Raw genomic sequence first — 115,343 nt, 5'->3', positions numbered from 1 at the left:
GAGGATGACACTCATCTTTAATACCTTTTTCCCAAAGACTTAATCGCTGGTTTACACCAAAGCGATGTTGTTCATCAATAATCACCAATCCTAATTGGAAAAACTTAACTTTCTCAACAAATACGGCATGAGTACCAATTAACATTGAAATTTCGCCTAATTCAATATCATCATATCGTCGTTTTTTATTTTTTGCGGTCAATCGCCCAGTTAACAACTCAACCTTTATTCCTAGTGGCTCAAACCATCGACAAAAATTATGAAAATGTTGTTCGGCTAATATTTCGGTCGGCGCCATTAAAACAACTTGCTTATTATTTTCAATAGCATTTAGAGCGGCTAAAGCTGCCACTAACGTTTTACCTGAGCCCACATCTCCCTGAACTAATCGCATCATTGGAACTGACTTAGCCATATCTTGATAAATATCCTGTACGACTCTTTTTTGCGCATTAGTCGGTTCAAATGGCAAGGAAGCAAGGAAAGGCTGAGAATAACGCTTATTAATATGCATTGGATAAGAATGTTGTTTTTGATTATCAACCTTAATAAACAACATACTTAAATGATAAGCAAGCAACTCTTCAAAAACAAAACGCTTTATTGCTGGATGTTCTCCATCAATAAGCTGATCTACATTCGTTGTTAATGATGGATTATGAATAATATCTAATGATTCAACAACAGATAAATAACCATTGCTTATTGAAACCGGTAAGATTTCAGCTGGTGGGTTTCGTTTTAACAATATTAATGCCGATTGTATTGCTTTACGGATGACATTCTGAGTTAACCCATAGGTAGTTGAATAAATCGGCGTAAATCGCTCTTCGTTTGGTTCAGAAAAACTAGGTGACTCCTCTTTTTTTGATTGAATATTAAATTGTGGGTGAATCATTTCTGGATAATGGCTCCCCCTCTTTATTTCTCCGTAAGCCCTCACCCATTTACCGGATGCCATGGCTGTCTTCATACCCATGTTGAAATTGAGAAAACGTAAAATAGCGATACCAGAATCATCCTGAATATAGCAGAGCAACATTTTACGTTTAGTTGTAATTATTTCACTTTTGATAATTTGACCTAAAATTGTGGTCGTTTCACCAATAGCAACATCACTAATTGCTGAAGATGTCGAACGATCTTCATAACGTAAAGGGAAATGTAATAAGAGATCTTGAACAGATTTAATACCAAGTGCAAAGAATTTTTTTTCTAAACTAGGCCCAATACCAGCTAATTTTGCAAGCGGTATTCGGTTTAGCAAACGATCAACCATAATAACTAATTAATATTACGTGTCACACTCACTACATCTTGTTGTAGTGATAATTTTCGGATTAAATCATTAAGTTGTTGAGTATTCTTAACTTCAATTTGCAAAATAATTGTATAGATTTGCCTATCTTTTTCTTCCGTGTTTAACCATTGAATATGTGCTTTCTCATCATTAATGATAGAAAGAACATGACCTAAAGAACCCTGATTATTAATAATATCTACCCAAATTTCAGCTACAAAAAACTGCTCAATATCTGGTGCCCATTTAAGCGAAATATATTTATCGGGATTATTCTGATAACCACTAACATTGCGACAAGATTCATGATGCACAGTTAAACCTTTTTCAGGGCTAACATGACCGACAATAGGATCATTAGGAATAGGATGACAACATTTTGAAAAAGTAACTAATACCCCTTCACTTCCTGTTATAACTAATGTTTTATTTTCTTCAGATTGATTAAATAAAAGCGCTTTATGTTCAAGGCCTTTGACAATAAAATGGCTCATAATATTGCCTAGCCCTATTTCAGCTAATACATCCTCAAACGAAGTCAACTTAGTCAAACTAACAATACGATCTTTCTGCTTATCAGTTAGCGAGTCGATTCCACCCGATTTAATAAGCGCTAAATTAAGCAATTTACGACCTAATAAAATAGCATCTTCGCGCTTCAAGGTTTTCAATGCTTGTCGAATGCGAGATCTTGCTTTAGCACTAACCACAAAATTAAGCCAACTTGCATTAGGACGACTTTCTGGAGACGTAATAATTTCAACAGTTTGACCATTGCTTAAAGGTTGAGAAAGCGGGTAAGGCTTACGATCAACTAAAGCCCCAATACACTGGAAACCAATATCAGAATGCACAGCATATGCTAAATCAACTGCTGTTGAACCTTCAGGTAATTGAACAATTCGACCTTTGGGTGTAAAAACATAAATTTCTTTTGGAAAAAGGTCAGATTTAACATTTTCAATAAACTCAAATGAATTACCAACACTTTGCTGAAGTTCCAACAAGCTCTGCATCCAACGCTGGGCTTTAATCTGAGTAGTAGTGTTATTTAACTCATCATTTTCGTTATAAATCCAATGCGCAGCAACACCCATTTCTGCCATTTGATCCATATCTTCGGTTCGAATTTGCACTTCCACAGGCGTACCATGTGGGCCAATCAATGATGAATGCAACGATTGATAACCATTCGCTTTAGGAATAGCAATATAATCTTTAAAACGATTAAGTCGAGGTTTATATAAGTTATGGACTAAACCAAGTGCACGATAACAAGTATCAACATCATCAACTACAATTCGGAAAACATAAATATCCATAATTGAATGGAAATGCTGTTCACGAAGTTGCATCTTTTGATAAATAGCATAAATGTTCTTTTCAAGCGCTTCCACTTGGGCATTGATATTCGCTTCAGATAAACGCCCTTTAATTTCTGATAGAATTTGCTGAATAAGCTCTTTTCTGGTGCCACGAGCAATCTTAACGACTTTTTCAAGAACTCTAGCGCGATTAGGATGCATCGCCGTAAAACCAAGTATTTCAAGCTCAGTTTTAATATGATGAATACCTAAACGATGAGCCAAAGGAGCATAAATCTCTAATGTTTCTTTAGCAATACGTCGACGTTTATCCGGTCTTAATGCCCCAAGAGTACGCATATTATGCGTTCTATCAGCTAACTTAATTAGAATCACTCGGACATCTTCGGTCATGGCTAAAACCATTTTGCGAAAATTTTCAGCTTGAGCTTCTTGTCGGTTTCTAAATTTTAACTTATCAAGTTTCGAGACACCTTCAACTAACATTGCTACATGTTTGCCAAATTTTTGTGTTATATCTTGAAAGGTGACTTGGGTATCTTCGATGGTGTCATGCAAAAGTGCAGCGATGATGGTCTCATAATCCAGCCGCATATCGGCTAAAATGGTTGCTACAGCAACCGGATGAGTAATATAGGGCTCACCGCTACAACGGAATTGTCCTTCATGCGCTTGTTTAGCAAAAAAGTAGGCATTTTGAATTAATTCAACTTGTTTAGCTGGAAGATAAAATGCAACAACCTCTTTTAAGCTTTCAAAATATTGCATGGACAATTCTCAGCAATGTTTATTCGTATGAGGGAGTATTTTCTAAAAGTACCGTTTCATGAAGAGCATTACGCACTTCTGATTCTTCATCTTGACGAGCTTGGAATTCAGCAGTATCAAGAATTTGTTTATTTACAAGCCCATCTTCAATTTCGCGTAAAGCAACTACAGTTTCTTTATCGTTTTCTTCTGGAATTAGTGGCGTTTTGTTTTCAACTTGTAATTGACGAGCACGTCTTGCTGCAACTAAAACGAGATCAAAGCGATTACCAATTTTTTCTACTGCATCTTGGACAGTTACACGAGCCATTTTTACCTCTAATATATTAACTTATATGCTTCAATTGAAAGATCCGCTATTCTACTTAATTTTGTAGGGAATTGTCCATAACTAATATTACTAACAAATGAAAAACCCCTGTAAAATCGTTCTAAAAGCGGAAGCAATATTATAAAACTATTTGTTAAAACTATACGATAAAACTATACCAATAACTCTAACCAAACGTTAGGCCCAATGATAGGCAGATTTAAAAGATAACGACGCAAACCATCTAAAGCAATCGCAGATAAAATTTGTTGTTGGATCTTATTATTTTGAACTCTACCAGTATACTTCAATTTAAAATGCAATTCTTGATTTTTAGTGACAATAACTAAAGTAAATTCCGTATTCTTTTCTTGAAAATTGACTACCCCTAGCGCAATATCAGCTTTTTGATTTTGCAATACTTGTGAAAAGTAATTAAGTGGTTCTTCCATCACAAAAGGTACCACTTCTGATTTCACCACAGGGGCATTGGCTTCTAATAGGTGATAACCAATTACTCCAGCTGATTGTTGTTCAATGACCACAATAGATTGATTCATTTCATTTAACAACCTTGATACAACCTGAGCTAAACCTGATACACCTTGATTAACACCTTCACAAAGTAAATTATCTGCAACAATAGACTTTATTTTGTGCCATGCGTTATCCATTTCACTTTTTTTACTTTCTGGCCCAGTTAATTTCAATTCAATAATAGGCATTGCTGCACGATAACCAACTGTAATAAAGTCAGGAATATCTAATGAAGTCTCGATCTCCATTCCTAAATCACTTTCTGTTCGCCCCATGGTGGTTAATCGATAACAGAGTTTACGTTCGGTTATAGGATAGATCATCTTAATGTCAGGCAAAATTGAAGTTCTAATCATTTCTTTAAATTCAGAAGGAACGCCTGGCGTAAAGAATAATAGACAATTATTTAACACCATCTTAAAGCCACATGCCGTTCCGATTGGATTATCAATTAACGTTGCACTTTGAGGTAACATTGCTTGTTTGATATTGCTTGATGGCATTTTTCTACCGCGATTCAGGAAGTAGCGTTCAAGCACTTTAAACCACTCATCGTGTAAAACCAAAGACTCATTATTAGCCTGTGCAGCTGCTTGTGCACTTAGATCATCACTTGTTGGTCCTAACCCTCCGTTCACAATTAAAATATCATTGTGCAAGCTACGCTCTTGCAGAGTATCAACCAATGTCAACAAATCATCCCCTACTGTATGGCGCGAAGTGATAGAAATGCCTTCTTCAAATAAAAAATCAGATAACCAAGCTGCATTAGTATCAACAATTTGACCATATAAAACCTCATCACCAGTACTAAGCATCTCAATTTTGAGTGGATCTTTTATCTGATTCATAATTATCCCTAGCTAATTAAAAAATGATTAAAAATTTAATTATTTATATCCTCGTCGTTTTTGCTTTCCATATGTTCTTTACTCTGAACTGACCTAACAGCAAAATAAAGATCATAAGCAAACTCAATATAATCAGTATCTAATTTAATATTCATCTGCTTAAACCAATTCTTCAATGTTTTACGTCGGCCAGATAAAATCAGTACCACATTTCTAACCTTCAACGATTTAACCAACTCGTCAATACCGGTCAAAACACTAACATCTTTATAGGTAAAGCAAGGAATAGCATCAACAATCACATAATTAATTGCCTCAGGAGATTCATCTATATAATTAATAATCCTACGTTTAAAGTATGCAATATTGAAATAAGTTAATGGAGAATTAAAGCGATAAATCATAGTGTTACTTAATGGACTAACATCCGAACCAATTGAATGAATTCGTCCACTTTCATCAACACCTAATAATTGATCATTCGGCCTAAACACACGACGCAAAAATAAAAACAGCCCTAATAAAACGGCCAACGCCATACCGGGAATAATACCAATAACTAATACCGAAATTAACGTAGTTAAGCTTAAATAAAACGCATCACGATCGAATTTAAAAAATCGGATAATAGTTTGAAAATTGATAAGAGATAAAGAAGAATATATTAAAATCACCGCCAACACACAAGTTGGAATATATTGTAGTGGTGACAAAAAGAACAATACGACAAAGCCAATCAAAGTAGCCGCAATAATTGATACTAATTGCGTTTTACCACCATTGGCATCATTAACCGCGGTACGTGATGAGGTACCGCTGACTACAAAGCCTTGCGATAAACCTGCAACAATATTAGCCATACCTAATGCTTTAAATTCAACATCGGCATTAGTCTCATAATTATTTTTAGAGGCAAAGCTTCGTACCGTAATCATCATACTTACAAAACAAATAACGGCGATATTGAGCGAAGGAACGACTAAATTACGCATCAAGCCCTTATCAAAATCAATCCATGACTCAGCAGGAATAAAATCACTCGTTACTCCACCAATGATTCGAACATTATAATGTTCAAAATTAAACAGCCAAGAGAGAAACGTCATAATAATTACAGCAAACAAAGGGGCTGGATAACGTGGCTTGAATTTTTTCAATACAACCAGAATCGCAAGTGTACAAAAAGATATAAATGCCGTTAACACATGAATTTCAGATATTTTAAAAGGTAGATAAGCAATGCGTTCAATCAAATAAGAATAATCATACTTAAAGCCAAACATCTTAGCTAACTGATCGACCATAATAGTAATTGAAATCCCATTAAGTAGGCCAATCAAAATTGGCTGACTTAATAAATCCGCCAAAGCACCTAAATGGAGTTTACCGGCAATCAAGCACCAAATACCGATCATAATGGTCAACAGCACCACCAATTGCCAACGTAAAACAGGATCATTAGCTGCTAAAGGAAATACCACAGCAGCAACCACAGCACAGGTAGCTGTATCGGGACCGACAATCAATTGCCTGGATGAACCAAAAAGCGCATAGACAATAAGCGGCAAGATAGTTGAATATAATCCCGCAATCGCACCGACGCCTGTAAGCTCTGCATAAGCGATAGAAACAGGCAAAGAAACTGCTGCCACTGATAATCCCGCTTTAATATCAAAACTAAGATATTCGCGCTTATATCGCAATAAACTCATCAGGCCTGGCATCCAAAAAATAATTTTTTGGAATAATGCGCTACTGGTAAACTTTCCCATGTTTGATTATTTCCCTGCTACACTCATATTTTCTACTAATATTGATCCAGTTTGAATATTACTTCTTGTCTCAATATCACTGCCTATTGCCACAATATTTTGGTAAATATCCTTAAGGTTACCCGCGACGGTAATTTCATTGATTGGATACTGTATTTTACCATTTTCCACCCAAAAACCAGAGGCGCCACGCGAATAATCACCCGTAACATTATTAACACCTTGTCCCATTAATGACGTAATAACAACACCTTTATCTAATTTTCTTAACATTGTATCAAAATCAGCATCAGTTTGACTTGGTGAAACTAACCAATTATGTATACCACCAGCATGTCCTGTCGATTTTAGCCCTAATTTTCTGGCTGAATAGTTACTTAACAAATAAGTTTGTAAAATACCGTCTTCAATGATATTGCGCTTAACTGTTTTGGTTCCTTCACTATCAAAAGGTGATGACCCAACTCCTTTTAAAATATAAGGATCTTCTAAAATTGTCAGCCAAGAAGGAAAAATCGCATTACCCACACTATCTAATAAAAAAGAGGATTTTCGGTAAATAGCACCACCACTAATGGCTCCAACTAAATGGCGAATCAACCCAACAGCAACTTCTGCACAAAAAAGAACTGGAACTTGCATAGTCTTTATTTGTTTAGCACCTAAATGAGCAACCGCCTTTTCAGCAGCATGATTACCAACCCAATCAGGTGATTTTAATTGGTTAGCAACACGGGAGGACGTATATTCATAATTACGCTCCATTTGCCCATTTTGTTCAGCAATAACAGAGCAAGAAAGTGAATGCGAACTTGCACAGTAACCTTGTAACATCCCTAAACTATTACCATAAACATAAACACCATAACGACTATTAAAATAACCACCGTCACAGCTTATTAAAGAAGACCTTGCCAACGCACTTAGTTCAGCCTGTTTTGCCTGTTCAATTGCATTATCAACATTCAAATCACTTGGATAAAACAGATCTAAATCTGGCGCATCAAAAGCCATTAAATCGGGATCGCCAAGACCAGAACAAGGATCTGCTGACGTATATTGCATAATATTAATAGCCATATCCACAGTTTGACTGATTGCCTGTGGCGACAAATCACTGGTTGACGCACTACCCTTACGCTGATTTTGATAAACAGTAATACCTAACGCACCATCACTATTAAACTCAACATTCTCAGCCTCACCATCTCGTGTACTAACACTAATACCTGTTGATTGATTAATCGATACCTCAACCGCATCAACTCGAGCTTTTGCCTGGTTAATAGCATCGGCAACAATTGCTGACAAATGTTGCTTTTGGCTTAACGCGTCTTTTTTAATTTGTTCAATACTCATTTTATTATTTTCTACAATTCTGCTAGTGATACGTTATAATATGCCAGAATTCAATTTTAGTTAACAAAAGAAATAGCATGAATAACAATCAAGAGCCAAATTTAGAACCTGACTTCAACATTGATCCTCAAGACGATGACATTATTTACGTCAGTAAAAGTGAAATCAAACGTGATGCTGAAGCACTTAAAAAGTTAGGTGTCGAACTTGTCAACTTAAGCAAAAATGAAATTGCTAAAATTCCCCTTGATGAAGATCTACTTTATGCGATTGAATTAGCGCAAAAAATAAAAAAAGAAGGCTATCGAAGGCAAATCCAATACATTGGTAAACTGCTTCGAAGTCGTGATATTGAACCTATAACATTAGCTTTGGATAAACTTAAAAATCGCCATAACCAACAAGTCGCCCTATTTCATCGATTAGAAAAATTGCGTGACGAACTTATAGAAACGGGTGATGCAGAATCAATAATGGGGCTTTTCCCTTCCGCAGATAGACAGCAACTACGCACACTAGCGCGTTTAGCCAAAAAAGAACTCTCTGCAAACAAACCCCCAAAAACAGCCAGACAAATTTTTCAATATCTAAAAGATTTGAGCGAAACAGAGTAAATTTTTATAATGTTCGCTTTATATTTATCATTAAACACAATTAACAAATAAAAGATAGAGGACACAAAAATGGGACTATTAAATGTACCAGCAGGTAAAGAATTACCAGACGACATCTATGTTGTAATCGAAATCCCAGCGAATGCTGACCCAATTAAATATGAAGTTGATAAAGACACTGGTGCAGTATTTGTCGATCGTTTTATGGCAACAGCAATGTTCTATCCATGTAACTATGGTTATATCAACCACACTTTATCACTAGATGGAGATCCTGTTGACGTATTAGTCCCAACACCATACCCATTACAACCAGGTTCAGTAATTCGTTGCCGTCCAGTTGGTGTATTAAAAATGACTGATGAGGCGGGTTCTGATGCTAAATTAGTTGCAGTACCACACACTAAACTTTCAAAAGAATACGATCATATTAAAGATGTAGATGACTTACCTGAGTTATTAAAATCTCAAATCAAACACTTCTTTGAACAATACAAAGCCCTTGAAAAAGGTAAATGGGTAAAAGTTGAAGGTTGGGATAACGCAGAAGCAGCTCGAAAAGAAATTATCGAATCATTTGAACGTGCAAAATAAACCCTTCTTTACAAAAAAGTAATCGCTTTACCGAGTCATAAAGAAAAATTTTTATGACTCGCATTTTTAGACTTTTTTTGACTTTCGAAATAACTTCAAGTAGTTATAATATCAGTAATTTGCTATAGATCAAAAAACGATCAATTACCAAAAAATCATATAAAAAACTTCATCCTAAGATGAAAAAAATGTCATGAAACTCTTGCTTTCGATTATGATTTATGAGGTAATAGTCGTGGGTGAACAAAAGAAGCATTTTTATGGAAACGATTAACTTTTTAATTTAGTGGTAAACTGGTTAGATTAGTTTTTGAGTTGATGTAAACAATGTTTTGTTAAGCCTAAACAGCCGATAAGGCAAATTATTAATTATTGTTAGGATGTCTAGTAAATGAATAAAAAAACAGGCCAAGTAAAATGGTTCAATGAAAGTAAAGGTTTTGGTTTTATTACCCCAGCCGATGGAAGCAAAGATGTATTTGTTCACTTCTCTGCAATCTCAGGCGACGGCTTTAAAACCTTAGCTGAAGGACAACAAGTCGAATTTGCGATCCAAGATAGCCCACGTGGACCAGCAGCGGCTGAAGTTGTTGTTATCTAATTAAATTTTAATTAAATAATAAAAGTAAAACGCCTATTTGAAAAAATAGGCGTTTTTTATGCTTACGAATAATCATTCTTAGCAGAAATAAAAAAAGCGACTCAAGGTCGCTTTTTTTATCAATTACAATGCTTCTTATTTTTTAGAAACAACTGCGATTAAGTCTAATACTTTGTTTGAATAACCAACTTCATTATCGTACCAAGATACTAATTTAACAAAGTTATCGCTTAATTGGATACCTGCTTTAGCATCAAATACAGAAGTACAAACTTCACCTAAGAAATCTGTAGACACAACGTCATCTTCAGTATAACCAAGAACGCCTTTCATAGGACCTTCAGCTGCTGCTTTGATAACTTTACAGATATCTTCGTATTTAGCTGGTTTAGCTAAACGTGCAGTTAAGTCAACAACAGAAACGTCTGGAGTTGGAACGCGGAAAGCCATACCAGTTAATTTACCATTTAATTCAGGGATAACTTTACCTACAGCTTTAGCAGCACCAGTTGATGAAGGGATGATGTTTTGAGCAGCACCACGACCACCACGCCAGTCTTTATGAGAAGGACCATCAACAGTTTTTTGAGTTGCTGTAGTTGCGTGAACTGTAGTCATTAACGCTTCAACGATACCGAAGTTATCATTAACTACTTTAGCTAAAGGCGCTAAACAGTTAGTAGTACAAGATGCGTTAGAAACGATATCTTGACCAGCATAATCTTTATCATTAACACCCATTACAAACATTGGTGTGCTATCTTTTGAAGGACCAGTTAAAACAACTTTTTTAGCACCAGCTTGGATATGTTTACGAGCAGTTTCATCAGTTAAGAATAAACCAGTTGCTTCAGCTACAACATCAACACCTACTTCATTCCATTTTAAGTTCGCAGGATCTCTTTCAGCAGTAACGCGGATTGTTTTACCATTAACGATTAATTTACCGTCTTTAACTTCAACAGTACCGTCAAAACGACCGTGAGTTGAATCATATTTAAGCATATAAGCCATATAATCAACGTCTAATAAATCGTTGATTGCAACAATTTCGATGTCAGAACGTTTTTGTGCAGCACGGAAAACAATACGACCGATACGGCCAAAACCATTAATACCTACTTTGATTGTCATAACAATTACCTTCTTTATTTGTGTTAAATGATAAAATAATTGGCAATAAACTACCAAATTTTTGTGGTTTATTCAAGCTGAATTAAAATAATTGGTAAGAATAAATTTAACAGAAAACCATCTTAATTATCATCCGATGATAGCCAGCCTAAATAGGCATATTATAAATCAAAAAGCTAATTTTATTTTCAATATAAACTTATTTTAAATCAAGGATGATAATGCACTAACACTCATTTTATTGATAATGACTTAAACTCACTTCAACCTCAAAAGCGATAATATCGATTGACTTAAAAAGTTGATAGATGAAATATAATCATCGCTTTAAACTCTACATTATTCATTGTTTTTATTATTTACAAACAATCAGCTCATTTTCATTACATCATATAAAATGATACAATCACCCCAAAATATACAATATCGAATAAAATAATAAGTTGAACCAATTTTTAGCATTTTAAAAACAGGGTTACTTAAAGAGCAAAATCGAAGATTGTACAAAATACAAGCAAGGTTAGAGATAATAATCGCCAGAGTTTTAGATAAAAAAGAATTAATAATATGACCGAATACGACAACCTCACCGACCACACACCAATGATGCGACAATACCTAAAATTGAAAGCTGAAAATCCGGATATTTTACTGTTTTATCGAATGGGTGATTTTTATGAGATGTTTTATGATGATGCCAAACGTGGTTCGCAACTCTTAGATATATCGCTGACTAAACGAGGCTCATCAAATGGACAGCCAATTCCTATGGCGGGCGTACCTTACCATGCGGTTGAAAGCTACTTAGCTAAACTTATATCGCTTGGCGAATCAGTAGCAATTTGTGAGCAAATAGGTGATCCTGCAACCAGCAAAGGACCCGTTGAACGTAAAATTGTACGAATAGTTACACCTGGCACAGTGAGTGATGAATCACTATTAGAAGATCGTAAAGACAACTTACTCGCGTGCATATGGCAACAAAAAGAGCACTTTGGTTACGCCACTTTAGACATAAGTTCAGGCCGTTTTTTTGTATTTGAATGCGATAATCCAGAAGCTATCCAAGCAGAATTACAGCGAACTAACCCAGTTGAGTTACTCTACCCAGAAGATTTTCAATCAATGAACCTAATTGAAAATCGTCACGGATTAAGACGGCGACCAATTTGGGACTTCGATCTCGAAACCGCCAAACAACAACTCAATTTACAATTTGGAACTAATGATTTAATTGGATATGGGGTAGAAGAGTGCCATTATGCATTATGTGCAGCAGGCTGTTTATTACAATACGTAAAAGATACCCAACGCACAGCCATGCCACATATTCGCTCAATAGTTAAAGAATCGCCAGTTGATTTTGTTGTGCTCGATGCATCCACTCGCAGAAACTTAGAAATTACCGAAAACCTATCAGGTGGAACAGAACATACTGTAGCTGATATCTTAGATAAAACCCAAACTGCAATGGGTAGTCGAATGCTTAAACGCTGGCTGCATTCGCCAATCCGTAATCTAGCAATATTACAAAACCGACAGCTAGCAATTCAAGAACTGCAAAACCATATCACCGACCTACAACCGCTATTAAAACAGATTGGTGATCTTGAACGAATTTTAGCAAGATTAGCATTGAGAAGTGCTCGCCCGCGAGATTTCGCTCGCCTACGCGATGCCTATAACCTATTGCCAACGCTTCAACAACAGCTATCCGAATTCAACGCGCCATCACTAATTGCATTACGCGCTAAAATTAACCAGTTTGACCAAATTGCTGATATCTTAAATCGTGCAATAGTCGAAGCCCCACCCGTTATTATTCGAGACGGAGGCGTAATTGCTGCTGGTTATCATCAAGAATTAGATGAACTACGCAATTTAGCAGATGGTGCAACTAACTACTTAGAACAACTTGAAATTCGAGAACGTGAAACCTTAGGAATTGACACCTTAAAAGTAGGCTTTAATGCCGTACATGGTTACTACATCCAAATTAGCCGAGGTCAAAGCCACCTAGCGCCAATACACTACACACGAAGACAAACACTTAAAAATGTTGAACGCTACATCATTCCTGAGTTAAAAGAGTACGAAGATAAAGTCTTAACGTCTAAAGGTCGTGCATTAGCACTAGAGAAACAGCTTTATGAACAGCTGTTCGACCTACTTATGCCAGAATTAGCTAACATGCAAACCAGCGCTGATGCGATTGCCGAGCTTGATGTACTGACTAATCTTGCTGAACGATCCCTAACGCTCAACTACCGATGCCCAACATTAACCAACAAACCGGGTATTGAAATCAAAGATGGGCGGCACGTTGTGATCGAGCAAGTATTACAAAAGCCATTTATCGCCAACTCACTCTCACTATCATCAGATAGAAGAATGCTAATTATCACTGGCCCTAATATGGGCGGAAAAAGCACCTACATGCGCCAAGCAGCGTTGATCGTCTTACTTGCTTACATTGGTAGCTTTGTCCCAGCTTCGAAAGCAATAATAGGCCCTGTTGATCGTATCTTTACCCGTATTGGCGCATCTGACGATTTAGCATCTGGGCGTTCGACATTTATGGTTGAAATGACCGAAACCGCCAACATTATGCATAACGCTACACCAAATAGCTTAGTTTTAATGGACGAAATTGGCCGAGGAACATCAACCTATGATGGTCTCTCATTAGCTTGGGCGTGTGCTGAAAATTTGGCTAACGAAATCAAAGCAATGACACTATTTGCAACCCACTATTTTGAACTAACGCAACTACCTCAACAGATACAAGGTGTCTACAACATCCATTTTGACGCGATTGAACACGACCATACTGTCGCTTTCATTCATGAAGTATCCGAAGGTGCAGCGAGCAAAAGTTTTGGTATAGCTGTGGCAGGATTAGCCGGTGTGCCTAAAACGATATTAAAACGAGCCAAACAGAAGCTAAAAGAGCTAGAAGTTCTCTCAACAGCTGACAGCCATATTGAAAGCTCACAACTGACCTTGATCAGTGATACTGAACCATCAGAAGTCGAGCTAGCTCTACAACAGCTCGATCCAGATGCATTAACGCCAAAACAAGCGTTAGAAGCAATCTATCAACTAAAAAAATTACTCTAAATAAAAAAACCGCCATTAATTCAATAATGGCGGTTTTAATGTTCAGTTTAGTTTCTAAATCATTTCCAAAATTTCTTTTTAGATGTTTTACCAATACCCGGATTAAAGCTGTTAGTTGGATCTAACTCGTGATAGAAATTTTTCAAATCAGAATTAGCATGATACAAATGACCAACATTATGTTCGGCCGGATATTGTGCTCCACGCTGATCGAGTATCGCCAACATCTCCTCTTTCATCTTAGTACAGTCAGTCCCTTTTTTAGCCAAATAGTCTTGATGGAACACTGAACAGAAAAAGTGGCCATAATAAAGCTTATGAATAAAATGCTGACTAATACTTTCTGGTAACGTTTCGAACCACTCCTTATCATTACGACGCAAAGCAATATCTAGAGCGACCAAATCCTCAACAGTCTTAGTATGAACATTACGATAAACCGTAGCAGCACCGGCTGTTGCAAAGCGGTGTAACATAGCGGCCTCAGCTTCCTTATCATTACAACGGAAATAACTACCACTACGTTTCTCACTATTTGCAAAATACTCCTTCAAATATTCCTCAGCTTCGGCAATGCCGTCATCAGACATTTTCAAAATGAGATGATGCTCATAGCGATCACGATAATCACGCATCGATTTTGGCAAATGCTTAGGTAACAACTTACACACATTCACCGCAAACCAATCAGAAAAACTGTTAGGGAAGAAAGGAATTTTTCTCACAATACGATCGACAAAATTCTTAAATGCATACAAACGAGGGATCGTATCGGTACCCAATTTCTGAATAGCTAAAAATAGATGTTTGCCATATACCGCTGCAATATCAAACGCATCACGATGAATATATTCACCTGAAATTGGCAGATGCTTAAAAGTTCCTAAAATATGACGACGAATATCATCCAGCTCGTTGGTATCATTAGTTCCAATATAAAATACCGCGGTCTTTTCTTCTAAAGGAAAAGTATCTAACCGCACCGCAAAAACCATCAATCGACCAGCACTACCTGACGCTTCGTAATGACGACTTGGATCGGCATTATATCGAGCGGGTGTATCAGCATCGATTTGTCGTACATGATCACAATAATGGTGATCATGGCCTAAACCAGCATTAGGGTTAACATCGTTATCGGTATAAGCACGTTTTTGTAAATTTTCTAAAATTGCTTCTGGTGTGTCACCCAATTCAATTCCTAAATGGTTGACTAAATGTAGCTGACCTTGCTCATCTAACTGGGCAAATACCGCCATTTGAGTATAAGCAGGACCACGTTGAATCAAAGCACCGCCGGAATTGTTGCAAACGCCACCTAAAACCGAAGCACCTATACAAGACGAGCCAATCACAGAATGAGGACCACGGTGATATTTTTTTAACTCTTTTTCTAAATGGAATAACGTACTACCCGGTAAACAGACCACCTGATCACCATTTTCAATTACTTGAATCCCATCTAATCTTCGAGTACTAACAATAACTATTGGCCGGTCATAATCATTACCATCAGGAGTAGAACCACCAGTTAATCCCGTATTGGCAGACTGTGTAATGACAATCACATCCGCCTCAACACAAGCCTTTAAAACTTCCCACTGTTCTAAAAGCGTGCCTGGAATAACAACAGCTAATGCATCACCTACACCAAAACGCGCACCTTGACGATAAGGTAAAGTCCGATTTGGATCAGTTAAGGTATATTTATCACCAACAATATTTTTTAATTTTGTTATCAGATCTGATGTACTATTTGCAACCATTTTATCTTCCCTTCTTTGAATTATTATAAGTAAATTCAACCAATTTTGGATATATTATAACCAATATAATCTATTGAAAAGAGGGGAGTAAACTTTATAGCGCTAAATATCAAAACTGACACAAAAAGCTAAAAATAATCAAAAAAAAGCAAAAAATAGTTAACCTATTTTGCAGACCAAAAAGTTAACGTTTTTAGAATAAATTTTCAATAAAATGCTTATAAAAAAATGATGAACAGCCAGTTAAAAATAGACTTGTTTAGTATAAAAAATTATATCAAATAACCACAGATTGATATTAGAAAAGATATAAAAATGAGCGATTTTAATATTTCAAAAACCCCGCTCCTCAACTTTTTTTTCTAAAGAAATCCTTTATTCGATAGAAACACTTCCACAGAAAACTAAATTTGTGGCGTTGATATTTACTCTTTTTTAATTTTTTAAATTCTTGTACAGACTTAATTAATGGAACATCGGTTTTGAATATTTTTTTCGGCGTCTTTCGCTTTTGACTTTCTCTTTTTTTTAAATAGGCATCAAAAGTATTGAGTATATTAATCATTATAAAAAACAATACGAAGATTAATTCCACAATCCTTAAATAAATAAATTGCTCAAAAGTGACTTTAAACATTCCTTTGCCGTTACTAAGTAAAAAAATCGATCCAGTATAAAATATAATTTTATATTAAACAATTTTAGCCAATAGTGAGTAAAACGTTGGGCGCTTAATAGCTTTAGCCCCCTTTCCTCAACTTTATTAAACTAATTTTAGGCGATGGAAAAAGTTAACTAATCCAATTTAGGATGTTGATCGACAAGTTCTTGTCGCTTATTTTGTAGCTCCTCGATCTGCTCATCAATATCTTCAACTTCCTCTTCAATCGAATCAAAATGTTCAGATAGAAGTGATTGCGCTTCGTCTCGATTGGCGGCGGTTGGATTAGTGCCGTGTAAAGGTTTATTTGCTGTTTCATGCATAGCAAGCCCAGTAATCACACCAATGAATCCTGCTAACATTAAATTGTAAGCGGGCATATATAAATTACCAGTTGATTCAACAAGCCATGCCACAAATGTTGGTGTTACCCCGGCAATAATAATGGCAACATTGAAAATGCTTGCAATAGCACTATAGCGAATATTAGTTGGAAACATTGCGGGTAATATTGAGGTAATGATCCCAGTAAAACAGTTGATAAACAGGGCCAAAATGAATACGCCTAAAAAAACCAAAGGTATTTGCTGGCTATTAATTAACATAAATGCAGGATAAGATAATAGCAATAAACCTATACTTCCGATTAAAATGAAAGGTCTACGACCCACCTTGTCACTTAATAACCCGATAATAGGTTGAATAATTAACATACCGACCATAATCGCAATAATAATAAGCAAACCTTGTTCAGTATCATAATTCAAATTATGCGCTAAATAGCTCGGCATATAAGTTAGCAATAGATAAAACGAGACATTTGTTACAATAACCAATCCCGCACAAATTAAAATATGCTGCCAATATTTACCGACAACTTTTTTTAGTGTTAATTCAGCCTTATCTTGCGACTCTCTGGCTTCAAGGTGTTGTTGGAAAGTTGGTGTCTCTTCTGAAATATGATGTAGGATAAAGCTAATGATCCCAAGCGGTAAGGCTATTAAAAACGGAATTCGCCAGCCCCAACTAAATAGCGCCGATTGACTGAGTAACATTGATAAAAACACCACTAGCCCTGCACCAATTATAAAACCCACCATTGAACCAAAATCAAGCCAACCACCAATAAAACCACGTTTACGATCGGGCGAATATTCGGCAACTACCGTTGCTGAGCCAGAGTATTCCCCACCGATTGAAAACCCTTGGGCTAATTTAACAATCAACAGCAACACAGGCGAAGTAATACCAATCGTTTCATAAGTTGGAATCAACCCAATACAAAATGTGCTTAACGACATTATCACTAAAGTGATAGATAGCACTTTTTGGCGACCAATATTGTCACCAATTAAACCAAAAATAATCCCCCCTAAAGGGCGAACAAAAAAAGGAATAGAAAAAGTCGATAACGCAGCAATAATCTGCACGCTAGGTGAAACATGAGGAAAAAACACCTGCCCAATAATATACGCCACAAAACTGTATACCCCAAAATCATACCACTCAATAGCATTACTAAACGCCGATGCCCAAGTGGCTTTTTTTAGCTGATTGTCATTAATGATAGGGATATCATCAATATCCAAAGGTTTATTATTCGATTGCGCCATGAAGTACCGCCTTTAAAATTCACTAATATAAAAATAAATAACCGGCTACCATGCCAAAGATAAACTAAATCAAATTATGCGAGTCAGATGAGGTTTTAAATTTAATCACACCAATTTTACTTATTCAATTGATGCGATATAGGTAAGAATTATATACCTAAAAAAAGCAAAAATAACCCATTTATCACATCCTCTTTTTATGATGAGTAGTGCTAGTAACCTCATCTATTATCCTTTAGAATGATGTTACCAAAACTGATGAGGTATTCCCTATGAGATGGAGAGACCAAAGAGAGAGTGATAACATTGAAGATCGCCGCTCACAATCAGGAAGTGATATTGGGACACGCATCCCAATTGGTGGTAAAGGTAAAATTGTTTTATTTGTTGTTGTATTAGTAGCAGGCTACTATGGCGTTGATTTAACTGGTTTGCTCGACAGCAATGTGATTGATTTGGATGATTCCACATCAACAAGCCAGATTGACAACACCCAACCTAACGACGCAGATAAATTTACTTCAGTAATATTAGCAAGTACCGAAGATTTCTGGCGCGAACAATTCCAAAAATTAGGCAAAACCTATATTCCCCCTAAACTCGTACTCTATAACGGAGCAACCCGAACCATGTGCGGTACCGGGCAAGCCATGATGGGACCATTTTATTGCAATCTCGATAAAACGGTTTATCTGGACTTATCATTTTATCAAGAGATGAAAAGACGCCTAGGTGGCGGAGGTGACTTTGCACAAGGTTATGTGATTGCACACGAAGTTGGGCACCATGTACAAAATTTACTTGGCACATTTAATAAAGTTGAACAATTATCGCAAAATCAATCAGCACCAATCCGTAACCAATTGTCGGTCAAACTCGAATTACAAGCTGACTGTTATGCGGGATTATGGGGCAATGGCGTAAAAAATATTTTAGACACGGGTGATATTGAGCAAGCCCTCAATACTGTGCAAGCAATTGGCGATGATCGCCTACAACAAAATAATGGTTATATTGTTCCTGATAGCTTTACTCATGGTACATCAAAACAACGCTATACATGGTTTAAACATGGTTATGACAGTGGGTCGATGGAGCAGTGCAATACATTTATTCAATAAGGAAATATAAAAAAGGAACCAATATGTCAAAAAAATTAGTCAACCGAGTACTTTTAGTCAATGATGATGGCATTGATGCCCCTGGAATTCAGATTTTAAAAAGCGTGGCTGAAAACATAGCAAACGAAGTTTGGATTGTCGCACCTGTTGTTGATCAAAGTGGCGTTTCTTGTTCAGTTAGTTTAAAGTCGCCATTTCGCGTTCAAAAACGTAGCAATACAGAATACGCAGTCTACGGCACCCCTGCTGACTGCTCACTATTTGCCATAAAATCACTAATGGCTAATCAATTACCCGATCTCGTGCTGTCAGGAATTAATAATGGATCTAATTTGGGATTTGAAACAATATTATCGGGCACAGTGGGGGCAGCAATGATGGCAATGACGCTAGGCGTGCCAGCCATGGCGCTAAGTCAAGTCAGCAGTGAAGATAACACACCAACCAATTGGCACTGTTCAACTCATCTTGCTGAATCGATAATCAGACAACTCTACCCCCTTTCAGATAAGACTTGCTTCAATATCAACTTCCCTAATTGCCAAGCCGATCAAATAAAAGGGATAAAAATCACAAAACAGGGCGAGCCGGATGTAAGCCAATTTGTTATTGCAGAAACTCAAGATCCAGAAGGTCATGACTACTTTTGGTTTAGAGCTAAACGTAACCAAAGTGTAAAGGTTGATATCGACAAAGAGCTTGATGCAGCTAATGATGGTTATATTGCTATTACACCGTTAAATTATGAACGTACTAATTACGCGTTATATCAAAAAATAAAAGCAACGTTTAAAGTATAAAACTTAGATATTGTCTATACGTCTTCCTAAATCACTCAGGAAGACGTAAATAAATTATTTCTTCACTAAAGCACAGAATAAAAACGAAATCGTCACCATCACTAAACCAATCCAATAAATCACTTCATGCCCGTAAGCTTGTGAAACAAAACCTTGAATGATACCAGCTAAAATGACACTGCAAATAATACCATTATTAAATAGCGTTGAAGCCACACCCATACGAGTTGGTAGCAAATCTTGGAAATAGATAATACCAATGTTAGCAACAATCCCAATAAACAGCCCATTAAAAAGTTGCAACACATATAACATGGTTGAATCTTTAAACAGAATCATCCCAATATAAAATAAAATTCCGCAAATTATAGCGATAAAAAATAGATTTCGCTTACCTAACACGGGGACCAAATAACCCGCAATAATCATAATAGGAATTTCAATCCCTGCCGCTAACCCCATCAACCCACCAGGTAATGAATCAGATAAGTGCAGAACCGTTTCTACATAAATCGGCATATCGATGATATACATCATATTAGCGGTCCACATAAAAATGGTAGAAATTAGCAAACACATGACATTACGATTAGTAAAAATTGATTGGTTTGCCACCGCTAACTCATTAGCAGTAAACGAACTGATAACCTTTTTTTCAATGGGTGGTAAATAGATTGCTACCACAATCATCGAAATAATAAACATCGACATTGCACACAAATACATGATGGTAAAACCGTACTTGATCGCCAAAGCAAAAGATAATGGGGGGCCAATCACCCACGCTAATGACAACTGTGCACGAATCAGGGAATTAAAGGCAACCGCATTACGTCCACTCTTTTCTGCATACTCACGCGCCATAGCAAAAATCTGTGGCATCGCGGCAGACGCTAACGCAGCAAAAAATACGCCTAATGTAATTAAGACATAATAGTTGCGTGAAAAGGCAAAAGTCAGACTATTTGCCAGCCCCATCAAACAACAAAAAATAACAATCTTACGCCTATCACCCTTATTGTCTGAATACTTAGCTAACAGATAACTACCAATAATACTGGCTAACGCATTAATCGAATAAAACGCCCCCACTAAGCGAGGGTCAGCGCCAACTTCAAACGATAAAAAACGACTTAAAGTAGGTGATTGCAAAGCACCAGCCACCCCAATAATAAAGGTCGCCACTAAAAAAGCACCAAAAACAACACCCGATTTTCGAAGGAATGAAGAAGTCATAAAAGCCGATTTACCATGAAATTAAGTGCATCAATTATACCCCTAAAATTAGTGGGAATATAGGCGTATTTAAATAAAGGCTTTTTAAACAATCCATCAACATTAATACTATAAATGTAATAATAAATGGTAGATTTAAGGCTTAAAAAACCCCGCTCCTCAACTTTTTTTTAAAACGTCTAGAATTTAATCCACATATCAAGTAATTCAAGCATCTCTACAAAATCGCATTTCATCGTTGACTCTTCAAGTAAGCTATACTTTTTAACACTATAGTTCCTAGCACTTATTCCCTCGTTCAAAAAATAAAAAGGCTAAGGCCAGACACAAACCATCAGACCTGTAAAATAATTCGATGAAAAGAGAGAAGCACCTACCGAGCCATTTCTTGGATTAACAGTATATTTACGGCTTTTTCCCGGTAACATATGCCCTTTTTCCTCACTAGTCCAGTAGTCATCGAATCCAAAATTAGCTTTAGAATATAGGCCCATTGTGCCCCACTCACTAAAGAATCCTGCGCCAATTATACGCTGAAAGTAATTATTCGGTGATGAAGGTGTTGCGCCGACTGCTCTTATACACTCACTATTAACATTTAACCCATTACAAGAGGCATTAGTTAAATCTTTAACCGTAGCTAAACGTAAACGTAGGTCACTACAGCCAGATAATGCTTTATCATAAGTATAACGTTTATCATAGGTATAGAACCACTGCTTTAACACAAAACCATACTTAACAACTTCATTACCACGACCGTCACGACCAACTAATTCAAAAGTCTGGGGTAAAGATGGTCTAAATAGACTATTTAAACCGTAACGTGTTAATGTAACTCGAACACCTGTTCTTGATGAATTTGTCATAGTAGCAGTGATGCCTTCATGTGAAACAGGAGCCCAAGATAAAGCCTCATTACTACCAGCAATGTCTAAGTCAAAATACAAATCGTTAGCGCCAGTAGTTGGAAAATTTAAACCATAAGATGACGGATTAGTTGATTGAGTTAAAAAGCCCTTATTTTCATTCCAAATAGAAGCAGGACCACGGACTTCATTAGAATAATCACGTTCATTAATTAAAAAATACTTTAAATTAGGTCTAGCAAAACAAACCACAGCCCTTGCTTGTGGATTGATATAATAAGTAACATTACTTGCGCTGAAACTACGACTCCTTGGAACGCCATAACGAGTACTCAATGTACCGTCAGTGCTGGTTAATTTAACCTGATAAGGCGCCTTACAAATATCTGGAACAGTATGACGTGTGACGGGTTGATTATATTTATCAACGATAGATAAACTTAAACTACCAGTAGCGGTAACGTCAGTATCTCCATCATCATCTCCCCAATAATTATAAGGCGGACCGATTAGAGAATTTAAAGCAACTGAATTAGTATAAGCTGGAACCAACATACCAATATCAGCAAAACTTTGACCTGCAACAGGCAACACGATTGGCGTTGTAAAGGAAGTATTAGTTGAAGGCGTGTATTTAACACCATTAGATAACGTAATCCCAAGCAGAGCATTAGTATCAACAGCACGAGTACGACCACCATCAAAGGTTAAATAAGGCGCGCTACCTTGAATCGGATTTTTTGTAGTCTGTGAAGTTAATGCGAAGCTAGAAAAAGGATGTAAAATAACCGAACCTAAAAAAACCCACCAAGATAATTTAAAAAAATAAGAGGATCGAAAAGCGGATCGCGCGATAATTCGCAGAATTCCACATAATTGCGTGGAAAAATAAATCTCGGTGTAAAATGAACGTTGGAAGCTGAAATTAGACGAATTTAAATTAGAGGTTGGCCAAGTTGCCTGTTGCCTGTTGCCTGTTGGAAATTATAAAACATTTTCGACAATCCTGTCAAGTAATTTTCTGATTTATTTGGAATTTTATACTTAATACTCAATTTCTGGTCACTTAACTAAAACCGTGTAAAAAGTATAGTGATTGGAAAAACACGATGCAACACTTTTTTTTCACTCAATTACGTTAATTTTCGTAAAGAGGATCTGAAAAGGATCTAAAAAATAACCGGTTATATGCTGTTTTAATTGAATATATCATCATTACAATTTTTTAAAATTAAGCTTATTGATCCTTGAAAATTTTATTCTAGAGCTTTGAATAAGAAATTTAGTAATTTTGATATTCTAATAATTTTTTTAATAAAATTTAGAACCTCAAAAACCCCGCTCCTCAACTTTTTTTGATGTAAAAACGGTTACTGAAAAACGCCACAGTTTAAAGCGGAATTATTTACTTGAGGCAACATTGCAAAGCAGAATTTAGAACCCCAAAAACCCCTTTTCTTAACTTTTTTTAAGATAAAATACCTAAAAAAATAAACCCGCCGAAGCGGGTAATTGAAGCGTCGCTTAGCCACAAAATCGCTTTTTTATAGCTCAGCAACATTAAGAGTCAGCTTACTTTTAGTAACTTAATATTATCTTTCCCCACCCTACCCTAAGAATTAAGGTCGAAGAAATAAATACTAAGGATAGGCACAAAGCCCGTAGTCGTTGTTGCTCGACCTCGCATCACCGTAGATTGTACGCACGCTAAACTGGTGACCACTATTATACTGGTCGCTAGTCAAGTAATAACCATCGAGGAAGCCAGCACCAGAATACTGGGGCATAGTGCCCCACTCCGTAAAAAAGCCAGAACCTATATGACGCATAATATGATTACCAGGTGAGGAAGGAGTGGCGCCAGGGATAACTACACTAGATGAAAGAGAAGCGTTGGTTAAATCCTTTACCTTAACAAGACGATAACCAATACTATCACACCAAGATAAAATATTAGAATAATTGTCCCTCTTCGCACCACGATGAATAAACCACTGCTTCAAAGTAAAACCATATTTAATAACTGGATTACCATTATTGTCACGACCAACCAACTCGAATGTCTGAGGCAGAGAAGGAGTAGAAACACTGTCAGGACTAGATGAACTATGCTGGGATGTAGTAGCGTAAGGACCAATTAAAGTAACGCGTACGCTTGTAGCAGTAGAATTAGTCATGGTAGCAGTGATACCACCACGAGAAACAAGAGACCAATACAAAGGTTGATTAACACCACCAATGAGTAAATCAAAGTACAGATTGTTAGCACCAGTAGTAGGAAAGTTTCTACCGTAAGAGGATGGACCAGTTGACTGAGGAATAAAACCATCATAAGGGTCCCACATCGAGGCCGGCCCAGCATAAGGACCTGAAGCGAACACCGTATTAGGTCTGGCAAAACAAACTACAGGTGTAACCTTAGGATTAATGTAATAAGTCACAATACTGGCACTGAAATTACTACGATTAGGAACTCCGTAACGAGTAGATAATGTGCCGTCAGTACTGGATAATGTAACACGATAAGGTGCGTTACAAACTGTTAGCACACTACTACGTGATACAGCTTGATTGTATTTATCAACGATAGATAAACTTAAAGAACCTGTAGCTGTAACAGCAGAATCACCATCATCATCCCCCCAATAATTATAAGGAGGACCGATAAGAGAACTTAAAGCGACTGAATTAGTATCAGTGGGAACCAGCATACCAATATCAGCAAAACTCTCACCGGCAGTAGACAACTGAATTGGTCTTGAAGAAGATGAAGTATTGTTTGAAGGTGTGTATCTTGAGCCATTAGATAAAGTAATCCCAAGCAGATCGTTAGTATTAACCACACGAGTACGACCACCGTCGAAAGTCAAATACGGCGCACTACCCTCAATATGATTTTTTGTCGTCTGTGAAGTCAATGCATGACAGGAAAAAGAAAGAAAAAACACCACGAATAGATCTAAATGGATCCGTCGGGATAATTGTAGAAGATATAAGGATCTAAAAAACCATCGAGAAAAGGATCGCGCGAAAATTCGCAGAATTTCACTTGATTGCGTGGAAAAATAAGTTTTAGTGAAAAATTTAAACTGGGTGCTGAACTTAGACGAATTTAAAAGATAGGTTGCCTGTTGCCTGTTGAAAATTATAATGCATTTTAGACTACCCTGTCAAGTAATTTTTTGATTAATTTGTAATTTTATACTTTTTTGTCAAATTTTAGCCTATTAGCTAAAACCGTGTAAAAAGTATAGTGATTGGAAAAACACGATGCAACACTTTTTTTCACTCAATTATGTTAACTTTCGTAAAGACGATCTAAAAAAGATCTAAATAATAATTCACTACACACTGTTTTAATTGAATATATTAAAATTACAAATCTTTAAAAATGTAATTAATGATCCTATTAATTTATTCTAGTTTTTAAAATTAGCGATTGGGATCATTTAATAAAGTTTAAACGTAATTTATAACCTTAAAAACCCCGCTCCTCAACTTTTTTTTAGAAAAGTGGGTTAAAAATATTTATTTTTGTTTTTTTGAGCGTACAATAAAAATCATCCACAAATAGAGGTAACGTTATGTTATATAATAACAAATCTACGCAATCCCATCACGATAATCACGACCATTGTCATGGAGATTGTCATAATATTGCACATAATCATACGCATGATTCTCATAACGAAAATCCAACAGTATCTTGTGATGGACATAATCATGGGCATAATCATGGACATGGGATTGAAGATCCTCCCGAAGAGCCTGAGCGGAGTTGCCAAGGTGTTAAATTAACTTGGAAAATTCAAGGTATGGATTGCGCACATTGCGCAAGTAAAATCGAAAACGGTGTTAAAACACTGCCCAATATTAATCAAACCAAAATTATTTTTTCAACTGAAAAGTTAATCGTTTTTGTTCCAAAACATGATGATGCGGTAATAAAGATGATTGAAGATAAAGTCGTAGAATTAGGTTATACCCCGATTTTTGAGGCTTCACCTAACCACTCTCATCACCACGAACATTCACATAATTTTGATAAAAAAGCATTTATTCCCTTAGCCGTTTTAGGTACTTTAATTGTAGTAAGTTATCTTATTTTGTTGGTGAATCAGACTGCTGGCGAATATGCCTTTATTGTGACTGCTATTGTTGGAATTATCCCCATTTTGAAGGAGGCGATTGTTTTAACCCGTAGTGGCACTCCATTTGCAATTGAGTCGTTAATGAGTATATCCGCTCTTGGTGCGCTGTTTATTGGAGCAGCGGAAGAAGCTACCATGGTGATCTTTTTATTTATGATCGGTGAGATGCTCGAGGGCTTTGCAACGAGTAAGGCGAAGAAGGGAATTTCGTCACTAGTAGAGTTGATGCCTGATGAAACGGTGATTATTATCGATGGTAAAAGAAAAACAGTTGCCAGCCATACGTTAAAACCTAATGATATTATCGAAATTTCATCTGGTGGACGATTACCTGCTGATGTTATTTTGGTTAGCGAACAAGCCAGCATTGATGAGAGCGCATTAACAGGTGAGTCGATTCCAGTTAATTATTTAAGTGGTGATAAAATTTTAGCTGGGTCATTAGTGGTGGATAATACTATTCAACTCAAGGTGATTTCGGAATCAGGACAAAATGCCGTTGATCGTATTTTGCAATTGATTGAAGATGCCGAAGATCGTAAAGCACCTATTGAGCGTTTTATCGATAAGTTTAGCCGATATTATACGCCAGCAATTACGCTATTTGCGTTTTTAGTGGTGGTAATTCCACCATTGTTGACGGGTGCCGATTGGTATACTTGGATTTATCGAGGATTGACGTTGTTGTTAATTGGTTGTCCTTGTGCATTAGTGATATCTACACCCGCTGTTATTACGTCGGCTTTGTCAACCGCAGCCAAACATGGGGTGTTGATTAAGGGCGGTGCAGCACTTGAGCATATTGGCTCAATTAAGATGGTGGCGTTTGATAAGACAGGGACATTAACTGAGGGTAAGCCACAGGTTACTGATGTCATTAATCTTCATTGTTCTAGCGAGGAGTTGTTAGCGATTGTTGCCTCGATTGAAAGCGGATCACACCATCCTTTAGCTAAGGCTTTAGTTGATTATGTTAAGCAAAAACAGATCCATTTTGAGGAAGCTCAAAATCGTAAGGCGATTGCTGGCGTTGGGATTCAAGGTGAATTAGATCAGCAAATTTATTTTATTGTCTCTCCTAATAAAATTGAAACCGTATCAACGGCTATAAGTGCTAAAGATGCTGAAACTATCACTCAACTCGAAAATGGTGGTAAGACCGTTGTGGTGGTTACAACCCATCAGCAGTTGTTGGGGATTATTGCTTTGCAAGATGTGCTACGAAGTGATGCTGTAGCTGCTATAACTGAGCTTAAGCAACTTGGTTTACAAACATTGATGTTAACCGGCGACAATCAACGTGCAGCAAAAGCAATTGCAGGGCAATTAGGCATAGATTATCGTGCTGAGTTGTTGCCAGCAGATAAGCTAGCAGAAATCGAAAAAATAGGTCAACATACGTCTATTGCGATGATTGGTGATGGAATTAATGATTCCCCTGCTATGAAGGCTGCAACTGTCGGTATTGCTATGGGTAGTGGTACTGATGTTGCACTTGAAACAGCCGATGCCGCTTTAACCAAAAATAGTTTATTAAGTTTACCTAAATTAATACGTTTAACTCGCTTCGCTAATCGTAATATCAAACAAAATATTACAATTGCCTTAGGAATTAAGTTGGTATTTTTAATTACTAGTTTGTTTGGTATTACTGGGCTTTGGCTTGCAGTATTAGCCGATTCGGGTACCACAGCGATTGTTACAGCCAATGCTTTAAGATTGCTTAAGGTAAAAAAATAAGGGTGAACAGCTAATTTTAACTGTTTCCTAAAGGATAAGTTTCCGAACTTTTTATAATGGCGTAATCTATCTTTTATTCTTAAACCTATTAAAGAAGGGATGCTGTACGCAATCCCTTCTGGTAAATCCTTATTTAAATGGAACGCTTTGAAGTTAACCACTGCGATTCATATACAAACCGTTTATCGCTACTTATAGAGAATACTCGTCTATTTTTTTACTTGCTCGATCGAGGCGGTTTATCCCTATGCATATAGGGAACACTTTATGCCGGGTAAACGAATTGTGGCAACCACGCGGTTTATCCCTATGCATATAGGGAACACATTTTTGATGCGTTAATTCATAGCAATGTCATCGGTTTATCCCTATGCATATAGGGAACACCCTAATTATAACCTATTGTTTATTAATTAAAATACCAAAATGAAAAATTCCACCAATTTTTTTTGGTGCTTTTTTACACAACTGGTTTAAGGTGAGATTATCAATATAATTTGAAATTTATTAAATGGTTAAGTCAAGATAAAAAGGGATTTAGAGCTGCATTATTTTTTGCCGCTTACCTATTGTACCGATTTATTCCCGATCACAAGATTTACTTTTCGGTAATTCATGTTAATCAATTACCGGTAGATATTTCACTCATCACTTCGTAATGAGATTTCACCACCAATATATGCGTTCGTTTTGCCATTTTGTTCTAAGAGTAATGCACCCTGTTCATTGATGCCTTTGGCTACGCCACGGATCACATCGTCACCAATTAATAATTTAACAGGACGCCCTACAAAATTGTCGAGCCGTTGCCAATCGTTAAGAAACGGTGTTAGTCCATGTTGTTCGAAGTCTCGAAGTTTTACTTTTAGATTTTTCGCGACTTTTGCTACTAATAAATTGCGATCAACTTTACCTAAATTAGCCCACTTTTGGTTGACGATAGTTGTATCGGGATTATTCATCATTAGGTTGACTCCAACACCAATAACAACATGTGCACAGTCTCCCGTTTTGCCTGCAAGTTCAACTAATATGCCTGCAAGTTTTTGGTCATTAAGATAGAGGTCATTTGGCCATTTTACTTTAATATCTTGCCCCGAGATTTCTCGTAAAGTATCGGCTATCACAACACCAACGACTAAGCTTAGCCCCATGGCTGCTGCGATGCCCTGTTCAAGTCGCCAATACATTGAGAAATAGAGATTACTGCCAAATGGTGCAAACCATTGTCGCCCTCGCCTGCCTCGCGCTTTTGATTGAAACTCGGCAACACAGCTGTCGCCAGTTTGTAATTTCTCAATATTATCTAATAAATATTGGTTGGTTGATTCAATGATAGGCAGTACTTCCACATGACTATCAGCACCATAGTCATTGTCGATTTTGACTTTATCAAGTAGATCTATTGGTGATGCTAAGCAGTAACCTTTACCTTGCACGGATGATAAGGTAATCCCCCATTCCCGTAGCACTTTGATATATTTGTTGATGCCAGCTCGCGTTATTCCAAATTGGTTGGCAAGTTCTTCACCAGAGTGAAACTGCCCATCAGCTAATATATTGATTAATTTCAATGGATTTTGGTTACTGCGCATTAAACCCTCACTTTTTAAGTGATAATAAAACAATAAAGTAAAGCGAAATTATAGCAAAACTAATAAATAAATAGGTATTGTTAAATGTGTCCATTATAAAGGCAATTACCGCTGGCGCAACTAGGCTACCAAGTGTATTGGTTAATAGCATAGCTTGATTCATTGATACAATTTCTTGTTTGCGAACACACGAGCAAGCCCACGCCATTGAGATTGGGTAGATAGTGTAAATGGTCGCACCAAGTAAAATGATGGCTAATACGCCATAGAGGTTAAATATCAGTAAACAACAAGCTATCATCATTAAGATTGATTCAACCAACAAAACAATACGACGACCAAACCTATCTGCGCACCAGTTGGCAGGCATTTGTGCGATTACCCCAGAAAGTATTAGTAAAACCATCCAATTTGCGACTTGGTTATCTGTATAACCTAGATGTGAGTAGTATGCTGGCATTAGAGAGTATAGCGATCCAATTAACATACCAGCAATCGCACAACCAATTAAACCAACTCGAGAAGGTTTATACAATATCATGGGGATGATGTTGAAACTGCTTTTTTTCTTTTTAGGTAATTTGTAATGGGTTAGTAATATAAATAAGATGGCTAACCCCATTAGCACTGCTATTACTAGGCCAAAATAGAGTACGTTTTGCGGAAAGTATTGGAGCAATGCTTGCCCTAAAACAGTACCTAAGTAGTAGGTGGTTAGATAAACCGCCAGCATTTTACCGCGAGTACGGACTGTACCCGTAACTAAGATACAGCTTTCAATGACCACCCAAGTAACCGCACAGGCTATTCCAATAAAAAATCGCCATATCGCCCAACTATAGAAATCCATTGAAAAGCTTAATCCAATAGTTGCAATCGCAAAGATAATACAACTATAGGTGTAAGTGAATCTGGCGTTAAATCGGCTAATAAACCAATTTGCCATAATCGTTCCCACTAAGTTACCTGTAAAGTAGCTTGAGCCGACTAAACCTATTTGTCCTAGTGAAAAATGTTCACGCACTAGCCAAAGTGGCACTTGGGTATTAAGTGCTGATAAGGCGATGGTTACAAATAATAAACTTGTTAATAAAATAGGAAATGAATACGAATGTTTCATAATTTTGTTGTATATAAGCTGTTTTATTGTCTAATAAACGTTATTTACGTTATAGAAATTTATCCACGTCAATCTCACCAGTTGCGCCCATAAATCGAATTTCAGGCGAGAGGTGCACCGAGAACTTTTGTAATACTGCATTTATGATATAACGCGCTAACGCAACGACATCTTGCGCTGTCGCATTATCTTTATTGACTAATACAAGAGCTTGTTGTTGATGCACTGCTGCACCACCAATTTGATAGCCTTTTAGACCACACTGATCAATTAACCAGCCAGCAGCTAATTTTATTTGATCATTTGTTTGTGGATATATTGGCATTGTTGGATATTTTTCAAGTAGTTTATCAGCAAATTTTTTGTCTACTACTGGGTTTTTAAAAAAGCTTCCACCATTTCCTAATACATTAGGATCAGGCAGTTTGCTACGACGGATTTCGCACACTTTGTCGAAGATCATTTTTGGGGTGACACTTTCTGGATCAAAATTCCTTAATTCACCATAAGTTAACACCGGGCTCCATTGTTTTGGTAATGTGATGCCAACATATACAACCGCATAACCATTAGCATATTTTTGTTTGAAGATGCTTTCACGATAGCCATATTGGCCGTCAGTTACGCGAATAATTTTACCCGTTGCAAATTCAAGTAATTCGACATAATCGGCTACTTTTTGAAATTCAATGCCATAAGCGCCAATATTTTGAATTGGTGCAGATCCTACACATCCTGGTATTAGAGCTAAGTTTTCAAGACCAGGAATGTTTTGATTAATGGTGTTAGCAACTAGATCATGCCAATATTCACCCGCACCCACTTTTAAATGCCAGTGTGTTGGGGTTTCGGTTATAGTTAATCCTTTAATTCGATTAACAATGATTGTACCAGCAAAATTTTCAGTAAATAGTGTATTACTACCTTGTCCAATAATCATAATTGGTTGACTGTCGGTATTAGTTTTCCAAACTTGCATTAGCTGTTCCACAGTTTCGACTGTTTCTACTTGGTTGGCATATACATCTAAAGCAAATGTGTTAGGAATTTTTTGGTTCATTAATGACTACCTTTTATTAGAAATACTTTTAAATTCAATTAAATTAGTTTTATTCGGCATTTTTTATGCCTTTTTTTATTTAAAAGTATCAAATCAATGCCTTTATCTATTTTGATAAAGCAATTTATTCTATTGTGTCGATTGTTTATTTATTTGCTATATTATCACAACGCAAAACGATCTTTTATGCATTAAAATTTTTTTTAATGATCTTAACTACTTTTAGCTTGATATATGTGTCAAAAAATTAGACAAATAGTCTACAAATTGGACACTTTCCCTTTTTTGTTTTTTTTTATCATGTATTATAGCTACCCAAACGATCTTATTTATAAATTTAGTTAAAATCTATTTTACTCAACCTTGTGGTAGACGTTATTATTAATGAAATTTAAAAAATAAGTTATCGATCACGGTTTTATATAACTTTATGTTTTAAGATTGTTGCAATATTTAGTGGTAGTTGTGATTTAGAGGAAATTATGAAAAGAGTTTTTATTATGATCCTCGATTCCTTTGGGATCGGCGGTGCTGAAGATGCAAAAAAATATGGTGATGAAGGTTCTGATACCTTAGGCCATATTGCCGAAGCTTGTGCTTCAGGTAATGCAGATCATGGTCGTCAAGGCCCATTAAAATTACCTAATTTAGGAAAGTTAGGTTTGATAGAAGCCGCTTATGAATCAACTGGTTCATACCCTAAAGGAATGGCTACCGAAGGTGAAGTTATTGGTGCTTATGGCTTTGCCAGTGAGATTTCGTCGGGTAAAGATACGCCTTCAGGTCACTGGGAAATCGCGGGTGTTCCTGTTCTGTTTGATTGGGGCTATTTTACCAATACTACCAATAGTTTTCCTAAAGAATTATTATATAATATTGTTAAACGTGCTAACTTGCCTGGTTATCTTGGTGATTGTCATTCATCAGGTACAGTGATTCTTGATGAGCTTGGGCTTGAGCATATGGCTTCTGGTAAACCTATTTTTTATACCTCTGCTGATTCTGTTTTTCAAATTGCCTGCCATGAAGAGACTTTCGGTCTTGATAAACTTTATGAGGTTTGTGAGATAGCTCGTGATGAGCTTAATAAAGGCGATTATAATATCGGCCGCGTTATTGCTCGTCCATTTTTAGGTAATAAGCCAGGTGAATTTGTGCGTACTGGTAATCGTCATGATTTAGCCGTTGAACCACCAGCTCCGACAATGATTAAAAAGCTAGTTGAAGAAAAACAAGGTACTGTTGTATCAATTGGTAAAATTGCCGATATTTATGCCGAAGTGGGTATCACTAAGAAAGTTAAAGCTACAGGTATTGAGGCTTTATTCAATGCTACGCTAGAAGAAATCAAACAAGCGAAAGATAACACGATTGTGTTTACCAATTTCGTTGATTTTGACTCATCTTATGGTCATCGACGTGATGTTGCAGGCTACGCTGCGGCTTTAGAATATTTTGACCGCCGTTTACCTGAGATGTTAGCCCTTATTGAACCAGACGATCTTTTAATTATTAGTGCCGATCATGGTTGTGATCCAACCTGGCCTGGTACGGATCATACTCGTGAGCATATTCCAGTTTTAGTTTATGGTGATAGTGTTCCAGCTGGATCATTAGGTCATCGTGAAACATTTGCTGATATTGGACAAAGTGTTGCTGATTATTTTGATTTGTCACCAATGGATTATGGCAAGTCATTTATTCGTAAATAGCAATTGTTTAGGACGTTTTTTAGTAATAAATCAGGAGAGTTAAATGCCTACCCCTCATATCAACGCCGCCGATGGTGCTTTTGCTCAAACGGTATTAATGCCCGGCGATCCATTACGAGCTAAGTTTATTGCCGAAACTTTTTTAGATAATGCTAAAGAAGTAACGAATGTCAGAGGAATGCTCGGTTTTACTGGTCTGTACAAAGGTAAACAAGTTTCTGTTATGGGGCATGGAATGGGTATCCCATCTTGTTCTATTTATACAACCGAATTGATTAAGTTTTATGGTGTCAAAAACATTATTCGTATCGGTTCGTGTGGTGCAATTAGCCCAAATGTTAATCTTGGTGATGTTGTTATTGGTATGGGCGCTTGTACGGATTCTAAAGTGAATCGTTTGCGTTTTAAAGATCATGATTTTGCTGCCATCGCTGACTTTGGTCTTGTTTGTAATGCAGTTAATGCAGCTAAAGATTTAAATGTTAATGTGAAGGTTGGTAATATTTTCTCAGCTGATCTGTTTTATAGCGTTGAGCCTGATCTTTTCGATATCATGGAAAAATACAATATTTTAGGTGTCGAAATGGAAGCTGCTGGTATTTATGGTGTGGCGGCTGAATATGGCGCAAAAGCGTTGGCGATTTGTACGGTATCAGATCATATTCGAAAAGGCGAAGCGATGTCTTCCGAAGAACGCCAGCTAGGCTTCAAAGAGATGATTACTGTTGCGTTAGAGTCGGTATTACTTAATTCAGATTAAATTAATGGCAGAATTTCTGCCATTTTTTTTGTTTAAGAAATAAAAGTTTTACATTGACTGTCATTAATCAATTTTATCAGTAAATGTGTTTAACGTTATAACTAACGCATCGATAGTAATAACAATTTTTATTTATTCATTAATTTTATCTAATAGGTTAGAAGAGAACTCATTTAATAAGGAAACGAAATGAATATTAAGTTCAAACTTAAAGTTATATTTTTCTTGCAATTTTTTATCTGGGGTAGCTGGCTTATAACTTTAGGCTCTTACATGATGGAGACCTTGCATTTTACTGGAACAACAGTAGGTACAGTTTATGGTACTATGGGCATAGCATCCTTATTTATGCCTGGTCTGCTTGGTGTTGTTGCAGATAGATGGATTCCTGCTAATCGCTTATTCATGCTTTGCCACTTATTTGGAGCAATAACCCTTTTTATTGCCGCTTCAGTCACAACACCATTTATGATGGTCGTGGTAATTTTAATTCATTGTTTAGCATTTATGCCAACTATCGCGATTTCTAACTCAATTTCTTATTCTTGTTTAGAATCAGAAGGTCTTGATGTTATATCGCAATTCCCTAGTATAAGAATTTTTGGTACTATCGGCTTCATTGTTGCTATGTGGCTTGTTAGTTTCTTAAAAGTTGGATTAAGCAATGTACAGCTCTATATTGCAGCTGGCGGTTCGATTTTACTCAGCCTATATTCATTAACATTGCCATTAATTGTCATTGCTAAAGATGAGTCAAAAAGAAAGTCGCTTGTAAGTTCTTTAGGTTTAGATGCATTTGTATTATTCAAACAACCTAGAATTGCTATCTTTTTTGTCTTTGCTGTCTTCCTTGGTGGTATTTTACAAATTACCAATACTTTTGGTAATCCGTTCTTACTTTCATTTAAAAGTATTCCGGAATATGCTGATAGTTTAGTTGTGCAATATCCGTCAGTATTGCTATCTATTTCACAAATGTCAGAAGTTGTATTTATTTTATTTGTACCATTTTTTATGAAAAGATTTGGTATCAAGTATGTCATGTTAATTAGTATGTTGGCATGGGTTGCTCGGTTTGGATTATTTGCTTTTGGCGATCCATCACCTGTAGGTTTCACGTTACTTCTTCTGTCAATGATTGTTTATGGTTGTGCATTTGATTTCTATAATATTTCGGGTTCTATGTACGTTGATAAAACAGTTTCACCAGATATCCGTAATAGTGCACAAGGTTTATTTATGATTATGACCAATGGTATTGGGGCTTATTTAGGTTCAACTATCAGTGGTGTTGTTGTGGATCTTTACACTGTAAATGGTGTCATTGACTGGCGTACAATTTGGTTAATTTTTGCAGGATATTCTTTATTACTTGCTATTATTTTTGTCTTTATTTTCAAGAATGATACTCTTGATAACAGAAATTAATATCAAACTCAAGGCAAGGTTAATATAGATAAACTAAATTAACCAATTTGGCCACATCAATAAACAGGCAACTCATTTGTTGCCTGTTTATTGTTGCCACTTGATTTCAAAGAAGTTGATAAGTCACACAAAATGTATGGAAAATAATTGTCTTATCAAGGTAGAATAAGATGCTTGTAAAAGTTGTATCAATTTAGTCTGATGAATAATTTACAAGTGCCCTATAAGCATATACTTAAACAGATTAGAACTAGATGAATAAGCAAATAATCCCAAAAGTTATACTTCATGAGCATGTGGAAGGTAGTATTACACCATTTATGGCAAAAAAACTAGCCGATAAGAATCATCTGACTTTTCCTGATTCATTGTGCTATCGACCCGGTGAATATGATGCAAGCGATTATAAAAACGGTCGATATAATTATGATGAATCCGATTTTGTTTCATTTATCCAAACTTATGATACTGTCTCTAATTTTGTTAAACATCCCGACGATTATTACCTAATTACTTACGATTTTTTAAGCAGAAATGCCAAGCAAGGATTAATCTATTGCGAGCTATTTTTGTCTCCCTATCATATTTGTGCCATGGAAAGCGAAGGTAAAATAGTTTGGGATCAAGAAAGATTTAAACAAACGCTTAATCAAATGGATAAAGCGATTATTGATGTTCAAAAAGAACATAATATTACTGTAAGATACCATGTGATTGGCGTGCGCCATCTGGGTGCCGATGTGGTATACGATACACTGCAATTTATTGAGAATAACCCCCACCCATTTATTACCGGATTTAATATCGCAGGTAATGAAAAAGCAGGTCATTTTGATGATTTTGAAAAAGCCCATCAACTTGCTTCTAAATTAAATTTAAAAAAATCTTATCATGCTGGTGAAATTGATTCTGCTGAAAGTATTATCCAAGCGCTTAAACATGGCGCGAATCGTATTGGACATGGTATCGCCGCCATTGAAGATGATAAGTTGATTGAGAATTTAATTGATAACAAGATCACTTTAGAAATAGCGCTTACTAGTAATCGTATTTTAGTCAATAAGTTAAATGGTGATATTCTTAATCACCCAATTCGACAACTTTATGATAGAGGGGTCAGAATAACGCTTAATACCGATGACGCAGGCATATTTGGCACCGATATAGAGAAAGAATATCAGCTCGCTGAGCATTTTTTTCATTTTTCTCGATTGGAACTGTTTGATATTACACTTTGTGGAATTGATGCTGCATTTATTGAACCAACCGAAAAATCACGTTTGTTTAATGACGTTTTAGCCTTTTTTACTAGTAATGATAAGCAATGTCTACAACAGGCAATCAACGTTCAGCAATATCACCCTGCTATTATTGAACGATTTAAGAATTATCTCGTTTTATTATATGTTAATGATTAACAACATCAGAGAAATAGGAGATTGATATGAATAAAACCCGATTAAGCCTACTAACCCTATTAATATCTGGTTCACTTCAAGCAGCAACAGTAGATTTAAGAATTATCGAAACTACCGATTTGCACGGTAATATGATGAATTATGACTATTTCAAAGATCAGTACATTGATACTTTTGGTTTAGCTAAAACAGCTAATTTAATTCATCAAGCACGAAAAGAGGTAAAAAACAGTGTTTTAGTTGATAACGGCGATTTGATTCAAGGCAGTCCAATGGCTGATTATGCTTTGAATAAAGGTCTAAACAAAGGTGAGACTCATCCTGTTTATAAAGCACTTAATACGCTAGATTATGTAGTTGGTAACATCGGTAATCATGAGTTCAATTTTGGTTTAGATTTTTTACAAAAAAGTCTAGCTGGTGCTAATTTTCCTTATGTTAATGCTAATGTTTTTGATGCGAAAACAAATAAACCTTACTTTAGGCAATATATTATTTTAGATAAACCGGTCGTTGATAGAGAAGGTAAACAACACACTATTAAAATCGGTTATATTGGTTTTGTGCCACCACAAATTATGCAGTGGGATAAACTTAATTTGGAAGGTAAGGTAATTGTTAAAGATATCACTGAAACCGCGAAACAATTAGTGCCTGAAATGAAAAAGCAAGGTGCAAATATCATTGTTGCAATTCCGCATTCAGGTGTTTCTGCCGAACCATATAAGGCTTTAGCTGAAAATTCAGTCTATTATTTAAGCCAAGTTGAAGGTATTAATGCTATTATGTTTGGTCATTCTCATGGGGTCTTTCCTAGCGAGGATTTTAAATCATTGCCTAATACTGATATTAGTACCGGAAATATCAATCATGTGCCCGCAGTAATGCCTGGACAATGGGGAAGTCATTTAGGTGTAGTTGATTTAGTTATTGAAGGTGATAAAGCTAATTGGAAAGTCATTTCTGGTAAATCAGAAGCTCGCCCGATCTTTGATATTAAAAATAAAAAAGCATTAGTTGGATCAGATAAAAATATTACGAATGCGTTAAGAGACGACCACGAAGGTACCCGTGAATTTGTTGGTAAACCAATTGGCAAGGTTTCAACCGATATCAATAGTTATTTAGCATTAGTCGAAGATACTTCTGCTTTGCAAATTATTAGTGATGCGCAAATTGATTATGTGAAACAGTTTGTTCAAGGTGATCCAGATCTGGATGGATTACCCATTTTATCGGCAATTGCGCCATTTAAAGCTGGTGGTCGTAAAAACGATCCTTCAGCTTATGTTGATGTTAAAAAAGGTGATTTAACTTTTAGAAATGCAGCTGATATCTATCTTTATCCTAATATTTTATCTGCAGTAAAAATAACGGGTAAAGATGTTAAAGAGTGGTTGGAATGCTCAGCAGGTGTTTATAATCAAATTGATATCAATTCGTCACAACCACAATATTTGATTAATTGGGATAAATTTAGAACTTATAATTTTGATACCATTGATGGTGTGAGTTATCAAATTGATATCACTAAACCTGCACGTTATGATGGAAATTGTCAGTTAATTAATCCTGATTCAGAACGTATCGTAAACTTAACTTATCAACAAAAACCTATTGCTCCCAATCAAGCATTTTTAATTGCCACCAATAACTATCGTGCTTATACCGGAACATTCCCTGGTACTGGTGGTAAAAATGTTAAATTTAATTCTCCGGATGATTTAAGGGTCATTCTTTCAGCCTATATTACTAATCACACTAAAAAACAAGGTGAAGTGAATGTGAAGGTTGATAATAACTGGCGAATTGCACCAATTACCAGCAAAATTAATTTGGATATTCGCTTTGAATCTTCCCCTACTGAAGAAGCCAAAGCCTATATTGAAAAACATTCATTGTACCCAATTAAGTTTATTGAAAAAGATAATTTAGGCTTTGGTGTATATCAACTTAATTTACAAGCACCAACAAAATCGCAAAACTAAAAATCTATTGATGATAACAAGGATTATGAATATGAAGATTGAAAAACTAATTGAACTAGCTAAAACAGCACGCTCAAAAGCTTATGTACCCTATTCTAAATTTCAAGTAGGTGCAGTATTAATTACCGAAGATGACGAAGCTATTTTAGGATGCAATATTGAAAATGCCTCATATGGCCTAGCCAACTGTGCTGAACGGACTGCGATTTTTAAGGCGGTATCAGAAGGTAAAACAAAATTTAAAAAATTAGTTGTAATTGGCGATACTGATGGACCAATTTCACCTTGTGGAGCTTGTCGCCAAGTCATTAGTGAATTTTGCGCCAAAGATATGCCAGTTATTTTGACAAATATGCATGGTAAAATCCAAGAAACCACTGTCGGTGAATTGTTGCCTTGGTCTTTTTCACCTAGTGATTTAGATTAGTATTATTTCTGAATAAGAAAATTTTAACTATCAAAAAAATTGATAGAAAATAATAAAAGAGAGTGATGAAGCTAAGATCAGAATTATCATCAATCCATATAATGGATGAAAAAATTTAATCCTAATTTGATTTATTGATATTAAGAGAGAAGTGTAATGAGATTTGTAGATATTATTGAAAAAAAACGTGATGGACATGCCTTAACTACCGAAGAAATTCAATTTTTTATTACCAATTATACTAATGGTACGATTCCTGACTACCAAGTAAGTGCTTTACTTATGGCTATTTATTATCAAGGTATGACTTCGAAAGAATGTGCTGATTTAACTAGTGCTATGATGTATTCCGGTGATACTGTTGATCTATCATCAATTAAAGGTATTAAAGTAGATAAACATTCAACCGGAGGTGTGGGTGATACAACCACTTTAGTATTAGCACCATTAGTTGCTGCTTTAGATATTCCTGTTGCCAAGATGTCAGGTCGAGGATTAGGCCATACTGGTGGAACAACCGATAAATTTGAAACTATTCCCGGCTTTAAAATCGAATTAGGTAAGCAAGAGTTTATCGATCAGGTTAACCAAAAAGGTGTTGCGGTTATTGGTCAATCAGGTAACTTAACCCCAGCTGATAAAAAACTTTATTCATTACGTGATGTAACCGGCACGGTTAACTCTATTCCGCTGATTGCCAGTTCAATCATGAGTAAAAAACTGGCTGCGGGTGCTGACGCTATTGTGTTGGATGTCAAAACCGGTGACGGTGCTTTAATGAAAACGATGGAAGACTCTGAGAAATTAGCACATGAAATGGTTAATATTGGTAATCAAATTGGTCGTAGAACCATGGCGATTATCTCAGATATGTCTCAACCTTTAGGTTATGCTATTGGTAATGCCTTAGAAGTTAAAGAAGCCATTGATACATTAAATAGTCATGGTCCTGCTGATTTAACTGAGTTAGTTTTAACGCTTGGTAGTCAAATGGTTGTATTAGCCAATAAAGCTAAGACATTAGAGGAAGCAAGAGAAAAACTTCAAGAAGTCATTAAAAATGGTAAAGCGATAGAGAAATTTAAAACGTTAATTGAAGCTCAAGGTGGAGATAGCTCTGTTGTTGATCATCCTGAAAAATTAGCCAACGCCCCTTACCAAATCGATCTACCTGCACAAAAATCAGGTTATGTATCACGCATTATTGCCGACCAAATTGGTATTGCGGCGATGCAATTAGGCGCTGGACGTGCAACTAAAGAAGATGTTATTGATCCAGCTGTTGGTATTGTTTTACATAAAAAAGTGGGTGATAAAGTTGAAGTGGGTGAACCATTATTAACTATTCATTCAAGTAGCGATAAGATTGATGCAATTAAACAAAAATTGTATGACAATATTACTATCAGTGATAGTGCTAAACAACCACAATTGATTTTCAAAGTAATTACGGAATAGCTCTAATAAGGATTTGGGAGATGCCATGTATTGTTTTAAATTTAAACTGTCACTAGTTATTATTTTAGGTCTGTTCTCAGTTAATTCATTCGCAGCAGTTGCAACCAAGCAATCTACTGCACCTACTTGGGAAAAAGATAAGCCCTATTCTTTTACTATTTTGCATACTAATGACCATCATGGCCATTTTTGGCAAAATGACATTGGTGAATATGGTTTAGCTGCTCAAAAAACTGTAGTTGACCAAATTAGAAAAGAAGTATCCGAAAAAGGTGGGAAATTACTTCTGCTATCTGGCGGTGACATTAATACAGGCGTTCCTGAATCCGATGTTTTACAAGCTAAACCCGATTTTATGGGTATGAACAGTATTGGTTATGATGCAATGGCTGTTGGTAACCATGAGTTTGATCATCCTTTAGCAGTTATTCGTGAACAACAAAAATGGGCTCACTTTCCATTTTTATCAGCAAATACTTACTTCAAAAATACTGATAATCGCGTTTTCGATGCTTATAAAATGTTTGATTTAAATGGCATTAGAGTTGCGGTATTTGGTTTAACTACTGATGATACAATTTTCCTTGCTTCACCTAAAAATACTGACGGTGTTGAGTTTCGCAAAACCTTGCCTGAAGCAGAGAAGGTGATAAGTCAAATTAAAAATAATGAGCGCCCAGATATGATTATTGCGGTTACTCATATGGGACATTATGAAAATGGTGAACATGGTTCAATGGCACCGGGTGATGTTGAGTTAGCACGGGGATTGAAACCAGGTGATTTAAATATGATTGTAGGTGGTCACTCTCAAAACCCTGTATGTATGGCTAGCCCTAACAAACGTATTACTGAGTATGTTCCTGGCACGCCATGTGCACCCGATCAACAAAATGGAACTTGGATTGTTCAAGCTCATGAATGGGGTAAATATGTTGGTCGTGCCGACTTTGTCTTTTTAAACGGTAAAATTACACTGGAAAATTATCAGTTAATTCCTATCAACTTGAAAAAAGAAGTCGACAATGGCAACGATACTAAACGTCTTGAATACTACACTAGTGAAATAGAACAAGATAAAAAATTGTTAGAAACACTTAAACCTTATCAAGATCAAGGTAAACAGCAATTACTCACTAAAACAGGTGAATTAATCGGTCGTTTAGAAGGTGATCGTAGTGTAGTAAGATATCAACAAAGCAATATGGGACAGCTGTTACTCAGTGCCTTTATTGAAAAAACGAATGCTGATGTTGGCATTATGGCTGGCGGTATGATTCGTGATTCACTTATTGAAGGAAATATTACTTATCGTGATATTTTGAAAGTTGAGCCTTTTGGTAATACAGTTGTTTACTTTGAGTTAACCGGCCGTGAATTGGTGGAATATCTTAAAGTTGCATTAAGTAAAAAACAAGGTTCTGGTGGTTATACTCACTTAAAAAATATCACGCTAGCTGGCAATACGATTAGCGATATTAAAATTAATAATGAGCCAATTGATTTGCAAAAATCTTATCGTATTACCACGTTAGATTATTTAGCGGCTGGTGGAGATGGTTATCCCGTTACCAACACTTCACCAACTTATGTCGATACAGGTTACCGAGACGCGGATGTGATAAGAGAATATATTGAAGCGCACTCACCAATTAATGCGGCAGATTATGAACCGGTTAATTTCATTTTGGAAAAATAACGGCTTTAAAAAAGAAATGTAGAATATAAATGGCACGGGTAAAATTGGTATTATAAATTAGCCATTAAATTTAATTTTTTGCTTTCAACATATAGGTAATATAGAGGTATTTATGAACATGACAGAATTTCAAAAAAATTGTTACGATATTGTGACCGATCCCAATCTGTCACCTAAACAAAAAGCGAACCTTCTCGCTTTAGCAGCGGAAAATAATTTACCTTATGTTGATTTGGATAGTGAAACTAAGCAAGCCTTAGATGAGCGTGTAATTTGTGACATGTACGAAGGTCATGCACCGTATAAACCTCGTTATGTGTTACCAGATTATGCAAAATTCCTTAAACAAGGATCTGAGTATTTAGAGCTTGAGCCTGCAAAAAATTTTGATGATGCCATAAATATGCTGACAATTGCTTATCATCATGTTCCTTCGGTCACTGGTATGCCTGTTTATTTGGGTTGTTTGGATAAAGTGTTACTACCTTATGTTGGCAATTTAACAGAAGAAGAGCTTTATCAGCGATTAAAACGTTTTTGGATTATGCTTGATCGCAATCTTCCTGATGCATTTATGCACGCCAATATTGGTCCAACTGACAATGTGATCTGTCGAGTAATTTTACGTGTTGATCGTGAACTCAAACAAGTTGCGCCTAATTTAACATTTATTTATGATGAAGATATCACCCCAGAATCTTTACTAAATACAGCAATTGAGAATATTTGCCAAACAGCAAAACCACATATCGCTAATAATATGATGATCAAAAAAGATTTTGATGATAAAGGCTATGGTGTTGTGAGTTGTTATAACTCTCTCCCTGTTGCGGGTGGTGGTAGTACTTTATCCAGAATTAATTTAAAAGAAGTCGCATTAAAAAGTAACAGTATTACCGACTTTTTACAAAATACCCTGCCTTATTATTGCCAATTGCAATTGAACTTAATCAAAGCGAGATCGGAATTTCTTTATGAAAAATCGAATTTCTTTCAAAATAGTTTTTTAGTCAAAGAAGGACTAATTGACGCAACTCGATTTGCACCAATGTTTGGTATTTATGCTATGGCTGAAGCGGTTAATATTCTACAAGAAAAATCTAACTTAGCTGGTCGCTATGGTGTTGATGAAGATGCTAATGAACTAGCTACCACCATTTCTGAGCAATTAGCTGACTTTATTGATAATCATAAAATTAAACATGCATGGCAAGGTAAAGCGATGTTACATGCGCAGTCAGGTATCAGTACAGACCGCGGTGCAACACCTGGTTTACGTATCCCTTATGGACATGAACCAGATCCTGTTACCCATATTATGGCATTATTTAAACACCATAAATATTATACATCTGGCATTAGTGATATTTTAACTATTGATGAAACGATTAAAAATAATCCATTAGCCTTAGTACAAATTTGTAAAGCAGCATTTAAATTTGGTTTCCGTGAATTTACGGCTAATATCAGTGGTAATGATCTGGTGCGTGTAACTGGTTATATGGTGAGATTATCAGATATCAAAAAATATAAAGAAGAAGGTTCGCGGATTAATACCACATTTTTAGGTAGTGAAGCAGCCGAAGATACAGTGAACAATAGTTACTTATGCAGGACCCCTAGGGTAATAAGCCATGAACAAGTCATGGGCAATCGTTAATAAAATTTTACCCTTTTCTTGTGTTGATGGACCGGGAAACCGGTTAGTCATCTTTTTACAAGGCTGCAATTTTAAATGTTTAAATTGCCACAATCCTTATACCATTTCACGGTGTAAGGAGTGTGGTGAATGTGTTGCTTCCTGCCCCCATCAAGCATTATCATTTATCAACAACAAAGTCATTTGGCAAAGTTCAACTTGCCAGCAGTGTGATACTTGTATAAACACTTGTAACTATCAGTCAACACCGATGACTTATCGATACAGTATTGAAGATATTTTAAAACTTATCCGAAAATATCTACCTTTTTTAAACGGAATAACCCTAAGCGGTGGTGAGGCAACACTGCAACTAGCGTTTATTGAGCAGCTTTTTAGTGCGATTAAACAAGCTCAGGATTTAAAACACTTAAGCTGTTTTGTTGACAGTAATGGATATTTACCTCAAATGGGTTGGCAAAAAATAGTCAACGTAATGGATGGGGCAATGATTGATCTTAAAGCATGGGATAATCAAGTACATGAAGCATTAACTAGCAAGGGAAATTTAAGAGTTAAAAAGTCAATTGAATATCTTGCAAAAATGAATAAATTATATGAAGTCAGATTTCTAATTATTCCTAAGCATACCGATTTACAACAAAACGCTGAACATTTAGCTAATTTTTTAAAGCAATTTGATGCAAATATAAAAATTAGAATCAATGCATTTCATAATCATGGTGTGAGAGGTGAAGCCAAAACATGGCAGAGCGCATCAAAACAACATATCGAAAATTTTGCTATGGAATTAAAACAATTTGGCCTGAAAAATATTGTTTTGCCAACTGTTTATTTATCATAATAGCGTTTTTTAATGAGTGTGTGCTTAATAAACTATTAACAGGCTTATTATAAAATTCCAAAATAATGTCTTAAATTTTTACCTCATGAGATTTTTGAAATAAAAATGAGCAGTTTGAAAACCTGCTCATTTGATTAACATCAAAATCAAATATTAAGATAAATCATTAATATCTGTTTAGATTTTAAAAAAATAGCTAATTGTATATCAACGTTAATATTTAACACATAAGGTATATGCTACATCTGGTTCAACAATAATATTACCTTCTACCATCCCCACACTGTAATATCTATAATTACCTAATACATCTTTTACCGATGATGGTTCACTGGTAAAATAGAAATCATAATTGATTAAACTTCTTAAATTTGGCGCACCAGACATCATATCTCGACCAATATAATCAAGTGGGGAATAAAAGTAGGCTTTACCCCATTCTGGCAATAATCCTTCACCGATTGCTCTTCTATATCCATTATTTTTTACATAATAGTTATCATTAGTTGTTGGAACGGTAGCAAAACTAGAATTGGATAACTCAGCTCGTATTGGTAGTCTATCATTATTATTTTGACAATATGTATTTGCGCTTTGCCAATTGCCCACCAAGTTATTTGTAAAATATAACCAATGTTTTATAGAGAAAGTGTAATAAAACTGTGCTAACGTTCGATTATTGGTAACTAATATTACAAATTTATCATCTTGAACTGGTACATTTTCGGTAAATTTAAATTCACTTTTAGAATCAGCGCTTGAATCACGAGAAGCACTAATTAGTGAATTATTCGGATTTTTAACCAAGGTATAACTATAATCAGAAATTGGATTTACCGGCACAATTCTAAAACGTGCATCCGGGAAACCATATGTTGGGAAGTAATTGCCGTTTTGATCTTTAGCGGAGGCCTTAAAACCTTTATGCATAGTAAATTGGTCTACGTTATAAGGAACATCAAGATCTATCGTATCAGCACCATAAGGAGCATAGTTATCCCCTTCATCCCATCCATTGTGCATAATCAGAGCCAATACACCAGGCCTAATATAACAGATACCATCATCAGCACTGACTTGAAATGTTTTAGAGACTTCTCTTGGTTCTGACTGATCAGGAGCACCGTACTGGGTTTTAGCAACAAATTGAATCGTTACTTTTACTGATGATTTTGCATTAGCCGTCGATGAATTACACACATCACTACCAAGTTGGGAAGTAGAATCAGAAGGAATTATGTTATTGTTTGAGTCCCGCCATTCAGTATTAATAGACTGAATGATAAAACTGCCGGTAGTAGCCACTTTGTCACCATCTACATCATTTATATCACTATCATTCAAACTTGAAGTATCTACCCCAAATGAATAAATACTTGGTGAAGTGTTGTAAGCAACAGAAATCTTATTATCAGTACCAGGCAAAACAATCACAGGATCAATACCATCAATATTTAATTTAAATTGAATTCCATTTAAGATTTTTGTATCAGCAGATTCTAGAATTTCAGGCGGATTACCGTGAATATATTGCGTAGTGGTTGCAGCAAATGATAATGCGGCTAGAGATGTATGGCAAAAAAGGCAAAAAAAAGAAATAGCTGTAATATTAAATATTAATTGCATCAAATAAAATTTTGGGGAAACAAACATTTTACTATTCATGCTAATTCCTCTACTCATAAACTTTCCTGCAAATTAGAATAAAGTTATTGATTTAAAGTTTTAATAAACTAAAGAATTATCAAATGATTGATAAAAATTGTTACCTATTACAATTTCAAATTTTAAAAACGCGTATAAGCAATAAAAACCATTAGAAAGTTATTAAATTGCATCCATGTAACGGTATATTTTTATTTAATATCTAGAGCAAAAACGACTATGTCGCTATCGAAAAAGTGTAATATTCAAATGTTGTTAATAAACTAATTTAAGAATATCAAAATAAGAAATGCTATTAAAAAGATCAGCGCAAAGTAGTTTAACTTTACTAACAGGCTGATTAAATAAGATAATTAATTGTATATGTTAAAAATAATCTACACAATTGTGCATAGTATATAATAATATATACAATATGGAATAGCGAAATATCAATTTATTGATATTTAATGGTTCTCAAATGAATATTTATTAAAATAATAATTCTAAATAAAGTGATTGAGCTCCTGATTTGATTTTTAATCACTGGATTTATCATCAATAATTTTATTAAAATATTTTGAAATTAGCGTTAAATAAAAAGGAGGCATTAACCTCCCTTTACAAATAAAATATAACTGAATTTATTTTCCTTTTTTAAAAGCTGCAGCAAAAGCATTACCCATTGCACTATTTGTAATAGGCGCTGACTGTCCACTTTTAGAAGTGCCGGTTGATTTATTCGTTCGAGCTTTGGCCACTTCTACTTTTGGCGTTGTTGGATCATCAAGTCGCATCGATAAAGCAATACGTTTGCGGGCAATATCCACTTCAATCACTTTAACTTTCACAATATCACCAGCTTTAACAACCGTTCGTGGATCTTCAACAAATTTATCAGATAATGCTGATATATGAACTAAACCATCTTGATGTACACCAATATCAACAAAAGCACCAAAATTGGTAACATTGGTTACCGCACCCTCCATAATCATACCTATTTTTAAATCTTCCATTGTTTCGATGTTATCAGCAAACTGGGCAGTTTTAAATTCAGGCCTTGGATCTCGTCCGGGTTTATCAAGTTCTTTAATAATATCAGTGACAGTTGGAACACCAAAATGGTCATCAACGTAATCAACCGCTTTTAATGATTTCAGATAATGAGTATCACCTAAAATTTCTTTTAAAGATTTATGATTTTTCTCTAAAATTCGTTCGACAACCGGATAGGCTTCAGGGTGAACAGCCGATGCATCAAGTGGATTTTTACCCTCCATTATGCGTAAAAAACCAGCACATTGTTCAAACGCTTTCGGGCCTAAACGACTAACTTTCAACAACTGTTTGCGATCGGTAAATTGACCATTTTCATTACGCCAATCTACAATATTTTGAGCAATAACTTTATTCAATCCTGCGATACGGGCAAGTAACATCATTGATGCAGTGTTTAAATTTACCCCTACCGCATTTACTCCATCTTCAACCACCGCATCAAGTTTTTTAGCTAATTGGGTCTGACTAACATCATGCTGATATTGCCCCACCCCAATGGATTTTGGATCGATTTTTACTAGCTCAGCTAAAGGATCTTGTAAACGACGAGCAATGGAGACCGCACCACGAATTGATACATCCAGATCAGGGAACTCTTGAGCAGCAAGCTCTGATGCAGAATAAACAGAAGCCCCAGCTTCGCTGACAATAACTTTTTGCCCTTTTACTTCCGGATACTTTTTCTGAACATCAAGATAGAAACGTTCAGTTTCACGAGATGCTGTGCCATTACCAATTGCAACTAATTCCACTTGATGTTTGATGCAAAGTGCAGCAACAATCATTGCTGCTTTATCAGCTTGTCCTGTATGAGGATAAATCGTTTCGGTCGCAATAAGTTTACCTGTAGAATCCACAACAGCAATTTTTACACCTGTTCGTAAGCCTGGATCCATTCCCATGGTGACTTTCATACCTGCAGGTGCAGCCATCAACATATCGTGTAAATTTGCTGCAAATACGTTAATTGCTTCCTCTTCAGCACGTTCACGCAAAGTGGTCATAAGCTCGGTTTCCATGTGCATTAAAATCTTAATTCGCCATGTCCAATTAATAACTGCTTTACGCCATTTATCTGCAGGTTGATCATTAAAATGAATCCCTAAATGCTCTGTAATAATTTGCTCGCAATAGCTCTCTTTTGGCGTTTCTTCAAATTGCGGATCGGCATTGAATGAAAGTTGTAAAAAGCCTTCATTTCGTCCTCTAAACATCGCTAAAGCACGATGAGAAGGCACTTTTGAAATAAGTTCACTTTGTGCAAAGTAGTCTCTAAATTTAGCACCTTCTTCCTCTTTACCAGTAATAACTTGAGATACAAGATGCGCGTTATTCCAAAGATAATGACGAACTTTAGCAAGTAAAGCGGCATCTTCAGCAAAACGCTCCATTAAAATATAACGGGCACCATCTAAGGCAGATTTAGTATCAGCAATGCCTTTATCTGCATTGATATATTTTTCAGCTTCAGTTTCTGGATTGAGATCGGGATTTTGCCATAAATCGTCAGCGAGAGATTCAAGCCCCGCCTCGATTGCTATTTGACCGCGGGTACGACGTTTTGGCTTATAAGGAAGATAAAGATCTTCTAATTCCGTTTTACTAAGCGTATCAGTAATTTTTTGGCTTAATTCTGGGGTTAATTTACCCTGTTCCTCAATTGATTTTAAAATTGTTTGTTTACGATCTTCTAGTTCTCGCAAATAACTTAAACGGCTATCTAAGGTACGTAATTGGGTATCATCCAGACCTCCGGTCACCTCTTTACGATATCGAGCAATAAAGGGAACGGTACTACCATCATCTAATAACTGAATGGCAGCTAAAACTTGTTCTGGTTTTACGGTTAATTCACCCGCTATAATATGGCTAATTTGATTATTTATCATGATATCTCTGTATATCTCGTCGATTAACGGAATTTATATTCATTATGCAAAAAGCTAATTATATAACAAGAGAGGGCTACTTGGCACTCGATCGTGAATTGAAATATTTATGGAAAGAAGAACGGCCTCGTGTTACTCAAGCTGTTTCGGATGCTGCAGCCCTTGGCGACCGTAGTGAAAATGCGGAATATATTTATGGAAAAAGACGTCTTCGCGAGATTGACAGACGTGTTCGCTTTTTAACCAAACGTTTAGAAATATTAACGATTGTCGATCCTGACCCAAGACAAGAAGGAAAAGTATTTTTTGGGGCTTGGGTCAAATTGGAAGATGATTCAGGAAAATTACATATCTACCGTATTGTTGGCAGTGATGAATTCGACCCCAAAAGAAATTGGATATCGATTAATAGCCCTGTTGCCAGAGCTTTAATTGGTCATAAAATTGATGATGAAATAGCAGTCATCACACCAAACGGTAAAACGTTTTATTATATTATTGATATCAGTTACCAAGAATTTGTTTAGATATTTTTACTTAAATAATAGATTCTCAAATTCAATTGTATGTTCAAGCTAACTAAACTAATTTATCCTTCATTAGGCAACCAGTCTGCTTGAATAAAAATGAGTAGTAACATAGCAACTAAACAATTAAAATATATCAATACAAATCTAATAGCAAAAAATCTTATCTAGTGATGAAAAAATAGAGAATTCATTAAATATATAGCTTAGAACATTGCCCGACTAAAACTTGAGGAAGTCACATATCTTGAAGATGATACCCCATGCGAACATAATACCTCTTTTATAAAAGCAGAATATCATCCTATACAAAATATCATTGAACGACGATTGTAAGATAGCTTAGGAATGAATTTATGGCACTTAAATATATAAATCCCTAATAATTAAATATATAATTTGATCAAACTAATTAAATATTTGCCGATATGATTGCCGTTAAACAACTCTTTATCTATCCGATTAAATCAATGCAAGGTATTGCATTGACGCGTGCCAAGAGTATTGATGGTGGCTTTGAATATGACCGTATCTTAATGATAAGTGAACCAGATGGAACATTTATAACTGCCAGACAATATCCAGAGCTGTTAAAACTTAAAACGGTAATAATTGACAACCAAGTGCAGGTGTCATTACCAACTAACGAATCAATCGTGATTAATTTCGATGAGTTTTCACTAAGTAATGAAGCAACCGAAGTTTGGGGAAATCACTTTACATCACATATTGCCCCAATTAAAGTTAATCAATTTTTTAGCCAATTTCTTCAAAAAGATGTGCAATTACGTTGGATCGGCAAAAAATTGAGTCGAAGAACTAAACGTTATCCAGATGTGCCAGTTAGTTTTGCTGATGGTTATCCTTATTTGTTGTTAAATCTTGCATCATTTAACTATCTTGAACAACAGTGCCCTGAAAAATTAGATATTCGCCAATTTCGTGGCAATATTATTATTGATGGCGCACTCCCTTTTGCAGAGGATGGATGGAAAACCATTAAAATTGGTGAGTTAATATTTGATATCATCAAACCTTGTACTCGTTGTGTATTAACCACGTTCAATGTCAATTCAGCCAAAGCTTTACCTAATAATGAACCTTTAAAAACTTTAAGTTATTTTAGAACTAATTTGGATGGTAAAATTGATTTTGGTATGAATATGATTGCTCGAAATCATGGTACTGTATCGATTGGTGATAAAATTGAGGTACTTGAACGCCAACCAGCTAAAAGCTATATTAAAAACTTTCCTACAGAATCAATAAAAGACTATCAACCTTGTACAATTACTTTCCAAGATAAAAAAATCAAAGGTAATAATCAACAAACAATTTTAGAACAACTTGAACAACATCATATTTCAATTCCTAACTCTTGTCGGGCTGGTGTATGTGGTCGTTGCTCAGTATTATTAACAAAAGGTAATCTAAAACCATTAACTCAATCAGCGATTAAACAAAATAAACATATTCTAGCCTGTAGTTGTGTTCCAAAAGGTGATATCACTATAGAATAGAAAAATAATGATTTTTATTATAAGACAAAGAATTTAATTTATTAAAATAATGGAATAAATATTAGGCTACAGTGGATGTTAAAAAAATTATTTTTATTTACGCTTCTCGGTTCCCTTTCTACATCTGTATTTTCTTTAGATCATTATAAAATGGTTTTCGACAATATAAAGGAAAAAAAAGAAGAGAAAGTCCTTAAAGAATTAGAAGAAGGCAATGCAACAAATCTAACTTATCTTACTCAGCTAGGGATGAGTTATATTGAATTGGCTAATACACTTCACAACAAAAGTTGCAATAAAATTCATAACATTCATGATTTAGTATCAACTTGGAAAAATCAATTTATTTTGACTAATGATATCTATTATGGTGTGTATGGTGAAGAGGATGATCGTAATAATTACTTGTCTTATAGATGTAAAAACCTAGAAATTGACATAATAAACGTTTTCATAAAACCTAAATTAATAGATAAAGGATTATCATTAATTCGAATTGCAATAATGAATGGTGATTTAAACACCATTAAATTAGTAATGACTTTAGAAGATAGTAGAAAAAATCCTAATTACTATTATTTTCATGATCTTATTGAATATATGGAAAAAGAAAATAATCAAAAAGTAAATGGTTATGTATCTTTTTTAATTGGTCAAGCACATCTTACTGGTAAATCTATTGATAGAGCTTATGGTAGAGCACTTTGGAAATTTTCTGAAGCTAGAGATATTGGTGAACCATCTTTACCCTACTTTATTGCTCTTGCTAAAATTGAAGATCGAATTAATACTTTATTGAATTATGAATATCTGTTTGATGAAGAAATTTATAAAAAGAGAAACACTGAGGTTGATAAAAGTATCTTGGATGGTATGCAAGATAACGCATTTCGAGGGGATATTCCTTCCTTACTTTATTTGAGTGGCTACTATTTAAATGAAGTTAAAATGAACAAAGCTTTAATGTATTTTAAAAAGGCTTGCGCATTGTCTTCTTCTCCAGCATGTGAAATGTATAAGAACAATCTCAAATATTCATACCATAAAGAACTCTATCCGTTATTGGAAAAGTTCGATAAAGATAAACCTGATCCTAAAACCGCCACGAAAATCGCTGAATGGTTTGAAAAGCGTCATAAATATTTTACCGCCATTTATTTTTACACTTATGCTGCGGATAATGATCCTAAATTATTTCTTCACATAGCTGACTTATATTATAAGACTAGACTTACTGATGATGAGCAAGATCAAAAAATCGTGGAAAATTATACTAAATATGTGAATTACGTTAAAGATCCTGAAATCATGCGGAAACTTCATTATAAGAATAGGGATAAGGATAAAAAAATTTATTGGATAAAAGAATCTGCAAAGTATGGATCGCTATTTTCCCAAGAAGAATTAGCTAGAATGTATATGGTCGGTTATCTTTTGCCTCAGGATTTTCATAAAGCAATTTATTGGTACAATAGATATTGCTTTGATATCGAGAGAGAATATCTATCGTCAACTTGTTCAACCTTAGATGAATTAAGAAAAAATCCACAATTACAACGTGATTTAGAAAATAATGATATGAATGCTCAATCCAGAGTCGGTTGGATGTTTACTCGACATTTAGACTTATGGGAAGCTGGAAGGGATTATTTACAAAAAGCAGCAGATCAAGGTCTTTTTGAAGCAGAAATAGGTTTACAGCTAACGTCGGATAAAAATCCTTTTACCATGTATTAAACAATAAAAGATAAGTTTTAAACGGTAAATGGGTAGTAAACTAACCATTTTAAACTATGTTAATTAAGAAATCGCTTTTAATTCTAACTGCTCATTATCCAAAGCTGTGGCGTTTTCTGTTTTTATGAACGACTGAGCTAAAGCTAATCTATCATTCATCACTTTAATCGCTTCTGAAAAATAGAAAGTTTTGTTCATAGCGATGAACGTAGGTTGTGCAATAATACAAAGCGATGCGTTTTCACCAGCTTCAACAACCAATAAACATACTCGTTGACCTGATTCTTGCAAGTTTACCTCCACAATATCAGCAACTTTTGGATTATACAGCATAGGTTGCTGAGAAAAATACCAACTCTTAGGCATTTGTGGTTTTAAAAAATTTGAAGCTACGATTGCATTGATTGATAATTCAATTTTTTGAGAGTCACTTAAAGCTAAAGATTGGCAACTATCATAAAAGAGATAATAAGCCGTCGCGTCATCAACAGAAAACGAAAACTCATCAAATACATCTGGTATTAATATTTTGCTTGCATAATTACAACGAAATAACATTTCTGATGAAATTTCAAGCATTAAACTGTCGTATTCTTTATCAAAATACCAACGCCAGCTATCAGTTGGTCGAAAAGCCATTTTCATTGATATTTTATCCTTACAAATTGAACTAAATTTGAACAAAATATACCATAACTAATATAAAAAATAAATAAAAAGTTAAAATAAAAAATTTTTAATTATTTAATTTTTAAAAGTTTTATGAAAATTTTATAAGGATCCGAATGATCTAAGTTGGATCCTTTTTTTGATCCTTGATCCTTTGTGATCAAATCGTAATTTTACAAAATATTAAATGCAGTTAAAGCTTGATGTTAAGATACTTTAGACATAAAAAAAGGTGCTTATTAGCACCTTTTTCATAACTGATTAAGATCAATTAACTTGCTACATTGATCCTTTTCATATCTGTCATATAGCTACGAAGTTTACGCCCAACGATCTCAATTGGATGGTGACGAATAGCTTCATTAACATCACGTAATTGTGCATTGTCAACACTGCCTTCAGGTATAGCTTTACCTAAGTCACCTGCTTGTAACATTGGCATGAATTTCTCTTTTAATAATGGAACAGCTGCATTAGCAAATAAATAGTTACCATATTCAGCGGTATCAGAAATAACCACATTCATTTCATACAAACGTTTACGAGCTATTGTATTTGCAATAAGTGGTAACTCATGTAGTGATTCATAATAAGCTGATTCAGGTAAAATACCAGATTCAAGCATAGTTTCAAATGCAAGTTCAACCCCTGCTTTAACCATTGCTACCATAACAACACCTTGATCAAAATAAGCTTGTTCGTCAATCTTACCTTGATATTCGGCAGCTTTTTCGAATGCAGTTTCACCCGTTTCTTTACGCCATTTCAATAAGTTAACATCATCGTTAGCCCAATCTTTCATCATCGTTGATGAGAATTCGCCTGAAATAATATCATCCATATGTTTACGGTAAAGATCAGTCATGATCACTTTTAATTCTTTAGCTAATGCATTCGCACGTAATTTAGCAGGATTAGATAAACGATCCATCATTAACGTAATACCACCTTGTTTTAATGCTTCAGTGATCGTTTCCCAACCAAATTGTAATAATTTACAAGCATATGCAGGATCAACGCCATCTGCGACAAGTTTGTCAAAGCAAAGTAATGATCCAGTTTGCAACATACCACATAAGATCGTTTGTTCACCCATAAGATCAGATTTAACTTCAGCAACAAAAGAAGACTGTAAAACACCCGCTCTATGACCACCTGTTGCAGCAGCCCATGCTTTAGCAATTGCTAAACCTTCGCCTTTAGGATCATTTTCAGGATGGACAGCGATCAGAGTTGGTACACCAAATCCACGTTTATACTCTTCACGAACTTCTGTTCCAGGACATTTTGGCGCAACCATCACTACTGTGATATCTGGACGAATTTTTTCGCCAACTTCAACGATGTTAAAACCGTGTGAATAACCTAATGCTGCACCCTTTTTCATCAATGGTTGAACAGCTTGTACTACAGCTGAATGTTGCTTATCTGGAGTTAAGTTGATAACTAAATCAGCGGTAGGAATTAATTCCTCATAAGTTCCAACTTTAAAGCCATTTTCTGTTGCTTTTTTCCATGATGCTCTTTTTTCTGCAATAGCTTCTTTACGTAAAGCGTAAGAAATATCTAAACCAGAATCGCGCATATTTAGCCCTTGGTTAAGACCTTGAGCACCACAACCAACGATCACAATCTTTTTGCCTTTTAAAAAATTAGCTTCTGATGCAAATTCATCACGAGCCATAAAACGGCACTGACCTAGTTGTTCTAATTTTTCGCGTAAATTTAATGTATTAAAATAGTTAGACATTATTCTCTCCATGAGTTGAATTATTTTTAATCAGAGCACTATAGCGTAAAATCATAATTGCGAAAATTGATATATTTAGAACACTATATTGCATAAATTGCAATAAGCTTGCCAAGTTAAACACTTTCTTTTACTCTAAGTCCCCCCAAATTAATTAACCATTTATTTAATATGGATACTCGTTACAAGCAGGCTAATAAAGAAGCAAAGCTTTCATTGTTACTTACTCTTATCTATTTCGCTGCATGGGTAATTAGCGCTTATAGTTTAAAAGATCAAAAAGGTTTCATAGGTTTACCATTATGGTTTGAGCTGTCATGCATAATGGTACCATTTGGTTTTATCTTGTTATGTTATATTGTGGTAAAAAAACAATTCAAAAATATTCCATTAGAATAGGCCATTAAGCGTGCAATTAGATATTATTCTTCCTCTTATTATTTACCTTATATTTGTATTTGCGTTATCAATTTACGCTTATATAAAAAGAAAGAAAGTAAACCAATTTACTGACTATTTTATTGGTAATCGCACCATGGGCGGTTTTTTACTGGCGATGACCTTGGCTGCAACTTATATTAGTGCCAGTTCATTCATTGGTGGGCCAGGGGCTGCTTATAAATATGGACTTGGCTGGGTGCTGTTATCTATGATCCAAGTCCCTACTGTATTACTTTCACTGGGCATTTTAGGTAAAAAGTTTGCTATTTTAGCTCGTAAATACAATGCAATAACGCTTAGTGATATGCTCTATTCTCATTATAAAAGTAAAATGATTGTATGGTTTGCAAGTATCGCTTTAATTACTGCTTTTGTTGGTGCTATGACTGTACAATTTGTAGGGGGAGCCCGTTTATTAGAATCATCTGTCGGTATTCCTTATGACAATGGACTCATTATTTTTGGATTCGGCACAGTAATATATACGGCTTTTGGGGGGTTTAGAGCCAGCATTTTAAATGATGCTTTCCAAGGCTTAGTTATGATAATCGGTGCCATTTTACTTTTAGTCGCCATTATTTACGCTGGTGGTGGAATTACAAATATTATTGATCGCCTATATACAATCGATCCGGCTTTATTAACGCCACAAGGACCAAATAATTTTATGGACTTCCCTTTTATGGCTTCTTTTTGGGTTCTAGTCTGCTTTGGTGTTGTTGGTTTACCACATACTGCTGTTCGTTGCATGGCCTATAAAGATAGTAAAGCGGTACACCAAGGTATTATTATTGGTACTATAGTTGTAACAATCATCATGTTGACAATGCATTTATCTGGAGCACTCGGTCGTGCGATAGTAAGTGATTTAACGATACCCGATCAAATTGTACCTACATTAATTATAAAAGTTATGCCGCCTTTGGCTGCAGGAATCTTTTTGGCTGCGCCACTTTCAGCAATAATGTCCACAATTAATGCCCAACTATTACAAGTATCATCGGTTATTATTAAAGATCTATTCTTAACGATAAGACCAAATACCAAATTTAGTGATAAAATGCTAACTCGATTATCAGTTACCATTACCTATTTCTTTGGTGGATTATTGATATTAGCCGCATGGAAACCACCCGAAATGATCATCTGGCTTAATTTACTCGCATTTGGTGGGCTTGAAGCAGTATTTTTATGGCCATTAGTACTCGGATTATACTGGAAAAAAGCGAATGCAACAGGGGCACTTTGCTCAATGTTAGCTGGTGCAATAAGCTATACTCTTCTCGCTGTTTATAACATTAAGATTTATGCTTTCCATCCAATCATACCATCGTTACTGATCGGATTAGTTGTATTTATTATCGCCAACCTATTTGGCCAAACAGGAAAAAACTATGCCTTGGATTCAACTCAGAATTAACACTACTAATGAATTAGCTGAACAAATCAGCGAGCAACTAGAAGAATCAGGTGCTGTATCAGTCACTTTTCAAGACACTTATGATAACCCTGTTTTTGAACCGTTACCAGGTGAAACGAAACTTTGGGTAAACACCGATGTAGTTGGACTTTATGACGCTCAAATAGATATTGATGAATTAAAAGCGATACTAAATCTAGACCAATATTCCTATAAAATAGAACAGCTAGAAGATAAAGATTGGGAAAGAGAGTGGATGGATAACTTTCATCCAATGCAATTTGGTAAAAGATTATGGATATGCCCTAGCTGGCGAGACATTCCTGATCCTAATGCAGTCAACGTAATGTTAGATCCTGGTCTAGCATTTGGAACGGGGACCCACCCGACAACAGCATTATGTTTAACTTGGTTAGATAGTCTAGATCTAAACAACAAGATAGTGATTGATTATGGTTGCGGTTCAGGCATTTTAGCCATTGCTGCATTAAAATTAGGCGCTAAGCGAGTCATTGGAGTAGATATTGATCCTCAAGCGATCCAAGCAAGTCGTGACAATGCTGAGCGAAATAATGTTAGTGAAAAAATTGAACTATATTTAGCAAAAGATCTTCCAAATAATTTACAAGCTGATGTTGTTGTCGCAAACATACTAGCAGGCCCTTTAAAAGAACTTGAACCACAGATCAATAACCTTGTAAAAACTAATGGAAAACTAGGATTATCAGGTATTTTAGCCACTCAATCTCAAAGTGTATATGAAGCATATCAGACTCATTTTGAACTTGATCCTATTATTGAGCAAGAAGAGTGGTGCCGAATTACTGGTAAAAAAAAGTAAAAATGTGACATTACCCCCTTTTAACTTAGAGGAAAAATGCGTAATATAGCCGACCTTAATTTGCTTAGTATTGGCAAGGTCACATTAAAAAACAATTTAATTGCGGCCCCTATGGCAGGAATAAGCGATAAACCATTTAGAAATTTATGTCATCGCTTTGGTGCAGGAATGACTATTTCTGAAATGTTTTTAGCTAATTCAGATGTATGGCATACTGACAAATCAGCATTAAGAATGATTTCAACTGATGATGTTGGTATACGTGCAGTCCAAATTGTTGGCTCAGATCCAGATGAAATGGCTAGAGCTGCTGAATTTAATGTCAAACATGGTGCTCAATTAATTGATATTAATATGGGATGCCCTGCTAAAAAAGTAAATAAAAAATTAGCTGGTTCTGCATTAATGCAGCATCCAGATTTAATAAAAAATATTTTGCAAAAAGTTGTTGGCTCAGTTGATGTGCCAGTAACACTAAAAACTCGGACTGGATGGGATAAAAATAATAGAAATTGCATTGAAATCGCACAAATTGCGCAGGATTGTGGCATAAAGGCTATTACTATTCATGGGCGAAGTCGTGCATGCTTATTCAATGGAGAAGTCGAATATGACTCCATAAAAGCAGTGAAAGAAAAGGTAACGATTCCGGTAATTGCAAATGGTGATATTTGTACACCAGAACAAGCAAAAGATGTTTTCAAATATACGCAAGCTGATGGTATAATGATCGGCCGAGCGGCACAGGGGCGACCTTGGATATTTGAAGAAATTGCATTCTATTTAGCACACGGACAGTTAAAAAAAAATAAAACAATTGATGAAGTCGAACAAATTGTATTAACACACCTTGAAGATCTTTATCAATTTTATGGAGAATACAAAGGATTAAGGATTGCCAGAAAGCATGTAAATTGGTATACCAAGAGTTATGCTGATAGTGATCAATTCAGGCGCTTATTTAGTGTACTTAGCAATACAAGTGAGCAAGTAAAAACACTAAAAGCATTTTTTAGTCAAATTAGAAACAAATAAAAGAGTTAAAAATACTATGTCAGAACAACGCGTTACAGCTGCAGCACTTAAATTTACAACTGTAAACTCTCAAGACCAAATAACACAAAAGCCTTTACGAGATTCGGTAAAACAAGCTTTAAAAAACTATTTATCACAATTAAATGGTGAAGATCCTACTGATCTATACGAATTAGTGTTAGCTGAAGTTGAACACCCATTCCTTGATATGGTTATGCAATATACTCGTGGCAATCAAACTCGAGCAGCAAATATGCTTGGTATCAATCGTGGTACTTTACGCAAAAAATTAAAACAATATGGAATGAGTTAGTAAAAATTTTAAACCATATTATTTAATAGATTAAAAGCGCTGATTGATAGGGCGCTTTTTTTATTTTTTGCTAACTAAAAATTTATTCAAGCCTAAGAGCACTAAACAAGTGTTGCACAAAGCTTATATAGCGATTTTTTAATTATCAATACAATTTAACGTTATATACCTATAAGAACTATTCTTTTCAAACTTTCAGCAATAAATAAGAGCAATGTTGTATATCCACATACTCAACTTTTATTGAAATTACTCTAATAAAAACTTTATTATTAACAGCAGAAAAGGAATAAAGAGATTGATAATGAACTTTAGCTAAAAGTTTGTTAAAATAGCTCGATTTTTAAATTATTTAATCTGGAGAATTTTATGGCAGGTCATAGTAAATGGGCCAATACCAAACATCGCAAAGCAGCTCAAGATGCTAAGCGCGGAAAAATCTTTACCAAAATTATTCGCGAACTTGTAACAGCAGCAAAACTTGGTGGTGGCGATCCAGCGTCTAACCCTCGTCTACGAGCTGCTATGGACAAAGCATTATCTAACAACATGACTCGAGATACCATGAACAGAGCAATTGCTCGTGGTGTTGGTGGTGAAGATGATACTAATATGGAAACTATCATCTATGAAGGTTATGGACCAGCAGGTACTGCAGTAATGGTAGAATGCTTAAGTGATAATCGAAACCGCACGGTATCAGAAGTTCGTCATGCTTTTACTAAAACTGGTGGAAACCTAGGTACTGATGGTTCTGTATCTTACTTATTCACCAAAAAAGGCGTTATCTCATATCCAACTGGAACTGACGAAGATCAAGTCATGGATGCTGCGCTTGAAGCTGGTGCTGATGATGTTGTGACGTATGACGATGGTGCTATTGATGTATTTACAACACCTGAATCATTCGGTGAAGTTAAAGATGCACTAGATGCAGCAGGCTTAGTCGCTGAATCCGCTGAAGTTTCAATGATTCCAGCCACTAAAGTTGACTTGGATATTGATTCTGCACCAAAACTACTACGTCTTATTGACATGCTTGAAGATTGTGATGATGTTCAAGAAGTTTATCATAACGGAGAAGTTTCAGACGAAGTTGCAGCAGCACTCTAATGACTATCATTCTGGGGATTGACCCAGGTTCTCGTTTGACGGGTTACGGTGTAATTCGCCAAACGGGACGACAACTAACCTATCTTGGCAGTGGTTGTATCCGTACTGCAGTTGATGACTTACCAACGCGTTTAAAACGTGTCTACGCCGGAGTAAGCGAAATCATCCTCCAATTTCAACCTGACATGTTTGCTATTGAACAAGTGTTTATGGCTCATAATGCCGATTCTGCGCTAAAATTAGGTCAAGCACGAGGTTCTGCCATTGTTGCAGCGGTTAATAATGATTTACCCGTTTTTGAATATGCCGCACGATTAGTTAAGCAAAGCGTAGTTGGAACAGGAGCAGCGGATAAAAAGCAAGTACAGCACATGGTTAAGTTATTACTTAAATTACCGGCAAGCCCTCAAGCAGATGCCGCTGATGCGCTCGCAATCGCGATTACCCATGCGCATATGACCCAACACTTAGTTAAATCACATCGATAAAGTCCAATCTTTAAAAAAATCACCTCAATATCTGTTTTATATCACTCAAAAACCCCGCTCCTCAACGCAAAATTTAACTGAATACAAACTTAATTATCGTTTAAAAGATTAATCCAAAAAGCACATAAAAAAAGCACCAAGACTATTGGTGCTTTTTAAATCTAACCTATTGGTTATTTATTTTCAGTGTTGCCTGTAAAGTTAGTTGGCAATACGACTTTATTCTTATGTTTAGTAAATAATTTAGTTACAAATAAGAAGAATAGCGGAACATAAAATATCGCCAAGAATGTTGCTGTCAACATACCGCCGATTACCCCTGTACCTACCGCATTCTGGCTTACAGAACCAGCACCACTACTTGTTGCTAATGGATACACACCAAGAATGAAAGCAAACGAGGTCATTAAGATTGGACGTAAACGTAGACGACAAGCTTCTAACGTTGCATCGATTAATGATTTACCTTCTTTTTCAAGTGCATCTTTAGCAAATTCCACAATCAAAATAGCATTCTTAGCCGATAAGCCCATCGTAGTTAAAAGACCAACAATAAAGTAAATATCGTTATCAAGACCTCTAAACATCGTCGCATATACGGTACCGATAATACCTAGTGGGATCACAAATAGGATCGAAATAGGTACTGTCCAGCTTTCATATAGAGCTGCTAACGACAAGAACACCACAATGATTGAAATATAATAAAGTGTTGTAGTTTGAGAACCTGTTTGACGTTCTTGATAAGAAATATCTGTCCAGTCAAACGAGAAGCCCTTAGGCAAGTTTTTAGATAGTTCTTCCATAGTCGCCATAGCTTGACCAGAACTCAACCCAGGGGCAGCCGAACCACTAATACCCATTGCCGCTACACCATCATAACGAACAAGTGATGGTGAACCATAACTTTTCGTTGTGGTTGCAAAAGCATCATAAGGTACCATTTCACCTTTTTGATTTTTTACATGCCAGAAACTAAAATCATCAGGAAGCATTCGATAAGCCGCATCAGATTGTAAATAAACCTTTTTAACACGGTTATTATAAACAAAGTCATCAATATAAGCTGAACCTAATGCAGTTGAAAGCACGGTATTAACACTACTTACCGCAACACCAAGTGCTTGAGCCGTTTCGAAATCCACATTAATTTTATATTGTGGAACATCTAACATACTACCAGGGCGAACTTGTTGTAAGTTAGGATTTTGAGAGGCTTGTCTCAATAGTTGGAAAAATGCGCCCATCAATGCATCATGCCCAAGGCCAGAGGTATCTTTTAACATATATGAGAAACCATTAGCCATACCAAGTGACGGTACTGCTGGTACATTGGTAATAATGACACGACCTTCAGTTATTGTTGAAGCAAATCCCCAACCACTACCAACTAAGGCATCAACTTTTTGGTCTGGGCGAGTACGCTCATCCCAATCTTTTAATCGAATAAAGCCAAGCCCCATATTTTGACCACGACCAACCATACTAAAACCAGCAACGGTAAAGATTTCCTTCACTGAGTCAGCCTTTTTCTCCATATAGAATTTAGAGGTTTTATTCAACACACCCATGGTTTGTTCTAATGTAGAACCGGGTGGTAATTCAACCATGACAATTAATACCCCCTGATCTTCATTTGGTAAGAAGCCAGTTGGTAAGCGATTAAATCCAAATATTAAAGCAACAACAATCAACCCATAGCAAATAAATGAAACGAGAGGATATCGAATAAATTTAATTACACCTTTTTCATAGGCATGTAAACTTTTGTTATATATATTATTAAACTTACTGAAGAACCATTTAGTTCCAATTGAAAGCCAGCTAAATGGCGGCACACTTTCTAATTTTTCACCAATCGTAGCTTTCTTAATTTTGCTTTTTGACGGCGCTTTTAAAATTTGAGCGCAAAGTGCTGGTGTTAACACAATTGCCATCACCACTGATAATGACATTGACGTTACAATAGTGATTGAAAATTGACGATAAATCCCCCCTGCTGCACCACCATAAAATGCCATTGGTACGAATACTGCTGAAAGTACCACAGCAATACCAACTAAAGCAGAAGTAATTTGTTCCATCGATTTAACGGTTGCATCATAAGGCGAAAGCCCTTCATCATGCATAATACGTTCAACGTTCTCAATAACCACAATGGCATCATCGACCAGAAGACCGATGGCCAGTACCATAGCAAACATGGATAACGTATTAATGGTAAATCCACAGATATATAGAACCGCAAACGTACCTAACAATACTACCGGTACGGTGATGGTTGGAATAAGTGTAGAACGCAGATTTTGTAAAAACACATACATAACGATAACAACCAAAATGATTGCTTCGATTAAGGTATGTACTACGTTGTTGATCGATAATTTAACAAATGGTGTTGTATCATAAGGATACGCAAATTTAATATCCTCAGGAAAAATATGAGATAACTCTTCAATTTTTTTGTCAACTTTCTCAGATGTATCAAGTTGGTTAGCACCTGTTGCTAAATAAATACCTAAACCAGCTGATGGTTTACCATCATAACGAGAAAGGAAATTATAATCAGCTGCACCAATTTCAACTTTTGCTACATCTTTTAATAAAACATTTGAACCATCTGTATTAACACGAAGTAAAATATTTTGAAATTGCTCTGGTGTTTTTAAACGTGATTGAGCAGTAATGGTGGCATTAAGTTCTTGCCCTTCAGTGGCTGGTAAAGCACCTAATTGCCCTGCAGTAACCTGAGCATTTTGCGCTTGGATAGCACTAATAATTTCTTCAATCGACAGATTAAAATAATTAAGTTTATTTGGATCTAACCAAATACGCATTGCATATTCAGAACCAAATAACTGTGTATCACCTACCCCTTGTACACGACGAATCTGATCTTGTACAGTTGAATAAATAAAGTCAGCTATATCTGCTTGTGTTTTTTGAGGATTGGTTGAGTAGAAGCCGATAACTTTTAAGAAGTTAGTGTTATTTTTAGCAACCGAAACCCCATTTTTTTGAACACTTTCTGGTAGACGAGATTTAATACTTTCTACTTTGTTTAATACCTGTACCTGAGCAAAATCAGGGCTAGTACCTGGTGCAAAAGTTAACGTAGTTTGTACCACACCTTGAGCACTACTGGTTGATTTCATATAAATCAAATTATCCAAACCAGTTAAGTTTTGCTCAATTAACTGCGTAACTGTATTTTCAATTGTTTGTGCATCAGCACCTGGATAAACCGCTGAAACCGTAACAGCAGGTGGTGCAATATCAGGATACTGTTCAACAGCAAGTAACTTAATACACAAAGCACCGCCCAGCATCATCATGATAGCAATTACCCATGCAAAAACAGGTCTATCAATAAAAAACTTAGCCATAATTAAATCTACCTTATTTCACGCTGTTTTTGATGAGACTATCTAACTGCTCTTGAGTCAGTTCAGCGGGCTTACCAACTGCAACCGCTTTCATAGCTGTTCCTGTTTCAACCCCAGTTAAATTAAGTAGGCCTGTTGTAATAACTTCTTCACCGATATTAATTCCACTAGTTACCACCCAATAACCACCTATACCGGTATAAATTTTAATATCTTGGCGATATTCAACTGCACCATCTGATTTTAAAATCTTAGCTGTATATTGGCCTTTTTGGTTACTAGTAATACCTTGTTGAGGCACTAACACTGCATTTTTAATAGTACCTAATGTCATTTGTGGTTTAACAAACATACCTGGTAAAATTTTACCTTCACTATTTGAAAATTGTGAACGCAACGTAACAGTACCTGTAGTCTCATTAACTGTCATATCTGAAAATTTAATGCTACCTGATAATGCGTATTTAGAACCATCATTAAAGAACAGATCAACGTTATTGCCTTTAGCGGGTTGATAAACAATATTTTCATCTTGAAGATATTTATTATAGCGAGTCGCCGCTTCAGTCATATCAACATAAATTGGATCAAGTTGTTGAACTAGTGCAAGTGGAGCAGCTTGTCCAGCAGAAACTAGCGCACCTTCAGTCACACTTGATTTACCAATATAACCATCAATTGGCGAATAAACTTTAGTATAATCTAAATTAACTTTAGCAGCGTGTTCTGCTGCTTGAGCAACTAAAACACTTGCTTCAGCTTGTTTAGCATCAGCAGCAGCTTTATCATATTCTTGTTGGCTGATGGATTTAGTATTTAATAGCCCTGCATAACGTTTTAAAGTAAGTTGCGCAATATTAGCATTAGCTTTTGCACTTTCTACACTTGCCACCGCACTATCATAATTAGCTTGATAAATAGCAGGATCGATCTGATAAAGTGATTGCCCAGCTTTAACATTCGAACTTTCTTCAAATTCACGATTTAACACAATTCCACTAACTTGTGGGCGAATTTCAGCTATTTGCGATGCAACAACTCGTCCAGGTAAACTAATTTTAAGGGTATAATCTAAAGGTTGGACTTTAAAAACAGTTACCTTGGGTAATTGGCCATTAGCTGATTGGGATTGATTATTATCACAACCAGTTAATAACAATAGACCAGATAATGCCAGCGTAAGTAATAGCTTATTAAATCTCATATAAAAAAGACCTCGGTAACTTAATAATTATTTTTTAATAAAAAACAATGAAATCATTCAAAAGTGATCGATGATTTTACAAAAAATATGCATTGATTGTAAGTATCTTAACACCTTAATAGCACAGAGTTCTAAAAATTTACTAAATTTAACCATATCAAAACAATAATAATAAAAAAATTGGGATTGATATTATGATTATTCGGAGAAATAAAGTAATATATGCGAATTGATTTTTAGTGCTGTAATAAGTGAGTATGGATTTAGCTTACGAATAAAAAGTAAAAAAATTTAATTGTGGTATTTTTTAATCCTTTTTTTTCAATTATATTATTGAATAATTTAAATCTATATTTAATTTAATTCTGAGATGGGTATTATGGATAATTTACGTACTGTTCTAATTGTTATTGCGTCCTTAGTCATTATTGCATTATTGATTCATGGGCTCTGGATCAATAAAAAAGAACGTTCTTCTTTATTTAAGTCAGGCAAAAAAGATAAATTCACACCAAATACTCAACAATTTGAAGACATCTACGGCGAAGAAGACGATGTAATATTACTCACGCCTAAAAATAAACAGGATGAAAGTAATAACCCAGTTGAGTCAGTAGTAGTTGAAGAAGAGAACGTTAAAGAAAACGTGAAAGGAGAAGAGGAAGAACATTTACCTCTTCAAGAAGATCTATTTTCAAATAATAATGATGAAGAAATTGACGATAAGGCTGATAACGAGCCTACAATCAACTTTCAACAAGAAATTTTTGCTGAAGAACCTGAAACACCAAAGGTTAGAGAAGTCCAAAAAACGGCTCAATCAGTATCTGAAGAACAAAGCAATCAAAAACTAGATGTGGGTGAAGACAACCAAACTGAAATTATTGTCTTAAACGTAACCGGTATAAATGGCAAATCATTACAAGGTGATGTACTGTTAGCTAGCATAATGCAATCAGGATTCCAATTTGGTGATATGCAAATTTTCCATCGCCATGTTGACCCTGCCGGCAATGGCCCAATTTTATTTAGTTTAGCTAACATGATTAGCCCAGGTTATTTAGATCCTGAAACCATGCACGAATTTACCACACCGGGTGTATCAATATTTATGGTTGCGCCAACTCATGGTAACAATCAACAAAACTTCAAACTTATGTTACAAACTGCGCAACGTATCGCTGACGATGTCAATGGTGTAGTACTTGATGATGAACATCACATGATGACACCACAAAAGATTGATAGTTATAAAGAACGCATTAAAAAAGCTTGTAACGAAATTTAATCGCAAGAACTCTTTTTTTAAAACTATTCCACTTATGAAAATTAGTGGAATAGCTAGTTTATGTTGGTTTACAAACTATATTTATCAACACCTATTGTACTAAATTTAGTTACGTACTATTTTATTGCTAATTCTAAAACTTTAGTTTTAATTTAAGAGTTAAAAATCATGCCAAATATAACTGAAAATTCAGTAAATGATTCTGAATCTCTACACGAGGTAACAGAACAGATAACTGCTTTACGCAATCTGATTAGACATCATGAATATTGTTATTATGTGCTTGATGCACCAGAAATTCCCGACGTAGAATATGATAAATTAATAAAACAACTCCAAAATCTAGAACACAATCACCCTGAACTCATCACATCCGACTCACCAACACAACGTGTAGGAGGCACACCTCTGTCACAATTTGACTCGGTAAAACATGAACTACCGATGCTATCACTTGATAATGTATTTGATGAATTAAGTTTTAACGCTTTTAATAAAAGGGTAAAAGATCGCTTACATCTCACTAGTAGCCAATCAGTTGAATACTGCTGTGAGTTAAAACTTGACGGGTTAGCGGTAAGTTTATTATACGAAAATGGACGATTCGTTCGAGCAGCAACACGTGGCGATGGCACTACTGGTGAAGATATAACTTCAAATGTAAAAACCATAAGAACTATTCCACTAGTATTAAAAGGTGAAAACATACCTACTCGATTAGAGGTACGTGGCGAAGTCTTTATGACACACAAAGGTTTTGCCAAATTAAATGCAGATGCGGAAAAACGCAAGGAAAGAACATTCGCAAATCCTCGGAATGCCGCCGCAGGTTCATTAAGGCAATTAGATCCTAAAATCACAGCCAAAAGACCGCTCTCTTTTTTCTGTTATGGAGTTGGCATTAATGAGGGCGCAACTCTACCTGATAACCACTATGACCGTCTAATGCAATTTAAAGCTTGGGGTTTACCTGTTAGCGACAAAGTCCAGATTCGCCAAGGTGTCCAAGAAGCACTTGCCTACTTTCATGAAATTGGTGAGAAAAGAATGTCACTTGATTTTGATATTGACGGTGTAGTTATCAAAGTCAACAGTATTGCACAACAACAAGAGCTTGGTTTTGTTGCGCGTGCACCTCGTTGGGCCACAGCATTCAAATTTCCAGCGCAAGAAGAAGTAACACAGCTTAAAAAAGTCGACTTCCAAGTTGGTCGTACCGGTGCCATAACACCAGTAGCAAGACTAGAGCCGGTATCGGTAGCAGGGGTTATCGTCAGTAATGCAACACTCCACAACAGTGATGAAATTGAACGTTTAGGTATTCGAGAAGGTGATTATGTCACTGTACGCCGTGCAGGTGATGTGATTCCACAAATTGTTTCAGTCATCCAAAATCGGCGACCAGCTGACACCAAAGAAATCATCTTCCCAACCCACTGCCCTATTTGTGGCTCCCTTATTGTTCGCGATGAAGGTGAAGCAATCTCTCGTTGTGCCGGTGGATTGATTTGCCCAGCACAGCGCAAAGAAGCCCTAAAACACTTCGTATCTCGCCGGGCAATGAACGTTGATGGACTCGGGGATAGAATAATCGAACAATTAGTAGACAAAGATTATGTCAAAACACCGGCTGATCTTTACAAGCTAACCTTACCAATTTTATGTTCATTAGACAAAGTCGGGCAAAAATTAGCCAGCAACCTAATTAACGCATTAAATCAATCTAAAGACACGACCTTAAATCGATTTATATTCGCCTTGGGCATACCAAATGTTGGTGAAGTCACAGCTGAAAATTTAGTTAACCAATTTGGTAACTTAACGGCGATCGAAAACGCTTCATTAGAGCAACTACAAACTGTAAGTGATGTTGGTGAAGTGATCGCTGAAAGTATTATCGACTTTTTTCAAGAACCCCATAATCGTGATGTCATTGACCAACTAACCAGTCCGGAAATCGGTATACATTGGCCTGATGTCGAAGTAGAACCATTAACAATTGACTCACCATTCTCGGGCAAAACCATTGTATTAACCGGAACATTATCACAATTAACCCGTGACGAAGCAAAAGACAAACTAAAAAAACTCGGTGCTAAAGTTACTGGTAGTGTTTCTAAAAAAACCGACTTAGTGATTGCGGGTGAATCAGCAGGTTCAAAGCTTACTAAAGCAGAAGAGCTAGGAATAAAAGTCATTGATGAACAAGAAATGTTAGATTTATTAAATCAATGAATAAAAAAGGTGGAATAAATCGAGCTAATTAATCAAAATAGCTTGATTATAAACTAAGGAGAACATTATGCCTTTATTAGACAGTTTTAAAGTCGATCATACTAAAATGAAAGCACCTTTTGTGCGAATAGCTAAAACCATGGCAACCCCTAAAGGTGATGACATAACTGTATTTGATCTTCGCTTTACCATTCCTAATAAAGCACTATTACCTGAAAAAGGGATTCATACATTAGAACACCTATTTGCTGGCTTTATGCGCGACCATTTAAACAGTGATAATGTCGAAATTATTGATATATCCCCAATGGGATGCCGTACTGGTTTTTATATGAGCTTAATTGGTAAACCTAACGAATCATTGGTAGTTGATGCTTGGTTAAAATCTATGCATGATGTGCTAAACGTAAAATCACAATCAGAAATTCCAGAATTAAACGAATATCAATGTGGAACTTATACAATGCACTCATTAGAGGAAGCAAAAGCGATTGCTGAAAAAATCATACAATCCGGTATTGGTATTTGCCATAATCAAGACATCGCATTAACTGATGCACAACTTGCCACAATTAATCATTAGGAGATATTTATGCCGAATGTCGTTATCGACTTCTTAGAAGGACGCACCATCGAACAAAAACGTGAAATGGCTAAACGAGTAACAAATGCAATTGTCGAAACACTCAACTGCAAACCTGAAGCAGTACAAATTATCATGCACGAAATCTCTAAAGACCAAATTGCCAACGGTGGAGTGCTTCGTTGCGATAAAGATTAATTAAACGATTAATCGCCCCAAAAAATCAACCTCAATATTAAATATTGAGGTTAAACAATTTAAAATATTAAAAACTAATGACGATGTAAATGCAACAAATGCCCTAACTTATTGGCTTTGGTTGCTAAATAATGCTCATTATTAGGGTTCTCCCCTACTTCTAAAGGAACGCGCTCGGTAACCTGAATTCCTGCTTGTTCAAGCACTTTAATCTTTTCAGGGTTATTCGTTAACAGACGAATTTTTGACACCCCTAACAGCGTCAACATATCGGCACATAAAGTAAAATCACGCTCATCTGCCGCAAACCCTAATTGCTCATTTGCTTCAACCGTGTCTAAACCTTGATCTTGAAGGGCATAGGCTCTGATCTTATTTAATAACCCAATATTACGCCCTTCTTGGCGATGATAAATTAAAATCCCTTTACCTTCTTTAGCAATTTGTTTTAACGCGGCTTCTAACTGAAAACCACAATCACAACGCAAACTAAATAACGCATCACCGGTTAAACACTCTGAATGAACACGCGTCAAAATTGACGTTTCATCATTGATATCACCAAACACTAATGCCACATGATCCTTACCTGTTGCAATCTCTTCAAAACCAACAATGGTAAAACATCCCCATGGTGTTGGCAGTTTGGCTTGTGCAACATGTTTTAATTGCATTATTATCTCCAAATTTAGTAAACACATAGATAAGATTTTTTAAAAACAAATCGTTCTTCCATGTTAAAATAAATCAAATTTTATGCTTAATTGAGTTTTTAAATGGGGTTAGTAATAAAAAAAACAATAGCGGCATTAGTCTTATTTCTAATTATACCGTTATCTGTAATAGTCGTAAATTGGCATTGGCAACCGTCAGCACTTAATAATTCATCTGAATATTTTTTTTGGATAACCGAAACAGCAAGTTATCCTTGGGCAATAATCACATCAGGACTATTTTTTCTACTGTTCTGTCTACTATTGGCCAATAAAAAAAATATCTTAGTTATATTGTTAATTTTAGTCAGCGCAATGTTGGGTGGACAAATCATTAAAAGTTTAATCAAACAACAAACAGCTGAATCAAGACCATATGTTCTATGGTTAGCTAAAGAGTATCATTTTAGCGACAAACAATTTTATTCCCAAACAAGAGCTGAACGAAAAGCCAACATAGAACAGCTACTGACTAATACAACTACAATACCATCTTGGTTGTCAAAACATTGGCAACAAGAAACAGGCTATGCTTTTCCATCTGGACATACATTATTTGCAGCAACATGGGCTTTTTTAGCAATAACATTACTTAGTTTTAGACGACATTTTATAATTGTGACCGCCATCGTAGTCTGGTCAACACTGATTGAAACAAGTCGGCTATTATTGGGTATGCATTCGGCTTATGACCTTATATTAGGCGTTGTTCTTGCTTGGTTAATTGCATTAATAAGCTGTTTTTATGCTAGAAAATGGAATATAGTAGTCAGATGATTTTATAAACAACAAATTTTACAAAAAAATTTTAGTTATTTAGAGATTTTTAATAAAATAAAAAGGTTAAAATTATGAAATTAGTGATATCAATTTTATTGATAATTCTTATTTTCGCCATATCGATAACAATAGGTTCAGCTAATAATCAATTAGTCACCTTCAACTATTTAATTGCTAAAACAGAAGTTAGGTTATCGGTATTACTTGCTATTTTATTTGGTTCAGGCTTTTTAGTTGGTTGGATATTAACTGGAATTTACTTCCTAAAATCAAAATTCCAACACTCATCAACAAAACGTAAACTAAATAAATTACAGAAAAAATATGATGAAAATACGCATCAAAATTTAACCAAATTAGAAAAATAGGTAATTATGTTTGAATTGTTATTTCTATTACTCCCCATAGCAGCCGGATACGGCTGGTACATGGGCGATAGAAATGCCAAACAAAAATATTTAAATGAATCTAACCGACTATCTCGAGAATATGTAGATGGCCTAAACTTTCTTTTGTCAAACCAAAAAGATAAGGCTGTTGACCTCTTCCTTGACATGTTAAAAGAAGATGAAGGCACACTTGAAGCCCATCTTACCTTAGGTAACTTATTCCGTTCACGAGGCGAAGTAGACCGCGCAATACGTATTCACCAAGCATTAATGGAAAGCGCCTCATTAACCTTTGAACAAAGACTATTAGCTATTCAACAGCTTGGTCGAGATTACATGGTGGCAGGTTTTTACGATCGCGCAGAAGAGATGTTTTTACAGCTAATCGACGAAGAAGACTTTCAACAACATGCCCTACAACAACTGCTAATCATATATCAATCAACTAGCGAATGGAATAACGCAATTAACGCTGCCACCAGACTGGTCAAACTTGGCAATGTAAAATACAAAATCGAAATAGCCCAATTTTATTGTGAGCTTGCTGCCATCGCTATTGCTAATAATGATTTGGATCAAGCTTACACTTTACTAAAAAAATCAGCGGCTGCGGATGCTAATTGTGCACGAACATCATTAATGCTTGGGCGAGTATTTATGGCGCAAGATAAAGCTGAACAAGCAATCGAGTCTTTCCAACAAATATTAAATCAAGATAAAGCATTAATCGGTGAAGCGTTACCATTATTAAAAGCATGTTACGCAAAACTTAATCAACCTCAGTTATTTAAACAATTCCTCGAAATTTGTGTCAAACAAGATACTGGCAATGTTGCCGAATTGATGCTAGCCGACATTGTTGAAAAAGACAATGGACTCGATGCAGCGCAATATTACCTTTATCGTGAATTATTAAAACACCCAAATCTAAAAGGATTCTATCGCTTAATGGATTACCATGTTGCCGATGCTGAACAAGGAAAAGCTAAAGAGAGCTTATTACTACTTCGCAACATGGTTGGTGAACAAATAAAATCAGTTCCCAATTACCGTTGCCAAAAATGTGGATTTACGGTTAACACCCTCTATTGGCTATGTCCGAGCTGTCGCTCATGGTCAACCATAAAACCAGTTCGAGATTTCGAACATCATTCAGATAATTAAAAAGAGTAAAATATGTTTCTAATTGATTCGCACTGTCATCTAGACAGTTTGGACTATACAAACAAATCGATTGATAGCGTATTGCAAGAAGCACAAAACAACGAGGTGAAACATTGCCTAAGCGTGGCAACCACACTTTCAGGCTATGAATCGATGAAAACAATGCTCATGCCATACCAAAAACAGTGCTCATTTTCATGTGGAATTCACCCACTCAATTTGGATGATGAGCCCTACGATGCCGAACGTTTTGCTCGCCTTGCTCAAGAAGACAATGTTATCGCTTTAGGCGAAACAGGTTTGGATTATTACTACCAACAAGATAATATTGAATTGCAACAAGCCAACTTTATTGAACATATAAAATTAGGCAAGCAACTAAAAAAACCGATCATTGTTCACACTCGGAATGCCAAGCAAGACACACTAAAACTCCTAAAAGAAGAGCAAGCTTATTCCGGTGTACTACATTGCTTTACTGAAGATATTGATACGGCCAAAGCCTTATTAGATATTGGCTTTTATATCTCATTTTCTGGCATCATTACCTTTAAAAATGCCGAACCGTTACGAGAAGTAGCAAGATATGTTCCATTAGATCGCATATTGATTGAAACTGATTCGCCTTATTTAGCCCCCGTTCCTTATCGCGGGAAAGAAAACCAACCCGCTTATGTTCGGGAAGTGGCTAATTACTTGGCGGCATTAAAAGGCGTATCTCTAGAAACAATTGCAAAACAAACAACCACTAACTTTTGTCAATTATTTAATTTACAAGGGGCATTCAATGAGTAACAAATTAACTATCGATTGGGATGATTTTTTAACCAATTATTGGCAAAAAAAGCCGGTCATCTTGCATGATGCTTTTAGCAACTTTATCGATCCAATCACCCCAGAAGAACTAGCTGGCCTTGCCATGGAAGAAGAAATTGAAAGCCGAATCGTTACCAACAAAAATGGCATATGGGACGCCGCCTACGGTCCATTTATCGATTATAGTCACCTAGGTCAAGACCATTGGAGCCTCCTTGTACAAGCAGTTGACCATTGGCATGAACAAGCAGCCACATTAGTTGAACCATTCAAATGTATTCCTCAATGGCAATTTGAAGACCTAATGATCTCCTATGCCACACAAGGTGCAGGCGTTGGACCTCATATTGATAATTATGATGTCTTTATTATCCAAGGCAAAGGTTGCCGTCGTTGGCAGGTTGGTGATCGTAATCCTAATTACAAACAGTTCAGTGCTCACAAAGCGCTACTGCATGTAGAAGATTATGAGCCAATTATTGATGAAGAAATCACTGCGGGTGATATTTTATATATTCCAATTGGCTTTCCACATAATGGGGTATCAATTGGAGAATCGCTCAGCTACTCCGTAGGATTTAGAACTCAAACATCACAAGAACTACTCAGTGGTTTTGCTGATTATGTGATTGATAACTTACCCAATGGCATCTTCTATCAAGACCCAGACTTAAAATTACCAAATGATCCTTATCGAATCCAACCATATGAATTAAAAAAACTACAAGGACAAATGATCGACCTTATCAAAAACCCAGACTTATTCAATGACTGGTTTGGTAAACACATCACTATTCCTATGCATGATCTCAACATCATCCCAGTTGATCCCTCATATGAGCTAGATGAATTTGAAGAAATCCTAAAATCTGGCGCTGAACTCTATCGTGTACCAAGTATACGTATTGTAAAAATAGAGGATACGGCTTATATCAACGGTAAAAAAATACCACTACCCATGGAAACCATCGATCTATTATGTGAAACCGATGTACTTTACTACGAACAATTACAAGATGAACAAACCCTAAATGTCATGTTGAAATTTGTTAATCTTGGTTACTGGTATTTTGACGAAGAATAAATTTCGCTCAAAAACTATTGACTGAAAAAGTCATCGAAAAAACCACAAAATGGTGAAATTATCGGCTAATTTGTCTCAAAAATTAGATATTTATCAGAATTAGTCGAATAATTTCGCCAAAATAGAAATAAACAGAATAAAACCCACGAATTTCGGCTTTTCATTTGGATTTTTATCTTTTTTAAGTATATACTTGCCCCCGTTTTAAATTCCCGCCTTCATTTAATAATAAATGCTTATCCATTATAAATAACTTGAGGTAAACATGAACACGAACGTAAACCAGGCCGAGCACGCTGAAAGTGAACAAACTACCCCCTATCAAAAACGAACCCTATTTGCATCAACAGTAGGTTATGCATTAGATGGCTTAGATATGATGATTTTAGGTGTCTGTTTTAGCCTAATTGCCGTCACCTTCAACCTAACTAAAGCTGACCTTGGCACCTTGACGTCAGGCACATTATTAGGGGCCGTATTAGGCGGAATCTTTTTTGGAATTCTTGCTGATAAATATGGACGAGTCAGAGTATTTTCATGGACAATCCTAATCTTCTCATTATTCACCGGTCTTTGTGCTATCTCACCTAATTATGAATGCTTCCTCATTTTTCGTTTTCTAAGTGGACTGGGTCTAGGTGGTGAATTTGGTATCGGCATGACGCTAGTTTCGGAAAGCTGGCCAAAGCACAAGCGCTCAAGGGCAACCTCAATTGTCGCACTAGGCTTCCAAGCCGGTATCATCCTTGCAACACTAACTGTCAATTTTATTGGTGAAGCACACGGATGGCGCTGGGCATTTGCGATGGGAGTATTACCAGCGCTATTTGTTGCTTGGACGCGTAAAGGACTTAAAGAGCCTGAAATCTGGCAAAATCTAAAAGACCAAAATAAAAACAAAATTGCCATAGGCAAACTATTTAAAAACCCGAGAATCACCGCAACAACTATCGGATTAACCATTGCCTGTGCAGTACAAAATTTTGGCTTTTATGGCATAATGGTTTGGATGCCAAACATGATCGCTTCTGAATATCACTTACCTTTCAAAAACACCATGTTTTGGACTATCTCAACAACTATCGGCATGTCATTAGGGATCTTAATTTTTGGTTGGTTATGTGACAAATTTGGACGCCGACCTTCATACATCGTATTTTTATTGATTTCCGCCGTATCAATCTGGTTCTACTTCCAACAAAAAGAGGTTGCCATTTTAATTCTATTTGGCTCAGTGATTGGCTTTTTTGTGAACGGCATGATGGGTGGATATGGTGCATTACTAGCTGAACACTACACGACTGATGCGCGCTCAAGTGCTGAAAACATTATTTTTAACGTCGGTCGTGGGATTGCTGGCGTATCGCAAGTACTGATTGCTTACTTAGCAACCATCTACTCAATCAGTTATGCATTAGCACTACTATCAGGCGCTTACCTATTATCCGCTGCCGCCTTTATATTCTTAATACCAGAAACCAAAGGCAAAGCATTAGAATAGCGATATATAAAAAAAGGGCTTAAAAAGCCCTTTCTAAATCATGTTTACCTCAAATTAATTGATATGCATACCGCCAGTAACACCATAAACTTCACCAGTGGTATAGCTTGACTCTTCCGATGCCAAATGCACATAAACACCCGCAAGCTCAACAGGTTGTCCTGCACGTTGTAATGGAGTCTGTTTACCAAATTCAGGAATCGCCTCGCTTGGCTGACCACCACAAATTTGTAATGGCGTCCAAACCGGACCTGGCGCCACACTATTTACTCGAATACCTTTACTACCTAATTGAGCAGATAAGCCACGAGTAAATGCAATAATCGCTGTCTTGGTTGAAGCATAATCCAACAAATTGCCACTTGGTTGATAAGCTTGCACAGAAGAAGTGGTAATAATCGTCGAGCCAGATTTTAAATAACCTAATGCCGCTTTGGTTACCCAAAATAGTGAAAACACATTAATTTCAAACGTTTTTTTGATTTGCTCAGTAGACAAATGCATAATATCTTCTACCGCAGTTTGCTTACCAGCTACCAAGGTTAAATTATCAAGTCCACCTAATTTTTTATGCGCTTCTTCAACTAATTTTTTACAAAATGACTCATCGCTTAAATCACCAGGGATAAGCACAGCCTTTCGACCCGCAGACTCAATGATTTTAGCCACATCTTCGGCATCTTTTTGTTCTGCTGGTAAATAATTAATTGCAACATCAGCACCTTCTCTTGCATACGCAATAGCTGCTGCGCGTCCAATACCTGAATCACCACCGGTCACCAACATTTTTAGACCTTCTAAACGTTGATGACCTTGATAACTTTCCTCACCACAATCAGGAACTGGTTTCATCTCATATTGCAAACCAGGAGGATTTTGTTTTTGTTTAGGAAATTTATCATGAAAATATTTTGGATTATGCTTACTCATATAATATTCTCCTAAGTTAAACATGCATTTAAATTCAAATTTAACATAATAGAATCAATTAATAATCACAAAATCCTATTGTCGAGTATATTTTATATCTTTAAAATACTTAATTAATTCAATTAATTATACTGTGAAAAATAAAAATCATTGATAACGAGAAAAATAACTTACTTGGATGGTTTAGCGAGGACAAAAACAACAAATGCTAAAACCATTATGGGTGAAAAATTAAACACCAAACACAGTGTAACAAATAAATATACATTAAGCTAGCAATGCAGAATTAATGATAGCTATTTTTTGAAAGAACAATCAGTCGTAACATCCACAATAAGAATTCTTTTACCATCAATGTAATACGTATATTTAGCCCCCTCATTAAAATATTTCTTCATTTTACGTATTTGAGGTGAATCGGAACAATAAGATTCAACAATTGCCTTTTTAACCAATTCCCTATTATCGGGTAAAAGAAATTCGTCTGGAGTGATCCCATTAATTTCATATTGATAAACGATAACATTACCTTCAGCGTTAACATCGGATAAAGTTGTGTATTCATCTAAAGTGATGGGTAAGATTTTTTTAACTACGCTGATGGCTGCCTCTCTATAATAATCGGACTCATCAGTCTTATTATCGAAATCTAGGTCCTTTTTATCAGGATATTCATCAATGAGTTGTATTAATCTCTGGGTTTTTTCAGTACCAATAGTGTCCACAAGCTTATCAATCCCATCATTGCTATACTGTGAATACTCAAAACATAATTGCAGCAATAAAAAAATAATTTTTATCATTCATCCACTCATCCATAACCAATAGAAGCTATTGCCGATTACCTTTTGTCTGACAATCGGCTGGCGTTAATTCAACCACAACAATCTCTTTATTATCAATAAAATAGTGATAGTATGCCCCATCCGGGAACGCCGTTTTCAATTGTTGCATATCCTCCGTATTTTCACAATAAGCAGTAAAAAGTGCTTGGCGAATCGTATCGAGCGTACTGGGTAACAACATCGTATGCTCTGGCGTATTTTTAACATCATATTGATAATTGATGATATTACGATCCTTATCCTTCTCAACGCCAACCAAAGTCGTTAACTCATCAACCTCAATGGGTAAGGCTTTTTTCATAGGCTCAATCATCGAATTTTGTATTGCTGCAAGGGAATCATTTTCAACTGGGGTATTTTTTTTAGCATTATCACAACTTAACAGCAAAAAACTCACTACAAAAAACGCTAGCAATTTAAATATTTTCATAATGATATCTCACATAACGTAATAAATAGTAATTATGAATAAAGAGTTAAAAAATGCTCAAAGCAATTTAGGGAAGATGAAGAATAGTTATACACCAACCTTCATTAAAAAGCCAAAACAATCCTATTTAAATCATCAAAAACCCCGCTCCTCAACTTTTTTTAACGAACATATAAATGAATTGATGATGCTTTTAAAAAAAACAACAAAAAAATTGTTGCACTTTTTTTTAAAACGAGTATTTTGGATAAATATTTTTAAAAAATTAACGAAATAATTACAAATGAACTTTTCACTCATCGTCGTCGTCCTCATTAACATTAGCGTGGTCATTATTCCAACGCGGGGGCGTCTTTTGAGTTAAATATATGGTCATCATATTTCAAAACCCCCGCCACAAAAAAGCGGGGGTTTTTTTTTGAACAAATGGCTAAGCAAAAAGTGAGGAATGAATGTTAGGAACACAGTGGATTGTAAAAACCTTAAAAGAAAAAGGCATTACTACCGTTTTTGGATATCCTGGTGGTCAAATTATGCCTCTATACGATGCGCTTTATGATGGCGGAATTGAACACGTACTTTGCCGTCACGAACAAGGCGCAGCCATGGCAGCCATTGGTTATGCCCGTGCCACCGGCAAAATTGGCGTTTGCATTGCCACATCAGGCCCCGGTGCAACCAATATAATTACCGGCCTTGCGGATGCATTAATTGATTCTGTACCAATTATCGCACTAACCGGCCAAGTTCCAACGACACTTATAGGCACTGATGCCTTCCAAGAAGTTGACGTTTTAGGATTATCTTTAGCGTGCACCAAACATAGTTATTTAATAGATGATGCCACCCAATTGCCAAATACCTTACAAGAGGCCTTCAACTTAGCCAATTCGGGCAGGCCGGGACCAATATTAATTGACATCCCGAAAGATATCCAGCTTGCCGACCATGATTACCAAACCTATTTAACGCCAACATCCATAAAAACGCCTTCTGATAATGCTCAACTCTATCCAATCTCACCTGACGAGATAAAACAAGCCAAACAAATGATCAGCCAAGCCAAAAAACCGATGCTCTATATTGGTGGCGGTGTTGGGCTTTCTGGTGCTATCAATGAACTACGCGAATTTATGACGCTAACCCAAATCCCAAGCGTATCGACTTTAAAAGGACTTGGCGTTGCTGACCTGAACAACCCTTATTACTTAGGGCTTATCGGGATGCACGGCGCCAAAGCGGCTAACTTAGCTGTACAAGAGTGTGACTTACTGATCGCTTTAGGCGTTAGATTTGACGACCGCGTTACTGGCAAACTTAACGAATTTGCTAAACATGCAAAAGTGATCCATGTCGATATTGATCAGTCCGAAATCAACAAACTACGCCAAACCCATTTAGGTTTACAAGGTGATATTAAACACGTATTACCGATGCTTAACCAAACGGTCTCAATTGATGACTGGCATAACAAAATAAAACAACTGAAAGCCCAGCATCCAACACGTTATGATCATCCGGGTGACGCCATTTATGCGCCAGCACTGCTCAAACGCATTTCTGAGCGCAAACCAGCTAACACCGTCATCACCACCGACGTAGGTCAGCACCAAATGTGGACAGCGCAACACATGTCCTTTACCCACCCACAAAACTTTATTACCTCAAGTGGGCTTGGCACTATGGGCTTTGGATTACCAGCGGCAGTTGGCGCACAAATGTCTAGACCAAACGACATGGTAATTTGCGTATCGGGTGACGGCTCATTCATGATGAATGTACAAGAATTAACAACGATCAAACGCAAAAAATTACCCGTCAAAATCGTTCTTATTGATAACCAACGCCTAGGCATGGTAAGGCAATGGCAAGAGCTATTTTTTAATGAAAGATATAGCGAAACCAACTTATCAGATAACCCCGACTTTTTAATGCTAGCCAAAGCCTTTGATATACCAGGGCAAACCATCAGCAAAAAATCGGAAATCGAAGGCGCACTCGATAACTTATTCAATTCGAAAGGTGCTTATCTACTGCACGTATGTATCGATGAGCTAGAAAACGTATGGCCACTGGTACCACCGGGCGCGGCAAACGAAAACATGTTAGATAAAAGTAACAAGGAGTAAGTGATGAATCAAAAAGCGACACATCAATTTACCATAACTGCCAATGATAAATTGGGTTCACTTGAACGCATTTTACGCGTTGTTCGCCACCGTGGAGGCCATATCGAACAGATGCAAATGCAATCAATTGACAATCAATTATTCACCTTGACACTGACATTAACAACCGAACGAACGCTATCGTCACTGCAAAACCAAATTACTAAATTGGAGGATGTAATAACGGTAGCGTAGTAAAGAACAAATAGATTCTTTTGTAAAAAAGACAAATTAAATTAATAAACTATAGCAGTTAAACAAAGTTATGTATAATGCACAAATTAATAAAAGCAAAATACATGCTTAATAAAAGTAAATTTAAGAGGAAAACAAAAAATGGGTACTACAGCAAAATCTGATTATATTTGGCTAAATGGCGAAATGGTTCCATGGGCTGATGCAAAAATACACGTAATGTCACACGCCCTACACTATGGAACTTCAGTATTTGAAGGTGTTCGTTGTTATGAAACTAACAACGGCCCAGCAATTTTTCGCCATAAAGAACACGCACAACGCTTACTAAACTCAGCCAAAATTTATCGTTTTCCTGTCCCTTATTCTCTTGAAGAGATCATGGAAGCAACTCGCCAAGTCATCAAAAAAAATAACCTAAAAAGTGCATACATTCGCCCATTAGTCTTTATTGGTGATGTGGGTATGGGCGTCATTCCTCCTGCTGGTTACAAAACTGATGTCATGATTGCAGCATTCCCATGGGGAGCCTACCTTGGTGAAGATGCGTTAGAACAAGGTATTGACGCAATGGTATCATCATGGAACCGTTTTGCACCAAACACTATCCCAGCAGCAGCTAAAGCGGGTGGTAACTACTTATCATCACTTCTTATCGGATCAGAAGCGCGAGCTAATGGCTTCCAAGAAGGCATCGCATTAGACGTAAACGGTCAGCTTTCTGAAGGTTCTGGCGAAAACCTATTTATCGTCAAAGATGGCATATTATTTACCCCATTACTATCATCATCAGCACTACCAGGCATCACACGTGATGCAATCATCAAGCTTGCACATGATCTAGGCATTGAAGTACGTGAACAAACTCTATCACGTGAATCACTCTATCTAGCTGATGAAGTATTTATGACTGGTACCGCTGCCGAAATCACACCAGTACGTAGTGTTGACCGAATCCAAGTTGGTATTGGTCGTTGTGGCCCAATCACGAAGAAAATCCAACAAACATTCTTCGGATTATTTAATGGCAAAACTGAAGACAAATACGGTTGGTTAGATCCAATTAAATAAAATAAATACACCGCAGCAAAAACTGCGGTGTCGTCATTATTTAACGATTTATTAATCATAGAAATACGTACCGAAAGAAATCGGTCGCTTGCATAAAAAAATTGGGAGCAACAAATGCCTAGATATCGTTCAGCAACCTCGGTTGAAGGTCGCAACATGGCGGGCGCCCGCGCTTTATGGCGTGCAACAGGCGTAAAAAATGAAGACTTTGGTAAACCCATTATCGCGGTGGTTAACTCATTCACACAATTTGTACCGGGTCATGTTCACTTAAAAGATATTGGTCAACTGGTAGCAAAAGAAATTGAAGCGTGTGGTGGCATTGCCAAAGAATTTAACACAATTGCTGTCGATGACGGTATCGCCATGGGGCATGGCGGTATGCTTTACTCACTACCCTCACGAGAACTGATTGCCGATTCCGTTGAATACATGGTTAACGCCCATTGCGCCGATGCCATGATCTGCATATCAAACTGTGACAAAATCACCCCCGGCATGTTAATGGCGTCACTACGTCTAAACATCCCAACTATATTTGTATCAGGCGGACCGATGGAAGCGGGTAAAACCAAACTATCTGATAAAATCATCAAACTCGACTTGGTTGATGCCATGATCCAAAGTGCCAATCCAAATGTTAGTGATGCTGATAGTGAAGCAATTGAACAATCGGCTTGTCCAACTTGCGGATCATGCTCAGGCATGTTTACTGCTAACTCAATGAACTGCTTAACCGAAGCATTAGGTTTATCATTGCCGGGTAATGGTTCACTGGTTGCGACACACAAACAACGTGAAAAACTCTTCTTAAATGCCGCTAAACGCATTGTTGAAATCACCAAAAGTTATTACGAACAGGATGATGATTCGTACTTACCGCGATCAATAGCCACCAAAGCGGCCTACGAAAATGCCATGTCGCTCGATATTGCCATGGGTGGTTCAACCAATACCGTATTGCACTTACTTGCTACTGCACAAGAAGGTGAAATCGACTTCACCATGTCAGACATTGACCGACTATCACGCAAAGTCCCTCACCTATGTAAAGTAGCGCCAAGTACTGCTATTTATCATATGGAAGATGTGCATCGCGCTGGTGGGGTTGTCTCAATATTATCAGAGCTGGACAAAGCCGGATTACTTAACCGCAATGTCCACAACGTGCTTGGTCTAAACTTACAAGAAACGTTTGCAAAATACGACATCACCCAAACCACTGACGAAGAAGTCAAAAAAATGTATCGCAGTGGCCCAGCAGGTATTCGCACTACCAAAGCTTTCTCACAAGATTGTTACTGGGATACGCTAGATGACGATCGCCAAAACGGTTGTATCCGCGACAAAGCACATGCCTATAGCCAAGATGGCGGACTAGCAACCCTATACGGTAACGTAGCCGAAGATGGCGCAATCGTAAAAACGGCAAGTGTTGCTGCTGAAAACTTAGTCTTCCGTGGTCCAGCTAAAGTCTATGAAAGCCAAGAAGATGCTGTTGATGCAATCTTAGGTGGACGAGTCGTTGAAGGTGATGTAGTCGTCATCATCTATGAAGGACCAAAAGGTGGACCAGGGATGCAAGAGATGCTCTACCCAACCAGCTACCTAAAATCAATGGGCCTTGGCAAAGCTTGTGCATTAATTACCGATGGTCGATTCTCTGGTGGTTCATCAGGCTTATCCATTGGTCACATATCGCCAGAAGCCGCCAACGGTGGCGTGATTGGTTTAGTTCGAGATGGAGATATCGTCGATATCGACATCCCAAATCGAAAATTAAACATCCTCGTACCTGAAGATGAATTAGAACGTCGTCGCGTAGCTGAACTCACTCGCGGTGATAAAGCCTTTACACCTCATAACCGTAACCGTTATGTCTCATACGCACTAAAAGCTTATGCAAGCTTAGCAACCAGTGCTGACAAAGGTGCGGTGCGTGATAAAAGTAAATTAGGTGGTTAACGTGAATAATAACAAACTAACCGGCGCTGATTATCTAAAAGCCACGCTATGTAGTGCGGTATACGATGTCGCTCAAGTGACACCACTAGAACATATGGAAAAACTCTCCTCTCGCCTAAAAAACCAAGTGTTTGTTAAGCGAGAAGATCGCCAACTCGTTCACAGCTTCAAAATACGGGGCGCGCAAGCCATGATTGCCAGCCTAACGCCGGAAGAACGAAAATGTGGCGTGATTGCTGCATCAGCCGGCAACCATGCGCAAGGTGTCGCGTTTTCAGCCACAAAATTAGGCATCAATTCCCTCATTGTCATGCCATTAACAACAGCAGATATTAAAGTCGAAGCGGTAAAAGGATTTGGTGGAGAAGTGCTACTTTATGGAGCCAACTTTGATGAAGCCAAAGCCAAAGCAATGGAATTAGCCAAAGAACAAAACCGTATATTTATTCCCCCTTTCGACCATCCCCTTGTCATAGCAGGGCAAGGCAGTATCGCCATGGAACTACTGCAACAAAATGCCAAACTTGACCGCATCTTTGTCCCCGTTGGGGGGGGAGGGCTTGCAGCCGGTATTGCCGTATTAATCAAACAAATCATGCCATCAATTAAAGTCATTGCGGTTGAACCTGAAGACGATGCCTGCCTAAAAGCAGCACTCATTGCTGGTCATCCCGTTGACCTTGATCGCGTGGGCTTATTTGCTGAAGGCGTCGCGGTTAAACGAATTGGTGACGAAACATTTAGACTTTGCCAACAATATATCGACGACATAATCACTGTCGATAGTGACGAAATTTGTGCCGCCGTTAAAGATCTATTTGATGATGTGCGCGCCATTGCCGAACCGTCTGGCGCAGTGGCGTTAGCGGGAATGAAAAAATATGTTGAACAAAACAACATCTGTGGCGAAAACTTAGCCCATATTCTATCCGGCGCTAACTTGAACTTCCACAATCTACGCTATGTATCAGAACGTTGCGAGCTAGGCGAAAAACGCGAAGTCCTGTTAGCGGTCACGATTCCAGAACAAAAAGGCAGCTTCCTTAAATTCTGCCAACTGCTCGGTGGTCGTGCTGTGACCGAATTCAACTACCGCTATCATGACGACAAATCAGCTTGCGTGTTTGTTGGCGTTAAAATTGCCAAAAGCAACGAAAAAGACGAAATCATGCAAGAACTGACCGCAGCCGGTTATCAAGTTGTTGATCTAACCGATGACGAAATGGCAAAACTGCATGTCCGTTACATGATTGGAGGCAAACCGTGCCAACCGATTAATGAACAAGTCTACAGCTTTGAATTCCCTGAATCACAAGGCGCACTACTCAAATTCTTACAAACCTTGGGTACCAATTGGAATATCTCAATGTTCCATTACCGTAGTCACGGCACCGATTATGGTCGAGTGCTAGCCGCCTTTGAAATCGACAACGCTAGCCATAGCACCTTTACCAAACATTTAACTGAATTGGATTACGGTTTTAATAACGAAACAGAAAATCCTTCACTTAAACTATTCTTAACAGGTAAATAATTCAACCGCCCCAATCAGGGGCGGATTTTGTCTCAACACATTATAGATTAACGATTAACTAATTATTAACCATGCTATTTTATTATTGATAAAAAGATTGGATTAATTTTAGTCAGATCAATGACTGAAAAACCCCGCTCCTTAACTTTTTTCTTCAAAACGTCTAGAAATTAATCCTCATATCAGGTAGTTCAAGCATCTCTACAAAATCGCATTTCATCATTAACTATATGACTAAACTACACTTTTTAACGCTATAGTTCCTTCCCCTATTCCCTCTTTCAAGAAATTAAAAAGGCTAAGGCGAGACACAGAGCATGGGACTAGAACTCTTAATGGAAAAACGTGTTATCGAACCATTTCTCGGACTAACGGCAAATTTACGGTTCTGAGTAGGAGTTATTGATGATTTACGGCCTTTTAAAGGAGGCATTATTCCATCACTAGTCCAGTAGTAACTGAGGTCAAAAAAACCGATGTTATTATATGAGTGCGTTGAGCCCCACTCACTAAACAATCCTGCACCAATTATACGCTGAAAGTAATTATTAGGTGATGAAGGTATTGCGCCGACGGCACCTTTACACTCACTACGAGAATTTATCCCATTACAAGAAGCATTAGTTAAATCTTTAACCGTAGCTAAACGTAAACGTTGATCACTACAGATAGATGATGCTTTATCATAAGTATAAGCTTGGTTAGAAGGATAAAACCACTGCTTTAATACAAAACCATATTTAATGACAGCTTTACCACTATTATCGCGACCGACTAACTCGAATGTTTGTGGCAATGTAGGCGGCTTAATTGCAGGAATCTCAACAGCAAAATTGCTAGAATTCCATCGGGATTTAGTTAAAACAGGACCGGTTAAAGTGACGCGTACACCTGTCGCTGTAGAACTAGTCATAGTAGCAGTGATGCCATCATGCGAGACAGGAGCCCAAGATAAAGCCTGATTACTACCAGCAATGTCTAAGTCAAAATACAAATTGTTAGCGCCAGTAGTTGGAAAATTTAAACCATAAGATGACGGCGTAATTGATTGAAGTAAAAAGCCCTTAGCAGGGTTCCAAATAGAAGCAGGACCAGATACGTGATTAAAATAATGATATTCATTCTCAATAATTAAATATATTAAGTTAGGCCTAGCAAAACAAACCACAGCCCCTGCTTGTGGATTGATATAATAAGTAACATTACTTGCGCTGAAAATACGACTACTTGGAACGCCATAACGAGTACTTAATGTGCCGTCAGTGCTAGCTAATTTAACCTGATAAGGCGCCTTGCAAATATCTGGAACAGTATGACGTGTGACGGGCTGATTATATTTATCAACGATAGATAAACTTAAACTACCAGTAGCGGTAACGTCAGTATCACCATCATCATCTCCCCAATAATTATAAGGTGGGCCGATAAGAAAGCTTAAAGCGACTGAATTAGTATAAGCAGGAACCAACATATCAATATCAGCAAAACTTTGACCCGCAACAGGCAACACGATTGGCGTTGTAACGGAAGTATTAGTTGAAGGCGTATATTTAACACCATTAGATAACGTAATCCCAAGCAAAGCATCAGTATCAACCACACGAGTACGACCACCATCAAAGGTTAAATAAGGTGCGCTACCTTGAATCGGATTTTTTGTAGTCTGTGAAGTTAATGCGAAGCTAGAAAAAGGATGTAAAATAACCGAACCTAAAAGAATCCACCAAGATAATTTAAAAGAATAAGAGGATCGAAAAGCGGATCGCGCGATAATTCGCAGAATTCCACATAATTGCGTGGAAAAATAAATCTCGGTGTAAAATGAACGTTGGAAGCTGAACTTAGACGAATTTAAATTAGAGGTTAGCCAAGTTGCCTGTTGCCTGTTGCCTGTTGGAAATTATAAAACATTTGCGACAATCCTGTCAAGTAATTTTATGATTTATTTGAAATTTTATACTTTTAAATTAAATTTTAGTTTCTTAACTAAAACCGTGTAAAAAGTATAGTGATTGGAAAAACACGATGCAACACTTTTTTTCACTCAATTACGTTAGCTTTCGTAAATATGATCTAAAAAGGATCTGACTATTAATTGGTTAATTACTGTTTTAATTAAATATATTGCAATTACAAATCTTTAAAATTTGGTATGTTGATCCTGAAAAATTTTATTTTAGTGTTTAAAATCGTCGTTTTGATCATTTAATAACTTTTTAAAGTAGAATTTATAACCTAAAAAACCTGCTCCTCAACTTTTTTGAGTTATAAAAAAATCAAGAAATCCTTTCAGTTTGTTTAAACTGGCGAAACATTCAATCAGACTAATATGCTTTATATGATAAAAGTATGCGTTAACTTTATGCTAATAATTTGATTTTTAACCATAAAATTTATTATTTTGGGATATTAAAATACGTGAATTTTAATCGCAAAAAAGTCAAAAAAATTTTTCATGCCCCTATTGTTTTTCTCAATGATTGAGAGCATATTAATTGCATATTTATCAGACAAGTTTTTGCCTTGTTGATGGATGATGATAAATAATTAAGGAGTTCATCTTTTACCCCCGTCGTTTTCTACCATTACTCATTAAACATCGTCAAATTAACTGAGAAATTTAATCAATAGTAAGATTAATATTAAGTATAAGGATTATTCATGATAAAGATAAATGGTGCTAAAAAATTTTATTTATGGCTTGTTGCCACAATTTTATTAATCAGCGGGCTGTTTTTGACCATTAACGGTGTGCGACTTGTTGCCGTTGGTGGTAGTTGGTATTTTTTATTAATGGGGTTGGTGCAAATCGTTTCCTCATTTCTTTTATTTAAGCAAAACACTAAAGGTGCATGGCTTTATGCTTTAGCTTATGCCTTAACAATTGTTTGGGCATTATATGAAGTTGGTTTGCAGTTCTGGCCGTTATTTTCTCGTTTAATGGTATTTGGTGGTTTTGCAATGCTTATTGCATTTGCTTATCCAACATTAAAGAAACATGAAACAGGCGATAATAAAGCTGGCAAAGGTGGGTATGCTGTCGGTATTTTTATTTTTGTTGCGCTTTGTGTTTCGCTCGGATTTATGTTCCAGGAACATAATGTGATTAAAAATGCAGTACCTTTAGCCAACAATCAATTGAAACCTACAGACAATCTGCTTGATTGGAGACAATATGCGAATACCACTAAAGGGACGCGTTTTTCCGGAGCGGAGCAAATTAACAAAGAGAATGTAAAAGATCTTCAAGTCGCATGGACTTATCGTACCGGTTATGTGCCTTATAACAGCGGTTCAGGTCCGGAAGATCAAAATACGCCATTACAAATTGGCCAAAATGTTTATCTCTGCACCCCAACAAATATTGTGATTGCTTTAGATGCAGATTCAGGTCAACAAAAATGGCGCTATGATCCTAAAGCATCAACTCCAAACTGGGAGCGTTGTCGAGGCTTAGCTTATTATGAAGATAGTTTAGATAATGTTAGCAATAGTAATGCGACTTGTTCAGCTAGAATCATTATGAACACTATTGATGCCCGTTTAATGGCAATCGATGCCAATACCGGTAAATTATGTGAAGATTTTGGTGATAAAGGTGTTGTGGATCTTAAGAAAAATATGGGTGATATTCCGCCAGGCTATTATGAACCGACTGCTGCACCGTTAGTAGCCAAAGATGTTATTGTTGTTGGTGGACGGGTTGCCGATAACTTTTCAATCAATGAACCTGGCGGGGTAGTTCGAGCTTTTGATGTTCATTCTGGTAATTTGGTTTGGGCGTGGGATCCAGGTAATCCAAATATCACCGATGTACCACCTGCAAATGAAACTTATACTCGCGGTACCGTTAATGTTTGGGCAACAACAGCTTACGATCCAGAGCTTGATCTTGTTTATGCTCCAACCGGTAATGCAACCCCAGACTTTTTTGGTGGTGGCCGAACTCATTATGATGATGATTTTAATTCGTCTATTGTGGCTTTAGAACGTAAAACCGGACAAATTCGTTGGACATTTAGAACGGCTCATCATGATTTATGGGATTATGATTTACCTTCCCAACCATTACTTTATGATATTCCAAATGAAAATGGTGGCGTGACAAAAGTCATTGTACAAACCACAAAATCCGGTCAAATTTTTATGCTTAATCGCGTAACGGGTAAACCTGTTGCAGAAGTCCAAGAAAAACCTGTTCCGCAAGGTAATGTTCCGGGTGAATATTATTCTCCGACTCAACCATTTTCAGTGGGGATGCCTTCAATTGGTAATGAAACCTTAACTGAGTTCGATATGTGGGGAGCAACACCATATGATCAGCTTCTTTGTCGTATTGACTTTGTTGGTTCTGAATATCATGGTCTGTTCACTCCGCCGGGTATGACTAAAACGTTACAATATCCAGGATCGTTGGGTGGTATGAACTGGGGTAGCGTGGCAGTTGATCCTCAAAACAATTTAATGTTTGTTAATGATATGCGTATTGGCTTGAAAAATTGGATGATTCCTCAAGATCAAATTCCGAAAAATTCAAGCGGGATTGAGATGGGTATTGTTCCACAAAAAGGAACACCATTTGGTGCAATGCGTTTAAGATTTACCTCACCTCTTGGCGTTCCATGCCAAAAACCACCGTATGGTACAATGACAGCTATTGATCTTAAATCACGTCAAGTAGTTTGGCAAAAACCTTTAGGCACTGTTATGGATACGGGTATTTTAGGTATACCTATGCATTTACCTGCTCCAATCGGTATGCCGACCATTGGTGGACCAATGGCGACTAAATCCGGTTTATTATTCTTTGCTGCTACGCAAGATTTTTACCTAAGAGCCTTTGATTCGGTTACAGGTGAAGAAGTTTGGAAAGCGAGATTACCGGTGGGTAGTCAAGGTACTCCAATAACCTATATCTCACCAAAAACAGGTAAACAATATATTGTGATTTCCGCTAGTGGCGCAAGACAATCTCCTGTGCGTGGCGATTATGTTATTGCTTATGCATTGCCAGATAAAAAATAGTTTTTGGCAAAATAGATAAAATAAGCTTAATCTAGAAATGCCATTATATCGTTTAGTGTTAACGATATAATGGCAAATAAAATACAATCTAGTCAGTTTAATTTAACTATTCTATTCAACTAAACCTGATACCTTTCTTAAATTCATTGGCGAAATTGCTGCTATCACAACACCACTTTCCATTATTTCTATAATTTCCAATAATTATCCCATTACTAAATGCTTTAGTCTCAACAATCAGATAAATCTGGATTTTTGGTTAATAGTAATGCCATAATTTATCTACATAATTAAATAGTTATGAAGATGTAACATTGCAGAAAGAAAAACTTATTTCATGAAATATACTGACTGCAAAAAATGTAAATATTTAGTAATAAAAGGGATTTTATAGGAAAATGAAAAAAATAGTTTCAACTTTGTATTTAGCGATATTTTTTACTCTGTTTAACACTCATGTAGTGTTTGCGGATGATCACTCATTTAATCATAGAAAGCATTTTGATTCCTTCGATGACTTCTATCAAAGTTTACCTGTTTTATCCATGCCTATTGATAACAATAATACCGTCAATGGAATATATGTTGATAGAAAATTTTTTCATTTCGATGATGATGATTATAGCTATTATGATGAACCAATTATTGAAGTCGACAAATATTATACGCTAAAAAATCTAAAAGCTATTGGTCGCTTTGAAATGGGTGATATCAAATTTATACTCTATGATTTTACTTTTGATGGTATAGGCGAAGGTTTCAACGAAGATATCAAATTAATTAATGCTTTTGACAAAAATGGAAAATATCTAGATGAATTAATGGTAGCAGGAAAAGATAGACATGAAGATCACATATTTTACTTTTCATCCATGATTAAAGATCAGCTATTTCATATTAAACTAGACTCTGTTTATGATGTAGAAGATAAAACAACGATTGATTTAACTTATCAGTTTCGTGACAATCAGTTTTGGTTAAAAAAACCTCCTGTAAACTGTCAAACTGTAAATTTACAGCAATATTTGAATAAACTTACCGAGCAAGAGTTTGCCGATATTGATGATATCGTGGCATTTAGTGATTATATTGACTGTTATCCTATATCCGATAATTTGCAAACATATAAACAAATCGCTGAATATATTAATAATGCTAGAAGTTATTTTCTTAGTTCTGCTGAATTAAAAAAATTGCATGAAACAATTCGTATTATTGAGGAGTAGGTATGTGTTTACCTACTTTTTAATATCATTCCAACGCTTATCAACTAGATATTTTCAGTCAAAAAAGATGGGATTTATGTCATAAAATTCGCTCAATAAAATATGACTTACCGCTTTACAAAGAGCCTGAATATATCTATCCATGGTGTAACGAGCTCATATTGAAAACACCAAGTTATTCATCATAGCAGCAAGAAGTATGGTTAACACAATGAACCTTGTGCATTTATGTAGGATTGGCCGAAATTATCCCATTGCTAAATGCTTTAGTCTCGATCAATAAGATAAATCTGGATTTTTGGTCAAAACTAATGCCATAATTTATCTACATAATTAAATAGTTATGAAGATGTAACATTGCAGAAAGAAAAACTTATTTCATGAAATATACTGACTGCAAAAATTCTAAATATTTAGTAATAAAAAGGGATTTTATAGGAAAATGAAAAAAATAGTTTCTACTTTATGTTTAGCGATATTTTTTACTCTGTTTAACACTCATGTAGTGTTTGCCAATGATAACTCATTTAATCATAGAAAGCATTTTGATTCCTTCGATGACTTCTATCAAAGTTTACCTGTTTTATCCATGCCTATTGATAGCTATAATACCGTCACTGGAATATATGTTGATAGCAAATTTTTCCATTTCGATGATGATGATTATAGCTATTATGATAAGCCTATTGTTGAAACCGACAACTATTTTACGCTAAAAAATCTAAAAGCTATTGGCCGCTTTGAAATGGGTGATATCAAATTCATACTCTATGATTTTACTTTTGATGGTATAGGCGAAGGTTTCAACGAAGATATCAAATTAATTAATGCTTTTGACAAAAATGGAAAATATCTAGATGAATTAATGGTAGCGGGAAAAACTGGACATGAAGATCACATATTTTACTTTTCATCCACGATTAAAGATCAGCTATTTCATATTAAACTAGACGCTGTTTATGAACTCGGCTATGTAGCGGAGGTAAAAGACGATATCTATCAATATAAAAAAGCTATTGATTTAACTTATCAGTTTCATGACAATCAGTTTTGGTTACAAGCCTCTCCGGTAAACTGTCAAACTAAAAATTTAAAGCAATATTTGAATAAACTTACCAAGCAACAGTTTGCCGATATTGATGATATCGTGTCATTTAGTCATTATATTGACTGTTATCCTATATCCGATAATTTACAAACATATAAACAAATAGCTGATTATATTAAAAATTCTATTAATTATTTTCTAAGTACTGCTGAATTGAAAAAATTGCAGGAAACAATTCATCTTATTGAGGAGTAAGAACGTCATTATCCAAAGATGGCGCATTGACTGGTTATCTCTTTGAGTGTGTTCAATGTGGTAAGAAAATATTGCATATTAATTGCAACAATGACTATACACCATTTTTATGACGTAAATTTACCCAATCATCAAAAATCAAATTGTACAAGAAGCCGATTTATTAATCGGCTTTAAATAGAATCAGATAAAATGCTTATCGGCTGATAAAAAGTATGCAATAAGATTAAACTTTAATAAGATTAATTAATATGTTGAATATAACCCTTCACTATATTGATACTTTTATCAAACAGCTGTTTTTCGTGATCGCTAAAGTCAAGGTGTATCACTTTTTTAATTCCATGCTGATCTAAAATTGCCGGTACCCCTATAGCGACATCTTTATACCCATACTCACCATCTAGTACACAGCTTAATGCTAATGCTCGATGGCTGTTGGTGAAGATGTGTTGGCAAATTTCAGCAATCGTGCTGGCAATGCCGTATTCAGTGCAGTGTTTGTATTTGACAATTTCGAAGCCTTTATTTTTAGCTTTTAATCCAATGTCATTAAAGTCGATTTTTTTGTTTTCTAAATCATTGAGGTTGATACCATAAACCGATGAGTGAGACCAGACGGGAAACTGTGAGTCTCCGTGTTCGCCAACAATAAAGGCGTCAATACTTTGTGGGCCAATATCCATTTGTTCGCCGAGTAGTCGTCGCAGGCGAACTGTATCGAGCCAAACACCTGTACCAATGACGCGATGACGAGGTAAACCAGATAGTTTCCAGACTTGATAAGTAATTGCATCACACGGGTTTGTGGCAATTAGGAATATGCCTTTGAATCCGCTTTTCATCATGTTGGGAATAAGATTAGCCATGATTTTAGATGTGCCTGACAGCTCTTCTGCCCTGCTTTTTTGTGCCAGTCCTGAGGTGACAGTAATAATGGCTATATCGATATCAGCACAGTCCGTCGATTCACGTAAACTGACTTTTATCATGTTTTGGCGATAAGCGGCGGCATCGAGTAGATCTTGTGCGTGACCGTAGGCTAAGTCTTTATTAAGGTCGACTAGTGCGATCTCTTCACAAAATCCACGATTGACTAATGTATAAGCGGTGGTTGAACCGACATTTCCTACACCAATAATCATTACTTTACGTAGTTTCATATTTAGCCTCGTTATTTATAAGTTGTCATTCTACTTTTTTGATGGAGTGCGATATCATCTCCAGTTTAACACTACATTATCTATCGTTCTAATAGATGTATCTGGCTACGCTTTTTTTGTATTTTTGTTTAATATTGAGTAATAAAAAATTTGACTTTTATTTTATTAATGATAATAATTCTCATTAACATTTAAAATATCATTTTTGCATTTTTAAAGTAATAGGGAGTGATCTAGAAAAGGATTTCGTACATTTCTGATCGTTTATCTACAGCTTATTTTCTGTACTTGATTGAGTTCGAACAGATAGTATACAATAAGGATTAATCAATGAAATTCAATTTTTTTAAAAGCCGTAAGACATTATTAAATGCGATTTTAGCATCGCTACTGGTTTTGACGGGTCTGACCAATTCATCATCAGCTGATGAGAAAAAATTTAAAGTTGTTACCACATTTACTGTTATACAAGATATTGCCCAAAACGTGGCTGGTGATGCCGCAGTTGTGGAGTCAATCACTAAAGTTGGCGCCGAAATTCATGAATACGATCCTACACCACAAGATATTAATAAAGCACTGTCTGCCGATTTGGTGTTGTGGAATGGTTTAAACTTAGAACTTTGGTTTGAGCGCTTTTTTGAAGATATTAAAGATGTGCCTTCAGTTGTCGTAACAGAAGGCATTGAGCCAATGCCGATTCAAGAAGGTAGCTATAAAGGTAATCCAAATCCTCATGCTTGGATGTCACCAACACTTGCTTTAACTTATGTCGAAAATATTCGTGCGGCTTTGGTTAAATATGATTCGAAAAACGCCGAAATATATAATAAGAATGCCGCAGAATATGTGGCAAAAATTAAGGCGCTTGATGCCCCACTTCGTGAGCGTTTAGCTAAGATCCCTGAATCACAGCGTTGGTTAGTGACCAGTGAAGGCGCTTTTAGTTATTTAGCACGTGATTATAATCTTAAAGAGGCGTATCTCTGGCCGATTAATGCCGAGCAACAAGGTACACCTAAACAAGTTAAGCATCTTATTGATTTAGTACGTGCTAATAATATACCTGTTTTATTTAGTGAGAGTACAATTTCTGATAAACCTGCTAAGCAGGTAAGTAAAGAAACTGGCGCTACTTATGGTGGTGTTTTGTATGTTGATTCACTTTCTACTAAAGATGGCCCTGTTCCTACTTATATCGATTTATTAAAAGTGACGGTTGAAACAATCGCTAAAGGATTCGAAAAATAATGACTCAAATTTGCTTAAATGTTGATGATATTACCGTGACCTATAATAATGGTCATACAGCAATTCATGATGCGAGTTTTCGTTTGAATGGTGGCACTATCTGTGCACTTGTCGGCGTTAATGGTAGTGGGAAATCGACACTATTTAAAAGCATTATGGGGATGATAAAACCCACTAAAGGACAAGTGACGTTTAATGATATTTCGGTAAAACAAGCATTAAAGCAAAATATTATTGCCTATGTTCCTCAAACTGAAGAAGTCGATTGGGATTTTCCGGTTTTGGTATCGGATGTGGTGATGATGGGGCGTTATGGTCATATGTCTTTTTTACGAATACCAAGTAAGGAAGATAAAAGACAAGTCGATCTGGCACTAGAACGAGTCAATATGTTGGATTTTAAGCATCGCCAGATTGGTCAACTTTCTGGCGGTCAAAAAAAACGTGTCTTTTTAGCTAGAGCTTTGGCTCAACAAGGTAAGGTATTGTTGTTAGACGAGCCATTTACGGGCGTTGATGTGAAAACCGAAAATGCCATTATCGATCTGCTTAAAGATCTTCGTGATGAAGGCCATTTGATTTTAGTTTCTACCCACAATTTAGGTAGTGTGCCAGAGTTTTGTGATCAGGTAGTGTTGATTAATCAAACCGTGTTGGCTTTTGGTGAAACTAAAACAACATTTACCCCACAAAATTTGATGATGACATTTGGTGGCGCACTACGTTATTTAAGCTTGTCTGGTGAGCAATTACACCAAGATGAAGATCCTCGTAAAATGTCTATTTTAACTGATGATGAGAGGGCAGCTATATTTTATGGTGAAGGCAATGATGACTCGGCTCACAAAGATTTTCTAGTCGAACCAACCGTTATTGAAACTAAAAGGCAACACTAAATGGAACTGCTTCTTGAACCTTTTACTTATGGCTTTATGTTAAAAGCCATTTGGGTAAGTAGTATTGTTGGTGCAGCTTGCGCATTTTTGTCGGCGTTTTTGATGTTAAAAGGCTGGTCTTTAATGGGTGATGCTCTTTCGCACTCAGTAGTGCCCGGTGTGGCGGGTGCTTATGCGCTTGGCTTACCTTATTCAGTGGGCGCTTTTTTTACCGGTTTGTTAGCGGCTTTATCAATAACAATTGTACGTGCTTTCACTCGTTTAAAAGAAGATGCCATTATTGGTTTTATCTTTTCGACCTTTTTTGCTATTGGTCTTTTAATCATTTCACTAAATCCAACTTCTGTTAATGTGCAAACTATTATTTTTGGTAATATTTTGGGAATTGATGATAGTGATATGTGGCAAGTGCAAATTATTATTTTAGTTTCACTGATTTTGCTACTGTTTTTTTGGAAGGATCTGTTAGTGGTCTTTTTTGATGAAACTCATGCTCGTTCAATTGGCTTAAAACCATTACAGTTAAAGATTCTTTTTTTTACTATTTTAAGTGCCTGTACTGTTGCTGCACTGCAAACGGTCGGTGCAATCTTGGTCATAGCGATGGTAGTAACCCCTGGCGCGACGGCTTACTTACTTACCGATAGATTTTCACGATTGTTAATTATTTCAGTTATCATCGGTGCACTGACGAGTGCAATTGGCGCTTGGATCAGTTATTTCCTTAATGGTGAAACAGGTGGTGTGATTGTGACATTACAAACTTTAGTCTTTTTGGCTGCATTTTTATTTGCACCAAGACAAGGGTTGATTTCACGCCGAATCAGCCAAGCAAGACAAGGAGGTTCAGTATGATATGGGAACTTATCTATCATCCTCTTACAATTCCTTTTGTTCAACGTGCCATTCTAGCTGCGCTAGCTACTGGTATTGTTTGCGCCCTACTGTCATGCTTTTTAGTGTTAAAAGGCTGGTCATTGATGGGCGATGCTATTTCTCACGCGGTATTACCCGGTATTGTACTTGCTTATTTAGCTGGGATCCCTTTAATAATTGGTGCATTTGCGTCAGGGTTATTTTGTTCGGTTGCCACTGGTTACATTAAAGATAACAGTCGAATAAAGGAAGATACTGTAATGGGCATCGTTTTTTCGGGAATGTTTGCTTTTGGTTTAGTACTGTTTTCTAAAGTGGAAACGTCGCAACATTTGAATCATATTTTATTTGGTAGTGTGTTGGGAACAAGCTATCAAGAACTCATCCAAATTATTACGATTGCAAGCATTGTTTCGATTTTAGTTATCATTAAACGCCGTGATTTAATGCTGTATTGTTTTGATCCCGTACAAGCAAGAGTAGTTGGTTTGCCAGTTAAATTATTACATTACGGTTTATTAAGTATTTTAGCATTGACTATTGTTGGATCACTTAAAGCTGCAGGTGTTATTTTGGTGATTGCGATGTTAATTGCGCCGGGCATAACCGCATTTTTATTGACTAAACGTTTTGAAAAGATGTTAGTGATTGCAGTAATTGTATCGGTATTTTCGACAGTAACTGGTACTTTAATCAGTTTTCATATAGATGCGTCAACCAGTGCTTGTATTGTGATTTTACAAGCAGTGATTTTTACTCTTGCCCAGTTTTATCGGATCTACGCTAATAAAAAAATAAGGCGTTAATTGAAGTATTGTTTTTCACATTTACGATACTTCAATTATTCGTCATCCAAATATTTACCCGCATCAGCGTAATTATCAAACCTTGAGAATTGACCTTGGAAAGTTAAGCGTACTTTACCAATTGGACCATTTCGCTGTTTACCTAAGATGATTTCGGCAATACCTTTATGTTCTGATGCTTCGTTATATACTTCGTCACGATAGATGAACATAATTACATCGGCATCTTGTTCGATAGATCCTGATTCACGTAAGTCGGAGTTAACAGGTCGTTTATCGGCGCGTTGTTCTAAGCTTCGGTTTAGCTGTGAAAGAGCAACAACCGGAATTTGTAACTCTTTGGCTAATGCTTTTAATGAGCGTGAGATCTCGGCGATTTCAAGCGTTCGGTTTTCTGATATGTTTGGTACTCGCATCAGCTGTAAGTAATCGACCATGATCATACTTAATCCTTTATGTTCACGGTAAATTCGTCTTGCTCGTGAGCGTAGCTCCATAGGGGTTAATCCTGATGAGTCATCAATGTAGATGTTTTTCTTTTCAAGTAAAAGTCCCATGGTGCTCGATATTCTTGCCCAATCATCATCTTGTAGTTGGCCTGTACGAATACGAGTCTGATCAACACGTGATAACGAGGCCAGCATACGCATCATAATCTGTTCTGATGGCATTTCTAAACTAAAGATTAGTACCGGCTTATCTTGCATCATAGCGGCGTTTTCACAAAGGTTCATCGCAAATGTGGTTTTACCCATTGATGGACGAGCTGCAATAATAATTAAGTCTGAACGCTGTAATCCTGCGGTTTTTTTATCTAAATCAAGGAAGCCGGTTGAGACCCCTGTCACGCCATCATGTGGACGCTGGAATAACTCTTCAATTTTTGCGACAGTAGCTTCTAGCACATCGGTAATATTTTTCGGTCCTTCACCCTGCTTAGTACGGCTTTCGGCAATTTGGAAGATTTTGCTTTCAGCTAAGTCTAAAATTTCGGTACTGTCTCGGCCTTCAGTTGAGTAACAGTTATCAGCAATTTCATTTGAAGCACTAATCAGTTCCCGCAATATCGCTTGCTGGCGGATAATATCGGTATAGGCCACTACGTTAATGGCGCTTGGTGTGTTTTTCGATAACTCAGCTAAATAAGCAAATCCCCCCACATCAACAAGTAAGTCTTTACTTTCTAAGCTTTCAGACAAAGTGATTAAGTCAATCGGGGTACCACGACTGACTAAGGTATGCATTTCTGAAAATATGAGTTGGTGATGACGAGAATAAAAATCACGGTCGGTAATCATTTCAGCAACAACATCCCAACGCTGATTATCCAGCATTAGGCTACCAAGCACAGCTTGTTCTGCCTCGATTGAGTGAGGTGGTAATTTTATATTTTGTACTTTTGATTTTTTTGCGTCTTGATTTTTGAGTTCTTTATTTGAATCATCAGTATTCATTGCATTCATCTTTTTATTTAATTTAATCTATAGCTAATTTGCTTACTTTATAAATAATGGCCCTAAAGCGCAATCAGGAATTTGATATTCTAATGGATAATCTACCTGAACCAAATATAAACCTTCAGGTTTCGCGGTTGCTGCAGCTTGAGTACGATCTTTCGCTTTTAATAGCTCATCAATCCATTGTGGTGGTTGATTACCTGCACCAACCTCTAACAAACTTCCGACAATATTGCGTACCATATGATGTACAAAGGCATTTGCTTTGATATCGACAATAACATATTCACCCTGTCTTGTAACTTGAATATGATGAATATTACGCCAGGGCGTTCGCGATTGACACTGCGCAGCTCTAAATGATGAGAAATCATTTTCACCTAATAAATATTGCCCCGCTTGGTGCATCAGTTCTTCATTTAATGGCAGATAATAATGCGTTACGCCTTTGGCCAAAATTGCTGGACGATAACGATGATTATAAATCACATATCGGTAACGTCGAGCAGTTGCGCTAAATCTAGCATGAAAACTGTCATCCACACTTTTTGACCACCGTACAGCGATATTGTCAGGAAGATGAGAGTTTACGCCCATTGTCCATGCTGCCTCACCGCGCTGAGCGTTGGTTTCAAAATGAATTACTTGCCCTGTGGCATGTACACCAGCGTCGGTTCGTCCTGCACAAAATACGGCTATTGGCTCGTTAGCTATGACAGACAAAGCCGATTCTAATCTTTCTTGAATAGAGTCAACGTGCTGTTGTCGTTGCCAACCAAAATAGCCACTACCATCATATTCGATACCTAATGCAATTTTAGAGGTAGTCATTAATCAGGATCTCAAGTGTCTCGATTAACATTAGTCCACCTAAGTAACGGATATTATCTGCTACTGACCAAAATTGAATTTGTTCATAATTTCCATAGCTGTGTCGTAAATTAGCGAGTTTAATGGTTAAGTTCTTTTCACCTTCGGTATTGACTTCGGTTACTGGGGTTGGTAAATCTTCACTTTTTACTTCAACGCCAAATTCACTAAAACGAGCCATGTCTAATTCAATGGGTAAGCTACAGGAAACATTCACCGCTTGAGCTAGTCCATAAAATACCGGCACAATAACGGATTCAATTGAGATAGGTAAATCATAATTACTTATCACTTTACGAATTTGGTTAATTTGAGTGTGTTCACCTAAACTTTGGTGATCAGACTCATGCGAAAGCGGTAATAAGTTAAAGGCAAGTTGATTGTCAAATAGCTCGTTATCAACTGGCATTCCATTGAGTAATCTAGCGCTTTGTCCTGCCAGTTCATCCACACCTGGCTTGCCATATAATGATGAAGGAATAAAGCTGGTTAAATGAAGATTAGTCAGTAATTGAATATCGGTTAGTGATGCAACGCAACGTAATAATTGAGATACGGTTGGGCTTGCAACAGCAATGATATTTTCATTGCGATATTCGGTTAATACGCTGTTATTTACTTTAGGTACAATTAATGGGATATGGTCTTGATCAGCAAAAAATCCGCTCGCATCAATAACGATACAGCCTGCTTGAGCAGCTGTTTGAGCATATTTTTCGCTAGTTTTAGTACCTGCAACAAAAAAGGCAAAATGGCATTGGCTCCAATCCATTTGCTCACTATCAATGACGGTTAAATTTTTACCGGCAAAACGAATTACTTCGCCAGCGCTGTTATCGCTACCGACTAAATAGAGATTTTCAATTTCAATAGTTTTTGAGTCATTTAATAACTCAATTAGCGCAGAACCTACTTGTCCTGTCGCACCAACAATGGCGATATTCCATGCAGACATATGATAAACCCGAATTAAAGTATTTAATGGCAATTATACCACTTTATTGTTAAAGATTTTGGAAAAAAGATATTTTTAAAATTTTGGAATCTTGCTCGAAAAATTGAATTTTAGTTGATTACAATTTTAATAATCCTCGTTAAAGTAATTTTATATTTAACTAAATTTATAATTATGGCGAAGATCTCATTATCAATGATAGCGAAAGAGGCAAAGGTTTCAATCGCATCTGTATCAAGAGTATTAAGAACACCCAACCTAACATCTCCACAAACTCAATTTCTTGTTTATCAGGCGATGAAGGCTTTAAATGTTGATCTATCAAAAAATTTAAAAGATTATCAACCCGTTCATGAAAGCAATAAAATTTTAGTTGTTGATAATCAGCTTATCTCTAAAAGCTTAATCAATTTTGGTATTGAGCAAGTTTTACATGAAGCTGGGTTTCAACTGTTTTATTTACAATTTCCTTATAAGGTTAAAAATGATCTCTATTATTTAATTCAATATATTAAGCAGAATTGTTTTATTGGCATTATCATTATAAATCAAGCTCCCTACCTTACCCAGCTATATAGTTATAAAAATTCATTACCACCAATTGTATTTGTTAATCATTTTAAGAAGAATTTTACCTGTGTTCATTTCGATCATCTGACAATTGGATATCAAACCACTCAGCATTTAATTGAGCAGGGGCATAATAAGATCGCAATTTTTATTAATAGCGATAAAAATACTAACTCCTCATTTTTCTTGCAAGGCTATCAACAGGCTTTTCAACGAATCAATATGCCGATCGATAGTGATTATGTCATTCAAGGTTGCCTTACGTATGAACATGGGCGAGATGCCATTAAGACACTACTTCAAAGCAATAAGCCGCCGACAGCCGTTATTTTTGAGGATTTGAGTAGTCTCTCTTGTTATGATTGCTATCATACGCAAAATTATTTATCGAATTATCGTTCACTTTTTGGCGCATTACACCAAGTCAAAAAGAGCCAATCACAATTACTACATCCGCTTGCAATTACTTATATTAGCCATACCAATGATCTTCAATATAATGAATTAGATCAATTGAGTAGAGTCAATAAGCCTTTATACAAAATGGGATGTAAATCAGCACAATTGTTATGTGATCTTCTTGAACATAATATGACATCATTATCACAATGCCATACTATTGATACCGAAATGTTTTTTACTAATTGCTAATATTTTAAATTGATTAACGATTTAATTAGGATGTTGAAATTAATCTTTTAGGTGACAATTTATTAAGGATTTGAGTTCCTGCACCAATAAATTGTTGGCCTTGATAAATTCTGACTAATGTTTCAACACTTACACTGTTTTCAACAATTACGGTTCTACCTAATAAAATGTCTTTACCTTGGCTTTCACTTAATACCACTTTAGGGCGGTCTTGTAGTGGGCTATCGACTGGCATAAGCAATGGTTCATTTTGCAATTCATCTAGGGTGATCATATTATCGATAGGATAATTTGATACTTGTAGACGTCTTAAATAAATTACATGTGCACCACAGCCAAGTAATTCACCTAAATCATCAATAATGGTACGAATATAAGTCCCTTTTGAACAATGGATTTCTAAGGTTAATTCGTGCTTAGTTGAATCGTATTGGATAAACTGGTTGTCATAAATTGTAATGGGTCTAGCTTCTCGCTCTATAACAATACCTTGGCGAGCATATTCATAAAGTGGTTTGCCTTGATATTTTAAAGCCGAAAACATGGTTGGAACTTGTAAAATATCGCCGCGAAAATGAGTTAATGCTTCGTCGATTTGTGATTGAGTGATATTAACCGATCTAGTAGAAATTATTTGACCATCCGCATCAGACGTATCGGTACGTTCACCCAATTTGGCGATCACGCGATAGCGTTTGTCAGAATCTAATAAGTATTGTGAAAATTTCGTCGCTTCACCAAAACAGATAGGTAACATTCCAGTGGCTAATGGATCTAGCGCGCCAGTATGCCCTGCTTTTTTTGCGTTGAATAATCTTTTCACTTTTTGTAAGGCATCATTTGATGTCATGCCTTGTGGTTTGTCTAATAACAAAACGCCGTGAACATCACGGCGAGTTTTTTTTATATTCATCATCGATATTTTATTTGAAACGGATCACACTCCTCAATATTTTTTACAATATTGAGCAATTTTATTATTAATCTTTATGACGTTCGTTATCTTGTTTAATAACATCAGATACTAGACTAGACATCTGCATACCTTTAACAAGTGATTCATCATAAAAGAATTTAATTTCAGGAATAATTCGTAAACGCATTGCTTTACCAATGAGTGTTCGAATATACCCTTTAGCATCATTTAAGACAGTCAATCCTTGCTCGATAACTTGTGGATCATCATCATTTAAAAACGTTACAAACACTTTTGCATAAGAGAGATCACGTGAAATATCTACACCCGAAACCGTTACCATGCCTAAACGTGGATCTTTGATTTCACGCTGTAAAATAATCGCAATCTCTTTTTGTAATTCGTGTCCGACCCGAGATGATCGATTAAATGCTTTTGCCATATCTATTTTCCTTAAAATGTGAATAAGCAAGGTTTATAAAAACCTTGCTTATTTAGCGTATTAACTAAATAGTACGCTGGATTTCGACAGTTTCAAAGACTTCGATAGTATCGCCAACGCGAACATCATTGTAGTTACGAACACCAATACCACACTCCATGCCGTTACGAACTTCGTTAACGTCATCTTTGAAGCGACGTAATGATTCAAGTTCGCCTTCATAGATAACCACGTTATCACGTAATACACGAATTGGGTTATGACGTTTAACTACGCCTTCAGTTACCATACAACCAGCGATTGCACCAAATTTAGGTGATTTAAATACATCACGCACTTCAGCAAGACCAATAATTTCTTGCTTGTATTCTGGAGCAAGCATACCGCTCATGGCTTGTTTAACTTCATCAATTAAGTCATAAATAACTGAATAGTAACGTAAATCTAAGTTTTCAGCTTCAACAACTTTACGCGCTGAAGCATCGGCACGAACATTAAAACCAAGGATAATAGCATTAGATGCTGCTGCAAGTGATGCATCAGTTTCGGTGATACCACCTACGCCTGAACCAATGATTTTAACTTTAACTTCATCTGTTGATAGTTTAAGTAATGAATCAGAAATTGCTTCAACCGAACCTTGTACGTCAGCTTTAAGGACGATATTAAGTTCAGATACGTCACCTTCAGTCATGTTAGTAAACATGTTTTCAAGTTTCGCTTTTTGTTGACGTGCAAGTTTAACATCACGGAATTTACCTTGACGATATAAGGCAACTTCACGAGCTTTCTTTTCATCACGTACAACTGTTGCTTCATCACCTGCTGACGGTACACCTGAAAGACCTAAAATCTCAACCGGAATTGATGGGCCCGCTTCGGTAACTTCTTTACCTAATTCGTTGCGCATTGCACGAATACGACCATATTCAAATCCACATAATACGATATCACCTTTACGTAAGGTACCTGATTGAACAAGTACTGTAGCAACAGAACCACGACCTTTATCAAGGAATGATTCGATAACGACACCGCTAGCCATACCTGATTCATAAGCAGTAAGTTCAAGTACTTCTGCTTGTAATAAAATCGCTTCAAGTAGTTGGTCAATTCCCGTACCAGCTTTTGCTGAAACATGAACGAACTGAGTATCACCGCCCCAATCTTCTGACATCACGCCATATTGAGCAAGTTCACCTTTGACACGTTCCGGATCGGCTTCTGGCTTATCAATTTTGTTTACTGCAACAACAATTGGTACATTTGCCGCTTTCGCATGTTGAATCGCCTCAATAGTTTGTGGCATCACACCATCATCAGCTGCAACAACTAATACCACGATGTCGGTTGCTTTAGCACCACGAGCACGCATTGATGTAAATGCAGCATGGCCTGGAGTATCTAAGAATGTGATTTCTCCGCTTGAGGTTTTAACATGGTAAGCACCGATGTGCTGAGTAATACCACCAGCTTCGCCTGAAGCAACTTTTGCTTTACGAATATAGTCAAGTAGTGAGGTTTTACCATGGTCAACATGGCCCATGATAGTCACAACAGGTGCGCGAGAAACTTTTTCTGCACCAGTATCACGGTCGCTCATTAGTGATTCTTCAAGTTCGTTTTCACGACGAAGTACCACTTTGTGTCCCATTTCTTCAGCAACAAGTTGAGCGGTTTCTTGGTCGATAACCTGATTGATGGTTGCCATTGCACCCATTTTCATCATGGTTTTGATTACTTCTGAACCTTTTACTGCCATTTTGTTAGCAAGTTCGGCAACAGTAATGGTTTCACCAATAACCACATCGCGGTTAATTGCTTGTACTGGTTTAGTAAAGCTTTGTTGTAAAGTACTTTTGCCTTTCTTCTTGTGGCTACTACGCGTTACGGCACGCGCTTCTTCACGTTCTGCTTTACCTTCTGATAATTTGCTCGATTTTTTCTGTTTAGTCTGTTTGCTACCGCGTCCACGACCACGACCACCTTCAACTTCACGGTCGGTATCATCTTCAGCTGCACGAGCATATTTAGATGTAGTGACATGATAGTCATCATCATCACTGTTATCTGTTTCATCACTATCGCTATATTGTTCAGCAAGTTTGCGCGCTTCTTCCGCCATGCGTTTGGCTTCTTCTTCAAGTTTACGACGGTTTTCTTCTTCCGCTTTACGCTTGATTTCGTTTGCTTCGGCTTCTAAGCGAGCTTTTTCTTCTTGCGCTTTTTTCACTTTTGGATCAGCTGCTTGTTCTTGAGCAACTTTCGCTTTTTGTTCTTGATTGCGTTTTTTAGCTTCGGCTTCTTCGCGTTTCTTCTGCTCTTGAGCCTCTTGTTTAGCTTTTTCTTCAGCCTCTTTACGTGCTTTCAATTCAGCTTCTTGTTTCGCTTTTTGTTCCGCTTCAAGACGCGCTTTCTCTAATTCAGCAGGATCTTGTTTTACGATAGTGCGTTTTTTACGAACTTCAACTTTGATTTCTTTACTTTTGCCACCACCGCTTGACACATTTAGTGTTGAATGTGTTTTACGTTGTAAAGTTAATTTTGTTGGGCCTTGCTGAGGTTTTAAATGCGCAAGCAAAGCTTCTTTTTCCTTTTGAGTAACAGTATCTGATGCAGTCTTTTTCATTCCGGCATCAGCAAACTGTTGCAAAAGTGTTTGCACTGGTGTATTTATTTCTTGAGCCAGTGTTTCGATTGATACTTTGGTCATGTATAACTTTCCCTCAATTATTCATTTGCAAACCAACAAATATTACGGGCAGCCATAATAAAATCGCCAGCTTGTTTGCTTGTTAAACCTTCAATGTCTGTAAGATCATCTGTACCTTGTTCAGCTAAATCTTCTAGAGTCACAATATCTTGTTGTGCTAATTGATAGGCTAATTCTTGTGTCATACCTGGTAGATCTAATAGATCTTGTGCAGGTCGTTTATCACCACTGTGAGCAAGTGCGATAGTCGTTAAGGCATCTTTTGCTCGATTTCTTAATGCATCAACCAATTCTTCATCAAGTTCTTCAATTTCAAGTAACTCATCTACTGGTACATAAGCAAGCTCTTCAAGTGAAGTAAATCCTTCTTCAACTAAAAGTTGTGCAAGATCTTCTTCAATATCTAAATGTTTCATTAGGTTATTGATTGCTGCGAAAGATTCTGCTTGGTGTTTTTCTTGAAGATCTTCAGTACTCATGACGTTTAACGTCCAACCAGTAAGTTGTGATGCTAAACGGATATTTTGTCCATTACGGCCGATAGCTTGCGGTAAGGTATCGGCATTAACGGCAACATCCATAGTGTGTTTGTCTTCATCAACTACGATAGATACTACATCGGCTGGTGCCATAGCATTAATAACATATTGAGCTGGGTTATCATCCCATAAAACAATATCAATACGTTCACCACCAAATTCATTCGAAACAGCTTGAACGCGAGCACCTCGCATGCCGACACATGCACCAACAGGGTCAATACGGCGGTCATTACTGCTAACAGCAATTTTAGCGCGAGAACCTGGATCACGAGCAACACCTTTGATGTCGATCATCTCTTCGCCGATTTCAGGTACTTCTATACGGAATAGTTCTTCCATCATTTCAGGATTTGAACGACTAACACAGAGCTGTGCTGGTTTATTATCTTGTTCTACAAGATATAAAATACCTCGAACACGGTCACCAATTCTGAAGTTTTCACGTGGTAACATATCATGGCGAGACATCATTGCATCAGCGTTATTACCTAAATCAAGGATAACACTATCACGGTTGGTCTTTTTAACAATACCCGTTACGATATCACCAATTCGGTTTCTAAACATGTCAATAACCATAGCTCGCTCAGCTTCGCGTACTTTTTGAACGATGACTTGTTTAGCTGTTTGTGTTGTAATGCGGTCGAATGCGACTGATTCAATTTGTTCTTCAACATAGTCACCTACTTTTACATTAGGATCTTCAAATTGAGCTGCTTCCAATGTGATTTCTTTAGTAGGTTGAGTCACTTCATTAACCACTAACCAACGGCGGAACGTATCATAATCACCCGTTTTGTGGTCAATTTTTACGACAACATCTATATCAACAGTATGTTTCTTTTTAGTGGCCGTTGCTAACGCGGTTTCTAGCGCTTCGAAAATTTTGTCACGTGTAAGTGCCTTTTCATTAGATACCGCTTCAACAACAGCTAAAATTTCTTTATTCATCCTTTACACCCGTACTCTATTTAAGGTTAAAATTAGGTACAATGTTCGCTTTTTGTATATTACTAAAAGCAAACACTTCATCATTTTCATCCACGATTAATGTAATCATTTCATTATCAATGGATTTAATCTTTCCTTTCCACTTGCGGCGATTGGCAACAGGAATACGCAAACTTATTGTGACTTCTTCACCAATAAAACGTTGGTAATGTTCAAGCGTAAACAAAGGTCGATCCATACCTGGTGAGGAGACCTCAAGATTGTAAGCATCCTTAATTGGGTCTTCTACATCAAGTACCGCACTAATTTGTCGACTAACATCAGCACAATCATCAACGGTAATACCATTTTCACTATCAATATATACGCGCAAAACTGGGTAACGACCACGAATGTATTCAACCCCAACTAGCTCAAAGCCAAGTGCATTAACAGGCTCTTGGATGATTTCGGTCAATTGCTGTTCTAAATTAGCCAAACAAACCTCCACTGCAGAAAATAAAAAAGGGCATAAAGCCCAACATTCCTTTTAAACTAACGTTTAAATCATATAAAAAAACCCCGACAAGCGAGGCTACATATAAAACATAATATAATGAAGCCACTTGATTCGAACTTTCAGACAATAAAAATAGGATAGATTAATATGAATGAAAATTTAAGTGGTTGCGGGGGCTGGATTTGAACCAACGACCTTCGGGTTATGAGCCCGACGAGCTACCAAGCTGCTCCACCCCGCGATAGATGGCTGAAGATTATACTGTATTTTGTAAAAATTGCAACCCAAAATCATATCAGAATTCACAAAAAGCTTAAAGTTATTGAAACTAAGGGGCTATGATTTTTAACTGGTGAACAATTATGATTAATCTATAGTTGGGTTTTATATATGTATAATTATTCGTTTTTCAAGTGAATTAATCCGCCTAATATTCAGCGGATTAATCATTGGTTGATGTTACTTTTGCGTTGCTGCTTTCATGGTTTTAACGAAAGTTGTTAATTCACTCAGCATTTTGTCTGGATTATTAAGATTGTTTTCAATGATTTTAACAGTCGCCGATCCAGCAATAGCTCCCGCTGCACCCGATTTAATTGCTTCACTAACTTGAGCGGGTTCTGAAATACCAAAACCTTGAATTGCTGGTGGTGCTTTAAATTCAGTTAGTTTTTCGAGTAAATGAGTGAGTGGTTTATTAGCACGGTTTTCTGTACCGGTTACTCCTGCTCGTGATACTAAGTAAGTATAACCTTTGCCTCGTTTAGCAATATTTTTAATCACTTCATCGTCCGCATTAGGTGGACAGATAAATATTGGTGCGATGCCATGTTTTTCAGCAGCACCCGTAAACTCTTCGGCATACTCTACAGGTAAATCAGCAATTAATACTGAATCCACCCCTGCTTTAGCGCACTTCGCATAGAAGTTATCAATACCATTTTTAAATACTAAATTGGCATAGATTAATAATCCAACTGGAATATCAGGATTGTTTTCGCGGATTTTGGTTAAGATTTCGAAGCATTTTGCAACGGTTATGCCACCATTAAAAGCACGAATATTAGCATTTTGTATAGTTGGACCATCTGCCATTGGGTCAGAAAAAGGAATGCCTAGTTCTAACGCATCAGCCCCTGCATCAATCATTGTTTGAATAATTTGATAGGAAAGCTGTGGATTAGGATCACCAACTGGAACAAAAGGAACAAATGCACCTCGTTTTTCGACTGTTAAGCGGTCAAACAGTTTTTGATAACGGCTCATTCTATTTCTCCTTTTGCTTTTAATACATCGTAAACCGTAAAAATATCTTTATCGCCACGACCTGATAAATTGACAATTAATAGTTGCTCTTTGTTTGGATTTTCTTTAATCATCTTAAGTGCATAGGCTAAGGCATGAGATGACTCTAAAGCCGGAATAATTCCTTCATTGCGTGATAAGGCCTGAAACGCTTCAAGCGCTTCATCATCAGTGATAGAGACATAATCTGCCCGACCAATACTATCTAAATAAGCGTGTTGAGGTCCAACAGCTGGAAAATCAAGGCCTGCAGAAATCGAATAAGACTCTTCAATTTGGCCTTCTTCGGTTTGCATCATTGGGGCTTTCATACCGAAGTAAATACCGAGTTTACCATGTTTAAGTGATGCACCATGTTCGCCACTTTCGATGCCATGGCCTCCTGGTTCAACCCCAATTAATTTTACTGACTTATCATCAATAAAATTAGCAAACATCCCAATTGCGTTTGAACCGCCACCAACACAAGCGATGACAGCATCAGGTAATCGACCCTCTTTTTCCAAAATTTGTTGTTTCGCTTCACGGCTAATTATTTGTTGGAATTCACGCACTATGGTTGGGAATGGGTGCGGTCCAGCAGCGGTACCTAACATATAGTGAGCGGTTTCGTAACTACCAGACCAATCTCGCAATGCTTCATTACAAGCATCTTTTAAGGTTGCAGAGCCGGTTTCAACCGGAATAACTGTTGCCCCCATGAGTCGCATTCTAAATACGTTCGGAGCTTGGCGTTTAACATCTTTAGCCCCCATATATATTCGGCATTTTAAACCCAATAATGCACACGCCAATGCTGAAGCAACGCCATGCTGACCTGCGCCAGTTTCGGCAATAATTTCAGTTTTACCCATTCTTTTAGCGAGTAATGCTTGGCCTAATACTTGATTAGTTTTATGCGCACCACCGTGAACTAAATCTTCACGTTTTAGATATAGTTTTGTTTTGGTCCCTGCGGTAAGATTTTTACACAGTGTTAATGCTGTCGGGCGACCAGCGTAGTTAACCAAAAGATCGTTAAATTCTTTTTGAAAACTTGGATCGTGTATCGCCGATATAAAAGCATCCTCAAGTTGTTCAAGCACTGGCATCAATATTTGTGGCACATATTGACCACCAAATTTGCCAAAATAAGGATTTAATTTAGACATAACCATTCCTTTAATGTAATCAGTTAAATTTGTTCAAATACTAATTTGATTTTTTGTTTATCTTTAATTCCTGGTGAAACTTCAACGCCCGAATTAAGGTCAACACCAATAACATCGGTAGTGAGCGCCTCACTCACATTTTGCGGATTAATACCACCAGCCAAAATGACATTACTTAAATCTTTGTCACGTAAAAGTGACCAATCAAAACTTTTACCTGTTCCACCAGCACCATTATCAAATATGTAACGTGATACTAGTGGGTTATCATGATTTGGGATGTTATCGCTAATACTTAACGCTTTCCAGATCTGACAGGTTGAGGGTAATTTTTGGCGAAGTGTTTTGATATAGTTATCATCCTCATGACCATGCAATTGCACTGCATAAAGAGATAGTTGTTTAGCTATTTCGCATACTTCATCTATATCACTATCTTTAAAAACACCAACCCAATTCAAGGGTGCTGATGCGATAACACTACGCGCTTTAGTCGGTGTTATATATCTTGGTGATTTAGGCACAAAAATTAATCCACCATAAACCGTACCAGCTTGGTAGACGGTTATTGCATCCTGTGGTTGGGTTAAGCCACAAACTTTATTTTCACCTAGCATTACTTTACGGATAGCTAAGGTTAAGTTTGGCTCAGACATAAGTGCACTACCAATTAAAAAACCGTTAGCATAATGGCTAAGATCTTTAACTTGATTGTGCGTATAAATACCTGATTCACTAATAATGATTCGATCATCAGGGATTGTTTTTGATAAAGTTTTTACCCGATTGAGATCAACCGACAGATCGCGTAAATTACGGTTATTAATACCAATCACTTTAGCGCCAAGTTTGATAGCTCGTTCAACTTCTTGTTCGGTACTAGCTTCCGTCAGTACCCCCATATTAAGTTGGTGAGCAACTTGGCTTAAGTGGCGATATTCATCATCATTGACTACCGATAACATTAACAAGATGGCATCAGCCTGATAATAACGTGCTAAGTAAATCTGATATTCATCAATAATAAAGTCTTTGCAAAGTACGGGTTGGGTGACTTCATTACGTACTATTGGTAAAAACTCAAAACGACCTTGAAAGTATTTTTCGTCAGTTAAAACTGAGATTGCCGAAGCATAATCTTTGTAAACTTTGGCTATACTTGCTGGGTCAAAATCATCTCGAATTAATCCCTTGGATGGCGATGCTTTTTTACATTCTAAAATAAATACCGTTTTCGGTTGATTTAACGCTTGGTAAAAATCACGATCACTAGGTACAACTTTATTTTTAAAATTAGCCAGTGGATTTTTAATTTGTTGCTCGGCAAGCCATAGCTGTTTATCTTCAATGATCTTTTTTAAGACCGTTGCCATTTCAACATTTTCAGTTAATGCTGCAATTGCCATCTTATTCTCCACTCATTATCTTGCTGCTAACTTTTGTAATAGCTCATAAGCTTTACCGCTACGCATTAATTCTATTGCACGCTTAGCATTTTGTTTTAAGTCTGGTTCACCAAATAGGCTAATTAACATCGCCACATTTGCAGCAATAGCTGCTTCATGCGCTGGTTTACCATGTCCTTGTAAAATCGCTAACAATAAATCACGATTCATTTCTGGTGTTCCACCTTCAATATCTTTCAAAGTATATTGCTGTAGACCAAAATCTTCTGGTGTCAAAGTAAAATAGCGAATTTCACCATTTTTTACTTCGGCAACTTGAGTTTCGCCATGAATAGCGACTTCATCCATCCCTGAGCCATGTACCACATAAGCATGGGTATAGTTTAACATTTTTAATGTTTCTGCAATCGGTCTTATCAAGTCAGGATGATAAACACCAAGTAAAATACGTTTTGGTCGTGATGGATTAATCAACGGCCCAAGAACATTAAAAATTGTTCGTGTTTTAAGTTGCTGACGTACTGGTGCAGCATGGCGGAATCCTGAGTGATATTGCTGAGCAAACAAGAAACACACACCTAATTCATCAAGCGCTTTTCGAGATGCTTCCGCTGACATGTTTAGTTTAATACCTAAAGCGGATAAAACATCTGATGATCCTGATTTGCTCGACACACCACGGTTACCATGCTTAGCAACTTTATACCCTAATGCCGCAGTAACAAAAGCACTGGCCGTGGAGATATTGATGCTGTTAGTTCCATCTCCACCAGTCCCAACGATGTCGGTAAAATCATAATCAGGCACTTCAAATGGATCAGCATTTTCAAGTAAGGCCTGAGCTGCTCCGGCAATTTCATCAGGTTTTTCACCCCGAACTTTCATACTAATGATAGCGGTTGCTAGTACCGTTGGTTCTATTTTACCTTGAATAATTAAATTAAACAGTATTTTACTCTCTTCTTGAGACAATACTTGCCCTAAGTACAATTTATTTAAAATCGGTTGAATATTGTATTCTTGCTTATCAACAATGGCTTCTTGTTTTGCTTCTGGCTGTTTTTGTGGTGGATTCAGTGCCCATTCAATGGTTTGTTCTAATAATTTTACCCCTTGAATCGTTAAAATTGATTCAGGATGAAATTGAAAACCGCAAACCCGATCTTGGTCATTACGTACTGCCATAACGATGTTATTACACATGGCATTGACGGTTAATGTTTTCGGTATGTTTTCACCTTTTAATGAGTGATAGCGCGCGACCGGTAATGGATTGGGTAAGTCTTTAAACATCGCTTGCCCATCATGTTCAATTAATGAAGCTTTTCCATGTAAAATATCGCCCGCAGGGACAATCATACCACCATAAGATTCAACAATCGCTTGATGTCCAAGACAGATACCAATGATCGGTAATTTACCTTTTAAACGTTTAAGTAATTCAGGCATTGAACCTGCTTCACTCGGTGCTCCAGGTCCTGGTGATAACATTAGGATAGGATTTTGCATTTGTGATAATTTTTCGATGATCACATCAGCTGGAATTGTGTTGCGATAAATTGTCACGTTATGTTGATTGTGACGTAACTGATCGACTAAGTTATAAGTAAACGAATCAACGTTATCAAGAAATAAGATATTAGCCATTAGAATACACCTTCTACATTATGTGCTGCCATAATCGCGCGAACAACAGCACGTGCTTTGTTACGTGATTCATCCGATTCTGCTTGTGGTTCTGAATCTAAAACCACGCCACATCCAGCTTGTACGGTTGCAACACCATCTTCCACATAAGCACTGCGAATAACGATACAAGTATCAAGATCACCATTGGCAGTAAAATATCCAACTGCCCCACCATAACTACCCCGTTTTATTTTTTCCGATTCGGCAATTAACTGCATTGCCCTAACTTTTGGCGCTCCAGTTAATGTTCCCATGTTCATGGTAGCTTGATAAGCATGTAGTGCATCAAGATCTTGACGTAGTTGACCAACAATTCTTGAAACTAAATGCATAACGTAAGA

General features: G+C 36.5%; 89 protein-coding genes, 1 tRNA gene and 1 pseudogene (2 of these 91 only partly in view). 50 read left to right on the top strand and 41 right to left on the bottom strand.

The window, feature by feature from the left end; genetic code table 11:
- The 6 genes from recG to pmbA all read right to left on the bottom strand — a co-directional run.
- Positions 1-1,279, bottom strand: partial view of an ATP-dependent DNA helicase RecG gene (gene recG, locus J3U09_RS04705; protein WP_267337421.1) — the 5' portion only. Its footprint begins 815 nt before the window's first position; 1,279 of the gene's 2,094 nt are visible here — the first part of the coding sequence; its start codon is at positions 1,277-1,279; the stop codon falls past the left edge of the window.
- Positions 1,280-1,284: 5 nt separating this feature from the next.
- Complete coding sequence (gene spoT, locus J3U09_RS04700) at positions 1,285-3,393, bottom strand: bifunctional GTP diphosphokinase/guanosine-3',5'-bis pyrophosphate 3'-pyrophosphohydrolase (RefSeq protein WP_267357311.1); 2,109 nt, start codon at positions 3,391-3,393, stop codon at positions 1,285-1,287.
- Between the two features lie 19 nt (positions 3,394-3,412).
- Positions 3,413-3,703 (bottom strand): DNA-directed RNA polymerase subunit omega, encoded by a 291-nt coding sequence (rpoZ, locus tag J3U09_RS04695; protein WP_065563143.1) that lies wholly within the window; start codon positions 3,701-3,703, stop codon positions 3,413-3,415.
- Positions 3,704-3,876: 173 nt separating this feature from the next.
- A complete protein-coding gene (locus J3U09_RS04690; RefSeq protein ID WP_267357309.1) occupies positions 3,877-5,091 on the bottom strand; it encodes a CinA family nicotinamide mononucleotide deamidase-related protein in 1,215 nt (404 codons plus the stop codon).
- A 35-nt stretch (positions 5,092-5,126) separates the two neighbouring features.
- Positions 5,127-6,863, bottom strand: coding sequence for a SulP family inorganic anion transporter (locus tag J3U09_RS04685; RefSeq protein WP_267357307.1), 1,737 nt, complete (start codon positions 6,861-6,863; stop codon positions 5,127-5,129).
- A gap of 6 nt (positions 6,864-6,869) precedes the next feature.
- Positions 6,870-8,222: a metalloprotease PmbA gene (gene pmbA, locus J3U09_RS04680; RefSeq protein ID WP_267331692.1), complete on the bottom strand. Its 1,353-nt coding sequence runs from the start codon at positions 8,220-8,222 to the stop codon at positions 6,870-6,872.
- A 77-nt stretch (positions 8,223-8,299) separates the two neighbouring features.
- Between pmbA and yjgA the strand changes: the two genes are divergently transcribed.
- From yjgA to J3U09_RS04665, 3 genes are all read left to right on the top strand, one after another.
- Entirely contained in the window at positions 8,300-8,836 is a 537-nt protein-coding gene (gene yjgA, locus J3U09_RS04675; RefSeq protein ID WP_267357305.1) for a ribosome biogenesis factor YjgA, read from the top strand.
- A 69-nt stretch (positions 8,837-8,905) separates the two neighbouring features.
- Complete coding sequence (gene ppa, locus J3U09_RS04670; protein ID WP_065563147.1) at positions 8,906-9,430, top strand: inorganic diphosphatase; 525 nt, start codon at positions 8,906-8,908, stop codon at positions 9,428-9,430.
- 391 nt (positions 9,431-9,821) lie between these two features.
- A complete protein-coding gene (locus J3U09_RS04665) occupies positions 9,822-10,031 on the top strand; it encodes a cold shock domain-containing protein (RefSeq protein ID WP_025315032.1) in 210 nt (69 codons plus the stop codon).
- A gap of 135 nt (positions 10,032-10,166) precedes the next feature.
- On the opposite strand, the gene gapA is transcribed toward J3U09_RS04665, so the two are convergent.
- Positions 10,167-11,165, bottom strand: a complete 999-nt coding sequence (gapA, locus tag J3U09_RS04660; RefSeq protein WP_065563148.1) for a glyceraldehyde-3-phosphate dehydrogenase — start codon at positions 11,163-11,165, stop codon at positions 10,167-10,169.
- Positions 11,166-11,732: 567 nt separating this feature from the next.
- Between gapA and mutS the strand changes: the two genes are divergently transcribed.
- A complete protein-coding gene (gene mutS, locus J3U09_RS04655) occupies positions 11,733-14,285 on the top strand; it encodes a DNA mismatch repair protein MutS (protein ID WP_267357303.1) in 2,553 nt (850 codons plus the stop codon).
- A 59-nt stretch (positions 14,286-14,344) separates the two neighbouring features.
- Here mutS and dld read toward each other — a convergent pair whose 3' ends face one another.
- Together dld and proP are read right to left on the bottom strand one after the other, a co-directional pair.
- Positions 14,345-16,051, bottom strand: a complete 1,707-nt coding sequence (dld, locus tag J3U09_RS04650) for a D-lactate dehydrogenase (protein WP_267357301.1) — start codon at positions 16,049-16,051, stop codon at positions 14,345-14,347.
- 795 nt (positions 16,052-16,846) lie between these two features.
- Positions 16,847-18,325 carry a glycine betaine/L-proline transporter ProP gene (proP, locus tag J3U09_RS04645; RefSeq protein ID WP_267357300.1) on the bottom strand — a complete coding sequence of 493 codons (1,479 nt, stop codon included), beginning with the start codon at positions 18,323-18,325 and terminating at the stop codon, positions 16,847-16,849.
- Positions 18,326-18,597: 272 nt separating this feature from the next.
- Between proP and J3U09_RS04640 the strand changes: the two genes are divergently transcribed.
- Both J3U09_RS04640 and surE read left to right on the top strand, forming a co-directional pair.
- The gene (locus J3U09_RS04640) at positions 18,598-19,446 is read left to right on the top strand and encodes a neutral zinc metallopeptidase (protein ID WP_267357299.1); all 849 of its coding nucleotides are present in this window, start codon (positions 18,598-18,600) and stop codon (positions 19,444-19,446) included.
- Between the two features lie 23 nt (positions 19,447-19,469).
- Positions 19,470-20,246 carry a 5'/3'-nucleotidase SurE gene (surE, locus tag J3U09_RS04635; RefSeq protein WP_220225818.1) on the top strand — a complete coding sequence of 259 codons (777 nt, stop codon included), beginning with the start codon at positions 19,470-19,472 and terminating at the stop codon, positions 20,244-20,246.
- Between the two features lie 54 nt (positions 20,247-20,300).
- Here the strand turns inward: surE and J3U09_RS04630 are convergent, their stop codons facing one another.
- The 3 genes from J3U09_RS04630 to J3U09_RS04620 form a co-directional block, all read right to left on the bottom strand.
- Positions 20,301-21,482 carry an MFS transporter gene (locus J3U09_RS04630; protein ID WP_267337430.1) on the bottom strand — a complete coding sequence of 394 codons (1,182 nt, stop codon included), beginning with the start codon at positions 21,480-21,482 and terminating at the stop codon, positions 20,301-20,303.
- A 314-nt stretch (positions 21,483-21,796) separates the two neighbouring features.
- Positions 21,797-22,945 (bottom strand): hypothetical protein, encoded by a 1,149-nt coding sequence (locus J3U09_RS04625; protein WP_267357297.1) that lies wholly within the window; start codon positions 22,943-22,945, stop codon positions 21,797-21,799.
- A gap of 1,046 nt (positions 22,946-23,991) precedes the next feature.
- Entirely contained in the window at positions 23,992-25,302 is a 1,311-nt protein-coding gene (locus J3U09_RS04620; RefSeq protein WP_267357295.1) for a hypothetical protein, read from the bottom strand.
- Positions 25,303-25,935: 633 nt separating this feature from the next.
- On the opposite strand from J3U09_RS04620, the gene J3U09_RS04615 reads away from it, so the two are divergent.
- Positions 25,936-28,242, top strand: a complete 2,307-nt coding sequence (locus tag J3U09_RS04615; RefSeq protein ID WP_267357294.1) for a zinc/cadmium/mercury/lead-transporting ATPase — start codon at positions 25,936-25,938, stop codon at positions 28,240-28,242.
- Between the two features lie 641 nt (positions 28,243-28,883).
- On the opposite strand, the gene birA is transcribed toward J3U09_RS04615, so the two are convergent.
- From birA to murB, 3 genes are read right to left on the bottom strand one after another with little or no spacing between them, the layout of a single operon-like run.
- Entirely contained in the window at positions 28,884-29,837 is a 954-nt protein-coding gene (birA, locus tag J3U09_RS04610; RefSeq protein WP_267357292.1) for a bifunctional biotin--[acetyl-CoA-carboxylase] ligase/biotin operon repressor BirA, read from the bottom strand.
- 7 nt (positions 29,838-29,844) lie between these two features.
- A complete protein-coding gene (locus tag J3U09_RS04605; RefSeq protein ID WP_065563160.1) occupies positions 29,845-30,957 on the bottom strand; it encodes an MFS transporter in 1,113 nt (370 codons plus the stop codon).
- Between the two features lie 49 nt (positions 30,958-31,006).
- Positions 31,007-32,017, bottom strand: a complete 1,011-nt coding sequence (gene murB, locus J3U09_RS04600; RefSeq protein ID WP_065563161.1) for a UDP-N-acetylmuramate dehydrogenase — start codon at positions 32,015-32,017, stop codon at positions 31,007-31,009.
- A 482-nt stretch (positions 32,018-32,499) separates the two neighbouring features.
- On the opposite strand from murB, the gene J3U09_RS04595 reads away from it, so the two are divergent.
- From J3U09_RS04595 to J3U09_RS04550, 10 genes are all read left to right on the top strand, one after another.
- Complete coding sequence (locus J3U09_RS04595) at positions 32,500-33,729, top strand: phosphopentomutase (protein WP_267357290.1); 1,230 nt, start codon at positions 32,500-32,502, stop codon at positions 33,727-33,729.
- 43 nt (positions 33,730-33,772) lie between these two features.
- A complete protein-coding gene (deoD, locus tag J3U09_RS04590; protein ID WP_267357288.1) occupies positions 33,773-34,489 on the top strand; it encodes a purine-nucleoside phosphorylase in 717 nt (238 codons plus the stop codon).
- 189 nt (positions 34,490-34,678) lie between these two features.
- Positions 34,679-35,917 carry a nucleoside permease gene (locus J3U09_RS04585; RefSeq protein WP_267357286.1) on the top strand — a complete coding sequence of 413 codons (1,239 nt, stop codon included), beginning with the start codon at positions 34,679-34,681 and terminating at the stop codon, positions 35,915-35,917.
- Positions 35,918-36,171: 254 nt separating this feature from the next.
- The gene (add, locus tag J3U09_RS04580; protein ID WP_065563165.1) at positions 36,172-37,335 is read left to right on the top strand and encodes an adenosine deaminase; all 1,164 of its coding nucleotides are present in this window, start codon (positions 36,172-36,174) and stop codon (positions 37,333-37,335) included.
- A gap of 26 nt (positions 37,336-37,361) precedes the next feature.
- On the top strand, positions 37,362-39,323 hold the full coding sequence (locus tag J3U09_RS04575) for a bifunctional 2',3'-cyclic-nucleotide 2'-phosphodiesterase/3'-nucleotidase (protein ID WP_267357283.1): 1,962 nt from the start codon (positions 37,362-37,364) through the stop codon (positions 39,321-39,323).
- A gap of 25 nt (positions 39,324-39,348) precedes the next feature.
- Entirely contained in the window at positions 39,349-39,750 is a 402-nt protein-coding gene (locus tag J3U09_RS04570; RefSeq protein ID WP_176713943.1) for a cytidine deaminase, read from the top strand.
- Between the two features lie 156 nt (positions 39,751-39,906).
- Complete coding sequence (locus tag J3U09_RS04565) at positions 39,907-41,208, top strand: pyrimidine-nucleoside phosphorylase (RefSeq protein WP_267357281.1); 1,302 nt, start codon at positions 39,907-39,909, stop codon at positions 41,206-41,208.
- Positions 41,209-41,233: 25 nt separating this feature from the next.
- Positions 41,234-42,907: a bifunctional UDP-sugar hydrolase/5'-nucleotidase UshA gene (ushA, locus tag J3U09_RS04560; RefSeq protein ID WP_065563169.1), complete on the top strand. Its 1,674-nt coding sequence runs from the start codon at positions 41,234-41,236 to the stop codon at positions 42,905-42,907.
- A gap of 112 nt (positions 42,908-43,019) precedes the next feature.
- The gene (locus J3U09_RS04555) at positions 43,020-44,567 is read left to right on the top strand and encodes a YjjI family glycine radical enzyme (RefSeq protein ID WP_416380032.1); all 1,548 of its coding nucleotides are present in this window, start codon (positions 43,020-43,022) and stop codon (positions 44,565-44,567) included.
- Entirely contained in the window at positions 44,542-45,411 is an 870-nt protein-coding gene (locus J3U09_RS04550; RefSeq protein WP_065563171.1) for a YjjW family glycine radical enzyme activase, read from the top strand. Before J3U09_RS04555 ends, J3U09_RS04550 begins: the two co-directional genes overlap by 26 nt.
- Before the next feature lie 213 nt (positions 45,412-45,624).
- Here J3U09_RS04550 and J3U09_RS04545 read toward each other — a convergent pair whose 3' ends face one another.
- A complete protein-coding gene (locus J3U09_RS04545) occupies positions 45,625-47,076 on the bottom strand; it encodes a hypothetical protein (protein ID WP_065563172.1) in 1,452 nt (483 codons plus the stop codon).
- 757 nt (positions 47,077-47,833) lie between these two features.
- A pseudogene (locus J3U09_RS04540) lies at positions 47,834-50,006 on the bottom strand (Tex family protein); the annotation flags it as partial.
- 44 nt (positions 50,007-50,050) lie between these two features.
- On the opposite strand from J3U09_RS04540, the gene greB reads away from it, so the two are divergent.
- The 3 genes from greB to J3U09_RS04525 all read left to right on the top strand — a co-directional run bounded on the left by greB (position 50,051) and on the right by J3U09_RS04525 (position 53,790).
- Positions 50,051-50,533: a transcription elongation factor GreB gene (gene greB, locus J3U09_RS04535; RefSeq protein ID WP_065733801.1), complete on the top strand. Its 483-nt coding sequence runs from the start codon at positions 50,051-50,053 to the stop codon at positions 50,531-50,533.
- Positions 50,534-50,961: 428 nt separating this feature from the next.
- Positions 50,962-52,053, top strand: a complete 1,092-nt coding sequence (locus J3U09_RS04530) for a YcbX family protein (protein WP_267357276.1) — start codon at positions 50,962-50,964, stop codon at positions 52,051-52,053.
- Between the two features lie 75 nt (positions 52,054-52,128).
- A complete protein-coding gene (locus J3U09_RS04525) occupies positions 52,129-53,790 on the top strand; it encodes a tetratricopeptide repeat protein (protein ID WP_267357274.1) in 1,662 nt (553 codons plus the stop codon).
- 63 nt (positions 53,791-53,853) lie between these two features.
- On the opposite strand, the gene J3U09_RS04520 is transcribed toward J3U09_RS04525, so the two are convergent.
- Positions 53,854-54,435, bottom strand: a complete 582-nt coding sequence (locus J3U09_RS04520) for a cell division protein ZapC (RefSeq protein ID WP_218058463.1) — start codon at positions 54,433-54,435, stop codon at positions 53,854-53,856.
- A 295-nt stretch (positions 54,436-54,730) separates the two neighbouring features.
- Positions 54,731-56,209: a ketol-acid reductoisomerase gene (gene ilvC / locus J3U09_RS04515; protein ID WP_065733793.1), complete on the bottom strand. Its 1,479-nt coding sequence runs from the start codon at positions 56,207-56,209 to the stop codon at positions 54,731-54,733.
- 171 nt (positions 56,210-56,380) lie between these two features.
- Between ilvC and J3U09_RS04510 the strand changes: the two genes are divergently transcribed.
- From J3U09_RS04510 to ruvC, 7 genes are all read left to right on the top strand, one after another.
- Positions 56,381-56,608, top strand: coding sequence for a YhdT family protein (locus J3U09_RS04510; RefSeq protein ID WP_065563416.1), 228 nt, complete (start codon positions 56,381-56,383; stop codon positions 56,606-56,608).
- Positions 56,609-56,618: 10 nt separating this feature from the next.
- Complete coding sequence (panF, locus tag J3U09_RS04505; protein WP_065563415.1) at positions 56,619-58,070, top strand: sodium/pantothenate symporter; 1,452 nt, start codon at positions 56,619-56,621, stop codon at positions 58,068-58,070.
- On the top strand, positions 58,045-58,911 hold the full coding sequence (prmA, locus tag J3U09_RS04500) for a 50S ribosomal protein L11 methyltransferase (RefSeq protein WP_267357272.1): 867 nt from the start codon (positions 58,045-58,047) through the stop codon (positions 58,909-58,911). Before panF ends, prmA begins: the two co-directional genes overlap by 26 nt.
- Positions 58,912-58,947: 36 nt before the next feature.
- Complete coding sequence (dusB, locus tag J3U09_RS04495; protein ID WP_065563413.1) at positions 58,948-59,946, top strand: tRNA dihydrouridine synthase DusB; 999 nt, start codon at positions 58,948-58,950, stop codon at positions 59,944-59,946.
- 16 nt (positions 59,947-59,962) lie between these two features.
- Positions 59,963-60,259 carry a DNA-binding transcriptional regulator Fis gene (gene fis / locus J3U09_RS04490; RefSeq protein WP_034883623.1) on the top strand — a complete coding sequence of 99 codons (297 nt, stop codon included), beginning with the start codon at positions 59,963-59,965 and terminating at the stop codon, positions 60,257-60,259.
- 369 nt (positions 60,260-60,628) lie between these two features.
- Positions 60,629-61,372 (top strand): YebC/PmpR family DNA-binding transcriptional regulator, encoded by a 744-nt coding sequence (locus J3U09_RS04485; protein WP_034883630.1) that lies wholly within the window; start codon positions 60,629-60,631, stop codon positions 61,370-61,372.
- Positions 61,372-61,860 (top strand): crossover junction endodeoxyribonuclease RuvC, encoded by a 489-nt coding sequence (gene ruvC, locus J3U09_RS04480; protein WP_065563411.1) that lies wholly within the window; start codon positions 61,372-61,374, stop codon positions 61,858-61,860. Before J3U09_RS04485 ends, ruvC begins: the two co-directional genes overlap by 1 nt.
- A 173-nt stretch (positions 61,861-62,033) precedes the next feature.
- Here ruvC and J3U09_RS04475 read toward each other — a convergent pair whose 3' ends face one another.
- Both J3U09_RS04475 and J3U09_RS04470 read right to left on the bottom strand, forming a co-directional pair.
- Complete coding sequence (locus tag J3U09_RS04475; protein WP_267357271.1) at positions 62,034-65,246, bottom strand: efflux RND transporter permease subunit; 3,213 nt, start codon at positions 65,244-65,246, stop codon at positions 62,034-62,036.
- 13 nt (positions 65,247-65,259) lie between these two features.
- Positions 65,260-66,450 carry an efflux RND transporter periplasmic adaptor subunit gene (locus J3U09_RS04470; RefSeq protein ID WP_267357269.1) on the bottom strand — a complete coding sequence of 397 codons (1,191 nt, stop codon included), beginning with the start codon at positions 66,448-66,450 and terminating at the stop codon, positions 65,260-65,262.
- A 376-nt stretch (positions 66,451-66,826) separates the two neighbouring features.
- Between J3U09_RS04470 and zipA the strand changes: the two genes are divergently transcribed.
- From zipA to J3U09_RS04450, 4 genes are all read left to right on the top strand, one after another.
- Positions 66,827-67,738: a cell division protein ZipA gene (gene zipA / locus J3U09_RS04465; RefSeq protein ID WP_416380041.1), complete on the top strand. Its 912-nt coding sequence runs from the start codon at positions 66,827-66,829 to the stop codon at positions 67,736-67,738.
- 168 nt (positions 67,739-67,906) lie between these two features.
- Positions 67,907-69,973 (top strand): NAD-dependent DNA ligase LigA, encoded by a 2,067-nt coding sequence (ligA, locus tag J3U09_RS04460; protein ID WP_267357266.1) that lies wholly within the window; start codon positions 67,907-67,909, stop codon positions 69,971-69,973.
- A gap of 67 nt (positions 69,974-70,040) precedes the next feature.
- Positions 70,041-70,556, top strand: coding sequence for an S-ribosylhomocysteine lyase (gene luxS / locus J3U09_RS04455; RefSeq protein WP_065563407.1), 516 nt, complete (start codon positions 70,041-70,043; stop codon positions 70,554-70,556).
- A 9-nt stretch (positions 70,557-70,565) separates the two neighbouring features.
- Complete coding sequence (locus J3U09_RS04450; RefSeq protein WP_091347325.1) at positions 70,566-70,754, top strand: 2-hydroxymuconate tautomerase; 189 nt, start codon at positions 70,566-70,568, stop codon at positions 70,752-70,754.
- A 74-nt stretch (positions 70,755-70,828) separates the two neighbouring features.
- Here J3U09_RS04450 and ribA read toward each other — a convergent pair whose 3' ends face one another.
- Positions 70,829-71,428, bottom strand: a complete 600-nt coding sequence (gene ribA / locus J3U09_RS04445; protein ID WP_220225787.1) for a GTP cyclohydrolase II — start codon at positions 71,426-71,428, stop codon at positions 70,829-70,831.
- A 102-nt stretch (positions 71,429-71,530) separates the two neighbouring features.
- On the opposite strand from ribA, the gene J3U09_RS04440 reads away from it, so the two are divergent.
- From J3U09_RS04440 to J3U09_RS04415, 6 genes are all read left to right on the top strand, one after another.
- The gene (locus J3U09_RS04440; RefSeq protein WP_065563405.1) at positions 71,531-72,244 is read left to right on the top strand and encodes a phosphatase PAP2 family protein; all 714 of its coding nucleotides are present in this window, start codon (positions 71,531-71,533) and stop codon (positions 72,242-72,244) included.
- 74 nt (positions 72,245-72,318) lie between these two features.
- Complete coding sequence (locus tag J3U09_RS04435) at positions 72,319-72,615, top strand: LapA family protein (protein WP_065563404.1); 297 nt, start codon at positions 72,319-72,321, stop codon at positions 72,613-72,615.
- Between the two features lie 6 nt (positions 72,616-72,621).
- The gene (gene lapB / locus J3U09_RS04430) at positions 72,622-73,800 is read left to right on the top strand and encodes a lipopolysaccharide assembly protein LapB (RefSeq protein ID WP_065563403.1); all 1,179 of its coding nucleotides are present in this window, start codon (positions 72,622-72,624) and stop codon (positions 73,798-73,800) included.
- A gap of 12 nt (positions 73,801-73,812) precedes the next feature.
- A complete protein-coding gene (locus J3U09_RS04425; RefSeq protein WP_065733782.1) occupies positions 73,813-74,595 on the top strand; it encodes a YchF/TatD family DNA exonuclease in 783 nt (260 codons plus the stop codon).
- Positions 74,588-75,700 (top strand): cupin domain-containing protein, encoded by a 1,113-nt coding sequence (locus J3U09_RS04420; protein WP_267357264.1) that lies wholly within the window; start codon positions 74,588-74,590, stop codon positions 75,698-75,700. The genes J3U09_RS04425 and J3U09_RS04420 overlap by 8 nt, the downstream gene beginning before the upstream one ends.
- A 265-nt stretch (positions 75,701-75,965) precedes the next feature.
- The gene (locus tag J3U09_RS04415; RefSeq protein ID WP_267330670.1) at positions 75,966-77,201 is read left to right on the top strand and encodes an MFS transporter; all 1,236 of its coding nucleotides are present in this window, start codon (positions 75,966-75,968) and stop codon (positions 77,199-77,201) included.
- 54 nt (positions 77,202-77,255) lie between these two features.
- Here J3U09_RS04415 and J3U09_RS04410 read toward each other — a convergent pair whose 3' ends face one another.
- From J3U09_RS04410 to J3U09_RS04400, 3 genes are all read right to left on the bottom strand, one after another.
- Entirely contained in the window at positions 77,256-78,131 is an 876-nt protein-coding gene (locus tag J3U09_RS04410) for an SDR family oxidoreductase (RefSeq protein ID WP_220225784.1), read from the bottom strand.
- A 296-nt stretch (positions 78,132-78,427) separates the two neighbouring features.
- Positions 78,428-78,934 carry a hypothetical protein gene (locus J3U09_RS04405; RefSeq protein WP_267357262.1) on the bottom strand — a complete coding sequence of 169 codons (507 nt, stop codon included), beginning with the start codon at positions 78,932-78,934 and terminating at the stop codon, positions 78,428-78,430.
- A 28-nt stretch (positions 78,935-78,962) separates the two neighbouring features.
- A complete protein-coding gene (locus tag J3U09_RS04400; protein ID WP_267331724.1) occupies positions 78,963-79,406 on the bottom strand; it encodes a hypothetical protein in 444 nt (147 codons plus the stop codon).
- 452 nt (positions 79,407-79,858) lie between these two features.
- On the opposite strand from J3U09_RS04400, the gene ilvG reads away from it, so the two are divergent.
- The 5 genes from ilvG (at position 79,859) to ilvA (ending at position 86,339) form a co-directional block, all read left to right on the top strand.
- Positions 79,859-81,535, top strand: a complete 1,677-nt coding sequence (ilvG, locus tag J3U09_RS04395) for an acetolactate synthase 2 catalytic subunit (RefSeq protein ID WP_267331725.1) — start codon at positions 79,859-79,861, stop codon at positions 81,533-81,535.
- A 3-nt stretch (positions 81,536-81,538) separates the two neighbouring features.
- Positions 81,539-81,769 carry an acetolactate synthase 2 small subunit gene (ilvM, locus tag J3U09_RS04390; protein WP_065563395.1) on the top strand — a complete coding sequence of 77 codons (231 nt, stop codon included), beginning with the start codon at positions 81,539-81,541 and terminating at the stop codon, positions 81,767-81,769.
- Between the two features lie 141 nt (positions 81,770-81,910).
- On the top strand, positions 81,911-82,840 hold the full coding sequence (locus J3U09_RS04385) for a branched-chain amino acid transaminase (RefSeq protein ID WP_065563394.1): 930 nt from the start codon (positions 81,911-81,913) through the stop codon (positions 82,838-82,840).
- A gap of 114 nt (positions 82,841-82,954) precedes the next feature.
- Positions 82,955-84,805: a dihydroxy-acid dehydratase gene (gene ilvD / locus J3U09_RS04380; protein WP_065733774.1), complete on the top strand. Its 1,851-nt coding sequence runs from the start codon at positions 82,955-82,957 to the stop codon at positions 84,803-84,805.
- 1 nt (position 84,806) lies between these two features.
- On the top strand, positions 84,807-86,339 hold the full coding sequence (ilvA, locus tag J3U09_RS04375; protein ID WP_267357260.1) for a threonine ammonia-lyase, biosynthetic: 1,533 nt from the start codon (positions 84,807-84,809) through the stop codon (positions 86,337-86,339).
- Between the two features lie 298 nt (positions 86,340-86,637).
- On the opposite strand, the gene J3U09_RS04370 is transcribed toward ilvA, so the two are convergent.
- The gene (locus J3U09_RS04370) at positions 86,638-87,939 is read right to left on the bottom strand and encodes a hypothetical protein (protein ID WP_267357258.1); all 1,302 of its coding nucleotides are present in this window, start codon (positions 87,937-87,939) and stop codon (positions 86,638-86,640) included.
- A gap of 1,061 nt (positions 87,940-89,000) precedes the next feature.
- Between J3U09_RS04370 and J3U09_RS04365 the strand changes: the two genes are divergently transcribed.
- The 3 genes from J3U09_RS04365 to J3U09_RS04355 all read left to right on the top strand — a co-directional run bounded on the left by J3U09_RS04365 (position 89,001) and on the right by J3U09_RS04355 (position 93,893).
- A complete protein-coding gene (locus tag J3U09_RS04365; RefSeq protein ID WP_267357256.1) occupies positions 89,001-91,364 on the top strand; it encodes a membrane-bound PQQ-dependent dehydrogenase, glucose/quinate/shikimate family in 2,364 nt (787 codons plus the stop codon).
- A 398-nt stretch (positions 91,365-91,762) separates the two neighbouring features.
- On the top strand, positions 91,763-92,590 hold the full coding sequence (locus J3U09_RS04360) for a hypothetical protein (protein ID WP_267357255.1): 828 nt from the start codon (positions 91,763-91,765) through the stop codon (positions 92,588-92,590).
- Between the two features lie 442 nt (positions 92,591-93,032).
- Positions 93,033-93,893 (top strand): hypothetical protein, encoded by an 861-nt coding sequence (locus tag J3U09_RS04355; protein ID WP_267357253.1) that lies wholly within the window; start codon positions 93,033-93,035, stop codon positions 93,891-93,893.
- Between the two features lie 242 nt (positions 93,894-94,135).
- Here the strand turns inward: J3U09_RS04355 and J3U09_RS04350 are convergent, their stop codons facing one another.
- Entirely contained in the window at positions 94,136-95,056 is a 921-nt protein-coding gene (locus tag J3U09_RS04350; RefSeq protein WP_267357251.1) for an L-lactate dehydrogenase, read from the bottom strand.
- Between the two features lie 330 nt (positions 95,057-95,386).
- Here J3U09_RS04350 and J3U09_RS04345 point away from each other — a divergent pair, with 330 nt between their 5' ends.
- Genes J3U09_RS04345 through J3U09_RS04330 form a run of 4 tightly spaced genes read left to right on the top strand, consistent with a single transcriptional unit; the run spans position 95,387 to position 98,885 of the window.
- Entirely contained in the window at positions 95,387-96,307 is a 921-nt protein-coding gene (locus J3U09_RS04345; RefSeq protein WP_267357249.1) for a metal ABC transporter substrate-binding protein, read from the top strand.
- Complete coding sequence (locus tag J3U09_RS04340) at positions 96,307-97,203, top strand: manganese/iron ABC transporter ATP-binding protein (protein ID WP_267357247.1); 897 nt, start codon at positions 96,307-96,309, stop codon at positions 97,201-97,203. The genes J3U09_RS04345 and J3U09_RS04340 overlap by 1 nt, the downstream gene beginning before the upstream one ends.
- Positions 97,204-98,058 carry a metal ABC transporter permease gene (locus J3U09_RS04335; RefSeq protein ID WP_220225774.1) on the top strand — a complete coding sequence of 285 codons (855 nt, stop codon included), beginning with the start codon at positions 97,204-97,206 and terminating at the stop codon, positions 98,056-98,058.
- Complete coding sequence (locus J3U09_RS04330) at positions 98,055-98,885, top strand: metal ABC transporter permease (protein ID WP_324169849.1); 831 nt, start codon at positions 98,055-98,057, stop codon at positions 98,883-98,885. The genes J3U09_RS04335 and J3U09_RS04330 overlap by 4 nt, the downstream gene beginning before the upstream one ends.
- Before the next feature lie 35 nt (positions 98,886-98,920).
- On the opposite strand, the gene dnaB is transcribed toward J3U09_RS04330, so the two are convergent.
- The 3 genes from dnaB to J3U09_RS04315 are packed head-to-tail and all read right to left on the bottom strand — an operon-like array spanning position 98,921 to position 102,167.
- Positions 98,921-100,348, bottom strand: coding sequence for a replicative DNA helicase (gene dnaB / locus J3U09_RS04325; protein ID WP_267362479.1), 1,428 nt, complete (start codon positions 100,346-100,348; stop codon positions 98,921-98,923).
- 33 nt (positions 100,349-100,381) lie between these two features.
- Positions 100,382-101,173, bottom strand: coding sequence for a tRNA pseudouridine(38-40) synthase TruA (truA, locus tag J3U09_RS04320; protein WP_267353053.1), 792 nt, complete (start codon positions 101,171-101,173; stop codon positions 100,382-100,384).
- Positions 101,160-102,167 carry an aspartate-semialdehyde dehydrogenase gene (locus tag J3U09_RS04315; RefSeq protein ID WP_267357245.1) on the bottom strand — a complete coding sequence of 336 codons (1,008 nt, stop codon included), beginning with the start codon at positions 102,165-102,167 and terminating at the stop codon, positions 101,160-101,162. Before J3U09_RS04315 ends, truA begins: the two co-directional genes overlap by 14 nt.
- Positions 102,168-102,341: 174 nt before the next feature.
- Here J3U09_RS04315 and J3U09_RS04310 point away from each other — a divergent pair, with 174 nt between their 5' ends.
- Positions 102,342-103,388, top strand: a complete 1,047-nt coding sequence (locus tag J3U09_RS04310) for a LacI family DNA-binding transcriptional regulator (protein ID WP_081299551.1) — start codon at positions 102,342-102,344, stop codon at positions 103,386-103,388.
- 25 nt (positions 103,389-103,413) lie between these two features.
- Here J3U09_RS04310 and truB read toward each other — a convergent pair whose 3' ends face one another.
- The 11 genes from truB to J3U09_RS04255 all read right to left on the bottom strand — a co-directional run.
- On the bottom strand, positions 103,414-104,301 hold the full coding sequence (gene truB / locus J3U09_RS04305) for a tRNA pseudouridine(55) synthase TruB (RefSeq protein ID WP_416380040.1): 888 nt from the start codon (positions 104,299-104,301) through the stop codon (positions 103,414-103,416).
- 67 nt (positions 104,302-104,368) lie between these two features.
- Entirely contained in the window at positions 104,369-104,746 is a 378-nt protein-coding gene (gene rbfA / locus J3U09_RS04300) for a 30S ribosome-binding factor RbfA (RefSeq protein ID WP_065559531.1), read from the bottom strand.
- 64 nt (positions 104,747-104,810) lie between these two features.
- Positions 104,811-107,459, bottom strand: coding sequence for a translation initiation factor IF-2 (gene infB / locus J3U09_RS04295; protein WP_267357241.1), 2,649 nt, complete (start codon positions 107,457-107,459; stop codon positions 104,811-104,813).
- 17 nt (positions 107,460-107,476) lie between these two features.
- On the bottom strand, positions 107,477-108,952 hold the full coding sequence (gene nusA / locus J3U09_RS04290; protein ID WP_065563378.1) for a transcription termination factor NusA: 1,476 nt from the start codon (positions 108,950-108,952) through the stop codon (positions 107,477-107,479).
- Positions 108,953-108,968: 16 nt separating this feature from the next.
- Positions 108,969-109,430 (bottom strand): ribosome maturation factor RimP, encoded by a 462-nt coding sequence (gene rimP / locus J3U09_RS04285; protein WP_065563377.1) that lies wholly within the window; start codon positions 109,428-109,430, stop codon positions 108,969-108,971.
- A gap of 185 nt (positions 109,431-109,615) precedes the next feature.
- Positions 109,616-109,692, bottom strand: a tRNA-Met gene (locus tag J3U09_RS04280).
- Positions 109,693-109,910: 218 nt separating this feature from the next.
- Positions 109,911-110,717, bottom strand: coding sequence for a tryptophan synthase subunit alpha (gene trpA / locus J3U09_RS04275; RefSeq protein WP_267331031.1), 807 nt, complete (start codon positions 110,715-110,717; stop codon positions 109,911-109,913).
- Positions 110,714-111,907, bottom strand: a complete 1,194-nt coding sequence (gene trpB, locus J3U09_RS04270; RefSeq protein ID WP_065563375.1) for a tryptophan synthase subunit beta — start codon at positions 111,905-111,907, stop codon at positions 110,714-110,716. Before trpB ends, trpA begins: the two co-directional genes overlap by 4 nt.
- A 23-nt stretch (positions 111,908-111,930) precedes the next feature.
- Entirely contained in the window at positions 111,931-113,313 is a 1,383-nt protein-coding gene (gene trpCF, locus J3U09_RS04265; RefSeq protein WP_324170052.1) for a bifunctional indole-3-glycerol-phosphate synthase TrpC/phosphoribosylanthranilate isomerase TrpF, read from the bottom strand.
- Positions 113,314-113,328: 15 nt separating this feature from the next.
- Complete coding sequence (trpD, locus tag J3U09_RS04260) at positions 113,329-114,960, bottom strand: bifunctional anthranilate synthase glutamate amidotransferase component TrpG/anthranilate phosphoribosyltransferase TrpD (protein WP_267331735.1); 1,632 nt, start codon at positions 114,958-114,960, stop codon at positions 113,329-113,331.
- A protein-coding gene (locus J3U09_RS04255; RefSeq protein WP_267331736.1) for an anthranilate synthase component 1 crosses the window boundary here: on the bottom strand, positions 114,960-115,343 show its 3' end. Its footprint extends 1,179 nt past the window's final position; the window shows 384 of its 1,563 coding nt (coding positions 1,180-1,563); its start codon lies off the right edge, out of view; it ends in the stop codon at positions 114,960-114,962. The genes trpD and J3U09_RS04255 overlap by 1 nt, the downstream gene beginning before the upstream one ends.

It is taken from the genome of Gilliamella sp. B2889 (assembly GCF_026536885.1).
GTDB lineage: Bacteria > Pseudomonadota > Gammaproteobacteria > Enterobacterales > Orbaceae > Gilliamella > Gilliamella apicola_E.
This window is presented reverse-complemented; position numbering and strand designations above follow the sequence as displayed.

What these genes read in the sequence shown, in the direction of transcription:
- dusB (WP_065563413.1), top strand. Translation starts at nt 58,948, where the DNA reads ATGCGTAATATAGCCGACCTTAATTTGCTTAGTATTGGCAAGGTCACA.
- J3U09_RS04595 (WP_267357290.1), top strand. Translation starts at nt 32,500, where the DNA reads ATGAAAAGAGTTTTTATTATGATCCTCGATTCCTTTGGGATCGGCGGT.
- ilvG (WP_267331725.1), top strand. Translation starts at nt 79,859, where the DNA reads ATGTTAGGAACACAGTGGATTGTAAAAACCTTAAAAGAAAAAGGCATT.
- J3U09_RS04405 (WP_267357262.1), bottom strand. Translation starts at nt 78,934, where the DNA reads ATGATAAAAATTATTTTTTTATTGCTGCAATTATGTTTTGAGTATTCA.
- ruvC (WP_065563411.1), top strand. Translation starts at nt 61,372, where the DNA reads ATGACTATCATTCTGGGGATTGACCCAGGTTCTCGTTTGACGGGTTAC.
- rpoZ (WP_065563143.1), bottom strand. Translation starts at nt 3,703, where the DNA reads ATGGCTCGTGTAACTGTCCAAGATGCAGTAGAAAAAATTGGTAATCGC.
- dnaB (WP_267362479.1), bottom strand. Translation starts at nt 100,348, where the DNA reads ATGAATGCAATGAATACTGATGATTCAAATAAAGAACTCAAAAATCAA.
- J3U09_RS04605 (WP_065563160.1), bottom strand. Translation starts at nt 30,957, where the DNA reads ATGAAACATTCGTATTCATTTCCTATTTTATTAACAAGTTTATTATTT.
- J3U09_RS04415 (WP_267330670.1), top strand. Translation starts at nt 75,966, where the DNA reads ATGAACACGAACGTAAACCAGGCCGAGCACGCTGAAAGTGAACAAACT.
- J3U09_RS04570 (WP_176713943.1), top strand. Translation starts at nt 39,349, where the DNA reads ATGAATATGAAGATTGAAAAACTAATTGAACTAGCTAAAACAGCACGC.
- yjgA (WP_267357305.1), top strand. Translation starts at nt 8,300, where the DNA reads ATGAATAACAATCAAGAGCCAAATTTAGAACCTGACTTCAACATTGAT.
- J3U09_RS04690 (WP_267357309.1), bottom strand. Translation starts at nt 5,091, where the DNA reads ATGAATCAGATAAAAGATCCACTCAAAATTGAGATGCTTAGTACTGGT.
- J3U09_RS04345 (WP_267357249.1), top strand. Translation starts at nt 95,387, where the DNA reads ATGAAATTCAATTTTTTTAAAAGCCGTAAGACATTATTAAATGCGATT.
- trpD (WP_267331735.1), bottom strand. Translation starts at nt 114,960, where the DNA reads ATGGCTAATATCTTATTTCTTGATAACGTTGATTCGTTTACTTATAAC.
- J3U09_RS04385 (WP_065563394.1), top strand. Translation starts at nt 81,911, where the DNA reads ATGGGTACTACAGCAAAATCTGATTATATTTGGCTAAATGGCGAAATG.
- J3U09_RS04435 (WP_065563404.1), top strand. Translation starts at nt 72,319, where the DNA reads ATGAAATTAGTGATATCAATTTTATTGATAATTCTTATTTTCGCCATA.
- nusA (WP_065563378.1), bottom strand. Translation starts at nt 108,952, where the DNA reads ATGAATAAAGAAATTTTAGCTGTTGTTGAAGCGGTATCTAATGAAAAG.
- J3U09_RS04530 (WP_267357276.1), top strand. Translation starts at nt 50,962, where the DNA reads ATGATTGCCGTTAAACAACTCTTTATCTATCCGATTAAATCAATGCAA.
- J3U09_RS04615 (WP_267357294.1), top strand. Translation starts at nt 25,936, where the DNA reads ATGTTATATAATAACAAATCTACGCAATCCCATCACGATAATCACGAC.
- J3U09_RS04685 (WP_267357307.1), bottom strand. Translation starts at nt 6,863, where the DNA reads ATGGGAAAGTTTACCAGTAGCGCATTATTCCAAAAAATTATTTTTTGG.
- J3U09_RS04555 (WP_416380032.1), top strand. Translation starts at nt 43,020, where the DNA reads ATGAACATGACAGAATTTCAAAAAAATTGTTACGATATTGTGACCGAT.
- J3U09_RS04525 (WP_267357274.1), top strand. Translation starts at nt 52,129, where the DNA reads ATGTTAAAAAAATTATTTTTATTTACGCTTCTCGGTTCCCTTTCTACA.
- J3U09_RS04310 (WP_081299551.1), top strand. Translation starts at nt 102,342, where the DNA reads ATGGCGAAGATCTCATTATCAATGATAGCGAAAGAGGCAAAGGTTTCA.
- trpA (WP_267331031.1), bottom strand. Translation starts at nt 110,717, where the DNA reads ATGAGCCGTTATCAAAAACTGTTTGACCGCTTAACAGTCGAAAAACGA.
- J3U09_RS04410 (WP_220225784.1), bottom strand. Translation starts at nt 78,131, where the DNA reads ATGAGTAAGCATAATCCAAAATATTTTCATGATAAATTTCCTAAACAA.
- lapB (WP_065563403.1), top strand. Translation starts at nt 72,622, where the DNA reads ATGTTTGAATTGTTATTTCTATTACTCCCCATAGCAGCCGGATACGGC.
- J3U09_RS04510 (WP_065563416.1), top strand. Translation starts at nt 56,381, where the DNA reads ATGGATACTCGTTACAAGCAGGCTAATAAAGAAGCAAAGCTTTCATTG.
- J3U09_RS04630 (WP_267337430.1), bottom strand. Translation starts at nt 21,482, where the DNA reads ATGACTTCTTCATTCCTTCGAAAATCGGGTGTTGTTTTTGGTGCTTTT.
- truB (WP_416380040.1), bottom strand. Translation starts at nt 104,301, where the DNA reads ATGAATATAAAAAAAACTCGCCGTGATGTTCACGGCGTTTTGTTATTA.
- J3U09_RS04520 (WP_218058463.1), bottom strand. Translation starts at nt 54,435, where the DNA reads ATGAAAATGGCTTTTCGACCAACTGATAGCTGGCGTTGGTATTTTGAT.
- add (WP_065563165.1), top strand. Translation starts at nt 36,172, where the DNA reads ATGAATAAGCAAATAATCCCAAAAGTTATACTTCATGAGCATGTGGAA.
- gapA (WP_065563148.1), bottom strand. Translation starts at nt 11,165, where the DNA reads ATGACAATCAAAGTAGGTATTAATGGTTTTGGCCGTATCGGTCGTATT.
- ushA (WP_065563169.1), top strand. Translation starts at nt 41,234, where the DNA reads ATGTATTGTTTTAAATTTAAACTGTCACTAGTTATTATTTTAGGTCTG.
- J3U09_RS04640 (WP_267357299.1), top strand. Translation starts at nt 18,598, where the DNA reads ATGAGATGGAGAGACCAAAGAGAGAGTGATAACATTGAAGATCGCCGC.
- J3U09_RS04470 (WP_267357269.1), bottom strand. Translation starts at nt 66,450, where the DNA reads ATGAGATTTAATAAGCTATTACTTACGCTGGCATTATCTGGTCTATTG.
- J3U09_RS04565 (WP_267357281.1), top strand. Translation starts at nt 39,907, where the DNA reads ATGAGATTTGTAGATATTATTGAAAAAAAACGTGATGGACATGCCTTA.
- deoD (WP_267357288.1), top strand. Translation starts at nt 33,773, where the DNA reads ATGCCTACCCCTCATATCAACGCCGCCGATGGTGCTTTTGCTCAAACG.
- ilvC (WP_065733793.1), bottom strand. Translation starts at nt 56,209, where the DNA reads ATGTCTAACTATTTTAATACATTAAATTTACGCGAAAAATTAGAACAA.
- J3U09_RS04355 (WP_267357253.1), top strand. Translation starts at nt 93,033, where the DNA reads ATGAAAAAAATAGTTTCTACTTTATGTTTAGCGATATTTTTTACTCTG.
- spoT (WP_267357311.1), bottom strand. Translation starts at nt 3,393, where the DNA reads ATGCAATATTTTGAAAGCTTAAAAGAGGTTGTTGCATTTTATCTTCCA.
- ilvM (WP_065563395.1), top strand. Translation starts at nt 81,539, where the DNA reads ATGAATCAAAAAGCGACACATCAATTTACCATAACTGCCAATGATAAA.
- J3U09_RS04340 (WP_267357247.1), top strand. Translation starts at nt 96,307, where the DNA reads ATGACTCAAATTTGCTTAAATGTTGATGATATTACCGTGACCTATAAT.
- J3U09_RS04440 (WP_065563405.1), top strand. Translation starts at nt 71,531, where the DNA reads ATGGGGTTAGTAATAAAAAAAACAATAGCGGCATTAGTCTTATTTCTA.
- J3U09_RS04350 (WP_267357251.1), bottom strand. Translation starts at nt 95,056, where the DNA reads ATGAAACTACGTAAAGTAATGATTATTGGTGTAGGAAATGTCGGTTCA.
- J3U09_RS04360 (WP_267357255.1), top strand. Translation starts at nt 91,763, where the DNA reads ATGAAAAAAATAGTTTCAACTTTGTATTTAGCGATATTTTTTACTCTG.
- luxS (WP_065563407.1), top strand. Translation starts at nt 70,041, where the DNA reads ATGCCTTTATTAGACAGTTTTAAAGTCGATCATACTAAAATGAAAGCA.
- murB (WP_065563161.1), bottom strand. Translation starts at nt 32,017, where the DNA reads ATGAACCAAAAAATTCCTAACACATTTGCTTTAGATGTATATGCCAAC.
- prmA (WP_267357272.1), top strand. Translation starts at nt 58,045, where the DNA reads ATGCCTTGGATTCAACTCAGAATTAACACTACTAATGAATTAGCTGAA.
- J3U09_RS04335 (WP_220225774.1), top strand. Translation starts at nt 97,204, where the DNA reads ATGGAACTGCTTCTTGAACCTTTTACTTATGGCTTTATGTTAAAAGCC.
- J3U09_RS04545 (WP_065563172.1), bottom strand. Translation starts at nt 47,076, where the DNA reads ATGAATAGTAAAATGTTTGTTTCCCCAAAATTTTATTTGATGCAATTA.
- surE (WP_220225818.1), top strand. Translation starts at nt 19,470, where the DNA reads ATGTCAAAAAAATTAGTCAACCGAGTACTTTTAGTCAATGATGATGGC.
- birA (WP_267357292.1), bottom strand. Translation starts at nt 29,837, where the DNA reads ATGCGCAGTAACCAAAATCCATTGAAATTAATCAATATATTAGCTGAT.
- rbfA (WP_065559531.1), bottom strand. Translation starts at nt 104,746, where the DNA reads ATGGCAAAAGCATTTAATCGATCATCTCGGGTCGGACACGAATTACAA.
- mutS (WP_267357303.1), top strand. Translation starts at nt 11,733, where the DNA reads ATGACCGAATACGACAACCTCACCGACCACACACCAATGATGCGACAA.
- trpCF (WP_324170052.1), bottom strand. Translation starts at nt 113,313, where the DNA reads ATGGCAATTGCAGCATTAACTGAAAATGTTGAAATGGCAACGGTCTTA.
- J3U09_RS04420 (WP_267357264.1), top strand. Translation starts at nt 74,588, where the DNA reads ATGAGTAACAAATTAACTATCGATTGGGATGATTTTTTAACCAATTAT.
- truA (WP_267353053.1), bottom strand. Translation starts at nt 101,173, where the DNA reads ATGACTACCTCTAAAATTGCATTAGGTATCGAATATGATGGTAGTGGC.
- ilvD (WP_065733774.1), top strand. Translation starts at nt 82,955, where the DNA reads ATGCCTAGATATCGTTCAGCAACCTCGGTTGAAGGTCGCAACATGGCG.
- J3U09_RS04575 (WP_267357283.1), top strand. Translation starts at nt 37,362, where the DNA reads ATGAATAAAACCCGATTAAGCCTACTAACCCTATTAATATCTGGTTCA.
- pmbA (WP_267331692.1), bottom strand. Translation starts at nt 8,222, where the DNA reads ATGAGTATTGAACAAATTAAAAAAGACGCGTTAAGCCAAAAGCAACAT.
- J3U09_RS04475 (WP_267357271.1), bottom strand. Translation starts at nt 65,246, where the DNA reads ATGGCTAAGTTTTTTATTGATAGACCTGTTTTTGCATGGGTAATTGCT.
- dld (WP_267357301.1), bottom strand. Translation starts at nt 16,051, where the DNA reads ATGGTTGCAAATAGTACATCAGATCTGATAACAAAATTAAAAAATATT.
- J3U09_RS04550 (WP_065563171.1), top strand. Translation starts at nt 44,542, where the DNA reads ATGAACAAGTCATGGGCAATCGTTAATAAAATTTTACCCTTTTCTTGT.
- J3U09_RS04425 (WP_065733782.1), top strand. Translation starts at nt 73,813, where the DNA reads ATGTTTCTAATTGATTCGCACTGTCATCTAGACAGTTTGGACTATACA.
- J3U09_RS04400 (WP_267331724.1), bottom strand. Translation starts at nt 79,406, where the DNA reads ATGAAAATATTTAAATTGCTAGCGTTTTTTGTAGTGAGTTTTTTGCTG.
- trpB (WP_065563375.1), bottom strand. Translation starts at nt 111,907, where the DNA reads ATGTCTAAATTAAATCCTTATTTTGGCAAATTTGGTGGTCAATATGTG.
- J3U09_RS04665 (WP_025315032.1), top strand. Translation starts at nt 9,822, where the DNA reads ATGAATAAAAAAACAGGCCAAGTAAAATGGTTCAATGAAAGTAAAGGT.
- J3U09_RS04365 (WP_267357256.1), top strand. Translation starts at nt 89,001, where the DNA reads ATGATAAAGATAAATGGTGCTAAAAAATTTTATTTATGGCTTGTTGCC.
- ribA (WP_220225787.1), bottom strand. Translation starts at nt 71,428, where the DNA reads ATGCAATTAAAACATGTTGCACAAGCCAAACTGCCAACACCATGGGGA.
- ligA (WP_267357266.1), top strand. Translation starts at nt 67,907, where the DNA reads ATGCCAAATATAACTGAAAATTCAGTAAATGATTCTGAATCTCTACAC.
- greB (WP_065733801.1), top strand. Translation starts at nt 50,051, where the DNA reads ATGCAAAAAGCTAATTATATAACAAGAGAGGGCTACTTGGCACTCGAT.
- infB (WP_267357241.1), bottom strand. Translation starts at nt 107,459, where the DNA reads ATGACCAAAGTATCAATCGAAACACTGGCTCAAGAAATAAATACACCA.
- J3U09_RS04330 (WP_324169849.1), top strand. Translation starts at nt 98,055, where the DNA reads ATGATATGGGAACTTATCTATCATCCTCTTACAATTCCTTTTGTTCAA.
- J3U09_RS04450 (WP_091347325.1), top strand. Translation starts at nt 70,566, where the DNA reads ATGCCGAATGTCGTTATCGACTTCTTAGAAGGACGCACCATCGAACAA.
- J3U09_RS04585 (WP_267357286.1), top strand. Translation starts at nt 34,679, where the DNA reads ATGAATATTAAGTTCAAACTTAAAGTTATATTTTTCTTGCAATTTTTT.
- ppa (WP_065563147.1), top strand. Translation starts at nt 8,906, where the DNA reads ATGGGACTATTAAATGTACCAGCAGGTAAAGAATTACCAGACGACATC.
- proP (WP_267357300.1), bottom strand. Translation starts at nt 18,325, where the DNA reads ATGGCGCAATCGAATAATAAACCTTTGGATATTGATGATATCCCTATC.
- J3U09_RS04485 (WP_034883630.1), top strand. Translation starts at nt 60,629, where the DNA reads ATGGCAGGTCATAGTAAATGGGCCAATACCAAACATCGCAAAGCAGCT.
- fis (WP_034883623.1), top strand. Translation starts at nt 59,963, where the DNA reads ATGTCAGAACAACGCGTTACAGCTGCAGCACTTAAATTTACAACTGTA.
- J3U09_RS04315 (WP_267357245.1), bottom strand. Translation starts at nt 102,167, where the DNA reads ATGTCTGCATGGAATATCGCCATTGTTGGTGCGACAGGACAAGTAGGT.